This window comes from Janthinobacterium sp. BJB446, from assembly GCF_002735655.1.
GTDB lineage: Bacteria > Pseudomonadota > Gammaproteobacteria > Burkholderiales > Burkholderiaceae_D > Janthinobacterium > Janthinobacterium lividum.
This window is the reverse complement of record NZ_PDZK01000001.1, coordinates 740,269-855,139: the sequence shown is the minus strand read 5'-3', so window position 1 is coordinate 855,139 and position 114,871 is coordinate 740,269. Positions and strand designations below refer to the sequence as shown.

At 64.1% G+C, this 114,871-nt stretch carries 99 protein-coding genes (1 of these 99 cut by a window edge); 34 read left to right on the top strand and 65 right to left on the bottom strand.

Going from position 1 to position 114,871, the window contains the following annotated elements; translation table 11 throughout:
* Window positions 1-21: 21 nt before the first annotated feature.
* From recD to CSQ92_RS03835, 5 genes are all read right to left on the bottom strand, one after another.
* The gene (gene recD / locus CSQ92_RS03855) at window positions 22-1,980 is read right to left on the bottom strand and encodes an exodeoxyribonuclease V subunit alpha (protein ID WP_099393291.1); all 1,959 of its coding nucleotides are present in this window, start codon (window positions 1,978-1,980) and stop codon (window positions 22-24) included.
* The gene (recB, locus tag CSQ92_RS03850; RefSeq protein WP_099393290.1) at window positions 1,970-5,641 is read right to left on the bottom strand and encodes an exodeoxyribonuclease V subunit beta; all 3,672 of its coding nucleotides are present in this window, start codon (window positions 5,639-5,641) and stop codon (window positions 1,970-1,972) included. Before recB ends, recD begins: the two co-directional genes overlap by 11 nt.
* Window positions 5,638-9,057, bottom strand: a complete 3,420-nt coding sequence (gene recC, locus CSQ92_RS03845; RefSeq protein ID WP_099393289.1) for an exodeoxyribonuclease V subunit gamma — start codon at window positions 9,055-9,057, stop codon at window positions 5,638-5,640. Before recC ends, recB begins: the two co-directional genes overlap by 4 nt.
* Before the next feature lie 75 nt (window positions 9,058-9,132).
* Complete coding sequence (locus CSQ92_RS03840; RefSeq protein ID WP_099393288.1) at window positions 9,133-12,171, bottom strand: CHASE domain-containing protein; 3,039 nt, start codon at window positions 12,169-12,171, stop codon at window positions 9,133-9,135.
* 143 nt (window positions 12,172-12,314) lie between these two features.
* The gene (locus CSQ92_RS03835) at window positions 12,315-13,205 is read right to left on the bottom strand and encodes a LysR family transcriptional regulator (RefSeq protein ID WP_099387417.1); all 891 of its coding nucleotides are present in this window, start codon (window positions 13,203-13,205) and stop codon (window positions 12,315-12,317) included.
* Between the two features lie 138 nt (window positions 13,206-13,343).
* Between CSQ92_RS03835 and CSQ92_RS03830 the strand changes: the two genes are divergently transcribed.
* The gene (locus CSQ92_RS03830) at window positions 13,344-14,306 is read left to right on the top strand and encodes a cyclase family protein (RefSeq protein WP_257219231.1); all 963 of its coding nucleotides are present in this window, start codon (window positions 13,344-13,346) and stop codon (window positions 14,304-14,306) included.
* A 1-nt stretch (window position 14,307) separates the two neighbouring features.
* On the opposite strand, the gene cobA is transcribed toward CSQ92_RS03830, so the two are convergent.
* From cobA to CSQ92_RS03770, 12 genes are all read right to left on the bottom strand, one after another.
* Window positions 14,308-15,078, bottom strand: a complete 771-nt coding sequence (gene cobA, locus CSQ92_RS03825; RefSeq protein ID WP_099394574.1) for a uroporphyrinogen-III C-methyltransferase — start codon at window positions 15,076-15,078, stop codon at window positions 14,308-14,310.
* Window positions 15,079-15,092: 14 nt separating this feature from the next.
* Window positions 15,093-16,283, bottom strand: coding sequence for a CmpA/NrtA family ABC transporter substrate-binding protein (locus tag CSQ92_RS03820; protein ID WP_099393286.1), 1,191 nt, complete (start codon window positions 16,281-16,283; stop codon window positions 15,093-15,095).
* A 157-nt stretch (window positions 16,284-16,440) separates the two neighbouring features.
* Window positions 16,441-17,079, bottom strand: a complete 639-nt coding sequence (locus CSQ92_RS03815; protein WP_034777888.1) for an ANTAR domain-containing response regulator — start codon at window positions 17,077-17,079, stop codon at window positions 16,441-16,443.
* A gap of 73 nt (window positions 17,080-17,152) precedes the next feature.
* On the bottom strand, window positions 17,153-17,335 hold the full coding sequence (locus CSQ92_RS03810) for a hypothetical protein (RefSeq protein WP_370385380.1): 183 nt from the start codon (window positions 17,333-17,335) through the stop codon (window positions 17,153-17,155).
* A gap of 79 nt (window positions 17,336-17,414) precedes the next feature.
* A complete protein-coding gene (locus CSQ92_RS03805; RefSeq protein ID WP_034777890.1) occupies window positions 17,415-18,914 on the bottom strand; it encodes a CoA-acylating methylmalonate-semialdehyde dehydrogenase in 1,500 nt (499 codons plus the stop codon).
* 10 nt (window positions 18,915-18,924) lie between these two features.
* Window positions 18,925-19,722, bottom strand: coding sequence for a 5-deoxy-glucuronate isomerase (gene iolB / locus CSQ92_RS03800; protein WP_099393285.1), 798 nt, complete (start codon window positions 19,720-19,722; stop codon window positions 18,925-18,927).
* Window positions 19,719-20,639 (bottom strand): myo-inosose-2 dehydratase, encoded by a 921-nt coding sequence (gene iolE, locus CSQ92_RS03795; protein ID WP_034777894.1) that lies wholly within the window; start codon window positions 20,637-20,639, stop codon window positions 19,719-19,721. Before iolE ends, iolB begins: the two co-directional genes overlap by 4 nt.
* Window positions 20,636-22,465: a 3D-(3,5/4)-trihydroxycyclohexane-1,2-dione acylhydrolase (decyclizing) gene (iolD, locus tag CSQ92_RS03790; RefSeq protein ID WP_099393284.1), complete on the bottom strand. Its 1,830-nt coding sequence runs from the start codon at window positions 22,463-22,465 to the stop codon at window positions 20,636-20,638. Before iolD ends, iolE begins: the two co-directional genes overlap by 4 nt.
* Window positions 22,462-24,408 (bottom strand): bifunctional 5-dehydro-2-deoxygluconokinase/5-dehydro-2-deoxyphosphogluconate aldolase, encoded by a 1,947-nt coding sequence (locus tag CSQ92_RS03785; RefSeq protein ID WP_099393283.1) that lies wholly within the window; start codon window positions 24,406-24,408, stop codon window positions 22,462-22,464. The genes iolD and CSQ92_RS03785 overlap by 4 nt, the downstream gene beginning before the upstream one ends.
* A gap of 8 nt (window positions 24,409-24,416) precedes the next feature.
* The gene (locus CSQ92_RS03780) at window positions 24,417-25,202 is read right to left on the bottom strand and encodes an ATP-binding cassette domain-containing protein (protein ID WP_034777901.1); all 786 of its coding nucleotides are present in this window, start codon (window positions 25,200-25,202) and stop codon (window positions 24,417-24,419) included.
* A 3-nt stretch (window positions 25,203-25,205) separates the two neighbouring features.
* Window positions 25,206-26,375, bottom strand: coding sequence for an ABC transporter permease (locus CSQ92_RS03775; RefSeq protein ID WP_099393282.1), 1,170 nt, complete (start codon window positions 26,373-26,375; stop codon window positions 25,206-25,208).
* Window positions 26,376-26,514: 139 nt separating this feature from the next.
* Window positions 26,515-27,564, bottom strand: coding sequence for a sugar ABC transporter substrate-binding protein (locus tag CSQ92_RS03770; protein WP_034757655.1), 1,050 nt, complete (start codon window positions 27,562-27,564; stop codon window positions 26,515-26,517).
* Window positions 27,565-27,812: 248 nt separating this feature from the next.
* On the opposite strand from CSQ92_RS03770, the gene CSQ92_RS03765 reads away from it, so the two are divergent.
* The 3 genes from CSQ92_RS03765 to CSQ92_RS03755 are packed head-to-tail and all read left to right on the top strand — an operon-like array spanning window position 27,813 to window position 30,709.
* The gene (locus CSQ92_RS03765) at window positions 27,813-28,679 is read left to right on the top strand and encodes a MurR/RpiR family transcriptional regulator (protein ID WP_099393281.1); all 867 of its coding nucleotides are present in this window, start codon (window positions 27,813-27,815) and stop codon (window positions 28,677-28,679) included.
* Window positions 28,672-29,658 (top strand): inositol 2-dehydrogenase, encoded by a 987-nt coding sequence (gene iolG, locus CSQ92_RS03760; RefSeq protein WP_099393280.1) that lies wholly within the window; start codon window positions 28,672-28,674, stop codon window positions 29,656-29,658. Before CSQ92_RS03765 ends, iolG begins: the two co-directional genes overlap by 8 nt.
* 28 nt (window positions 29,659-29,686) lie before the next feature.
* The gene (locus CSQ92_RS03755) at window positions 29,687-30,709 is read left to right on the top strand and encodes a Gfo/Idh/MocA family oxidoreductase (RefSeq protein ID WP_099393279.1); all 1,023 of its coding nucleotides are present in this window, start codon (window positions 29,687-29,689) and stop codon (window positions 30,707-30,709) included.
* Window positions 30,710-30,722: 13 nt separating this feature from the next.
* Here the strand turns inward: CSQ92_RS03755 and CSQ92_RS03750 are convergent, their stop codons facing one another.
* The gene (locus CSQ92_RS03750; protein WP_257219118.1) at window positions 30,723-31,082 is read right to left on the bottom strand and encodes a helix-turn-helix domain-containing transcriptional regulator; all 360 of its coding nucleotides are present in this window, start codon (window positions 31,080-31,082) and stop codon (window positions 30,723-30,725) included.
* Complete coding sequence (locus tag CSQ92_RS03745) at window positions 31,079-31,456, bottom strand: type II toxin-antitoxin system RelE/ParE family toxin (RefSeq protein ID WP_441326511.1); 378 nt, start codon at window positions 31,454-31,456, stop codon at window positions 31,079-31,081. Before CSQ92_RS03745 ends, CSQ92_RS03750 begins: the two co-directional genes overlap by 4 nt.
* Window positions 31,457-31,654: 198 nt before the next feature.
* Here CSQ92_RS03745 and CSQ92_RS03740 point away from each other — a divergent pair, with 198 nt between their 5' ends.
* Complete coding sequence (locus CSQ92_RS03740; protein WP_180276924.1) at window positions 31,655-32,872, top strand: hypothetical protein; 1,218 nt, start codon at window positions 31,655-31,657, stop codon at window positions 32,870-32,872.
* A gap of 3 nt (window positions 32,873-32,875) precedes the next feature.
* Here CSQ92_RS03740 and CSQ92_RS03735 read toward each other — a convergent pair whose 3' ends face one another.
* Complete coding sequence (locus tag CSQ92_RS03735; protein ID WP_218964032.1) at window positions 32,876-33,904, bottom strand: MFS transporter; 1,029 nt, start codon at window positions 33,902-33,904, stop codon at window positions 32,876-32,878.
* 7 nt (window positions 33,905-33,911) lie between these two features.
* Between CSQ92_RS03735 and CSQ92_RS28560 the strand changes: the two genes are divergently transcribed.
* Window positions 33,912-34,193 carry a hypothetical protein gene (locus tag CSQ92_RS28560; RefSeq protein WP_143450271.1) on the top strand — a complete coding sequence of 94 codons (282 nt, stop codon included), beginning with the start codon at window positions 33,912-33,914 and terminating at the stop codon, window positions 34,191-34,193.
* A 21-nt stretch (window positions 34,194-34,214) separates the two neighbouring features.
* Here the strand turns inward: CSQ92_RS28560 and CSQ92_RS03730 are convergent, their stop codons facing one another.
* The 3 genes from CSQ92_RS03730 to CSQ92_RS03720 are packed head-to-tail and all read right to left on the bottom strand — an operon-like array spanning window position 34,215 to window position 37,687.
* Complete coding sequence (locus tag CSQ92_RS03730) at window positions 34,215-35,678, bottom strand: ATP-binding protein (RefSeq protein ID WP_034777919.1); 1,464 nt, start codon at window positions 35,676-35,678, stop codon at window positions 34,215-34,217.
* Window positions 35,671-36,384: a response regulator gene (locus tag CSQ92_RS03725; protein ID WP_034777921.1), complete on the bottom strand. Its 714-nt coding sequence runs from the start codon at window positions 36,382-36,384 to the stop codon at window positions 35,671-35,673. Before CSQ92_RS03725 ends, CSQ92_RS03730 begins: the two co-directional genes overlap by 8 nt.
* Complete coding sequence (locus CSQ92_RS03720) at window positions 36,359-37,687, bottom strand: ABC transporter substrate-binding protein (protein WP_257219117.1); 1,329 nt, start codon at window positions 37,685-37,687, stop codon at window positions 36,359-36,361. The genes CSQ92_RS03725 and CSQ92_RS03720 overlap by 26 nt, the downstream gene beginning before the upstream one ends.
* Window positions 37,688-38,042: 355 nt before the next feature.
* On the opposite strand from CSQ92_RS03720, the gene CSQ92_RS03715 reads away from it, so the two are divergent.
* From CSQ92_RS03715 to CSQ92_RS03685, 7 genes are all read left to right on the top strand, one after another.
* Complete coding sequence (locus CSQ92_RS03715; protein WP_034777923.1) at window positions 38,043-39,308, top strand: ABC transporter substrate-binding protein; 1,266 nt, start codon at window positions 38,043-38,045, stop codon at window positions 39,306-39,308.
* Between the two features lie 111 nt (window positions 39,309-39,419).
* Complete coding sequence (locus CSQ92_RS03710) at window positions 39,420-40,334, top strand: carbohydrate ABC transporter permease (RefSeq protein ID WP_099394573.1); 915 nt, start codon at window positions 39,420-39,422, stop codon at window positions 40,332-40,334.
* An 8-nt stretch (window positions 40,335-40,342) separates the two neighbouring features.
* Window positions 40,343-41,182, top strand: coding sequence for a carbohydrate ABC transporter permease (locus CSQ92_RS03705; protein WP_034777925.1), 840 nt, complete (start codon window positions 40,343-40,345; stop codon window positions 41,180-41,182).
* A gap of 10 nt (window positions 41,183-41,192) precedes the next feature.
* Window positions 41,193-42,326 (top strand): ABC transporter ATP-binding protein, encoded by a 1,134-nt coding sequence (locus CSQ92_RS03700; protein ID WP_034777928.1) that lies wholly within the window; start codon window positions 41,193-41,195, stop codon window positions 42,324-42,326.
* Window positions 42,327-42,416: 90 nt separating this feature from the next.
* Window positions 42,417-43,652 carry a maltoporin gene (locus CSQ92_RS03695; protein ID WP_099393275.1) on the top strand — a complete coding sequence of 412 codons (1,236 nt, stop codon included), beginning with the start codon at window positions 42,417-42,419 and terminating at the stop codon, window positions 43,650-43,652.
* Between the two features lie 112 nt (window positions 43,653-43,764).
* Entirely contained in the window at window positions 43,765-44,796 is a 1,032-nt protein-coding gene (locus tag CSQ92_RS03690; protein WP_099393274.1) for a ParB/Srx family N-terminal domain-containing protein, read from the top strand.
* Window positions 44,797-44,873: 77 nt separating this feature from the next.
* Window positions 44,874-46,541, top strand: coding sequence for a ParB-like protein (locus CSQ92_RS03685; RefSeq protein WP_099393273.1), 1,668 nt, complete (start codon window positions 44,874-44,876; stop codon window positions 46,539-46,541).
* A 70-nt stretch (window positions 46,542-46,611) separates the two neighbouring features.
* Here the strand turns inward: CSQ92_RS03685 and CSQ92_RS03680 are convergent, their stop codons facing one another.
* The 5 genes from CSQ92_RS03680 to CSQ92_RS03660 all read right to left on the bottom strand — a co-directional run bounded on the left by CSQ92_RS03680 (window position 46,612) and on the right by CSQ92_RS03660 (window position 52,505).
* Window positions 46,612-47,721, bottom strand: a complete 1,110-nt coding sequence (locus tag CSQ92_RS03680; protein ID WP_070279178.1) for an ABC transporter ATP-binding protein — start codon at window positions 47,719-47,721, stop codon at window positions 46,612-46,614.
* A 9-nt stretch (window positions 47,722-47,730) separates the two neighbouring features.
* Window positions 47,731-48,600: a carbohydrate ABC transporter permease gene (locus CSQ92_RS03675; RefSeq protein ID WP_034777933.1), complete on the bottom strand. Its 870-nt coding sequence runs from the start codon at window positions 48,598-48,600 to the stop codon at window positions 47,731-47,733.
* Window positions 48,597-49,481, bottom strand: a complete 885-nt coding sequence (locus CSQ92_RS03670) for a carbohydrate ABC transporter permease (RefSeq protein WP_034777935.1) — start codon at window positions 49,479-49,481, stop codon at window positions 48,597-48,599. The genes CSQ92_RS03675 and CSQ92_RS03670 overlap by 4 nt, the downstream gene beginning before the upstream one ends.
* Window positions 49,482-49,596: 115 nt before the next feature.
* Window positions 49,597-50,850: an ABC transporter substrate-binding protein gene (locus tag CSQ92_RS03665; RefSeq protein ID WP_034777937.1), complete on the bottom strand. Its 1,254-nt coding sequence runs from the start codon at window positions 50,848-50,850 to the stop codon at window positions 49,597-49,599.
* A 356-nt stretch (window positions 50,851-51,206) separates the two neighbouring features.
* On the bottom strand, window positions 51,207-52,505 hold the full coding sequence (locus tag CSQ92_RS03660) for a maltoporin (protein ID WP_099393272.1): 1,299 nt from the start codon (window positions 52,503-52,505) through the stop codon (window positions 51,207-51,209).
* A gap of 346 nt (window positions 52,506-52,851) precedes the next feature.
* Between CSQ92_RS03660 and CSQ92_RS03655 the strand changes: the two genes are divergently transcribed.
* Together CSQ92_RS03655 and CSQ92_RS03650 are read left to right on the top strand one after the other, a co-directional pair.
* Window positions 52,852-54,765 carry a glucokinase gene (locus CSQ92_RS03655; protein ID WP_099393271.1) on the top strand — a complete coding sequence of 638 codons (1,914 nt, stop codon included), beginning with the start codon at window positions 52,852-52,854 and terminating at the stop codon, window positions 54,763-54,765.
* Window positions 54,749-55,828 (top strand): LacI family DNA-binding transcriptional regulator, encoded by a 1,080-nt coding sequence (locus tag CSQ92_RS03650; protein ID WP_099393270.1) that lies wholly within the window; start codon window positions 54,749-54,751, stop codon window positions 55,826-55,828. Before CSQ92_RS03655 ends, CSQ92_RS03650 begins: the two co-directional genes overlap by 17 nt.
* A 29-nt stretch (window positions 55,829-55,857) precedes the next feature.
* Here the strand turns inward: CSQ92_RS03650 and CSQ92_RS03645 are convergent, their stop codons facing one another.
* From CSQ92_RS03645 to CSQ92_RS03630, 4 genes are all read right to left on the bottom strand, one after another.
* The gene (locus CSQ92_RS03645) at window positions 55,858-56,790 is read right to left on the bottom strand and encodes a carbohydrate kinase family protein (RefSeq protein WP_070253666.1); all 933 of its coding nucleotides are present in this window, start codon (window positions 56,788-56,790) and stop codon (window positions 55,858-55,860) included.
* A complete protein-coding gene (locus tag CSQ92_RS03640) occupies window positions 56,787-58,001 on the bottom strand; it encodes an AGE family epimerase/isomerase (RefSeq protein ID WP_099393269.1) in 1,215 nt (404 codons plus the stop codon). Before CSQ92_RS03640 ends, CSQ92_RS03645 begins: the two co-directional genes overlap by 4 nt.
* Before the next feature lie 68 nt (window positions 58,002-58,069).
* Window positions 58,070-59,071, bottom strand: a complete 1,002-nt coding sequence (locus CSQ92_RS03635; RefSeq protein ID WP_099393268.1) for a tetratricopeptide repeat protein — start codon at window positions 59,069-59,071, stop codon at window positions 58,070-58,072.
* Window positions 59,068-59,907, bottom strand: a complete 840-nt coding sequence (locus CSQ92_RS03630) for a tetratricopeptide repeat protein (protein WP_099393267.1) — start codon at window positions 59,905-59,907, stop codon at window positions 59,068-59,070. The genes CSQ92_RS03635 and CSQ92_RS03630 overlap by 4 nt, the downstream gene beginning before the upstream one ends.
* Before the next feature lie 134 nt (window positions 59,908-60,041).
* Here CSQ92_RS03630 and CSQ92_RS03625 point away from each other — a divergent pair, with 134 nt between their 5' ends.
* On the top strand, window positions 60,042-60,431 hold the full coding sequence (locus tag CSQ92_RS03625; RefSeq protein ID WP_180276923.1) for a DUF1090 family protein: 390 nt from the start codon (window positions 60,042-60,044) through the stop codon (window positions 60,429-60,431).
* On the opposite strand, the gene mmsB is transcribed toward CSQ92_RS03625, so the two are convergent.
* Genes mmsB through CSQ92_RS03610 form a run of 3 tightly spaced genes read right to left on the bottom strand, consistent with a single transcriptional unit; the run spans window position 60,428 to window position 64,081 of the window.
* Window positions 60,428-61,321, bottom strand: coding sequence for a 3-hydroxyisobutyrate dehydrogenase (gene mmsB / locus CSQ92_RS03620; protein ID WP_099393265.1), 894 nt, complete (start codon window positions 61,319-61,321; stop codon window positions 60,428-60,430). The two genes, CSQ92_RS03625 and mmsB, sit on opposite strands and share 4 nt — an antisense overlap.
* A 10-nt stretch (window positions 61,322-61,331) precedes the next feature.
* Window positions 61,332-62,846: a CoA-acylating methylmalonate-semialdehyde dehydrogenase gene (locus CSQ92_RS03615; protein ID WP_099393264.1), complete on the bottom strand. Its 1,515-nt coding sequence runs from the start codon at window positions 62,844-62,846 to the stop codon at window positions 61,332-61,334.
* A 17-nt stretch (window positions 62,847-62,863) separates the two neighbouring features.
* Window positions 62,864-64,081 carry an ABC transporter substrate-binding protein gene (locus CSQ92_RS03610; RefSeq protein WP_099393263.1) on the bottom strand — a complete coding sequence of 406 codons (1,218 nt, stop codon included), beginning with the start codon at window positions 64,079-64,081 and terminating at the stop codon, window positions 62,864-62,866.
* Window positions 64,082-64,202: 121 nt separating this feature from the next.
* On the opposite strand from CSQ92_RS03610, the gene CSQ92_RS03605 reads away from it, so the two are divergent.
* The 4 genes from CSQ92_RS03605 (at window position 64,203) to CSQ92_RS03590 (ending at window position 67,679) form a co-directional block, all read left to right on the top strand.
* Entirely contained in the window at window positions 64,203-65,120 is a 918-nt protein-coding gene (locus CSQ92_RS03605; protein ID WP_034788899.1) for a LysR family transcriptional regulator, read from the top strand.
* 50 nt (window positions 65,121-65,170) lie between these two features.
* Window positions 65,171-65,701: an isochorismatase family protein gene (locus CSQ92_RS03600; RefSeq protein ID WP_099393262.1), complete on the top strand. Its 531-nt coding sequence runs from the start codon at window positions 65,171-65,173 to the stop codon at window positions 65,699-65,701.
* Window positions 65,702-65,807: 106 nt separating this feature from the next.
* Window positions 65,808-67,004, top strand: a complete 1,197-nt coding sequence (locus CSQ92_RS03595) for a carboxypeptidase-like regulatory domain-containing protein (protein WP_099393261.1) — start codon at window positions 65,808-65,810, stop codon at window positions 67,002-67,004.
* A 6-nt stretch (window positions 67,005-67,010) separates the two neighbouring features.
* Window positions 67,011-67,679, top strand: coding sequence for a hypothetical protein (locus CSQ92_RS03590; protein ID WP_099393260.1), 669 nt, complete (start codon window positions 67,011-67,013; stop codon window positions 67,677-67,679).
* A 7-nt stretch (window positions 67,680-67,686) separates the two neighbouring features.
* Here CSQ92_RS03590 and CSQ92_RS03585 read toward each other — a convergent pair whose 3' ends face one another.
* Genes CSQ92_RS03585 through CSQ92_RS03575 form a run of 3 tightly spaced genes read right to left on the bottom strand, consistent with a single transcriptional unit; the run spans window position 67,687 to window position 71,922 of the window.
* Entirely contained in the window at window positions 67,687-68,844 is a 1,158-nt protein-coding gene (locus CSQ92_RS03585) for a DUF1624 domain-containing protein (protein WP_180276922.1), read from the bottom strand.
* A gap of 9 nt (window positions 68,845-68,853) precedes the next feature.
* Window positions 68,854-70,956 carry a TonB-dependent siderophore receptor gene (locus CSQ92_RS03580; protein ID WP_257219115.1) on the bottom strand — a complete coding sequence of 701 codons (2,103 nt, stop codon included), beginning with the start codon at window positions 70,954-70,956 and terminating at the stop codon, window positions 68,854-68,856.
* Window positions 70,957-71,010: 54 nt separating this feature from the next.
* A complete protein-coding gene (locus CSQ92_RS03575) occupies window positions 71,011-71,922 on the bottom strand; it encodes a LysR family transcriptional regulator (protein WP_099393258.1) in 912 nt (303 codons plus the stop codon).
* A 127-nt stretch (window positions 71,923-72,049) separates the two neighbouring features.
* Between CSQ92_RS03575 and CSQ92_RS03570 the strand changes: the two genes are divergently transcribed.
* Together CSQ92_RS03570 and CSQ92_RS03565 are read left to right on the top strand one after the other, a co-directional pair.
* Complete coding sequence (locus CSQ92_RS03570) at window positions 72,050-73,036, top strand: zinc-dependent alcohol dehydrogenase family protein (protein ID WP_099387388.1); 987 nt, start codon at window positions 72,050-72,052, stop codon at window positions 73,034-73,036.
* A gap of 71 nt (window positions 73,037-73,107) precedes the next feature.
* Complete coding sequence (locus CSQ92_RS03565; RefSeq protein WP_099393257.1) at window positions 73,108-73,431, top strand: tetratricopeptide repeat protein; 324 nt, start codon at window positions 73,108-73,110, stop codon at window positions 73,429-73,431.
* Window positions 73,432-73,437: 6 nt separating this feature from the next.
* Here CSQ92_RS03565 and bla read toward each other — a convergent pair whose 3' ends face one another.
* The 12 genes from bla to CSQ92_RS03505 all read right to left on the bottom strand — a co-directional run bounded on the left by bla (window position 73,438) and on the right by CSQ92_RS03505 (window position 84,664).
* The gene (gene bla, locus CSQ92_RS03560) at window positions 73,438-74,379 is read right to left on the bottom strand and encodes a subclass B3 metallo-beta-lactamase (protein WP_257219114.1); all 942 of its coding nucleotides are present in this window, start codon (window positions 74,377-74,379) and stop codon (window positions 73,438-73,440) included.
* Window positions 74,380-74,456: 77 nt separating this feature from the next.
* Complete coding sequence (locus CSQ92_RS03555; RefSeq protein ID WP_099393256.1) at window positions 74,457-76,214, bottom strand: M56 family metallopeptidase; 1,758 nt, start codon at window positions 76,212-76,214, stop codon at window positions 74,457-74,459.
* Window positions 76,211-76,603 (bottom strand): BlaI/MecI/CopY family transcriptional regulator, encoded by a 393-nt coding sequence (locus CSQ92_RS03550; protein WP_034757543.1) that lies wholly within the window; start codon window positions 76,601-76,603, stop codon window positions 76,211-76,213. The genes CSQ92_RS03555 and CSQ92_RS03550 overlap by 4 nt, the downstream gene beginning before the upstream one ends.
* Window positions 76,604-76,667: 64 nt before the next feature.
* Window positions 76,668-78,158, bottom strand: a complete 1,491-nt coding sequence (locus tag CSQ92_RS03545) for a hypothetical protein (protein WP_218964031.1) — start codon at window positions 78,156-78,158, stop codon at window positions 76,668-76,670.
* 104 nt (window positions 78,159-78,262) lie between these two features.
* Entirely contained in the window at window positions 78,263-79,609 is a 1,347-nt protein-coding gene (locus CSQ92_RS03540; protein WP_099393254.1) for a DUF3422 family protein, read from the bottom strand.
* 122 nt (window positions 79,610-79,731) lie between these two features.
* Window positions 79,732-80,940 (bottom strand): multidrug effflux MFS transporter, encoded by a 1,209-nt coding sequence (locus CSQ92_RS03535; protein ID WP_099393253.1) that lies wholly within the window; start codon window positions 80,938-80,940, stop codon window positions 79,732-79,734.
* Window positions 80,937-81,593 carry a CerR family C-terminal domain-containing protein gene (locus tag CSQ92_RS03530; protein ID WP_099393252.1) on the bottom strand — a complete coding sequence of 219 codons (657 nt, stop codon included), beginning with the start codon at window positions 81,591-81,593 and terminating at the stop codon, window positions 80,937-80,939. Before CSQ92_RS03530 ends, CSQ92_RS03535 begins: the two co-directional genes overlap by 4 nt.
* 122 nt (window positions 81,594-81,715) lie before the next feature.
* Window positions 81,716-82,192, bottom strand: coding sequence for a copper chaperone PCu(A)C (locus CSQ92_RS03525; protein ID WP_176375330.1), 477 nt, complete (start codon window positions 82,190-82,192; stop codon window positions 81,716-81,718).
* 18 nt (window positions 82,193-82,210) lie between these two features.
* Window positions 82,211-82,807, bottom strand: coding sequence for an SCO family protein (locus CSQ92_RS03520; RefSeq protein WP_070279155.1), 597 nt, complete (start codon window positions 82,805-82,807; stop codon window positions 82,211-82,213).
* Between the two features lie 62 nt (window positions 82,808-82,869).
* Window positions 82,870-83,256, bottom strand: a complete 387-nt coding sequence (locus tag CSQ92_RS03515; protein WP_230522056.1) for a DUF2946 domain-containing protein — start codon at window positions 83,254-83,256, stop codon at window positions 82,870-82,872.
* 20 nt (window positions 83,257-83,276) lie between these two features.
* Window positions 83,277-83,900, bottom strand: a complete 624-nt coding sequence (locus CSQ92_RS03510) for a hypothetical protein (protein WP_099393251.1) — start codon at window positions 83,898-83,900, stop codon at window positions 83,277-83,279.
* 62 nt (window positions 83,901-83,962) lie between these two features.
* The gene (locus CSQ92_RS03505; protein WP_099387380.1) at window positions 83,963-84,664 is read right to left on the bottom strand and encodes a Crp/Fnr family transcriptional regulator; all 702 of its coding nucleotides are present in this window, start codon (window positions 84,662-84,664) and stop codon (window positions 83,963-83,965) included.
* A gap of 112 nt (window positions 84,665-84,776) precedes the next feature.
* Here CSQ92_RS03505 and CSQ92_RS03500 point away from each other — a divergent pair, with 112 nt between their 5' ends.
* Window positions 84,777-86,411: an acyl-CoA synthetase gene (locus CSQ92_RS03500; RefSeq protein WP_099393250.1), complete on the top strand. Its 1,635-nt coding sequence runs from the start codon at window positions 84,777-84,779 to the stop codon at window positions 86,409-86,411.
* 10 nt (window positions 86,412-86,421) lie between these two features.
* On the opposite strand, the gene CSQ92_RS03495 is transcribed toward CSQ92_RS03500, so the two are convergent.
* The 8 genes from CSQ92_RS03495 to CSQ92_RS03460 form a co-directional block, all read right to left on the bottom strand.
* On the bottom strand, window positions 86,422-87,837 hold the full coding sequence (locus tag CSQ92_RS03495; protein ID WP_099393249.1) for an MFS transporter: 1,416 nt from the start codon (window positions 87,835-87,837) through the stop codon (window positions 86,422-86,424).
* Window positions 87,838-87,910: 73 nt separating this feature from the next.
* Window positions 87,911-88,627: a ribonuclease T2 family protein gene (locus tag CSQ92_RS03490; protein ID WP_099393248.1), complete on the bottom strand. Its 717-nt coding sequence runs from the start codon at window positions 88,625-88,627 to the stop codon at window positions 87,911-87,913.
* A 70-nt stretch (window positions 88,628-88,697) separates the two neighbouring features.
* Window positions 88,698-89,798, bottom strand: coding sequence for a branched-chain amino acid aminotransferase (locus CSQ92_RS03485; protein ID WP_092610671.1), 1,101 nt, complete (start codon window positions 89,796-89,798; stop codon window positions 88,698-88,700).
* A 117-nt stretch (window positions 89,799-89,915) separates the two neighbouring features.
* On the bottom strand, window positions 89,916-90,413 hold the full coding sequence (locus CSQ92_RS03480; protein ID WP_099393247.1) for a Fur family transcriptional regulator: 498 nt from the start codon (window positions 90,411-90,413) through the stop codon (window positions 89,916-89,918).
* Between the two features lie 133 nt (window positions 90,414-90,546).
* A complete protein-coding gene (locus CSQ92_RS03475) occupies window positions 90,547-92,880 on the bottom strand; it encodes a TonB-dependent receptor (protein WP_257219112.1) in 2,334 nt (777 codons plus the stop codon).
* Window positions 92,881-92,985: 105 nt separating this feature from the next.
* Complete coding sequence (locus CSQ92_RS03470) at window positions 92,986-95,391, bottom strand: TonB-dependent siderophore receptor (RefSeq protein WP_099393246.1); 2,406 nt, start codon at window positions 95,389-95,391, stop codon at window positions 92,986-92,988.
* 83 nt (window positions 95,392-95,474) lie between these two features.
* A complete protein-coding gene (locus CSQ92_RS03465) occupies window positions 95,475-96,494 on the bottom strand; it encodes a FecR domain-containing protein (RefSeq protein WP_218964030.1) in 1,020 nt (339 codons plus the stop codon).
* The gene (locus tag CSQ92_RS03460) at window positions 96,484-97,047 is read right to left on the bottom strand and encodes a sigma-70 family RNA polymerase sigma factor (RefSeq protein WP_099393245.1); all 564 of its coding nucleotides are present in this window, start codon (window positions 97,045-97,047) and stop codon (window positions 96,484-96,486) included. Before CSQ92_RS03460 ends, CSQ92_RS03465 begins: the two co-directional genes overlap by 11 nt.
* 211 nt (window positions 97,048-97,258) lie before the next feature.
* Between CSQ92_RS03460 and CSQ92_RS03455 the strand changes: the two genes are divergently transcribed.
* The 4 genes from CSQ92_RS03455 (at window position 97,259) to CSQ92_RS03445 (ending at window position 101,162) form a co-directional block, all read left to right on the top strand.
* A complete protein-coding gene (locus CSQ92_RS03455) occupies window positions 97,259-99,802 on the top strand; it encodes a PepSY domain-containing protein (protein ID WP_099394568.1) in 2,544 nt (847 codons plus the stop codon).
* Between the two features lie 137 nt (window positions 99,803-99,939).
* Entirely contained in the window at window positions 99,940-100,125 is a 186-nt protein-coding gene (locus tag CSQ92_RS03450) for a hypothetical protein (RefSeq protein WP_099387374.1), read from the top strand.
* Between the two features lie 162 nt (window positions 100,126-100,287).
* The gene (locus tag CSQ92_RS28980; protein ID WP_161789600.1) at window positions 100,288-100,443 is read left to right on the top strand and encodes a hypothetical protein; all 156 of its coding nucleotides are present in this window, start codon (window positions 100,288-100,290) and stop codon (window positions 100,441-100,443) included.
* A gap of 320 nt (window positions 100,444-100,763) precedes the next feature.
* Entirely contained in the window at window positions 100,764-101,162 is a 399-nt protein-coding gene (locus CSQ92_RS03445; RefSeq protein WP_034786005.1) for a bacteriohemerythrin, read from the top strand.
* A 3-nt stretch (window positions 101,163-101,165) separates the two neighbouring features.
* On the opposite strand, the gene CSQ92_RS28975 is transcribed toward CSQ92_RS03445, so the two are convergent.
* Entirely contained in the window at window positions 101,166-102,032 is an 867-nt protein-coding gene (locus tag CSQ92_RS28975) for a hypothetical protein (RefSeq protein ID WP_180276921.1), read from the bottom strand.
* 337 nt (window positions 102,033-102,369) lie between these two features.
* On the opposite strand from CSQ92_RS28975, the gene CSQ92_RS03435 reads away from it, so the two are divergent.
* Complete coding sequence (locus tag CSQ92_RS03435; protein ID WP_161789601.1) at window positions 102,370-104,604, top strand: TonB-dependent siderophore receptor; 2,235 nt, start codon at window positions 102,370-102,372, stop codon at window positions 104,602-104,604.
* A 182-nt stretch (window positions 104,605-104,786) separates the two neighbouring features.
* Window positions 104,787-106,595, top strand: coding sequence for a carbohydrate binding domain-containing protein (locus CSQ92_RS03430; protein WP_099393244.1), 1,809 nt, complete (start codon window positions 104,787-104,789; stop codon window positions 106,593-106,595).
* An 18-nt stretch (window positions 106,596-106,613) separates the two neighbouring features.
* Here the strand turns inward: CSQ92_RS03430 and CSQ92_RS03425 are convergent, their stop codons facing one another.
* Complete coding sequence (locus tag CSQ92_RS03425; RefSeq protein ID WP_099393243.1) at window positions 106,614-107,372, bottom strand: nucleotidyltransferase domain-containing protein; 759 nt, start codon at window positions 107,370-107,372, stop codon at window positions 106,614-106,616.
* 106 nt (window positions 107,373-107,478) lie between these two features.
* On the opposite strand from CSQ92_RS03425, the gene CSQ92_RS03420 reads away from it, so the two are divergent.
* From CSQ92_RS03420 to CSQ92_RS03410, 3 genes are all read left to right on the top strand, one after another.
* The gene (locus CSQ92_RS03420; protein ID WP_071653300.1) at window positions 107,479-108,045 is read left to right on the top strand and encodes a methylated-DNA--[protein]-cysteine S-methyltransferase; all 567 of its coding nucleotides are present in this window, start codon (window positions 107,479-107,481) and stop codon (window positions 108,043-108,045) included.
* Window positions 108,046-108,104: 59 nt separating this feature from the next.
* Window positions 108,105-108,479, top strand: coding sequence for a DUF1294 domain-containing protein (locus tag CSQ92_RS03415; protein ID WP_034786011.1), 375 nt, complete (start codon window positions 108,105-108,107; stop codon window positions 108,477-108,479).
* Between the two features lie 734 nt (window positions 108,480-109,213).
* Window positions 109,214-110,182, top strand: coding sequence for an IS1595 family transposase (locus tag CSQ92_RS03410; RefSeq protein ID WP_099393242.1), 969 nt, complete (start codon window positions 109,214-109,216; stop codon window positions 110,180-110,182).
* A gap of 8 nt (window positions 110,183-110,190) precedes the next feature.
* Here the strand turns inward: CSQ92_RS03410 and CSQ92_RS03405 are convergent, their stop codons facing one another.
* Complete coding sequence (locus CSQ92_RS03405) at window positions 110,191-110,913, bottom strand: hypothetical protein (RefSeq protein ID WP_099393241.1); 723 nt, start codon at window positions 110,911-110,913, stop codon at window positions 110,191-110,193.
* 165 nt (window positions 110,914-111,078) lie between these two features.
* On the opposite strand from CSQ92_RS03405, the gene CSQ92_RS03400 reads away from it, so the two are divergent.
* Together CSQ92_RS03400 and CSQ92_RS03395 are read left to right on the top strand one after the other, a co-directional pair.
* Entirely contained in the window at window positions 111,079-111,258 is a 180-nt protein-coding gene (locus CSQ92_RS03400) for a hypothetical protein (protein WP_034786014.1), read from the top strand.
* Between the two features lie 84 nt (window positions 111,259-111,342).
* A complete protein-coding gene (locus CSQ92_RS03395) occupies window positions 111,343-111,591 on the top strand; it encodes a hypothetical protein (protein ID WP_143450270.1) in 249 nt (82 codons plus the stop codon).
* A gap of 62 nt (window positions 111,592-111,653) precedes the next feature.
* Here the strand turns inward: CSQ92_RS03395 and cydX are convergent, their stop codons facing one another.
* From cydX to CSQ92_RS03375, 4 genes are all read right to left on the bottom strand, one after another.
* A complete protein-coding gene (gene cydX, locus CSQ92_RS03390) occupies window positions 111,654-111,779 on the bottom strand; it encodes a cytochrome bd-I oxidase subunit CydX (RefSeq protein ID WP_070258990.1) in 126 nt (41 codons plus the stop codon).
* 22 nt (window positions 111,780-111,801) lie between these two features.
* A complete protein-coding gene (cydB, locus tag CSQ92_RS03385; RefSeq protein WP_099393239.1) occupies window positions 111,802-112,956 on the bottom strand; it encodes a cytochrome d ubiquinol oxidase subunit II in 1,155 nt (384 codons plus the stop codon).
* Window positions 112,957-112,969: 13 nt separating this feature from the next.
* Entirely contained in the window at window positions 112,970-114,547 is a 1,578-nt protein-coding gene (locus CSQ92_RS03380) for a cytochrome ubiquinol oxidase subunit I (protein WP_099387367.1), read from the bottom strand.
* Between the two features lie 114 nt (window positions 114,548-114,661).
* Window positions 114,662-114,871 carry the final stretch of an amino acid ABC transporter ATP-binding/permease protein gene (locus CSQ92_RS03375; RefSeq protein ID WP_099393238.1) on the bottom strand. 1,473 nt of this gene lie beyond the right edge of the window, so the window shows 210 of its 1,683 coding nt (coding positions 1,474-1,683); the start codon falls outside the window, past its right edge; the stop codon is at window positions 114,662-114,664.

Here is a 114,871-nt window from a genome sequence, read left to right as displayed (position 1 = left end):
CCATCAAACCCTGTCAACCTATCAGCGGATCAGCCCCCTCAAGCCGCTGGCGCGCTGCGTGCGGCGCAGGATCGCGTCGAACAGCACGGCCTGCGTGGGCGAGACGAGGGTAAAGAAGTCGCGCGCGCGCGTGATGCCCGTGTAGACCAGTTCGCGCGCCAGCATGGCGCCGCCTTCCTGCGGCAGCACCAGCACCGTGTGGCGAAATTCCGAGCCCTGCGATTTGTGCACCGTCATGGCGAATGCCGTCTCCACGTGGCGCAGGCGCGTGGCCAGCACGCTGCGCACATTCTCGCCCTCCAAAAAATACACGCGCAGGGAACCGGGCCGCGCAGGATCGCGCAAGGTCAAGCCGATATCGCCATTGAACACGCCCGTGCCGTAGTCGTTGCGCGTGACCATCACGGGACGGCCCACATACCATTCGCTGCGGCGTATCAAGCCTTCCTTTTCCAGCCGCAGTTCGATGGCCGTGTTCAGGCCCGCCACACCCCACTCGCCTTCGCGCACGGCGCACAGGATGCGGAACGATTCAAAACTGTGCAGCACGGCGCGCACCCAGTCGTCGTGCTGCGCGTAGCCTTCGCCGCCCGCATTCACCAGCGCCAGGTAAGGCTGGTAGCCGCCCGGTGCGTCGGCGCGTCCGCGCAAGGCCAGGCGCAGCACGTCTTCCTGCTGCGCCGGCACGCTCCACGCCAGCTGGCCGCCGCTGTCGCCGGCGAAGCACGCTTTGGCCAGATCGGGCCTGCCGCCATTCACGGCCAGCGCCAGCTCGCCAATGGGACCGCTGAAGCGGTGGCTGTGGCGCAGCATCACCGTCTGCTGCGCCAGCGCGCCGGCCGCACCGGCAAAGTCAGGCGGAATGGCCACGCCGCTGGCCGCCTGCGCATACGCGATGGTGGCAGGCTGGTAGCCGCCCGCCTGCGCATCGTGGCACAAGTCGCCCAGCACGGCGCCCGCTTCCACGGACGCCAGTTGGTCCTTGTCGCCGAGCAGTATCAGGATCGCCGTGGACGGCAAGGCATCGAGCACGCTGGCCATCATCTCCAGGTGCACCATCGACGCTTCATCGACGATCAGCACGTCGACGTCGAGCGGGTTGCCCGCGTGGTGGGCAAAGACGCGCGTCTCGGGCCGCGCCCCCAGCAAACTATGCAGGGTGCGGGCCGCCCCCATGCGCCGCGCCAGTTCCTGCAGGGGCAAGGCATCGCCCGCCTTCGCCGCCAAGCCTTCCAGCGCCTTGTCGATCGACTGTTTCAGGCGAGCGGCCGCCTTGCCCGTCGGCGCGGCCAGCGCGATGCGCAGCTGCTCCGGCTGCGGCGAGACGGCAAACAGCAGGGTCAAAAGGCTCGCCACCGTGTACGTCTTGCCCGTCCCCGGCCCGCCCGTGATGATGGCCACCTTGCCGCGCAGGGCGATCGCGCACGCCACTTTTTGCCAGTCCGGGCCACCATCCTGCGTGGGCTGGTCGAACAGGATGTCGAGCCATTGCCGCACCTGCGCCAGCGGGGGATCAGTCAAATCCTGCGCGCGGAGGGCGATTTTCTCGCCCACCAGGCTTTCGTCGCGCCAGTAGCGGCGCAGATACAAACGGTCGCCATCGAGCACCAGCGGCTGGCGCGCGTCGGCCGCACCGACCTGCCACACCTGCGGCGCGCCGGCCAGCAGCGCGCGCCAGCCATCGACGCTGTCCGGCAGCGGACCGGAGACGGCCAGCACGGCATGCCACAGCTCCTCGCTCCAGCCCAGCAACTGCGACGGTTCGCTGGCCAGCTCAAACAGCATCAAACAGCTGTGCCCCCGCCCTTCCAGCTCGGACAGCACCACGCACGCCACGGCCACGGCCGGCGCATGCGGCGCATTCTCGTCCAGGCTGGCGATGAAGCGGGCAAAGGCGGCGCTCAGGCGGCGCAGATGGCCATCCTCGGCGACGCCGTCGACATGGGCAAACAAAGCGTTCATCTGTGCGTCATGCTGCATGGTGTTCCGTTTCTTCTAACAGTTGATCGAGGCCGTCCAGCAATTCCAGTTGCGGCGCCAGCCAGTAGCAGCCATGCGTATCCGCATTCGCTATGCCGCGCAGGAACAGGAAGATGGCGCCGCCCAGGTGCTCAGCCGCATCATAGGCATCACCGAGCCGGCTTTTCAGCAGGCGGTGCAGGGCCAGCATGTAGATGGCGCCCTGGATATCGTAGCGGTGCTGCGCCATGCCGGCCGCCAGCGCCTGCGTGTGATAGGCACCGTCGTTGGCGCCCAGCGCATTCGACTTGTAGTCGAGCACCCAGTAGCGGCCATCCCGTTCGATGACCAGGTCGGCAAAGCCTTTCAGCATGCCGTGCAGCTGGCGCCGTGGCAGCACGGGACGCGGCGCGCCATCGAGCAGCAAGCGCGTGCACAGCTGATCGAGCGCCCCCGTGGACAGATGCTCGCTGGGGAACCAGAACTCCATCTCGGACAGGGTGCTATCAAGCTGCGACAGCGACGCATCGAGCAGCGGCAACGGCGTGAGGGCGATTTCCCTGAGCCAGGCGATGGCGTCTTCCTGGCGATGTCCCCAGCCGGCCCGCTCGCAGCGCGCGGCCAGACGGGTATTGAAGTGCGCCTCGTGGACGCTGTCAAAACCTTCGCTGCCCATCCACTCGAGCTGCTCGTGCAGGAAATTGCCGGGCACGGAGCCGCGCGGGAAGCGGTGCCATGGCGCGTCGCCCATGTGCATCGGCGAAGTCACGGCGACAGCCGTGCCATCTTCCAGCAGGGTTTCCTCCAGCGCCCGTTGCGGCACGTGCGCGGCCGCCACGGCACCGATCTGGCGCGTCAGCGACGTAAAGCTGCCCACCGACCAGTCGCGCTCGAACTCGCCCACGAACACGGGCGCGGGACGCAGCTCGGGGCGCCGCTCGACCCGGTCCAGCACCGTGCAGGCATCGGGCTGCGCCAAAGAAGCCACGTAGATGGCGTCGCAGTCACCCGCCACCTGCTGCCAGCGCAGCAGCAGCTGGTCAAACGGCAGCTTGTCGCCGCCCGTCAGCAGGTAGCCGAGCGCCGATTCGTGCAAGGTGTTTTCGCCCGCCTTGCGCGCCGCCTGGGCGGCCACGCCCAGCCACAGGAAGTGGCGCGCGCGCGTCAGCGCCACGTACAGCAGGCGCAAGTCTTCCTCGATGCGCGCCTCTTCGACCGCCGCCATGGCCTCGTCGGACAAGGACAGGTCGAGGCGGCGTTCACCTTTTTCATCCGCATAGTCGAAGAAGCTGCGGTTGCGTTTATCCACCTTGCGCGCCGTCACGGCGAACGGTAAATAGACCAGCGGGTATTCGAGTCCCTTGGATTTGTGCACGGTGATGACCTTGACCAGCTCCGCATCGCTTTCCAGGCGCAGCACGCGCTCGTCGCCGCCCTCGCCTTCGCCGGCGATCTGCTCGGCCAGCCAGCGTATCAGCGCCTGCTCGCCATCGAGCTGGCGGCTGGCCGATTGCAGCAGTTCAGCCAGGTGCAGCAGATTCGTCAGCCGCCGCTCCCCGCCCGTCTGCTGCAGCAGCATGGCGGGCAATTGCAGCTCGTGGATGAAGCGGCGCAGCATGGCCAGCACTCCCTGGCGCTGCCAGATCAGGTGCAGGGCCTTCAACTGCTCGACCCTGCGTTCCCATTCCAGTTCATCGCTGGACAGGCGCGCCAGCTCGCCCAGCGACAGGCCGATGGTGCGCGTGGCAAAGGCGGCGCGCGCCAGTCCCCCGTCGAGGGGATTGGCCAGCGCCGCCAGCCAGCGCAGCACATCTTGCGCTTCCTCGCTGTCGACGACGGAATCCTTGTCGGACAGGTACACGCTGGCGACCCGGCGGCGCGCCAGCGCGCGGCGGATGGCCGCCGCTTCCTTGCGGTCGCGCACGAGGATGGCGATATCGGCCGGCTGCAGGCGCGTAAAACCGTCGGGGCCATCGAAGCCCGCCTGCGGGTCGCCCAGCATGGCGACGATGTGCTCGGCGCAGTGCTGCGCGAAATACTCGCGGTAGCTGTCGCCGCGCAGCCCTTCATCGCTGGCGCAGGCGGCCAGCAGGGCCGGCAGCGGGCCGCTGGCGTTCACCAGGTATTCGGCGCGGCCCTTGGCATCGACGGCTTCGAACGGCAGCGGGTTCTCGCCATTTTTCCGGTAGCGGAAGGCGCCAAGCGGCACTTCGGCGCGCTCGGCGTGCAGGAACAGCTGGTTGACGGCCGCGACCAGCGGCGCCGTCGAGCGGTAGTTGGTGCCCAGCTGGTAATGGCGTCCCGTCGTCGCGCGCCGCGCCGCCAGGTAGCTCTGGATGTCGGCGCCGCGAAAGCCGTAGATCGACTGTTTCGGGTCGCCGATCAGGAACAGGCCCAGGGCCGGATCGTTGTCGGCAATGCGGTACAGCAGATTGAAAATCTGGTACTGGGCGGGCGCCGTATCCTGGAATTCATCGACCATGGCCAGCGGATACTGGTCGATGATGCGCTGGCGAAGGGCCGTGCCATTTTCGCCGGCCAGCGCGTCGTGCAGGCGCTGTAGCATGTCGGCAAAGCCGAACTGGCGCGACTGGCGTTTTAGCTGGTCCATGCGCCGCGCGATGGCCGCCGCCGCATGCAGGTGCAGCTTGTGCGCCAGCGGCGTGAGGCTCGCCAGGGCGATGCCCAGCCCTTCCGTATGCTCGAAGCACTCGGGCACCTGGGCCGTGAAACTCTTGGCAAACGCATCCTCGATGCCGAACGGCGTCAATCTCTCCCACGCCTTGGCCGTGATGGCCGGCTGCAGCAGCAGCGGGTCTTGCGCCCAGCGGCGCAAGCCATCGAACCACTTCGCCAGGTTCTCCGGCTTCATCTTGACGCCGTTAAAACACTTGGGATTGGCGGCGCGGTGGTCGTTGATCCACGCGGCCATCTGGTCCACGCGCTCGACCCATCCCGCCTTCAGGGTGGCCAGCTGCGCGGCCAGCGCCCGCTGTTCGCGCGCGATCAGCGCGGACAACGGTTCCTCGTCCGCCATGCCCATGATGTCCGCGCGGCGCGCCAGCTCGCGCGCGCCCTTCTTCAGCGCCCCCACGTCGGGCCAGCAGGCCAGCAGCACGTCGAGCGCCTGCGGCGGCAAGGGATAGACTTGCTGGCGCCAGTAATCGTGGGCCGCATCCTCGAACAGGGCTTGCTCGTCGCTGACCAGTTCTTCGTCGAACAGGCTGCCGCTGTCGAACGCGTGCTCGCGCAGCATGCGCTGGCACCAGGCGTCGATGGTGAAAATGGCCGCTTCATCCATCGTCTCGGCGGCCAGCATCAGCCGGTGCGCGGCCTTTTGCCGTTCGCTCTCGTCCGGATAGGACTCCAGCAAGGCGTCGAGAAAGGGGTCGCTGCCGCCGGATTCAATGCCAAATTCGTGGCGAAAATAGGCGGCCGCCTCGATCAGGCGCTCGCGCACGCGGTTCGACAATTCGCGCGTGGCGGCGCGGGTAAACGTCATCACGAGGATGTCCGCCGGCAGCAAGGGACGCGTAAAACGGCTGTCGTCGTCGCCATGGCCCAGCACGAGCCGCACGTACAGCGCGGCGATGGTCCAGGTCTTGCCCGTGCCGGCCGACGCTTCGATCAGGCGCGAGCCGTGCAGCGGGAACGCCAGGGGGTTGAGCAGATGGCTCGTCATGGTTCTTCTCCCGCGCCGTCTGCGGGCGCGCTGATAGGGTCGATCGTGATGTGTTCTTGCAGCCAGTCGGCCAGCGGGCCATACAGCTCGCGCGTGCAGTCTTCCCAGGCCTCTTCCGCGGCCAATGCGGAAAACTCGGGCCACAGGCGCGCCAGGCACAGTTCCTCGCGCTCGCCGGAGAGTTCAAAGCCGCCGTCGTAGACGGCCCGCGGGTCGCCCTGCTGCACCAGCGCGAGGCCCGTCTTGCAGGCCGTCGGCAGCGGATGGTTCATGCCTTCGCGCCACAGCGCCAGCAAGGTGGCCAGCGCATCGCGCGAAGTAGCCGGATCGAGCGGCGCCATGCTGACGATGGCGTCGCGCGCCACCAGGTAGCCGGTGACGGGAAAGCCGAGGGCGGCGGCGGCCAGCTGGCGCAGCCACATCAGCATCAGCTTGTCGCCGCGCGCCAGGCCGCCCTTGTCCGTCACCTTCGAGGAAATCTGCATCAGCCAGGCCGTGTCCTGGCCGTTGCTGCACAATTTGTCGAGCCAGTCGTCGATCTGCAGCTCGCCAAACGGCAAATTGATGGCGCGCTTCTCGGCAGCGTACGGAAACGAGGCGCGCAGGGACAGCCACGCGCTGCGCACGGGCACCAGCGCCTCGACCAATTGCGCCTGCACTTGCCGGCCGATCAGACCGATGGGCAGCACGCCTTCGCGCGCCAGCTTTTCCGCGCGCGCTTCCAGGCTGGCGCGCACGTCATCGAGCGCTTCGACGGCGCCGCCGTCGTCCAGCATGGTGTCTTCCAGCAGATAGCGCTCGAGCGCGTTCAGGCCGAACGGCTCTTCATCCTCGCCCAGCATGGCCGCATCGGCGAAATACACGCTCAAGCGGCGGCGGAAGAAGTATTTCACGGGCTGGCGCAGAAAGCTGGCCAGCTCGCCCAGTTTCAGCCGCGTGCCGGGATCAAGCTCGTAAGGGCCCAGCGCCAGTTCCTCGGCCTGCGCATCCGCATCGGCATGCGCCACGCGCCATTCGCGCGCGTAGGTCAGCAAGCCATCGGCCTCGAAATAGCGGCGGCTGAACGGCTGCAGCGCATGCTCGGTGGTGAGCGATACAAGGTGCCGGTCCAGCGACCAGCCGGCGGCCAGGTAATCGCGCAGCTGCGACACCAGCACGGACGGCGGCTGCTCAGAATTGTCGCGCACATTGCGCCCCACCCAGCTCACGTACAGCTTGTCGCGCGCGGCCAGCAAGGCTTCGAGCATCAGGTAGCGGTCATCGTCGCGGCGCGAGCGGTCGCCCGGGCGCGCCATGCCGGGCAGCGCCAGCAAGTCGAAATCGGCCTTCTGCGCGCGGCGCGGGAAATCGCCATCGTTCATGCCCAGCAGGCACACAACGCGGAACGGCACGGCGCGCATCGGCATCAGGGTGCAAAACGTGACGCCGCCGGAGACGAATTGATGGTTCAGGGTCGGCTCGTCCAACGCGCCCAGCCACGCCACGCGCAGCACGGACAGCGGCACCTGCTCGACAAAGCCCGCGTGCTCGCAGGTTTCCAGCCACCCCTGCAAGGCGCCTTCCAGCTGCGCCAGGGTCAAACGGTCGCCCTCGTCGTCGGCGTCGAAAAAGGCGGCCAGCAGCGCGCGCGCCTGCACGCCCCACTCGGCTGGCGTGCAGGCGCCTGCCAGCACGGTGCGCCAGTGCAGCAGCGCCTCGACCAGCTGCGCCAAGGACCCCGCCAGCGCCGCATCGAGGCCGCCCACTTCCGCATACGGCTCGATGCCGCCAAAGCTGGCGCCACTGCCGCTGGCATAGCCGAGCAGCATGCGCCGCACGCCGAAGATCCACGCATTCTGCTCGCCGGCCGCACCCAGTCCCAGGCCGGCGCGGTGTTCCTGGTCCAGGCCCCAGCGCACGCCGGCCCCTTCGATCCACGCGCCCAGGGTGGCCAGGTCGTCCGGCTGCAGGCCAAAGCGGGCGGCCAGCGCCGGCACGTCGAGCAAGTCGCGCACTTCGCTCTGGCGGCAGCGCTGCTGCGGCAGCTGCAGCAGCCACTCGAGCGCGACGAGCAGCGGGTTGACGCTGCGGTCCTTCACGTCGCCGATCTCGAGCGGGATGAAGCGCTCGTCATTGCGCCGGTACTGGCCGAAGACGGCGTGGATGGCAGCCGTAAAAGTGTCGATGTCGGGCACCATCACCACCACGTCGCGCGGGCGCAAGCCCGTCTGGGCGCTGTGCGCGAACATGGCCAGCAGCTGGTCGTGCAGCACTTCCACTTCGCGCTGCACGCTGTGCGCCACGTGGAATTCGATCGAGCGGTCGCCTGGCTCGGGCGGCACCTGCTCATGCTCGGCCAGCGGGCGCAGTTCGCGGATGGCCACCTGCACCTGCTGCAGCAGGGTCTCGCCCGTTTCCTCGCCAAACAGGTCGATGCGCAGGCTGTCGTCGCGCCCCTCGGCTTGCGCGTGTTCGTCGAATTCGTCGAGCATGCGGATGAAATCGCGCCCTTGCCTGCCCCAGCTGGCCAGCAGCGGGTGGCTGTGCGCATGCAGCTCTTCCAGCGGAATTTGCGCCAGGTCGGTGCCGTTGCGCTGCCGCTGGCGCTTGTTTTGCGCGCGCAGCAAGTCGCGCCCGTCGATGATGTCGCCCCAGTAAAACTGGCACGGATTGGGCACGGCCAGCACCACCTGCGTGTGGCGCGCCAGCGCGGCCAGCGCCTGCAAGGTCTGGTACGGCAAGGCCGACACGCCAAACAGCACGACACGGCGCGGCAGCTTGCCGGCAGGCGCATCGCCGGCGGCGATCGCTGCCAGGAAGGCGTCGTGGATGTCGGCGCGGCCCGTGTCGCGCTCGAACGCCTCGACATCGGCCGCCACGGCGCGCCACAACTGCGCCTGCCAGCGCTGGTCTTCCTTCAATGCGATGGATACACCGCGCGCCGTGCGCAACTGGTCGCTACCCGCCGCCCAATCGGCCAGCCAGTCGGCGCGGTAGACCTGGTACTGGTCGAACAAGTCGGCCAGCCGCTCGGCCAGCTGCAGCCGGCGCTCGCTGTCACCATCGGCAAGGAAGTAGCGCAGCGGCGCGAAGACCGGGTCGGCCAGCAAGGACGGCAACAGGCGCATCAAACGCCACGTCAGCGGGGACTTGTCGAACGGCGACACGCGCGGGACTCTTTCGCGCCCCAGCATGCCCCGGTAGCTTTCCCACAGCAGGCGCGCCGGCAGCGCGATGCGCGTGGCGGCGCACACGCCCATCTCCTCGGCCAGGGCGATCTTCAGCCACTCGGCCACGCCGTTTGACTGCACCAGGAAGATATCCGTTTCCAGGGGTGCCAGCGGATGCTGGCGCAGCCACTGGAAGACGGCGGCGCGCAGCTGTTCCAGCTGGTTGCCATGCAGGATGAGGAGGCCGGGCGTAACGGGAGTATGCATGCTGATCCGATGGGTTGCCGCGCCTCCGGTCGGGTGGCCAGAGACGTCAAAGGCATATTATCGCCGCTGCTTGCGTCAGGGGGCGTCGCTGGCGGCAAATTCCACTGAAATTTGTTCTGCCACCTGCGCCAGCGCCGGCCCGAGCGCCGTCAGCAAGGCGCGCGCCTGCTGCAGGTCGCCGCCCAGGCGCAAGCCTTCGATCGACGTGCACAGGCCCGCAAAGGCATGCGCGCCCACGGCCAGCGCCGACGATTTGCTGCGGTGGCCCAGGTCGGCCAGGCGCCCCAGGTCTTCCAGCGCCATGGCCTGCTCCATTTCGGCGATGCCGTCGCGCGCCGTGTCAAGAAACAGCTGGGTGTACTTGCGCATCTTCACGGCGTCATTGCTGAACGTGAGCGCCAGCGTGGCCAGATCGAGGATGGCCGTGTCGCGCAATTCCGGCGAAGCGGCCGACGGCGGCGCTTTCGGCGCTGCCGCCGGCCTCTCGCCCGCGCGCGCATGGCCGATGCCGCCAATGCCTCCACGCAGGCGGAACCATTTCGCCAGCAGGTGAAACAGCAGATTCGGGGCGATCGGCTTGGTCACGAATTCGTCCATGCCCGCCGCCAGGCAGCGGGCGCGGTCTTCGCTGCCCGCATTGGCCGTCATGGCGATCACCAGCAGGCCGGCAAGCTGCGGATCGGCGCGGATGCGGCGCGTCGCCTCGAAGCCGTCCATTTCCGGCATCTGCACGTCCATCAGCACGCAGTCATAGCGCTGGTGGGCCAGCAATTCCAGCGCCTCGCGGCCATTGCAGGCGACGCAGACGGTGGCGCCGGCATCTTCCAGCAATTCGCAGCCCACCTGCTGGCTGAAGACGTTATCTTCCACCAGCAGGATGGACGCGCCGCGTATCACTCCCAGCACTTCCGGCTCCACTTCGGCGATGCGCTCGTCGCTGGCCTGCGTGCTTTTCTCCAGGCGCGCCGTGAACCAGAAGGTGCTGCCCAGGCCAGGCTGGCTGTACACGCCCACCTTGCCGCCCATGAGCTCCACCAGCTGCTTGCTGATCACCAGTCCCAGGCCGCTGCCGCCATACTTGCGCGTGGTCGACGGGTCCGCCTGGTGGAAGGAACGGAACAGCTGCGCCACCTCTTCCTGGTTCATGCCGATGCCCCGGTCCTGCACTTCGAAGCGCAGCATGCTGTGGCTGCCCCGCTCCTCGGACTGGCGCACGCGCACGAAGATGCTGCCATTGTCGGAAAACTTGATGGCGTTGCTGGCCAGGTTCAGCAAGACCTGCTCCAGGCGCAGCGGGTCGCCACGCCAGCGCTGCGTCAGTTCCGGCGCGATATCGAACTGCAGCGCCAGGCCCTTGACGGCGGCCGCATCGCCGAGCTGGCTGGCGATGTTCGCCAGCAGGGTGTCGAGGCGGAAATCCAGCACTTCCAGTTCCAGCTTGCCCGCCTCGATCTTCGAAAAATCGAGGATGTCGTTGATCAGGCCCAGCAAATGCTGGCCCGAATGGAAGATTTTCTGCAGATAGTCGCGCTGGCGCGCGTCGGCCACGGATTTCAGCGCCAGGTGCGCCATGCCGATGATGCTGTTCATCGGCGTGCGGATTTCATGGCTCATGTTCGACAGGAAGTCGCTCTTGGCCTGGCTGGCCGCGTCGGCCTGCTCCTTCAGCCGGTGCAGTTCCGTCACGTCGGTGGACAGGCCGATCAGGCCCGTGACGGGACCGGGCAAGCCCAGCGGCACCTTCACGCTCCACAGGTGATGCACCTGCCCTTGCGCATCGACGAAGCGCTCCTCGCCGACGAACTTGGCACCGCTGTCGAACACCTGGCGCTCCGTGCGCTGCGCGGATGCCGCCGCATCGCCGAGCATCAATTCGCCATCCTGGCGGCCGATCAGCTGCTCCGCCGAACGGCCCAGTATCTTCGCCGTGCGCGCATTCACGTAGCGGTAGCGCAGGTCGGCATCCTTCATGTAGACGTAGGCGTCGACGCTGTCGAGCACCGTATCGAGCAAGGTGCGCTGCGCCACCGCGTTGCGGCGCGAGCGGTACAAGGTAAAGATATAGCCATAAATGAGCAGGGTGCCGGCCACGCCGACGGCCAGCGCCAGCCATGGAAAATAGCGGTCGAAGGGGCTGTACAGCTCCGCCTTGCGCACGCGGAAATGGGCTTTCCACAGGCCGCCCTGGTACGCCACCGGCAGCACCTGGTCGAAATAGTCGGCATCGCTGCCCGGCTGCGGCGGCGGGGCCGTCAGGTCGCCACCGTCGTTGAACAGCAGGCGGTCCTGCGGCGTGATGCGCCAGACGCCGTCGGCAGGCGGCGCCTCGGCGGCGCTGTACAGGGTCAGGTGCAGCGGTTCCAGGGCGCTGCGTTCGAGTGCGCTGTGCACCAGCTGCGCCACGCCAAAGCCGATGCCGACGGATCCCTGATAGGCGGCGCGGCGCTCGGCCACGCTGCCTTGCGGCATGCCATTGCGGTACACGGGCAGGCGCATGCCCAGGCCCACGTGCGCGGGCGGTCCCTTGATCATGATCACCTGGCCCGACGCGCCGACCTCGCCGCTGTCGCGCGCCTGCGCCAGGGCCTGCGCCACCAGCGGGTTGGCGCCGATATCGACGCCCATGCGCTCGGCCAGCAGGGAGTCGGGTTCCAGGTAAGTGAGCACCGCGTATTCCGGCCGCTCGCCGGGCGGTCGAATGGTGAATGAGGGATAGCCGCGCGGCGCCAGGCTGGTGTCTTTGCGCACGGACTCGATGAAGGCGGCGCGCTGCGCCGACGGGACGGCCACCGCGTAATTGACCGATTCGATGGCAGGGAACTGGCGCGCGATATCGAGGCCGGCCACGTAATCGTGGAACTGGCGGCGCGTCAGGTGCTCGCTGGTGCGGAACAGGGCTTCTAGGCCGCGCAGCAGGTCGGAATAGCTTTTTACGCGCGTGGCCAGGCTATGCTGGGCGCCATGCGTGAGATTGTCGAAACGCTGTTCGGCGTCGTCATTGACCGTGCGCGCCGCACCCGCATACAGGGCGCCGCCCACCGCCAATGCCAGCAGCAAGCCACCCGCCCAGATCCTGATGCCTGATCCCGCCCCGCCCTTGCTCAAAGTGTGCATTGTCAATCGCTTATTCCGGTTTCCTCGAATGTGCGGCGCTCCGGCCACCCAGCAAGTACGAGGATACTATCAAAGCTCCTGCCAGACGCGCTTGTGCAAGAAAAAAAGCGCGCATGATGGTTGCACTGGAAAACAACGCGCGCTTAAGCCTCCCGCAGCTCACCGGCCAGGAAGTCGCAAAAGGCGCGTACCTTTTCCTGCACATGGCGTCCGTCGGGCATCAAGGCATACACGCCGCGCCTGGCCATGCCGTGCGACGGCAGCACGCGCACCAGGGCGCCGCTGGCCAGCAGCGGCGCGGCGACGAACGACGGCAGCGCGCCCACGCCGATACCCGCCACCAGCATGTCGGCCAGCAGCAGGCTGCTGTCGGCGGAAAAGCGCACAGGCAGGACGATGCTGCTGCTCCCTTCCGGGCCGGCCAGCTGCCAGATGCCGGGACTGTCGGCCAGGCGGTAAGCCAGGCAATCGTGGCCGTGCAAATCCTGCGCCTGACGGGGCGTGCCACGCCGCGCCAGGTAGGCGGGCGCCGCGCAAATCATCTGTTCGACGTCGCCCAGGCGGCGCGCCACCAGGGTCGAATCGGCCAGCGCGGCGCGGATGCGCAGCGACACGTCATAGCCCTCGCCCACCACGTCGCGCAGGCGGTCGTCCAGGGTCATTTCGATTTTGACTTCCGGATAGCGGGCCATGAACACCGGCAGCAGCGGCGACAGCACCTTCAGGCCAAACGACAGCGGTGCATTCACGCGCAGCCGCCCCGCCACCTTGCCGGCGCAGCCGCGCGTGGCCAGTTCCAGCGCATCGATTTCATCGAGCAGGCGGCAGCACTCCAGATAATAGGCGCGCCCGCCGTCCGATAAACTCATGCGCCGCGTCGTGCGCACCAGCAGCACGGTCGCCAGATGCGCCTCCAGCTGGCGCACCTGCTTGCTGATGGCCGCCGCCGACTGATTGAGGTCCAGCGCCGCCTTGCTGAAGCTGTCGTGCTCGACCACCTTGCGAAACACGCGCATGTGCGCCAGGATATCCATGATTCTTTCCTTCCAGTTGAATATCTTATTATTTTATCGCTGATTATCAATGAATTAGAAAATAATATGATGGCGGCTTCTTCATTCATGTCACGCAAGGAGTACCCCATGTTCAAAGCATCCACTACCCTGACCACCATGCTGCTGGCGCTGCTGGCCGGCACAGTGCAGGCCGCTCCGGCCGCCGCCCTGCCGGAAGTGGGCATCAGCCCCTGGGGGCCGAAAGACGAGATCGGCCGCCTGAACCTGATGACACCGGCCTCGCGCGCCGCCATCCTGGCGCGCATCGACGGCGGCAAGAGCTACGACCTGGCCGTCGATTTCTATGTCGGCATGCCCAGCTGGCAGGCGGCCGGCGATCCGCCCTACCAGATGTGGATGACGCACACGCCGAAGGGCAACGTGGTGGCCGACTCGATGAACGTGGGCGAACAGATGAACCGCCACGTCAGTTATACGGGCTCGGCCGTGTCCATGTATGCGCACATGGGCACGCATATCGACGCCCTCAATCACTTTGGCTTGAACGGCAAGATCTGGAATGGTTTTACGGAAGAGCAATACCTGGGCGACCGGGGCTGGACCGTGACGGGGGCCGAAAAGCTGCCGCCCATCGTCGCGCGCGGCGTGCTGATCGACGTGGCCGTGGCCAAGGGATTGCAACAGTTGCCCGACAATTACCGGGTCACGCGGCAAGACTTGCGCGCGGCGCTGGCAAAACAGAAGGTCGCGCTGGAAAAAGGCGACGTGGTGCTGATACGCACGGGCCGCATGCAGCACTATGAGCAGGCGCAAGCGTACATGGCCAATCCCCCCGGCCTGTCGCTGGACGCGGCAAAATTCCTCGTGGAAGATGGCGGCGCCATGGTGGTCGGTGCGGACAACCTCAGTTTCGAAGCGTTTCCGTCCGAAGTGGCCGGCAATTACCTGCCCGTGCACACCTATCTGCTGGCGCAGCAGGGCACGCCCATCCTGGAACTGGTCGACCTGGAAGCGCTGTCGCGCGACAGGGTCTACCAGTTTGCCTTCATCGGCGCTTCATTGAAATTCCGTGGCGGCGACGCGGCGCCCATCCGCCCCGTGGCGCTGCCGATTCGCTAAATCACACGGTCGCGGCCAGCAAGCCCTGTGCGCCATGGTCATCCCAGGCATCGGCGCAGCGCACCACCTCTCCCACGACGATGATGCTGGGGCTGCCCAGGCCGCTGGCCAGCAAGTCGGCAGGCAAGGCTTGCAAGGTACTCAGCAACTGGCGCTGCGCCGGCAAGCTGGCCGATTGCACCACGGCCACGGGCGTGCCTGGCGCCATGCCGCCGGCCAGCAAGCCCGCCTGGATGGCGGCCACCCTGGCCACGCCCATGTAGATGACGAGGGTGAGCTTGCTCTGCGCCAGTGCCGCCCAGTTCGGCTCGGACGCGCTATCCTTGCCATGGCCCGTGACGAAGATGGCGCCCTGGCTCCAGCCGCGGTGCGTCAGCGGCACGCCGATGCCGGACGGTGCGGCCAGGCCGCTGCTGATGCCGGGTATCACTTCGACGGCCACGCCGTGGCTGCGCAGGTAGGCGCGCTCTTCGCCGCCGCGCCCGAACAGGTAGGGGTCGCCCCCTTTCAAGCGCACCACGTGCAGGCCGGCGCGGGCTTCGGCCAGCATCAGGCGTTCGATGAAGGCTTGCGGCGTGGAAGCACAGCCGCCCCGCTTGCCCACCTCGACCACGCGCACGCCGGGCGCCGCATGCGCGAGGATGGCCGGGTTGACGAGATCGTCGATCAGCACCACGTCTGCCCGCGCGATGGCCTTTACTGCCTTGATGGTCAACAGGTCCGGGTCGCCGGGGCCGGCGCCGACCAAAGTCACGCTTCCTTGTTGTGCCATGATGAAATCTCCCATTAAAAAAAGTGGCCGATGGCAAACGATGCCGCGTACGCTTCCGGCGCGCTGCCGTCCCACACGACGCCGTCGCACAGGGTCGAGCTGCGCAGCGGTGAAGCGGGCAAGGGCGTGGCCGTCATTTCCGCCGCCTGGCGGTACAGGTCGATGCGGTTGACTTGCCTTGCCACCGCCAGGTAATCGGGTTCGTCGCGCAGCAGGCCCCAGCGCCGGTGCTGGGTCATGAACCACATGCCGTCGGACAGATAGGGAAAATTGACGGCGCCGGCGCCATAAAACCTCAAGCCGTGCGCCTCGTCCCAGGTCTTGCCCAGGCCATCCTGATAATGGCCGAGAATGCGCGGCGCCAGCGTTTCCTGCGGCGTATTCAAGTAAGCGGGCTCGGCCAGGATGGCCGCCATGGCCAGCCGGTTGGCATCGGTGGCGTCGATCCAGCGCCCCGCCTCGAGCACGGCGGCGATCAGGGCGCGGCAGCTGTTCGGATGCTGCTGCGCAAACGCGGCGCTGGTGCCCAGCACCTTGCCCGGATGGTCGGGCCAGATGGCGCCACTGGTGGTGGCTGTCACGCCGACGCCATCGACGATGGCCTTGTAGCCCCACGGTTCCCCGGCGCAAAAGCCATCCATCTGGCCCGCGCGCAAGGCGGCCACCATCTGCGACGGCGGCACCGTCATCACGCGCGCGTCGCGCAGCGGATCGATGCCATGCGCAGCCAGCCAGTATTGCAGCAGCATCGCGTGGTTGCCGGTCGGGAAAGTATGCGCAAACGCAAATGGCCGCGCCGCGCCGCGCATGTGCCGCGCCAGTGTGGCGCCATCGTGGGCGCCCTCGCGCGCCAGCGCCGCCGACAGGGTGACGGCCTGGCCGCTGTGATTGAGGTTCATCAGCACGGCCATGTCGTGCTGTTGTCCGCCGATGCCCATCTGCACGCCATACACGAGGCCGTACAACACGTGGGCAACGTCGAGTTCGCCGCTATTCAATTTGTCGCGCACGCCGGCCCACGACATCTCGCGGCTCAGTTCGATCTTGATGCCGTATTTTTCATCCAGGCCCAGCTTTGACGCCATGACCAGCGAAGCGCAATCGGCCAGCGGCAGATAGCCGATGCGTATCGTCTGTTTTTCCGGCTGCAGGGACCGCATCACCTGGGCACCATGTCCCGCCTCTTTGCCCGTTTGCTCTGTCATACCATTCCTTGCTGATAAGTACTGTTTTTCCGCGCCACCGTGGGCAAGGCTCTCCCCTTCCAGCAGCAAGGACCGTGCCTGTGCACGTCCCGTCCAGGGAGGCTGGAAACGCACCGGAATGGTGCACTGCACCAGCATGTATCAGGAAATGGACGATTCATCCCAGCAAGTCCTCCACGTCGAGGATACGCTGGGCAATTTCCGCCAGTTTGAGTTTCTTGTTCATGGCCATGCTGCGCAAGCGCTGGTAAGCCTGCTCTTCCGTCAAGCCGTGATGCGTCATCAGCAGGCCCTTGGCCCGCTCGATCACCTTGCGCTCCAGCAGCTTGTGCCGCGTGTCAAGCAATTCGGCGCGCAATTTTTCTTCCTGACGAAAGCGCGCCAGGGCCACGTTCAGCACGGGTTGAATGCGCTCGGCCTGCAAGCCGGCCACGATATAGGCGGACACGCCGGCCGCCATGGCCGCGTCAATGCTGGCCGTGGCGCCGTCTTCGGTAAAGAGGACGATGGGGCGGCGCTCATCACGCGTGGCGATGACGATGTGTTCGAGTACGTCGCGCGCATCCGATTCGGCGTCAATGATGATGAGGTCGGGCTGCAGCTGGGCGATACGTTCGGGAAGGTAGAGGTCGGCTGGCAGGGAGGCGACGATGTCATACCCCGATTCAAGCAAGCCGATGCGCAAGGCGTTGCCGCGCTGCACCTGGGCCGCCAATGCCGCATTCTCGTGCACGCCGTGCTCGACAATAGTGTTGACGACAACAATGCGCAATGGCTGGGTACGGCTGGACGTCATGGAGGGCTATCTGCAATGGCTAAACACAACCATTGCAGTAAGCAAGAAGCGAACCAGATAGCGCTAGCGCCCCTTACTTCAGGGTCGGCATGGCAAATTCGGCACCGGCAGCCGTGGAAGCGGGCCAGCGCTGCGTCACGGCCTTCTGCTTCGTGTAGAACCGCACGGATTCCGGACCATGCGCGTGGTGGTCGCCGAACAGGCTGCGTTTCCAGCCGCCGAAGCTGTGGAAAGCCATCGGCACGGGGATCGGCACGTTGACGCCGTGCTTTTCCCATCCCTCCCCACCTGCACGCGGTGCATGTGCTCGCACCCGACGTGCAGTTTGGATGGGCTTATTTCAATGTCGGCATGGCAAATTCGGCGCCGGCAGCCGTGGAAGCGGGCCAGCGCTGCGTCACCGCCTTCTGCTTCGTGTAGAACCGCACGGATTCCGGACCGTGCGCGTGGTGGTCGCCAAACAGGCTACGCTTCCAGCCGCCGAAGCTATGGAAAGCCATCGGCACGGGGATCGGCACGTTGACGCCCACCATCCCCACCTGCACCCGGTGCGTGTATTCGCGCGCCGTATTCCCATCGCGCGTGTAGATCGCCGTGCCATTGCCATATTCATGCGCATTGACCAGGTCCAACGCCGTGGCAAAATCGGGCACGCGCACGATGCAGAGCACGGGGCCAAAGATTTCCTCCTTGTAGATCGTCATCTCGGGCGTGACATGGTCGAACAGGCTGCCGCCGAGGAAAAAGCCGTTTTCGTGGCCTGGCAAGACGAAACCGCGCCCGTCACTGACCAGCTTGGCACCTTCCTTGACGCCGGTGGCGATATAGCCGGCAATCTTCTCCTTGTGCACTTGCGTCACCACAGGCCCCATTTCCGCTGTTAAATCCATGCCCTGCGTGATCTTGAGGGCGGCGATGCGCGGCACCAGCGCCTCGACCAGCTGGTCCGCCACATTGCCCACCGCCACCACCACGGAAATAGCCATGCAGCGCTCGCCCGCCGAACCGAAGGCCGCGCCCATCAGGGCATCGACGGTTTGCGGAATATCCGCGTCCGGCATGACCACCATGTGGTTTTTCGCGCCGCCCAGCGCCTGCACGCGCTTGCCCTGCGCGCAGCCGGTGGCGTAGATATATTCGGCGATCGGCGTGGAACCGACAAAGCTGACGGCGCGCACGTCCGGGTGATGCAACAAGCCATCGACGGCTTCCTTGTCGCCCTGCACCACGTTGAAGACGCCGTCAGGCAAACCCGCATCCGTCAACAGCTGCGCCAGCAGCAGGCTGGCCGACGGGTCGCGTTCCGACGGCTTTAATACGAACGTATTACCGCAAGCAATTGCCATCGGGAACATCCACATCGGCACCATGACGGGAAAATTGAAGGGCGTGATGCCGACGCAGACGCCGAGCGCCTGGCGGATGGACCAGGCGTCGATGCCGCCGGCCACCTGCTCCGAATACTCCCCCTTCATCATTTGCGGGATGCCGCAGGCAAATTCCACTACTTCGATGCCGCGCGTCACTTCCCCTTTGGCATCCGTGAACACTTTGCCGTGCTCTGCCGTGATAAGGGCGGCCAATTGATCCGAGTGCTCTTCCAGCAATTCCTTGAACTTGAACATCACGCGGGCGCGGCGCAGGGGCGAGGTTTGCGACCAGGCGGGAAACGCCGCATGGGCGGCGGCCACGGCCGCGTTCAGTTCGGAAGGCGTCGCCAGCGCCACCTTCGCCGTCACGGCGCCCGTGGCGGGATTGAAGACGTCGCTCATGCGCTCGGAGCGCGAAGCCATCGGGTTGCCACCGATAAAGTGGCCGATCTGTTGCGTTGTCATTGGAGTTCCTTTATTTGCTATTCATCAGCCACTCATGGGCCGGATCATTTTTAAAGTGCCACACGCGTTTCGGGCCGGCCATCACGTTCAGGTAATACCCATCGTAGCCATACGGCACGGTCACGGGGTGGTAGCCCCTGGGCACCATCACCACGTCGTGGTTTTCCACGGCCATGGCTTCATCGATGGAACGGTCATCCGTGTAGACCCGCTGGAAGGCAAATCCCTGTTCCGGATTCAGGCGGTGGTAATAGGTTTCCTCGAGCGAACTTTCCAGCGGCACATTGTCGCTGTCGTGTTTATGCGGCGGATAGCTCGACGAATGACCGGATGGCGTCACCACCTCCACCACCAGCAAGCCGTCGGCCTCGGCCGTCTGCGGCAGGATGTCGCACACATAACGCGTGTTGGCACCCTTGCCGCGCACGGAGCGCGTCATGGACGATGGCTCGATCAGGCGTGCCGGACGCTGGGTCGTGGCCGGTGCGCTGCACAGGGCCACTTCCGCGTTGCTCACCGCCGTGATGCTGACTTTGGTTTCCAATGGGACATACACGGCATACGGCGAGCGGTCCTCGAAGACGCTTTGGCGCTTGCCGATCTCGCGCCACTCCTGCCCGTCCGCCTTGACGGTGACCGTGCCCGTCAGCACAACGATGCACAGTTCGCGGCTACCTGTCTCCAGGTTCAATAACTCGCCCGCTTGAAGCCGGTGCGCGGCAAAGCCCACATGTGTCCAGCCGGCCGACTCGGGTGTCACCTCGACGATGGCGGAACCCGGCCGGGCCTTCACCAGCAGCGGGCTCATGCCGCCTCCCGGCCCAGGCGGGGAATCGCATCGACCAGGCGTGCCAGGTAATCGTGGCCCATCTTCGCGTATTCGTAGCTGGGCGCGACGGCCGGGTCTTGCTCCGCTTCCACCACCAGCCAGCCTTCGTAGCCGTGCAGATACAGCCGCGTCAGGATGGCCGGGAAGTCGATGCTGCCGTCGCCCGGCACGCTGAAGGCGCCATTGATGACGGCCTGCAGGAAACTCCAGTGGCCATTGCGGGCCAGTTTCACCACGTTGGGGCGCACGTCCTTGCAATGCACGTGGCAAATGCGATCGATATGTTTATTCAGCACTGCCAGCGCATCGCCGCCGGCAAACGTGATGTGACCGGTGTCGAACAGCAAGCCGACCTCGGGTCCCGTCAAGGCCATCAATTGGTCCACATCGGCCGGCGTTTCCACGTAAGCGCCCATGTGATGGTGATAGGCCAGGCGTACTCCATGCGCCAGCAGGTGGGCGGCAAAGGCCGTCAATTTGTTTGCATATTCCTGCCATTGCTGCTGCGACTGGAAACGGGGGCGCTTATACAGGGCGCGCGCTTCGCCCTGGATGGCGTCGGCCACTTCGCCGTAGACCATCACGGTGGCGCCGCTGTCCGCCAGCAAACGCAGATGCGATGCCACGGCGGCGATCTCTTCCTCGACCGAGCGGTGTGCCAGGCGGCCCGAATACCAGCCGGAGACGCACGCCAGGCCATACTTGCCCAGCACGGCGTTCAAGGCCGGGGCATCTTTCGGAAACTTGTTGCCCAGTTCAAAGCCCACGTAGCCGATCTCGGCGCCTTCCTTGAGGGCCGTTTCCAGCGGGGTTTCTCCCCCCAGCGACGGCAAATCGTCGTTCATCCACGAGATCGGGTTGATGCCGATCTTCACATTCCATGTCGGTGCGTTCATTTTTGTTGTCCTTGGCGGTCAAGTTCATAACGGGCGCGCGCAAGCTGCACGCCGGGCTGGGTGGAGACCTCGGGCACGGCCACTTCCCACCAGCAACCACCCTCTTCGGTCGTGCGCGTGTCGTCCGTATCGATGCAGATCAGATAGGTACGCGTAGCGGCGCGGGCGCGCAGCATCGCCTGTTCCAGTTCGGCAATCGAGCCCACATGTTCGGACAGCGCGCCCAGCGATTGCGCATGCAGGGCAAAGTCGATATGCGGCGCGCTATCGGGCAACATATTGTTGAACGAAGCATTGCCGCACGCCTGCTGCAGGCGGTTGATGCAGCCATAGCCCCGGTTGTCGAGCACGACGATGATGAGTTTTTTATCGAGCATGACGGAAGTGGCGATTTCCGAATTCATCATCAGATAGCTGCCGTCGCCCACCATGACGATGACCTCCGCTTCCGGTTTTGCCATCTTGACGCCGAGGCCGCCGGCGATTTCATAGCCCATGCACGAATAGCCGTATTCCATGTGGTAGCCGCCTGGCGTCGACGTGCGCCACAGCTTGTGCAGTTCGGCCGGCAGAGTCCCCGCCGCGCAGACGACGATGTCGCGGCTGGTGGAATCGGGAGCGGAACGCTGCACGGCGCCGATGACTTCGCCGTCGTACGGCAAGCCGGCCACCTCGCGCTTGCCGGTGATGGCAGCCACCGTCGCGCGCCAGGCGTTGCCCGCCTGCTGCGCGCGGTCCATCCATTGCCCTGCGCTGTTCCAGCTGCCGAGCAGCCGCGACAGGCCTTGCAAGCCCAGCGTCGCGTCCGCCTGCAAGCCCAGGCCACGACGTTTCAGTACGTCAAAACTGTTGACGTTCAAGCTGACCAGCTGCGCCTGTGCAAACAGGGAATTCGAGCCGGTGGTGAAATCCTGCAGGCGCGTGCCGATGGCCAGCACCACGTCCGCATCCGCCGCCAGCGCGTTCGCGGCAGGCGAGCCCGTCACGCCGATGGCGCCCAGCTGCAGCGGATGGTCCCACGGCAAGGCACTCTTGCCCGCCTGGGTTTCCGCCACGGGAATGCCATGGCGCTCGGCAAACGCCTGCAAGGCGGCGCTGGCCTGGCCGTACAGCACGCCGCCACCAGCCACGATCAGCGGTTGCTTGGCGTTTTTCAACAGCGACACCGCTTCTTCCAGTTCCTGCTCGACAGGCGGCAAGGCGCGGAAACGCACGACTCTCGGTTCGAAAAAGCTGGCAGGATAGTCATACGCCATCGTTTGTACGTCTTGCGGCAAAGATAAAGTGACGGGGCCGCAGGCGGCCGGGTCCGTCAAGGCGGCGATGGCACGCGGCAAGGCGGTGAGCAATTGCTCCGGATAGACGATGCGGTCGAAATAACGCGATAAAGGTTTGAAGGCATCATTCACCGAGACACTGCCGTCCGAGGCATCTTCCAGCTGCTGCAGCACGGGATCGGGTGCGCGCGAGACGAACACATCGCCAGGCAACAGCAATACCGGCAAGCGGTTCACGTGCGCCAGCGCGGCGGCCGTCAGCAAGTTGGTGGCGCCGGGACCGATGGAGCTGGTCACCGCCATCATGCGCCGGCGCATGTGCGCTTTTGCGTAAGCGATGGCCGAGTGCGCCATCGCCTGCTCGTTGTGGGCGCGATAAGTCGGGAAACTGTCACAGTACTGGTACAGCGCCTCGCCCAGTCCCGCCACGTTGCCGTGGCCAAAGATGGCGAAGGCGCCGCCGAACAAAGGTTCGCCCCCATCCACCCGCAAGGCGGCCAGATAGCGCACCAGCGCCTGCGCCATGGTCAATCTGATCGTGGCGCTCATGCTGCACGCTCCAGGCGGTTGCGCGTACGCTGCCACAGGGCGATGAGCTGCTCGAAGTTGGCGCGCACTGCGGCGATCAGGCCCGCATCGTCGAGTTCGCCCGCCAGCCAGCGGCGGCTCGGTTCCTGGAAGATGGTGCGGCCCACCATGAAGCCGCGGCACGTCGTGCTGGCACTGGCTTGCTCAAAACTGTCGGCCAGGGCGGCAATCGGCGCGTTCAAACCCAGCAGGACGACGCCACGGCAATACGGATCGCGCTCATGCACGAGGGCATCGATGGCTTGCCATTGTTGGGCAGACATGCTTTCCAGCTTCCACCATTCCGGGTAAATGCCCAGGTTGTACAGGCGCTTGACGGCACGCAAGACCGTGTCGTCGCCGTGCGGCAAGGCTTCCGACGGTATCACTTCCAGCAACAGTTCGTGACCGCTCACTTGCGCCGCGTCGTACAGGGCCTTGATTTGCGCTTCCTGTTCCAGGCGGTTTTCCACGGCATCGTCCGGGTGCAGCTGCACCAGGCACTTGATCACGTGTTCCTTGGGCCAGCTGAGCAGGTGCGAGCCGATGGAACGGCCCCAGTCGAATTGCAGCGGGTTTGATCCCGGCAATTCCACGGGACGGCCGATCCACCAGCCACGTCCCGTCGCATCATTGAGGGCATCGACGCCATAGCGGCCATCGATCAGCACGCCAGTCTTGCCGGCCAGCTGCAAGGCCGTTTCCGTCTGCGCCACGGCTTGCACCATCAATTGCTTCAGGGCCGCAATGGCGGACTCGGGTGCGCCCGTCTGTTGCGCCAGCTCAAAGAATTGCGTGCGGTGGTCAAAGGCAAACACGCACAGCTCATTCCACTCCTTGCGCGCTACCGTCGTGCGGTGCAGACGGGACAAGGTCGCGTCCTGGTCCGGCTGCGTCAGTTTGGCCGCGTTGGCCAGGAAATAGTCTAGCTCGACGGGCGAAGGCATGGCCGGCGCGCAGCCGTGGCGCGACACGACCAGGGCGCCGCAACCGTTCGCGTAGCGGCAGCACGCTTCGTAATCCTCGCCGCGCAGCCAGCCTTTCAGAAAGCCCGAGAGAAACGCGTCGCCCGCGCCCAGCACGTTCAATACTTCCACGCGCACGCCCCGGTAGTTATACGCGTCATCGAGGCTGTGCGGCACCATATTGTCGATGACGGCGCTGCCCAGCGGCCCGCGCTTGACGACGAGGGTCGCCAGGGTGGCGGCCCGCACGGCGCGCAGGGACGCCATGATGTCGGCGCCGCCACCGGCGATCATGAATTCCTCTTCCGTGCCGACGATCAAGTCGAACTGCGGCAAGATGCTTTGCAGATGTTTGGTGACGCCTTCGTTCGAAACGAAACGCGTTTCGCCGTCCGCCTTGCCCGACAAGCCCCACAGCACGGGCCGGTAATCGATGTCGAGCACGGTGCGCACGTTGCTGGCGCGGGCCAATGTAAGGGCCTGCGTGCTGACGGCGTGCATGGCGGCCGTGGAGAAATGCGTGCCAGTGATCAACAGCGCCTTGCTCGAGCCAATGAAGGCCGCATCCACCGAAGATGCTTCGATGGCCATGTCGGCGCAATTTTCACGGTAGAAAATCAGCGGAAACGTGTTTTTATCCTTGATGCCCAGCATCACCAGGGCCGTCAGGCGGTCGCGGTCGATGCCCACATGGCTGACGTCGCAACCCTCTTTCGACAAGGTGTCGGTGAGGAAACGCCCCATGTGATCGTCGCCCACCTTCGACAGCATGGCCGATTTCAAGCCCAGTCTGGCCGTGCCGAAGGCGATATTTGCCGACGAGCCGCCCAGGTATTTGGCAAAGCTGGTCGCGTCTTCCAGGGTGCTGCCGATCTGCTGCGCGTACAGGTCCACCGCCAGGCGGCCCAGGCAGATCACGTCCAGCGCCCGCCCCTGGGCAAATTGTGTGGAATTATTCATGGCTATCCTTAAATCGTGACACCGTCGAGTTCACTCATCAGCGTTTGCATTTCCGCACCGCCCGCCATCATGTCCAGCAAGGCATCCTTGGTCACCGTATCCTTGGTGAAGGTGCCCAGCGACTTGCCCCGGTTCAATAAAGTGAACGAGTCGCCGACCGGATACGCATGGTGCACATTATGCGTAATAAAGATCACGGAAATGCCCCGCTCGCGCGCCTTGTAAATCAGTTTCAATACATTGAACGATTGCTTGACGCCCAGGGCCGCCGTCGGCTCGTCGAGGATCAGCACGCGGGCGCCGAAATGGATGGCGCGGGCGATGGCCAGGCACTGCTTTTCGCCGCCCGACATGGTGCCGATGGCCTGGTGCGGGTCGCGCACCATGATGCCCATCTCGGCCAGCTTGTCGCGCGCCGTATCGGCCGCATAGTCGATATCCATCACGGGCACCAGGCCCAGCAGCTTTTTCATCGGCTCGCGGCCCATGAAGAAATTGCGCGCCACGGACAGCAGCGGCACCAGCGCCAGGTCCTGGTAGACGGTGGCCACGCCCATGTCCAGCGCTTCGCTGGGCGAATTGAAGACGACAGGCTTGCCATCGACCAGGTATTGGCCATCGGTCGGTTTGTGCACACCGGCCAGGGTCTTGATCAAAGTCGACTTGCCGGCGCCGTTGTCGCCCAGCAAACAATGAACCTCCCCCTCGCGCAAGCGCATGGTGATGTTTTGCAGGGCCAGCACGGAGCCGAAACGCTTGCTGACGTTTTCCAGGGCAAGAATATGCTCGCTCATGATTTATCTCGCTTCCGTGACGCGTGAGCGTACAAAGTTATTGAACAGCACCGCGATCAGCAGCATCACGCCGAGGAACACGCGGAACCAGTCCGAATTGATGTTGGTATAAGTGATGCCGATCTGCACCACGCCGAAGATCAGCGCGCCGAAGCAGGCGCCGACGACGGAACCGTAGCCGCCCGTCAGCAAGGCGCCACCGATCACGGCCGCGATGATGGCTTCAAATTCCTTTTGCATGCCGCGGTCGGCGGCGGCCGAACCCACGTCGCATACTTGCAAGGTGGCAAACAGGCAGGCACAGAAGGCCGTGAAGACGAACAGCGAGATCTTGACCTTGCGCACCGGCACGCCCACGTTCTTGGCCGCGTTGGCGTCGCCGCCCACGGCAAACATCCAGTTGCCGAAGCGGGTACGCGACAACACGAATGCCGCGCCGGCAGCCAGCACCAGCCACCAGGCGATGACTTTCGGAATGCCCTTCACCAGCGGCGAGCCGTCGTCGAGCACGGCGATCCAGCCATGCGCGCCCATCCATTGGAACAGGCCCGTCGCCACATTGCCGTGGAACAGCAGGCTGGCCAGCCAGTCCTGCGCCGCCAGGTCGCCCACGCCGCTGACGATGGTGCGGTTGGCAAACATGATCGACAGGGCCAGCGTCAGGCCGCGCAGGATGAACAGGAACGCCAGGGTAACGATGAACGATGGCAAACGCGTCTTGATGACGATGTAGCCGTTGAGCCAGCCCAGCGCCATGGAACCGGCAAAGGCGAACAGGATGGCGGCCCACAATGGCCAGAGGAAATAGATCGTCGGAATGGCGATCATCATGCCGGCAAAGCCGATCATGGAACCGATCGACAGGTCGAATTCACCGGCGATCATCAACAGGCAGGCGCCGATGGCGATGATACCCAGGTAGGACGCCACTTGCATCCAGTTGACGACGCCATCGAGATTGAACATGCCGGAATCGCCGGCCGTGATGACGAAGAATGCAAACACGAGTACCGCGCCGGAAATCGAGGCGAACTCGGGGCGGCCAAAAAACCGTTTGACCCAGCTGGTCGTGCCCACGCGCTCGTCGGCGGCGGCAACTGGCTTGCTGGCGGCGCCGGGAGGCGGAGGAGGATACTTGCCGGGGCTAGCCAGGCTGGATTTGAGCGCAGTCATACGATGTCCTTTCAGTGATACTTGTTACCAATTCCAATTACTTTCCTGCCAGCATCGCTGGCGCCAGGCGTGTTCCTCCCATGCGCCGCCCGCGGGAGGCGGTGCGGCGCTGGGCAACTCCCGGTGGCGACTGTGTGGATTAGCGGTATTGGCCGGCGTATTTTTCGACCTTGGAGATATTTTCCTTGGTCACGAAACCGGGGCCTGAGCTGATGTGGCGTGGGCCGTAGATGGGCGTCAGGCCGTATTCCGCCAGGCGCGCCTGGTATTTCGGATTGGCGATCAGGATTTCCTTGACCTTGGCCAGGTCAGTGATCTTTTGCTGTTTCATGATGGCCATTACAGCGACAGGAATGTAACCTTGCAGGTAGGGCTGCTGGTCGATCGCGAACTGGATGCTGCCATCCTTGATGCCCTTGGCGATTTCTTCCGACAAGTCGAAGCTGGCGAAATACATCTTGCCTTTCAGGCCCAGCTTCTCGACGGCGCGCATGGCGGCCGGCGCCGAATCCGGTCCCAGCGCCAGCACGGCCTGGGTCTTCGGATTGCTGCGCAGATAAGCGCTGACCTTGCTTTCGATCACGCCAGGATCGACGCCATTGGTGTCGAGCGTGGACGATTTGAAGTCGACGCCGAGCGCATCGGCAAAACCGCGGCAGCGTTCGAACGACGAGGCATTCATCGCATAGTGATTCACGCAGACAAACGATTTGATGCCCGCCTCCTTGGCGCGCTTGCCGGCGCCCAGGCCCGCGTCATACTCGGGCTGGCCCACGTGCATGATGGCTTTCAACTGCTCGCTTTGCGCGATGGTGCCCGAATTGATGGTCACGAGCATGATTTTCTTGGCCACTACCGTACCCAGCGGTTTTTGCAGCACGCTGAAGTCGGCGATATCGGCGATCAAGCCATCGTAGTTGCGCGCGGCCGACTGCTCGATCAGGCGCGCCATGTCGGCCAGGTCGCCATTCGGCGGATTGCGGTAGTCGACGGACACGTTGAAGTCTTCACCGGCTTGCTTGATGGCGTTCTTGATGGTGTTCCACCAGGAATCGGAGTCCGGCGCGTGGCTGACCATGACGAATTTCTCGCCGGCAGCATGGCTGGCGCCCGTGCTCAAACCCAGGCTCAGGCCCAGGCTGGCGATGGCCAGGCACTTCATCAAACCCTTGCTTTTATTGCTATGCATGAATGTCTCCTAGACGGATTAATTTTTATAGTTGCGAGCTTTTATGAAGGGTGTCACCGGTCTGGCCTTGCGGCACACGAACCGATGCACTGCGCACAGCTTAGGCCACAAAAAAGACAAATGCAATAAAATTTTCAAAATAAATTTAAATAGAAATTCATTTCTATTTTTGGATTTCCCTCCTATAATTCTCGCCAGAACCAGCCGCAGCAATCCTACGGCCCAGCAAGCACACAGAGGAAAACACCATGGCAGCCACCGCCCCCATCGAACAGTTGATGCAGCACATTGCCGCCGAGTACGACAACCTGTCGCGCCAGCTGAAAGTCATCGCCCAATACATTGAAAAGCACCGGGCCAGCCTGATGCTCGAGCGCATCAGCGATATCGCTGCCGCCTGCGACGTGCAGCCATCCGCCATCGTGCGTTTCGCGCAGCGCTTCGGCTATACGGGCTTTTCCGAAATGCAGGATGTGTTCCGCCAGGCTTACACGGACCAGGCCGGCGCCACGCCCGACTATCAGCAGCGCATCCGCAAGCTCATTTCGACGCGCGACGCCGCTCTCAGCGCAGGCGACCTGACGCGCGAATTCGTCGGCGCCAGCCGCGCCGGCCTCGACGACCTGGCGGCCGGCCTCGACGACGCGCAGCTGGAAGCGGCCGTTAACCTGCTGCTGAAAGCGGAAAATATCTATGTGATCGGCGTGCGCCGGTCCTTTCCGATCGCCTCCTACATCGCCTATGCGCTGGAACACACGGACAAGCGCGTGCACCTGATCAGCGGACTGGGCGGCATGCACCGCGAACAGATGCGCAGCGTGCGCGAACGCGATGTGGCGATCGCCATCAGTTTCTCGCCTTACGGCAAGGAAACCCAGCAGTGCATCAAGGCGGCGCAAGACAAGGGCGCCAAGGTCCTCGTGATTACCGACAGCAAACTGGCCCCGCTCGCGCGGGCCTCCGACGCGCTGCTCACCGTCACCGAGGGCAGCGCCTTCGCCTTCCGTTCGCTGACCAGCACCATCTGCCTGTGCCAGGCGCTGTTCATCGCGCTGGCATACAAATTAGAGCTCGACATCGAAGAAATCCACACCCCAGGAGAACATGATGATTGAAGTAGCGTTGTTCGGCGCCGGACGCATCGGCAAAATCCACGCGGCCAACCTGGCTGCCCAACCCGGCGTGCAGTTCAAGTACGTGGTCGACGTCAACCAGGAGGCGGCCGCCGCGCTGGCCGGCCTGCATGGCGGCAGCAGCGCGACTGTCGAGGCGGCATTGACAGACCCCGCCATCAAGGCCGTCGTCATCGCTTCCAGTACGGACACGCATGCGGACCTGATCCTGCGCTCGGCCGCCGCCGGCAAGGCCATCTTTTGCGAAAAACCCGTCGACCTGACCATAGCCCGTGCGCGCGCCTGCGCCGCCGCCGTCAAGGAAGCCAAGGTACTGTGCATGCTGGGCTTCCAGCGCCGCTACGACCCGACTTTCAATGCCGTCAAGACACGCATCGAAGCGGGCGAGATCGGCACGCCCGAATTGCTGGTGGTCACCAGCCGCGACCCTGGTCCTCCGCCCGTCAGCTACATCAAGGTGTCGGGCGGCATCTTCAAGGATATGCTGATCCACGATTTCGACATCTTCCGCTGGATACTCGACGATGAAGCCGTCAGCGTGCACGCCACGGGCAGCTGCCTCGTCGACCCCGCCATCGGCGAGGCGGGCGACCTGGACACGGCCGTCGTCACCATCCGCACGGCCAAGGGACGCTTGTGCCAGATCAATGCCTCGCGCCGCGCCGCCTACGGCTACGACCAGCGCTTCGAAGTGCTGGGCAGTGCCGGCATGCTGCAAGCGGGCAACCACAAGCCGACGGAAGTGACGGCCTATGGCGCCGTGAATGTCAGCGTGGACAAACCGGAAGACTTCTTCCTGGAGCGTTATCGCGTGGCCTACGCGCAAGAAATGGCGCATTTCTTTGACGCCCTCACCCACGGCACGCCGCTGCGCACCACCGTCCACGATGGCTTGAAGGCACTGGAACTGGCCGAGGCGGCCACCTTGTCGTGGCGCGAACAGCGCGTGGTCACTTTATAAACCAATAATAAAAATACCTGGAGACACCATGTCATCCCCAACATTAAAAGTCGGCATCGTCGGCCTGGGCCGGCTGGGCCAGCGCCACGCCATCAACCTGGCGCAGCGCGTGCCGAATGCCGAAGTCGTGGCCGCCTGCAGCCCCGTACCAGCCGAACTGGACTGGGCAGCCAGCACGCTCGGCATCACCACCGGTTATGCGGACTACGACACCCTGCTGGCCCACCCAGGCCTGGACGCCGTCTTCCTCGTCACGCCCACCTCGCTGCATGCGGACCAGATCATCGCCGCCCTGCGCGCCGGCAAGCACGTGTTTTGCGAAAAACCGCTGTCGCTGGACCTGGCCGATTGCCTGAAGGTGGAAGCGGAAGCGGCGCGCCACCCGCAGCTGACCATCATGATCGGCTTCGTGCGCCGCTTCGATGCCAGCTACCATGACGCGCAGCAAAAGATCGCCCAAGGTGTCATCGGCAAGCCGTATCTGGTGCGTTCGCAAACCTGCGACCAGAACGACCCCAGCGGCGCCTTCATGCGCTTCGCCCCCACCAGCGGCGGCATCTTCCTCGATTGCAGCGTGCACGATATCGACCTGGCGCGCTGGCTGCTGGGCAATCCCGTGCCCAAACGCGTATATGCGAGCGGCACCAACGCCATCCACACGGGCTTGCAGGCGTTCGGCGACGTGGACAACGGCCTGGCGATGGTCGAATTTTCAGATGGCAGCATGGCCAGCTTCATGGCCTCGCGCACCATGGCGCACGGCCACGAAACCCTGACGGAAGTGTTTGGCACGGGCGGCCGCCTGGCCGTGGGCAGCAATCCGCGCCTGAACCGGGTGGAAATTTCGGATGCGCATGGCGTGCGCAATGAATGCACGCCGGACTTCTATGCCCGCTTCGCCGACGCCTTTTTGATCGAGGCGCAGGAGTTCACGGATGCGGCACTGGGCCGGCGCACCTTGTCGCTGACCTTGCACGATGCGACGGAAGCGACGCGCATCGGCCTGGCCATGACGCAAGCGATGCGCGAGGCACGGCCCGTGGAGTTTTAAGCCGCCAGGGGATTCAGGCAGCCGGCGCGGGAAATGGACACTCGGGCTGCCTGGGTTCCACGGCCAGGCGCAAGCCCATGGCATCGAGGATGGCCGTCAAGGTGCTCAAGGAGGGATTGCCATCGGGCGACAAGGTGCGGTACAGCTGGGTAGGATTGAGCTTGGCCGCCTGCGCCACGGCGGGCACGCCGCCAAAGGCGCGCGTCAGCTGGCGCAGCACGGCCAGCAGTTCGCCGCGGTCGCCATCGACGAGGATATCGTTGATCAATGCAAGGGCAAAGGCGGGATCGTCGCGGTACAGTTCGGCCATCGCCTCGTCATGCGAGCGGTCTCTTGGTGGTTTGCTCATGACTTCTTTCACGTCCTCTTTCATGTCCTCTCTCCTTCCAGTCGTGCCAGCAGGCACAGGCGTATTCGATATCTTTCGGCTGCGTGCGCTTGTCTCCACGCGCTTGCGCCGCCACACAATAATAAAATGATCTGCCCGTCAGCGATGGCGTAATACACGCGGTAGCCAGGCCCCACATCGATGCGCAACTCCCACACGCCGTCGTGGCAAAATTTATGGTCGCCAAAATTGCCGGCAATCATACGCAGCACGCGGCGCACGATGGCTACCCTGGCCGTATTGTCGCGCTGGCGCTTCAGCCATTCCGTATACAAATCCCTGCCCGATGATGTCAGGTAGTGCCGTATCTCGTACATCATATTCGTCCACAAACGAAGAAAGATCAAGGGTAAAATCACGTGTACATGTAAAAAAGTAGGCCGCCCATCTTGCTACCAAACCCGCGCACACAGGCTGCGAATACCGGGTTCACTGAGCTACATCAAGATGCGTTTTTCTAATTGTTATAGGGAAATGATGTCGCGTGTGTACATCGCATCTGCATGCAGATGCGCTATACAATAAGCACCTGTTCAACCGCCAGGAAGCATGCCGCCATGACGCAGCACGACAGCCACTCTCCCCTCCTCACCAACGTGGCCGAACGCTACGTCAAACTGATCCTGGCCATGGGCCAGCACGATGCCTCGTATGTCGACGCGTATTACGGCCCGCCCGCATGGCAACAAGAAGCGGTAGAACAGCAACTGAGTTTGAGCGGCATCAAGGATGGCGCAAACGCGGCGCTGGCCCTGCTGGGCGACGCCGCCTGCTTGCGCGCCCTCAACCTGCGCAAGCAGTTGCAGGCCGTGCTGGCCAAGACGGACATGCTGCAGGGATCGCGCCTGGATTTCGATACGGAAAGCGCGCGCCTGTACGACGCCGTCTCGCCCCACCACAGCCGCGCATACTATGCAGAACTGGTGGCGCAGATCGATGCCCTGCTGCCTGGCGACGGCACGGTCAGCGACCGGGTCAATGCCTTGCGCGCGCAACTTGTCATTCCCGCCGACAAACTACGCGCCGTCATGGATGCGGCCATCCGCGCGGGCCGCGAACGCACCTTGCAGTACATCGCCCTGCCCGAAGGCGAAGATTTCGTGCTGGAATTCGTCACCGACAAGCCGTGGAGCGGCTACAACTGGTACAAGGGCAACTACCAGAGCGTGATCCAGATCAATACCGACTTGCCCGTGTACATAGACCGCGCCGTCGACCTGGGCTGCCACGAAGCGTATCCGGGCCACCACGTCTACAACGTGCTGCTCGAGCGCGACCTGGTGCGCGGCAAGGGCTGGATCGAATACTGCATCTATCCGCTATATTCTCCGCAATCCTTGATTGCCGAAGGCACGGCCAATTACGGCATCGAACTGAGTTTCACGGATGCAGAGCGGCTGGTTTTCGAACAGCAGGTACTGTACCCGCTGGCCGGCCTCGATCCGGCGCTGGCGCCCCGCTATGCGCAACTCAATGGGCTGCTGGCCAAACTGAGCTATGCCGACAACGATATCGCGCGCCAGTACCTCGAAGGCAGCCTGAACCGCGAAGAGGCACTGGAATGGCTGGTCAACGTGCGCCTGTACCCGGCCGAGAAATCCGCGCAGCGCCTGCAGTTCTACGATGCCATGGGCGCGTACGTCATCAATTACAACCTGGGCCAGGACATGGCGAAAGCCTATGTCGAGCGTCAGGGCGCCACGCGCGCGGAACACTGGGCCGCATTCCGCGACCTGATGTCGTCGCCACGCGTGCCCAGCGCCTTGCGTGCCTGAACCTTACTTCGGCGGCAAGCAGTACAGCGGCAAGGCCACGGCCAGGCACGCCAGCCCTGCCAGCAGCATCGCCAGCTGAAAGCCGGCGGCCAGGGCGGCAACCTGCCCGGCCCGCTCCAGCAGGGCGGCGGCGCGCAAACTCATCACGCTGCCCAGCACGGCCACGCCCATGGTCATGCCCGCCTGGCGCAAGGCATTCATGATGGCCGATGCCATGGCGGCCCGCTCGCCTTCCACGGCTGCCATCGCCAGCAAGCCCGTGGCTGGCACGGCCAATCCCATGGCCAGGCCCAGCAGGCCGAACAGGCTGCCGACGATGGCGTAGGGCGTCCGCGGCGCCAAGGTCGCCGTCGCCAGCAGCACCAGCCCCGCCAGCACATAGCCAGCCAGCATCAATCGCCGCAGGGACACGTGGCGGCTGAGGCGGCCGAAGCACAGGGAAACGATGCCCATGGCTGCGAACTGCGGCAACATGCGCCAGCCGCTGGCGCCCGCCGGCCAGCCCTGGATTTGCTGCAGGTACAGCGAGAAAAAGAACAGGCTGCTGTAGCAGGCAAACCCCAGCACCAGCGAGGCCAGGTTGATCACCGCAAAGGTCCGGTCGCGAAACAGCCGCAGCGGCAACAGGGGGCGCGGCGCGCGCGCTTCGACGGCCAGGAAAGCGATGAAGGCCAGCAGCGCCACGCCCAGCGATGGCCAGGCAGCCGCGCCGCCCGGTCCGCCCGCCTCGCCCAGCGCGATCAAGCCGTAGGTGAGCGCGCCGAGCCAGACGATGCTGAGTACCTGCCCCGTCCGGTCCAGCGCCGCCTGCTCACGGTAATGGCGCTCCGTGATGCCCCAGGCCCCCAGCAGCATGGCCAGCAAGCCCAGCGGCAGGTTGATCAGGAAGATGCTTTGCCAGCCCGTGGTCTCCAGCAGCATGCCGCCCAGCAGCGGCCCCAGGATCAGCGCCAGCGCGCTGAAAGCCGACCAGCCGCCGATCACGTGCGCCCGTTCGCGCGGGTCGGGAAACGCGTGGCTCAATATCGGCACCTGGCAATTGCACGACATCGTCTACACGAGCCACCGGCGCAGCATCGGCATCGATCCTGCGGACAATCCCGACAAGAACGCCATCCTGGCCCAGCTCGGCGCCATCCTGGCGGGCGGCGCGGCGGCGGGCGCATGGCCCTTGCCACAGCCGCGCCTGGCGGCCCTGATGATTTACTCGGCCGTGCACGGCGTGACGGACGACGCCATCGCCGCGCAGTTACAGGACAGCAGCGCCTTCGCCGCTGACGTGGCCGACGCCTGCCTGCGCATGCTGGGCACGCCGCACTGACGCGGCAGGCATGGCGGCACTTCAGTGTGCCGGCAGGCGGATGGTCGCTTCCAGGCCGCCGTCGCGGTGGTTGGCCAGGGTCAGCTCGCCGCCGTGCGCCTGGATGATGCTGCGCGCGATACCGAGCCCCAATCCCATGCCATGCGCGTTTTGCTCGCGGCCATGCTCCAGGCGCACATAGGGCTGGAACAGGCTGGCGAACGCCTCTTCGGCCACGCCGGGGCCGTCATCGCGGATGCGGATCACCACGTTGACGCCTTCGCGGCACGCCGACAGGTGGGCCGTCTTGCCATAAAACAGGGCATTGTCGAGCAGATTGCCGATGGCGCGCTTCAGGGCCAGGGGCTTGGCCTTCACGCTCAGGCCCGTCTCCGCGTAATGCACTTCATGGCCAGCGAGCTGGGTCCCGCGCACCATGCGCTGCAGCAAGGGGTCCAGCCGCACCTCGGTGGCGTTTTCATGGATATCGCTATCCTTCACGCATTGCAGCGCGCCCTTGACCATCATGTCCAGCTCATCGAGGTCATCGTGGAATTCGTTGCGCTGCACATCGTCGTCGAGCAATTCCGTGCGCAATTTCAGGCGCGTGATGGGCGTGCGCAAGTCGTGCGAAATCGAGACGAACAGCCGTTCGCGGTCTTCCAGGTAGCGCTGGATGCGTTCGCGCATGCCGCTGAAGGCGCGCGCCGTCTGCACGAACTCGCGGCTGCCCGTCTGCGGCAGGGGCGGCGGCGTCTCGCCACGGCCAAACGCTTCGGCCGCGTCCGACAAGGCCGCCAGCGGCCGTGTTGTCCAGCGGACGACGAGGATGGACAGCAGCAGCACGGCCGCCAGCGACAACGCTTGCAGCAATACCCGGTCCAGTGTCCACGGATTACTGCTTTGCAAGAAATACGGGTTGGGCATCAGCGCCGCCAGGTACAGCCAGTTGCCAGGCTCCAGCTCGGCCTGGATCACGAGGACGGGCGCGGGATTCGGTTTCAGCAGCAAGATGTGCTGCACCCAGTTTTCCGGCAAGTCGCCGATGTGCGCGCCGCTGTCGGCCACCACCAGGTCGCCCGGCCAGGCGAAGCCCACGCGGTAGCCGGCCAGCTGCGGCAAGTCGTTCTTCAGCGCCGCGCCCACTGTGGCCACCACCGTATCGGCCAGCGCGTGCGGGGCGATTTCGCGGATGGCCAGCGGCCCCTGGTTGACGTTGACAAAGAAGCGCGTGCCGCCCATCTCGCGAAATTGCTGGATCAGGATGGGGCGGTAGTTGGCCGGCAGGCTGAGGAAGAAACGGATGGTGCTGGCGGCGCTGCGGGCCAGGTGCTGCGAAGCCATGCGCGCCTCCACCGCCGAGTCGCGGCGCAGCTGCGTGGCCCAGATCAGGTTGCCCACCAGTTGCGTGGCCAGTACGCCGGCGACCATCACCACGGACAAGCGCCCCAGCAGCGACGGCGGCAACAGGCGCTCGAGCAGCCGGCGCGCGCCCCGCTCAGGCATGCGCACTGCTCACGTCGGCAGAAAAGACATAGCCGGCGCCGCGCACCGTCTTGATCAGCATGGGCTGCTTGCCATCGTCCTTCAGGCGCAGGCGCAGCCGGCTTACCTGCACGTCGAGCGAGCGGTCGAGCGGCCCCGCGTCGCGCCCCCGCGTCTGCTCGCACAGCACGCTGCGGTCGAGGATATCGCCCGGATGCTCGACAAAGTAGCGCAGCAGCTGGAAATCGAGGCCCGTCAGCTGCAGCGCTTCCCCATCAGCATCCGTCACCGTGCGCTCCAGCGTGTCGAGGGTGAAACCGACGAAGCGGTAATAGCGGGGCGGCGCGGCCGCGTCGATGCCCGTGCGGCGGTGGATGGCCTTGATGCGCGCCAGCAATTCGCGTGGACTGTAGGGCTTGGCGATGTAGTCGTCGGCGCCCAGTTCCAGCCCCACCACCCGGTCCGTCTCGTCGGAGCTGGCCGTCAGCATGATGATGGGCACGTTCGAGCGGGCGCGCACCACCTTGCACAGGGCAAAGCCATCCGTGTCGGGCAGCATCACGTCGAGGATCACCAGCGACAGGCTGTCGACGTGGCGGTGGAATTCGGCCAGGAAGGTGGCGCCATCGTGCGCCAGGCCCACCTCGTACTGGTTCTTTTCCAGGTAGGCCTTCAACAGCATGCGGGTCTTTTGATCGTCGTCAACGACCAGGATTTTGCGTGACATGGTCTCGTCCTTTTTTATTCAGCGCCTGCAACATGCTGCCAATACGGCGCTGGGCGTCGGCCGCGCTGATCGTCTCGTCCAGGAAATAGCGGTGCACTTCGGCGATGATGGCGTCCTTGCTGGTTTCATCGGTGGCCATGCGGTGCACGAGGCTGGGCGCCTGGAACGCGGCGCCGCGCGCGAATGCCTGCGCCGAGGCGCGTGCACAGCTGTCCAAACGCGACAGGTCGGCCTGGCGCAAGGCGGGAATCGAGCCCTTCACCTGGCTGTATTCGAGCTGCACGGGCAGCGAAGCGACCACCTGCGCCAGCTTTTCCTGCGCGCCCTGGTGCGTGTAGTCGGACGCGAACATGGCCAGCGTATCGATGCTGTACAGGTGGTAGTCGCCCGTGTCCGGTGCGGCGGCGCAGCCGAACACCTCGTCCGTGGCACGGCCCCAGGCGTTCAGCTCGCCCTTCGCCCAGTCGCCCATGATGTACATGGCCGCCTCGCCATCACCCACCTGGCGCGCCATTTCGGGCCAGCCCTGTTCGCGCAGCGGCGTGCCCATCCACTGCTTCAGCGACCTCAGCCGCTGCAAGGCGTGGCGCAGGCGCGGGTCGGCATACGCCTCGGCTTTCTTGTCGACAAACAGGGCGCGGTAATACGCGGGCCCCGATTCGGCCAGCACCAGCGTTTCAAACAAGGTCGCCACCTGCCACGCTTCGCTGCTTTGCGCCAGCGGCGTGATGCCGGCCTGGCGCAGCTTGCCGGCCACGCGCTCGAAGTCGCTCCAGCTGCGCGGCACGGCCAGGCCCAGGCGCTGAAAGATCTTGCGGTTGTAAAACAGGGTATTGATGCGGTGGATGCCGGCCGGCACGCCCATCGTATGGCCCCGGTTTTGCAGCAATCCCCACACGGTGGGATACATGGTCGCGCGCCAGTTGTTGCTGGCGGCGACGCTGTCGAGCTGCAGCAGCAAGCCCAGGTCGCTCCACTCGCCCAGGGTATAGCCGATCAGCTGCATGACTTCCGGCGAATTGCCGGCCAGCACGCGGCTCTTCAAGACCTTGCCCGCGCCGACCCCGGCGCCGCCCGCAATGCCCGCGTCGCGCCATTCGACGCCTTCCTGCGCCAGGCGTGCCACCAGCACGTCGGCGGCGCGGCGTTCGCCGGTTGACGTCCACCAGTGCAGCACTTGCAGCGGCTCGGCCCGCACGGGCACGCTGCAGAACAGGGCGGCCAGCAGCGCCAGCGCCGCCACGCCGCGACGGCGGGCGGCCCCGGCATGGCGGTCGGCGGTGCTGCGCGGTGGCGTCTTCAATCCTGTCCCCTTTTTCTTGTCGCGACAAACTATAGCCCAACTACAAAACAGCATGTTGGTAATTTAGTACCTTGATTTGTAAAGAAATGTGAGCTTTTGTTGCCCTATCTTGCGCGGAGGATAAACCGGGCCAGCCACCCGACGCCCCGCGCGGCGCGCCACGGCATCGGATGACGGTAAGGAAAGGTAAGCAAGCGCACCTGCACATTTGAAAATTATCCTTTTGAATCAACAGGATAAGAAAAGTACATCGGTCCAATGCCGGGCGCTGGCGTCACATTTTCTCCGATGCTACTGTCCGCCAACTGCAGCGTAACCGGCAGTAAAACAAGACCAACACCAACAAGGAGACGACATGCAACTGCATGCAAAAGGCGGCGTGGCCGCGCGCAACACATTACTGGCCCTGCTGCTGGCCAGCGGCACGGCACAAGCTGGCACGCTCACCATCGAAAGCTGGCGCGTGGATGACAAGACCCTGTGGGAAACGGTGCTCATTCCCGCCTTCCAGAAAAAGCACCCTGGCATCGAGATCAAATTCTCGCCCACGGCCCCCACCGAATACGATTCCACCCTGAACGCGCGCCTGAGCGGCGGCACGGCAGGCGACTTGCTGGCCTGCCGCCCGTTCGACGTCTCGCTGGCCCTGTACAAGCGGGGCCAGCTGGAAAAGCTCGACGGCAAGGCCGGCATGGATAACTTCCCCGCCTCGGCCAAGGTGGCGTGGCAGACGGACGATGGCAAGGACACCTTCTGCATGCCGATCGCCTCCGTCATGCATGGTTTCCTGTACAACAAAAAAATCTTCCGCGAACTGAAACTGCAGCCACCCGCAACGGAAGAGGAATTCTTCAAGGTACTGGAAACGGTCAAGAAAAGCGGCAAATATGCGCCCTTGGCGCTGGGCACGGCCGACCAGTGGGAAGCGAACCAGGTGGTCTTCACCAGCATCGGCGCCAATTACTGGAAGGGTGAAGAAGGCCGCAAGGCGCTGATCGCCGGCAAGGCCAAATTTACCGACCCGCAATTCGTCGCCGCCTGGGAATACGAGGCCCGCCTGGGCAGCTACCTGTCCAAGGGGGCCAGCGCGCAAACCTATGGCGACAGCCAGAACCAGTTTGCGCTGGGCAAGGCCGCCATCTACCCGTCCGGCTCCTGGGACATCGCCTACTTCAAGCAAGACCCGGAACTGGAACTGGGCGCCTTCAACCCGCCCGTGCGCAAGGCCGGCGACAAGTGCTATATCTCGGACCACACGGACATCGGCATGAGCGTCAACAAAAAGTCGAAGAACAAGGAAGACGCCTACAAATTCCTCGCCTGGCTCGGTTCGCAGGAATTCGCCGACATCTACACCAACAAGGTGACGGGCTTCTTCTCGCTGTCGAACCATCTGATCTCCATCAAGGACCCGCTGGCCAAGCAAATGAACGGCTGGCGCGCTAGCTGCGCCTCGACCATCCGCCTGAACGCGCAAATCCTCAACCGTGGCGAACCGAGCATGGAAAACGAGCTGTGGAACGTCAACGCCCAGGTCTTGAACGGCAAGCTGGCGCCGAAGGACGCGGCGCGCCAGATCCAGTCCGGCTTTGCCAAGTGGTACAAGCCGCAGCAGCAATAAATTCCTCCCTCCTCCCCGCGCAACCGGCCTGAGCAAAGCGATGCGGCAGCCGGTGGCACGGTTTTGCCGGCGGCCCCGCCGCCGGTGCTTTTCTTCGTCTGGAGTTTCGCCGTGAAAAAAGCTTTCCCATGGCACGTGCTCGTGTTCCTGGCACCGGCGCTGGTCATTTACTCGCTGTTCAGCGCCCTGCCCATGGCCGATACCCTGCGTCTCGGCCTGTACACGACCGACGAGAGCGGCCAGCACCATTTTGCCGGCCTGGCCAACTACGCCACCATCCTGTTCGACCCGCAATGGTCGCAAAGTTTCTGGAATGCGATGTGGAACAACTGCAAGTTCTTCCTCATTCACATGCTGCTGCAAAATCCCATCGGCCTGCTGCTGGCCACCCTCTTCAGCCTCAAGGGGTTGAAGGGCGAGCGCAGCTACCGCACCCTGATCTTCCTGCCGACCCTGCTGTCCGTCGTCATCATCGGCTTCATCTGGCAGCTGATCTTGTCGCCGCTGTGGGGCGTGGGCCAGTCGCTGATGGATGGCGTCGGCATCGGCAGTTACTTCGCGCCGTGGCTGGGCCAGGAATCGACAGCCCTGCTGACCATCGCCCTCATTTCGGTTTGGCAATATATCGGCATTCCCATGATGCTGATCTATGCGGCCCTGCTGGCCGTGCCCGAGGAAATCATCGAGGCGGCCCACGCGGAAGGGGCCAGCGCCATGCGCATCTTCTGGCAAATCAAGTTGCCGCTGATCTGGCCCACCCTGGGACTGGTGACCATCCTCACCTTTGTCGCCAATTTCAACGCCTTCGACCTCGTGTATTCCGTGAAAGGCGCGCTGGCGGGACCGAACTACGCCACCGACATCCTCGGCACCTTCTTTTACCGCACCTTCTTCGGCTACCAGGCCCAGCTGGGCAGCCCCACCATGGGCGCCGCCGTGGCCACCATGATGTTCCTCGTGATCCTCGTGGGCGTGGGCGTGTATTTCTTTTTCGTGCAGCGCAAGCTGACACGCTACGAACTGTAAGGGCCGCCATGCGCAACGTTTCCACCCGCCCCCTGGGCCGCGCCGCCGTGCATGCGATCCTGGCCGGCTACACCATCATCGCCCTGTTCCCCATCGTCTTGATCTTGATCAACTCGGTCAAGACGCGGGCCGCCATCTTCGACAATCCGCTGGCCCTGCCCACGCCCTCCACCTTTTCGCTCGTGGGCTTTCACAAGGTGCTGGCCAATTCCGACTTCCTGCTGTATTTCGGCAACAGCCTGTTCGTCACTCTGCTGTCGCTGCTGCTGATCGTGCTGTTCGGCGCCATGGCGGCCTGGGCCTTGTCGGAATACACGTTTACGGGCAACCGCCTGCTGACCCTGTACCTGGCGCTGGGCATCATGATCCCCATCCGCCTCGGCACGGTGTCCATCCTGGAACTGGTGGTGCGGCTCGACCTGATCAACACCCTGAGCGCGCTGGTGCTCGTGTACACGGCGCAGGGTCTGCCGCTGGCCGTGATGATTCTGTCCGAATTCGTGCGCCAGGTGCCGCGCGAACTGAAGGATGCGGCGCGCTGCGACGGGGTGGGCGAATTCGCCATCTTCTTCCAGGTGATCCTGCCCCTGATCCGCCCCGCCATCGCCACGGTGGCCGTGTTCACCATGATTCCCGCCTGGAACGACCTGTGGTTCCCGCTGATCCTGGCGCCATCGGACCGCACCAAGACCGTCACCCTGGGCGTGCAGCAATTCATCGGCCAATACGTGACGGACTGGAACTCCGTGCTGGCGGCGCTGTCGCTGGCCGTCATTCCCGTGCTCGTCATGTACGTCATTTTCTCTCGTCAACTGATCCGCGGCCTGACGTCCGGCGCGGTAAAATAATAGGTGCACCATGGCCCATGTAAGCCTGCAACAACTGACCAAATCCTACGACGGCCGCCACAATGTGCTGGCCGGCATCGACCTCGACATCCGCGACGGTGAATTCGTCGTGCTGGTAGGCCCTTCCGGCTGCGGAAAGTCGACCTTGCTGCGCATGCTGTGCGGCCTGGAAAGCATTTCGCAGGGCACCTTGTCCATCGGCGGCAAGGTTGTCAACGACTTGCCGCCGGCCGAACGGGGCATCGCCATGGTCTTCCAGAGCTATGCCCTGTATCCGCACATGAGCGTGTACCGCAACATGGCGTTCGGCCTGAAGATCGCCGGCGCCAGCAAGGAAGCCATCGCCCAGCGCGTGCGCCACGCGGCCGCCATCCTGAAGATCGACCACCTGCTGGAACGGCTGCCGCGCGAACTGTCGGGCGGCCAGCGCCAGCGCGTGGCCATCGGCCGCGCCATCGTGCGCGAACCGCAGCTGTTCCTGTTCGACGAGCCGCTGTCCAACCTCGACGCGGCCCTGCGCGTGCAGACGCGGCTGGAAATTGCCAAGCTGCATCGCCAGTTGAACGCCACCATCGTGTATGTGACGCACGACCAGGTCGAGGCGATGACCCTGGGCGACAAGATCGTCGTCATGCATGGCGGCCATATCCAGCAGGCCGGCACGCCGCTCGAGCTGTACCAGCAGCCGGCCAACCGCTTCGTGGCCGGCTTCATCGGCGCGCCGATGATGAATTTCTTCGAGGGCAAGGTCATCGCCGCGCAGGACGATGGCGTGCGCGTGGCGCTGGCCAGCGGCCAGGAAATCACGGCCCTCGTCGATCCGGCCGGCTTGCTGCCGGGCGATGCCGTCACGGTCGGCCTGCGCGCCGAGCACATCCTGGAAAACGGCGATGGCAGCGCCCAGTTCCAGGGCGTCGTCAGCCTGGTGGAACACCTGGGCGAAGCCAACTTCATCTACCTGGCACTGGACAACGGCCAGGAACTGGTGATACGCGGCGATGGCAACAACCGCGTGCCGCTGGGCCAGCCATTCACGGTCTCGGCCGCCAGCAGCGCCTTCCATCTGTTCGACGCGCAAGGCGTGGCGCGCACGCGGCGCGAACCCGGCAACCTGATTTCATCGAAACAGATTTTGGCCGCCTGAGCTTTCCGCCCAGGCAGTCCCCCGATTGGATCGGCAGCGATCCGGTACGACGTGCCCAAGCACGCATTTTGATAACGACAAGGAGATTCCATGCAACACCCGATCAAGACCTCGCTGGCCCTGGCCTGCACTATGCTGCTGGCCTGCGGCGCCGCCCACGCCAGCGATGCCGAAGGCGAATACCACGGCTACTTCCGCGCCGGCCTCGGCTCGAGCTCGGACAGCCGCGGCCCGCAAAGCTGCTACGGCCTGGGTGGCAACACCATGCGCTACCGGCTCGGCAACGAATGCGACACCTATGGCGAGTTCGAATACCAGAAGGAAATGGCCAAGTCGCCCAATGGCGTCAGCTTCGTCGGCCATATCATGGTGGCCGCCTACACGCCCAGCTCCGCCGTCAGCGATTCGGAACTGAGCATGTCGAAGATGTACGTGGAAGCGAAAAACATCGCCATGCTCAACGGCGGCACGGCCTGGATCGGCAAGCGCTACTACATGCGTCCCGACATCCACATGCTGGACTTGCAATACATCAATATGAACGGCACCGGCGGCGGCATCGACCAGTACAAGCTGGGACCGGGCCGCATCAGCTATGGCTTCTTCAAGGATAACGACAAGCCCGGCAACTCGGCCATCCGGCAAAATCTCGTCTACCAGGGCATCCCCATCAACCAGGATGGCACGCTGGAAGTGCTGACCACCCTCATCACGCCCGACAGGAAGGACAGCACCTCGCACAGCGGCTGGCAGGCCACCGTGCTGCACAAGCAGGATAAAGTGTGGGGCGGCGCCAACACCTTCGGCATCCAGTACGGCGTGGGGCCGGGCACGGGCGCCGGCGGCCAGTGCTGCGACCGCATGGGCACGACGGGTTCGATCCGCAATGGCAGCGACGTCACGCGCCTGCGCATCTTCAATTCGCTGTGGATACAGCCGACGCCGGAATGGAGCGCGGAAATGATCGCCATCGTGCAGCGCGACAAGTCCGACGCCACGGGCGGCAGTTCGACCTGGACCACCCTGGGCGTGCGCCCCGTGTATGCCGTCAACGACAACTTCAAGCTGCAATTCGAGCTGGGCACGGACCGCGTGACCTCGCCCACGGGCGGCGCCGCGCAGCGCCTGACCAAGCTGACCTTCGCGCCCACCCTGACAGCGGGCAAAGGTTACTGGTCGCGTCCCGAGCTGCGCGCCTTTGTCACCTACGGCAAATGGAACGACGCCGCCACGGCCGCCGTCAACAAGGCCAATGAATCGGGCCCCGTGTACGGCAACGCCACCAGCGGCACCTCGTTCGGCCTGCAAGTGGAAACGTGGTTTTAAGCGCTGGTTTTAATTACCCCTCTTGATATGGCGCAGTGCATGCGCCTGTCGGACTGCGCGAAATCGCGTGCCGCGCTATGCTGCACGCCATACCGCTCACTTCGGAGGTCGCATGCACACCGCATTTCCCCGGGTCGCCGCCGCGCTGGCCCTGTCTTTCGCCAGCATGGCCTGGGCCCGCGATGCCGCCGTCGCGCCGGCCCCCGTCCTGAGCTCGCGCCAGCAGGCGCTGATGGCCACCGTCGTGGGCAGCGCCGCCCAGCCGCGCATCCTGCAGGTAAGCCTCGATGAACTGCATCCGACCCAGCCGGCCATCGGCTACGACCAGGTGTACTACAAGCTGGGACGCTATGCGGCCGAGGAAAAACGCATCACCGACATCGCCAAGCCAAAGAAATTCGCCGACCTGTGCGAAGCCAATGGCCAGGGCGACGTCTTGCCCGGCACGGCCAATGTGGCCGGCGCCACCCTGGCCGCGCCACCGGCCGGCTACCGCTGCAAGGCGGCCGTGGGCAGCCGTCCGGGCGACATGAAAAGCGTCGTCATCGGCCCGCGCGGCACCGTGTACCTGACCGATGGCCACCACACGTTTTCCACTTTCCGGGATGCCGATGGCGGGCGCAATCATCGATTGAAGGTCTGGGTCAAGGTCAGCGACAATTTCAGCGCGCTGGGCGAAGCGGCCTTCTGGACGCGCATGCGCGAAGAGAACAAGGTGTGGCTGAAAAACGGCCAGAACCAGGCCATCACGCAGCAGCAGCTGCCGTCCGCCATCGGCCTGAAGGCCCTGGGCGACGATCCGTACCGCTCGCTCGTCTACTTTACGCGCGGGATCGGCTACGAGCCGCCCGACAAGGCCACGGAATTCCTCGAATTCTACTGGGCCGACTGGCTGCGCCGCAAACCGGCGCTCAAGCTGGAACGTGCCGATCTGCTTGATCCCGCCGCGTATGCCAGCGCCATCCTGCTGGCCGCGCAGGCGATGGTGGCGCTGCAACCGGCGGAGATCGTCAGCGGCGGCAAGCGCGCGGCGGACCTTGGCGCGCTGCGCGAAATCGACCACGCAGCATTCGACGAACTGACCGAAGACAAGGGCAAGCTGGGCTACGCCATCGGCTACCGCAAGTCGCTGCCGCGCCAGTAACCTCCCGGCGTGTCATCATCCTGACATCTGCGCCCGCTAGCATGTCGGCACTTTTCAGGCCGACATCACGGGACACCATGTACAAGCACAGCATCCGCAGCAGCACCCGCAGCACCTTGGCCATTGCCATCACCCTCGCACTGGGCGCCAGCCTGGCCGCCTGTGGCGGTAAAGACTACCGCGATACCAGCACGGCGCCCGTCGCCCCGGTGGAGCCCGTCGCCCCCGCACGCATCCTCAACGTGGTAGCGGCCACCGGCAAGGCCGTGGCGAATGCCTCCGTCACCGTGCTCGACGCCGGCAAGAATGCCGTCGGCAGCGGCACCACGGACGCGAACGGCAAAGCGGCCATCACCCTGGCCGCCACGGCGAAGGCGCCCTTCCTCGTCTCCGTCACACCGGCAGGCGGCACCACGCTGTACGCGCTGTCGCTGAAGGAAAGCGCCGTCAACCTGACGCCGCTCACCTCCGTCATCGCCATGCAACTGCTGGGCAGCATCCCGTCGAGCGTATCCCCCGCCAGCCTGGCCGCCATCGATGCGGCACGCCTGCAAACGGCACAGACGCAGCTGGGCACGGCCCTGGCGGCGCCCCTGCAAACCCTGGGCATGGCGGCCAGCTATGATTTCATCAATGGCCCCCTGACGCCGAACAGCAAGGACCCGGCAGACGTCCTGCTCGACAACCTGCAGGTAAAACAGAACGGCACGGATATCGACATCGTCAATGCCAGCGGCAGCATCGTCGCGCAGATCATCGACGGCGGCGCGCCGCTCGCCACCGGCAAGAGCGTGCTGGAAACGCCGCCCGTGCTCAGCGCGCGCCAGCAAGTCCTGGCAGCCACGGCTGCCGGCACCGATGCGGCGCCCGTCTTCCTGCAAGTGTCGCTCGACGAACTGCACCCCACGCAACCGGCCATCGGCTACGACCAGGTGTACTACAAGCTGGGCCGCTATGGCGCGGAAGACCTGGTCATGGCCAAGACCAACAAGCCGAAGAAATTCGCCGAACTGTGCGAAGCCAACGGCCAGGACGACGTGGTAAGCAAGACGGCCAACGTGGCCGGCGCCACCCTGACCAATCCACCGGCGACGTTCCAGTGCAAGGCTGCCGTGGGCACCAAGCCGGGCGACATGAAGACCGTCGTCATCGGCCCGAACGGCACCCTGTACCTGACGGACGGCCACCACACGTTTTCCGCCTTCCGCGACGCCGACAATGGCCAGAACCATCAGCTGAAGGTATGGGTCAAGGTGACGGACAATTTCAGCAAGCTCAATGAATACGATTTCTGGGCGCAGATGAAAAAGGTCAACAAGGTCTGGCTGAAGGATGGCGGCAACAAGGCGATCGCCACCAGCCAGCTGCCCGCGTCCATAGGCTTGAAGTCGCTGGGCAACGACCCGTACCGCTCGCTCGTCTACTTCACGCGCGACGCCGGCTACGTGGTGCCGTCGACGGCCACGGAATTCCTCGAATTCTACTGGGCCGACTGGCTGCGCACACAGGCCGGCATCGACCTGGCCAAGACGGATACGCGCGACGCCGCCAGCTACATGGCCACCATCAAGAGCGCATCAACGGCGATGGTCGGCCTGAAGGCGAACGATATCGTCAGCCGCGGCGTGACGGCGCAAACCCTGGGCTGGACGGGCGTCTTCAGCCAGGCGGCGCTGGACGACCTGGTCACGCCAACGGGTAAATTGACCTACTCCATCACCTACAAGAAATCGCTGGCGAAATAATCACGGCGGCATAAACAACAACGGCCCGCCTGTCAGCTGACAGGCGGGCCGTTTTCATGGGTAACGACGCTTACGCGATGCGTTCACCATTCTCCGGATCGAACAGGGCCGCTTTCGACAGGTTGAACGACAGCTGCATGGTCTGCCCCGGCAGCACGGCTTCGCGCGGGTGCGTGCGGCAAGTCACGGCGGCGCCGTTCAGGCGCGTCGTCAGCAAGGTATCCGGGCCGGTCGGCTCGACCAGGTCGATCAGGCAACCGAGTTCCTGGCCCACGTCGCCGTGCGCGCTGCTCATGTCCGTGATCTGCTCCGGGCGCACGCCCAGGATCACGTCGCGGCCCGCATAGCTGCGCAGCTTGTCGGCCGCGAACGGCAAGGCCAGGCGCATGCTCTTGCCCGCGTTCTCGATGGCGACAAACACCTCATTGCCTTCGATGACAGGCTTGACGGTGATGAAGTTCATCGATGGCGAACCGATGAAACCGGCCACGAACAGGTTGGCCGGGTTGTCGTAGATTTCCTGCGGCGTGCCCAGTTGCTGCACTACCCCATCCTTCATGACGGCGATCAGGTCGCCCATGGTCATCGCCTCGATCTGGTCATGCGTGACGTAGACGATGGTGGCCTTCAGGCGCTGGTGCAGCAGCTTGATCTCGGCGCGCATTTCCACGCGCAGCTTGGCGTCCAGGTTCGACAGCGGTTCGTCGAACAGGAACAGCGACGGCTTGCGCGAAATGGCGCGGCCCATGGCGACCCTCTGGCGCTGGCCGCCCGACAGCTGCGCCGGACGACGGTCGAGCAAATGCGTGATCTGCAGGGTTTCGGCGACGCGGGCGACGATTTCTTCCTGCTCCGCCTTCGGCACTTTTTTCACGTTCAAGCCAAACGCGATGTTTTCGCGCACCGTCATCGACGGGTACAGCGCGTAGGACTGGAACACCATGGCGATGTCGCGGTCCTTCGGCGGCAGGTCGTTGACGACCTTGCCGTCGATGAGGATTTCGCCCGATGTGACGCTTTCCAGGCCGGCCACCATGTTGAGCAAGGTCGACTTGCCGGAGCCGGAGCCGCCGACGAGGATCAGGAATTGGCCATCCTTGATCTCGATGTCGATGCCCTTGAGGACTTCGACGCCATTCGTGTACACCTTGCGGATGCTGCGTATCGATAAACTGGACATATTCTTTCCTTAACCTTTGACTGCGCCTGCGGTCAGACCGCGCACAAAATAACGGCCTGCGACCAGATAGACCAGCAGGGTCGGCAGCGCGGCAATCACCGCGGCCGCCATGTTGACGTTGTATTCCTTCACGCCCGTGGACGTGTTGACCAGGTTGTTCAAGCCCACCGTGATCGGCTGCGAATCGCCGCTGGCGAAGACGATGCCGAACAGGAAGTCGTTCCAGATCTGCGTGAATTGCCAGATGATGCAGACGACGAAAATCGGACCCGAAATCGGCAGCACGATCTTGCGGAAGATCAGGAAGAAGCCGGCGCCGTCGATGCGCGCCGCCTTGATCAATTCTTCCGGCACGCCGATATAGTAGTTACGGAAGAACAGGGTCGTGAACGCCGTGCCATACACCACGTGGACGAAGACCAGGCCCGTGGTGGTATTGGCCAGGCCGAATTCACCCAGCAGGCGCGCCATCGGCAGGATCACCACCTGGAACGGAATGAAGCAGCCCACCAGCAAGGCGGCAAACAGGATTTCCGAACCGCGGAAGCGCCAGTGCGCGAACACATAGCCGTTGAAGGCGCCCAGGAAGGTCGAGATCAGCACGGCGGGAATCACCATCTTGATCGAGTTCCAGAAGAACGGCTGCATGCCGTCGCAGGTGACGCCCGTGCAGGCCGAGGACCAGGCCTTGGACCAGGAATCGAACTGCCACACGTGCGGCAGTGCCAGCAGGTTGCCGCTGCGGATCTCGTCGAGCGACTTGAACGACGTCGACAGGGTCACGTACAGGGGCACGATGTAGTACACCGCAAACAGAATCAGCAGCAGGTATACCACCACCCGTCCGAGGGTGAGGCGATTATTGCGGGTAGGTGTCATCTCATCGCCTTTGCGCTGCGCGTTTCCAGGTACATCAGCGGCACGAGCACGGCCACGATGGTGGCCAGCATCATCATTGCCGATGCCGAGCCCAGGCCCAGCTGGCCGCGGGTGAAGGAAAACTGGTACATGAAGATGGCCGGCACGGACGACGAGTTGCCAGGTCCGCCAGCCGTCAATGCGATGACCAGGTCGAAGCTCTTGATCGCGATATGCGCGAGGATCAGCAGCACGCTGAAGAACACGGGCCGCATGGCGGGAATCACGATGCGCCAGTAGATCGTCGGCAGGGACGCGCCATCGACTTGCGCCGCCTTGATGATTTCATCATCGATGCCGCGCAGGCCGGCCAGGAACAGGGCCATGACAAAGCCCGACGACTGCCATACGCCGGCGATCACCACCGTGTAGATGGCCATGTCGGAGTTCACCAGCCAGTCGAAGGTAAACGAGGTCCAGCCCCAGTCGTGCATGACCTTTTCCAGGCCCAGGCTGGGATTGAGCATCCATTTCCAGGCCGTGCCGGTGACGATGAAGGACAGCGCCATCGGATACAGGTAGATGGCGCGCAGCGCGCCTTCGGCGCGGATTTTCTGGTCCAGCAGGATGGCCAGGAACAGGCCGATGGCGATGCTGCAACCGATGAACAGGACACCAAAGATGCCGAGGTTCTTGAGCGAGGTCCACCAGCGCTCATTATCGAACAGCTCGTAGTATTGCACCAGGCCGGCGAACTCGTAGTTCGGCATCAGCCGCGATTCGGTCAGCGACAGCCAACCGGTCAAAAAGATAAAACCATAGACGAATACCAAGCTGGCGATGAGCGTGGGGCCCAACACCATCTGCGGTATCCATCGGTCGAATTGCTTGCGTATGGACATAGGACAGCCGTAGAAGTAGAACTGCGTGTGGCGCCGGCCTGGTCGAGCGCCAGGGCGGACGCCTGCGATGCATGCGATGCAGCGGGCGCCGGCGGGAGTGCCGGCGCCGTCGTGATTACTTCACTTTTGCCGCTTTGGCCAATGCTGCAACCGCGTCTTTCGAGCTCATGTTGGTGTTCATGAACTTGGCGATGACGTCGGTCACGGCGCCTTGCGTGGCCGATGGCAGCGCCATGCCGTGGGCGAACGATGGCACCAGGCCGCCGGTCTTGTTGGTGGCGTCCATGTCTTCCATCGATTTCAGGGCGCAAGCGTCAAACTTGTCCTTGGAAACGCCGGAACGCACAGGGATGGAACCCTTGTTCAGGTTGAAGATCGACTGGAACTTCGGATTCATGATGGCGTTGGCCAGGGCGATCTGCCCCTTCTTCGCATTCGCATCCTTTTGCGTGAACATGGCAAACGAATCGATATTGAAGGTGTAGGCCTTGTCCGTGCCAGGAGCTGCCACGCACAGGTAGTCCTTGCCCGGCACCTTGCCTGCGGCCGTGAACTCGCCCTTGGCCCAGTCGCCCATGAACTGGAAGCCGGCCTTGTTGTTGATGACCATGGCGGTGGCCAGGTTCCAGTCGCGGCCTGCCGCATCCTTGTCGATGTAGGTTTTCACCTTGCCCAGGGTATCGAACACCTTGAGCATGGTCGGGCCGGTCAATTCCTTCTGGTCCAGCTTGAGGATGGCCTTTTTGTAGAATTCCGTGCCGCCCACGCCCAGCGCGACGGATTCAAACACGGTGGCGTCCTGCCAAGGCTGGCCGCCGTGGGCGATCGCGATGCCGCCCGATTTCTTGATTTTCTCGGCCGCGTCAAAGAACGCATCCCAGGTGGTCGGAGTGGTGGCCACGCCGGCTTTTTTCAGCACTTCCGGATTGACCCACATCCAGTTGACGCGGTGGACGTTGACGGGAGCGGCGACGTAGTGGCCCTTGTATTTCATGATGTCGGCGACGACTTTCGGCAGCACGGCATCCCATTTGCCTGGAATGGCGGCATCATCGATATTCGCCAGCACGCCTTCTGCGCCCCATTCCTGGATCGATGGGCCCTTGAGCTGGGCGGCCGTTGGCGGGTTGCCGGAAATGACGCGGGTTTTCAGCGCGGTCGCTGCGTTTTCGCCAGCGCCACCGGCCACGGCGAAGTCTTTCCAGCCAAAGCCGCTTTCTTTCACGATTTGCTGCAACTGGCCCACGGACTTCGCTTCGCCGCCGGAGGTCCAGTAGTGCAACACTTCCACGTCGGTCGCAAAGGCGCTGCCAGCGAATGCCAGGGTGGTCAATGCGGCCAGTTGGGTAATCTTGAATTTCAGTTTCATCTCCACATTCCTTTTTTGATCAAGCTTTTAGGGGGCTTCGGCATACGGGGGCCGAAAAAGGTGAAATCTGCGCCTGTACCGGCGCTCTTGTACTCAGACCCGCTTGCAAACGGGCATCATCTTGGTGTAAAGACGGCGCCGTGATCCATGAAACGACTACATTGCATTTATATCACGGGACGGCGCCAAAAACGCATCCGCGAAGGATGCGCCAGGTTGATCTGCATTACAAACATAAACACTGAACAAAACCGTCGCGAGCGGCAGTGATTTGTGGCTAAGAAGCGCAACCGTGCTAGAGCACGGTGAGCATCGCAGGCCGCAAAGCGCGCCGCGCAGCAGGTTTGGTTCGGTGTTTAGAACCAGGTTTCCACTTGGAAACCATAGGAAGTGCCGCTGGTATTGTTGTTGTAGATCGGGCCGCCGTTGTTCGACGCGTTGACCGAGGCGGTGGCCGCATCGTTCCATTTGCCGTACGTCACGAAAGCGCGCAGTTCAGGACGCGACCACAGTCCAGGACCGGCCGAGATCGTCGGTGCGATGGTCAGCTTGGTCAGGCGCTTGGCCGGCAGGCCGCCCGATTGCGTCACGCGGTCCGTGCCCAGTTCGCCCACCAGCTTGAAGTTGTTGGTGAATGCGTACACAGGACGCACGCCGACCGAGGTCCAGGTCGAGGAACCGGCGGCGGTCGATTCGTCTTTTTGCCACAGGGCGACGAATTCCATGCCGAAGTTTTCCATCGGCTGGATCGCCATGTCATTGAAGACGCGCGTGCGCTTGCGGTCAGAACCGTAGGAAGTGCTGCCCGAGGCGCCGAACTGTCCGTTGCCGTCACCGCCAACACCAGGGCCGACGCCGTACTGCACGCCGAAGGTGTTGCCGCCGCCGAAGACTTTGCCTTGACGGTGGAATGCCGACAGTTGCCAGCCGTTATGTTTCGGGCCGTAGATGTCATTGTCCTTGCCTTCGGCCGTGATGATGGTCGCGGCCAGGTCCAGGGTGCCATTTTCATTGACGGGAATTTCGCCGTAGATGAAGTTCTGGCGCACGGCGGAACGGGTGCCGGTGATGGCGCCAGTGTTCTTGTCGCGGGCATTGATGTCGTTGTCCTTGAAGAAGGCATACGAGAATTTACCCGGGCCAACCGGAATGCGGTCCAGGCCGGCACCCGTGCCGTTCATGTTGATGTATTGCAGATCCAGCATGTGGATGTCAGGACGGTAGTAGAAACGCTTGCCGACCCAGGCCGTGCCGCCGTTCAGGAAATCGAGTCCCTGCGCTTCGACATAGGCCTTGACGATGCCCAGTTTGTTGTCGCCGAAATCCGAGTTTGGCGCATAGGCGTTGACCCAGATGGTGGCCAGGTAGTTCACGCCGCCGGACTTGGCAACAGACTTGGTGTAGCCGAATTCCGTGTAGGCGTCGCACTCATTGCCCAGACGATATTTCATGGTATTGCCACCCAGGCCGAAGCAGCCTTGCGAACCGCCGTCGCTCGACGTATTGCTGCCGGCGCCAGCGCGCAGGTAGCCGTGGAAGCCTTCGGAGTCGGATGGGTACATAGGGTCGGCGGCAGCGGAACCGCTGGCGATGGCCAAGACGATGGCAGCTGGCAGTGTCTTCAACACGGCCTTCAACATGGTGCGATGCAGCATGGTAAGTCTCCTCAGTAATTTATTTTTTATCTAGTCATTCGTGGCCGAATGTACTGGCCAGAATTCTTTCCAGCAGAGACATAGTAACTATACTACGAACAAATATCAACATATTATGTTGTAATCCTACGACTACTCTGCGACACTTTATTTGCGCAGGAATTTGCCAGTTGACCGCCCTGATTTTTCAGCTGGCGCCGCCCGTTTCCGGCGCTGCGTGCAAGCATTTGCGCGGGTGCCCCGCATTTTTCGGCACGCGGCACGTATACGAATTAAAATCCTTGGTTTTTGCCATAACGACAGTGCGCCGCCATGACAGCGCACGCAAACGAGACTAGGCACCGCCATGAAAATTGATGAAAAAATGGAAGTAGCAGGCAGCGATCCGGCGGAGCGATTCAGTGAAGGGCCGCGCCTGCTGGCCGACATCGGCGGCACCAATGCCCGTTTCGTGCTTGAGACGCGCCAGGGCCACCTGGAAGCGGTGGCCGTGCTGCCCTGCGACGACTACGCTTCGCTGCTCGACGCCATCACCGCGTATATGGATAGCAGCGAGGCGCGCGCCGCCGGTTCGGCCCGCGTGCGCCATGCGGCCATCGCCATCGCCAACCCCATCGACGACGACACTATCCGCATGATGAACCATCACTGGTTCTTCTCGATCGAGGCCATGCGCGCCACGCTGGGCCTCGACACCCTGCTGGTGGTGAATGACTTCACGGCGCTGGCCATGGCCCTGCCCTATCTGCGGCCCGACCAGCGCCTGCAGATCGGCGGCGGCATGGCGCGCGCCGACAGCGTCATCGGCCTGCTCGGTTCGGGTACGGGCCTGGGCGTGTCGGGCATGATCCCCGCGGAAGACCGCTGGATCGCGCTGGGCAGCGAAGGGGGCCACGTCAGCTTCGCGCCCTGCGACCAGCGCGAGATGGACGTGCTGTCCTTCGCCTGGCGCGAACTGTCGCACGTCTCGGCCGAACGCCTCGCTTCCGGGCGCGGCCTGGAACTGATCTACCGCGCCCTGTCCGAACGCGCCGGCAAGCCCGACGCGCTGCCGCTGCTGGCAGCCGAAATCACCAGCCGCGCCCTGAACAATGAATGCGAAGTGTGCCTCGAAGCGGTGGACTGTTTCTGCGCCATCCTCGGCTCCATCGCCGGCAACGTGGCCATGACCCTGGGCGCGCTGGGCGGCATCTATATAGGCGGAGGCATCGTGCCGCGCCTGGGCCCCCTGTTCGAGCAGTCGCAGTTCCGCGCCCGCTTCGAGCAAAAGGGCCGCCTGAACGACTATCTGGCGCAGATCCCCACCTTTCTGATCACGGCCGAACTGCCGACGTTCCTCGGTATCGCCGCCATCCTGGCGCAAAAGCTCAAGCGCGCCCATTCCGGCGCGCCCGTGCTCGAATCCGTGCGCCAGGCGCGCGGGCGCATGAGCCCCTCGGAATGCAAGGTGGCCGACTGGGTGCTGAAGGAGCCGAACGCCATGCTGACCCTGCCGATCGCGGAAATCGCCCAGAGGGTCGGCGTGAGCCAGCCGACCGTGATGCGCTTTTGCCGCTCGATCGGCGTGCAGGGCCTGGCCGACTTCAAATTGAAGCTGGCGTCCGGCCTGACGGGCGGCGCCATCACGGTAGCCCACTGCCACGTGGAGATCTCGGACTCCGACGCCGAACTGGCGCGCAAGGTGTTGGGCAATAACGCCTCGGCCGCGCTGGCCATGCGCGACATGCTCGACGTGAAGGCGCTGACGGCGGCCATCGAGCTGCTGCGCGGCGCGCAGCGCGTGGAGCTGCTGGCCGTGGGCAGCGCCCGCGTGGTGGCCGACGACATGCAGCACAAGCTGCTCAACCTGGGCATCGTCAGCAGCTTCTTTGCCGATCCGCAGGCGCAGGAAATGAGCGCCGCCATGCTGAAACCGGGCGACGTGGCGCTGGTCATTTCCCGTTCAGGCGCCCTGCCCGACCTGCTGCGCACCGTCAAGGTGGCGCAGGGCTGCGGCGCGCGCGTGCTGGCGATCACGGCCAGCGGTTCGCCGCTGGCCAGGCTGGCCGACGTGCTGCTGACCTTGAACCACCCGGAAGGCAATCTCAATTTCGTGCCCATGATCGTGCGCCTGCTGCAGCTGATGATGCTCGATATCCTGTCCGTGGGACTGGCGCGGCGCGACACGGCGCAGCGCACCAGCGCCGCCGAACTGGAAGAAGGCCAATTGCACGGCATGCGCATCAGCGGCAAGCTGAAGTTCGGTGGCCACCTCGAATAAGGCGGCGCACGCCGCCCCCGATACCGCCAGCGGCGCCACCGTGCATGACGTGGCGCGCGTGGCCGGCGTATCGGCCATGACGGTATCGCGCGTGATCAATGGACGCAGCAGCGTCAGCGCGGCCACGCGCGACAAGGTCGAGGCGGCGATCGCCAGCCTGCGCTATCAGCCCAACCTGGCGGCCAGGGCTGCCCGCACGGGCACCCTGCGCATCGGCCTGTTGTACAGCAATCCGAGCGCGGCCTTCCTCAGCGAATTTTTAGTTGGCGCCATGGATCAATGCCGCCAGGGCGGCGGCCAGCTGCTGCTCGAACGCTGCGAAGACCTGGACAGCCAGCGCGCCGGCATCGATTGCCTGGTGGCGGCCGGCGTGGACGGCATCCTCGTGCCGCCGCCCCTGTGCGATTCGCCGGAAGTGCTGGCGCAACTGAACCAGATGGGTATCCCGGCCATCGCCGTGGCCACGGCGCGCCCCTCGCCCGGCGTCTCGGCCGTGCGCATCGACGACTACGAAGGCGCCCTGGCCATGACGCGCCACCTGCTCGCACTGGGCCACCGCGACATCGGCTTCATCGAAGGCGATCCCGCGCACACGCCCGCCCTGCTGCGCCGCCAGGCCTTCGAGGACGCCATGCGGGAAGCCGGCTTGCAGGTGCCGCCGCACAGGGTCGCGCAAGGCTATTTCACGTATCGCTCGGGACTCGACGCGGCGCGCCGGCTGCTGGCGCAGAAACCGCACCCGAGCGCCATCTTCGCCAGCAACGACGACATGGCCGCCGCCACCCTGGCCGTGGTGCACGGCATGGGTCTGCAGGTGCCGGCGCAATTGAGCGTGTGCGGCTTCGACGACACGCCCGTCGCCACCACCGTCTGGCCCGAGCTGACCACCATCCACCAGCCCATCGCCGACATGGCGCGCGCCGCCGTCAATCTCGTCATCGACGAAATCCGCCAGCGCCGCGCGGGGGAACCGGCCACCGCCACGCATCATTTGATGGCGTTTACCTTGATGGAGCGGGCGTCGACGGGACCCGTTACTTGGGGTCAGACCCGCCGGGCCTGACCCCGGCATTTACCGCCGGGCTGGTACTGCTAGCGCAGCACCGTGCGCGCCGCCAGCGATTCCACCAGTTCCACGGAGGGCGGCGAGCCACCGGCCGCCAGGCAGGCGCCCGCGCCCGCCGCGACGGCAAAGCGCAAGTGCTGGCCGCCGTTGGCATCGGGCCGGTACATCAGGCTGTACAGCAAGCCGCCGATGCTGGCGTCGCCCGCCCCCACCGAATCGACCACCTCGATGACGGGCGGTGCCGCCTGCCATGTCTGTTCGCCCTGGTACAGCGCCGCACCCTGCGCGCCGCGCGTATACAAATACGTGGCTTGCGGATTCCAGCTGCGCAGCATGGCAAACGCGCCATCGATGTCGTCATGGCGGAACAGGCCCGCCAGGTCTTCATCGGACACCTTGATCACGTCGGCCAGCTGCGTCATGCGGCGCAGGGTGGCGTCATAGCGTTCATCCATCATGATGCGGAAGTTCGGGTCGTAGCTGATCTTCACGCCAGCCGCCTTGAGCTCCTGCGCCAGCGCCACCAGCTTGCCCGCCAGCGGTTCGCGCGCCAGGCTGATGCCGCCGAAATGCACCCATTGCGCGCCCTGCATCCAGCCGGCCGGCAAGAGCGACGCGTCGAAATGCAGGTCGGCGCTGTCGTCGCCGATGAAGTAATAGGTAGGCGGATGCAGTTCATGCACGATGGCCAGCAGCGGCGACTTCGCATGGCGCTGCAAAAACCGCATGTCCAGGCCCGCCACGTCGGTCGCCTGCGCCAGAGCGTCGCCGAAGACGTCGAGGCTGACGCCGCCCGCAAAGGCGCTGGGCACGCCCAGACGCGCCATCACGCGCGCCACGTTCCAGGTCGAGCCGCCCACCTGGCTGTTCCAGGAGTCCGCGCCCGTGCGCAGCATGTCCGTCAGCGCTTCGCCGGCCGACACAAAAGCGGGGAAAGAGGGAAAAGCGGTGGCGCTCATGCGGCACCGCCAATCACGTTCAGCACTTCATAGCAGGCGCCCATGGTGTGGTAATCGGTCTTGCCGGCCGGGCTTTTCTCGTTGCTGATCTTGCCGTTTTCCGGCGTCAGAATGCGGTACCAGGCGCCGTGTTCATGGTCGACGAAATGCGTCCAGCTGTAGTCCCAGATCTTGTCGTAGCTTTGCCAGTAGGCCTCGTCCCCGGTGCGGGCGGCCAGCACGGCGGCGGCGGCGAAGCTTTCCGCCTGCACCCAGAAGTATTTGTCGCCATCGCAGATCTCGTCCTGCGGGCCGAAACCGTAGTGGATGCCGCCATGCGCGCCATCCCAGGCCTTGGCCAGGGCCATGTCGTACAGCGCGCGCGCGCGCGGCAGCAGCCAGTCGGACGGACCGGCCATGAACCGGCTGTGGCGCTCCATGATCAGCAGCAGCTTGGCCCATTCCGTGAAGTGGCCAGGCTGGTAACCCCACGGACGGAAGATATTGCTCTTATCGTGCAGGTTGTAGTCCCAGTCGATCGACCAGTCGGGCGTGTAGTGTTCCCAGATCATGCCGTTCGCCAGACCCGCCTGGCGCACCGTGATGTTGTGCGCCAGGGTTTCGGCGCGGTGCAGATATCTCGCTTCGCCCGTCGCCTCGAACGCGGCCAGCATGGCTTCGCAGGCGTGCATGTTGGCGTTCTGGCCCCGGTAGCCGTCCAGGGTGGACCAGTCGGCGCTGGCCACGTCCGCATACAGGCCGTGTTCGGGCAGCCAGAAACGCTGCTCCATCAGCTCAAACGTTTCGTCCAGATACGCGTGCGCTTCCGGCACGCCCGCCTGCAAGGCGTGGGCATAGGCCAGCAGCACGAAGGCCAGGCCGTAGCAGTGGTTGGCGCCGTCTTCCACCGTTTTGACGCCGTCTTTCCACGACAGTTGCCAGGCATAGCCGCCCGTGGCCGGGTCGCGATGCACGTCGCGCAAAAAGGCCACGCCGTGGCGCAGGGCCGCCTGGTAATCGTCGCCGCCGAAGCGGCGGTACGCCATGGCGTAATTGAAGATGAAGCGCGTGCTGCTGACCAGATGGCGCGTGCTGGCGTCATACACCGTGCCGTCATCAAGGAAGAAATGATAGAAGCCGCCGCTCGGGTCAAACGCGCGCGGGTGATAAAAATTCATCGTGTGCAGGATATGCTTTTCAAGCATGTCCCTGGAGCGGAAATCGGGATTCATGGGTCTCTCATGATATTGTTATCGATAACAATGATGATAGCATGCCGTCCTGACTCCGTCATGCCCGCTCAGGGAGTCTTGGCCAGCCTGAGCTTTTCGCGCCACAGTGCCGCCTGCTCCGGGTCGGCCGCCTGTTCCAGCTCGCCCTTATCGTACACCTTGACCAGCCGTTCGATGGCTTCCGCGTCGCCCTGCTTCGCCGCCAGCAGGTACAGCGCGAAAGGCTTGGGCGCCGGCCCTTGCCGGGTGGGGCCGCCACGGCCCTGTTCCAGCAGCCGCGCAAAACCCGTCTGCCCCGGCGGACTTTTGGCGATGGCCGCCATTTCATACCAGCCCAGGGCCGCCTCGTCGCTCTGCGGCACGCCCTGCCCCACTTCATACGAGTACGCGACATTGTTCAAGCCGGGCGGGTCGAGCACCTTGGCCGCCTTCATGTACCAGGTGAACGCTTCCTTGCGCTGCGCCTCGTCCTTGGCCGTCATCATCAGGCGGTAGCCAATTTCATTGTAGGCATAAATAAAGCCGTTTTCGGCATAGAACTTCAGCCAGTGCAGCGCATGCGCCTGTTCTGCCGGGCTGCTTTGGATATTTTCAAAGTGCATGGCCAGCGTGAAGTTGGCCAGCTCCACGCCTTGCGCGGCGCCCTTGCGCGACCAGTATTCGCCCAGCTTGCGGTCGATGGCCATGCCCTGCCCCAGCGTGTAGGCCACGCCGAGGAAAGCCTGCGCCGGACCATAGCCGCCTTCGGCCGATTTCCGCATCCACGCCAGGCCGGCGTCATAGTCGCGCGGCGTGCCTTCGCCGCCGTGCAGCATCTGCGCCAGCTCCAGCTGGGCGGCCGTGTCTCCCCCTTCCGCAGCCAGGCGCGCCTTCCCGAAGGCGGCCACCTTGTCCGGCGACAGGTCGGCGGGACGGTCGATCACGGCCCGCACCCTTGCGTGCATGTCGTCGAGGCCGGACATATCGAATTCGGCCAGCGCCGGATGCTGGCGCGGTTCCTTGGTGGACGCCGGCTGCGCCAGCACGGGCTGCGCCAGGGCGAGGCTCAATACAAACAGCATGGTTCTCATTTCTTTTCCTTCTCGGCCAGCTTGCCGCGCCACTCGGCCGCGTCTTCGGCATTCGCAGCCTGTCCCAGTTCGCCTTTGACATACACCTCCATCATGCGCCGCATGGCGGGCAAGTCGCCGCTCCACCCCGCCCGCTCGTACCAGACCAGGGCCCACTTGTCCGACTGCGCCACACCGAGGCCCAGCTCGTGCGCGCGGGCCAGGTTGCGCATGCCTGCCGGCTCCTTTTCACGCGCCGATCTGGAATACCAGTGGAAAGCCTCGGCGCGATCCTGTTCATCGACGGCTGCGCGCATCAGGTGCTCGCCCAGCGCATTGTAGGCGGGCACAAAGTGCTGCTCGTTCGCCGCCTTCAGCCAGGTGATGGCCAGCGCCTGCTCCTCGGCGCTGCTGTCGCCATCGATGAATTCCAGCGCCAGGATGGTTTGCGCCTCTGCATTGCCCTGCGCCGCGCCCTTGCGCAGCCAGTATTCGCCCTGCACGCGGTCGATGGGCACCTTGCCACCCAAGGTATAGGCCAATCCCAAAGCCGACTGTGCCGGTGCATAGCCGCCTTCGGCCGACTTGCGTATCCAGGCCATCGACTGCGCCGTATCTTGCGGCGTGCCGACGCCCAGCTGCAGCATGCGGGCCAGGTCCAGCTGCGCCTCCACGTCGCCCGCTTCGGCCGCGCGCCGGGCCTGCTCAAACTCGGCGATGCTTTCCGGGCTATGGCTAGCCACATCAGCCCTGGCCTTGATGGCGATCAGCTGCAGGTCGAGCAAGGTGGGCGAGGTCTGGGCCAGGAGCGGTAACGGCAGCAGGAAAGGAATCAGCAAGAGGAATTTCTTGGGCATGCGGCGGTGTCGGAAAGAAGAAAACACGCATGGTAGCCGATGCCATGCCAGACAGGCGCGCACTGCACAAGAAGTTTGACAGGGCAAGCCGGCAGGCTTACATTGCACGAGCCCACCACTTACACAGGAACGCCATGAACCGCCTCGCCACAACCGCCTTGACCCTGCTGCTCGCCGCAGCCTCCGTGGGCGCCAGCGCCGCCGACACCCAGCTGGCCGGCTGCGCCGCCAAGCGCGAAAGCATCCGCAGCGAATTGCGCCAGGCGCAGGAACAGGGCCTGTCCGACAAGGTCGCGGGCCTCACGCGCGCGCTTGACGAAGTCAACGCCCACTGCCGCGACAGTACCCTGGTCGAACGCCACAACAAGAAGATCGTCAAGGCGCAGGCGAAGGTGAACCAGACGGAGCGTTCGCTGCGCCTGGCCCAGGAAGCCAACAAAGAACCGAAGAAGATCGCCAAGCTGGAAGGCAAGCTGGAAAAAGCCAAAGCCGAGTTGGCGGCCCTGCAGGCGCAGCAACCTTAAGCTTTATCGCCCAGCAACTGATAAATGCTGGAGAAATCCAGCGCGCCCGATCCCGCCTTGCTGTGCAAACTATATAGATTGCGCGACAAGGCGCCCAGCGGCACCGAGGCGCCGCTGGCCAGCGCGCTTTCCACGGCCAGCCCCAGGTCTTTCAGCATCAGGTCGACGCCAAAGCCGCCCGTGTAGCCGCGCGACGCGGGCACGTTTTCGGCCACGCCAGGACATGGGTTGTAGACGTCCAGGGTCCAGTTGCGGCCCGAGCTTTTCGCCATCACTTCGGACACCACCTTGGGATCGAGGCCATTGGCCACGCCCAGGCGTATGGCTTCGCTGGTGCCGATCATGAGTATCCCCAGCAGCATGTTGTTGCATATCTTGACCGTCTGGCCGCAACCGGAACCGCCCGCGTGGAAAATCGCCTTGCCCATGACGTCCAGGTAGGGCCGTGCCGCCGCCAGCGCGGATTCTTCGCCGCCCACCATGAAGGTCAGCGTGCCGTTGGTGGCGCCCGCCGTGCCGCCCGACACGGGCGCGTCCAGCATGGGCATGCCTTTTTCCTGCGCCGCGCGGCCCACCTGGCGCGCCGCCTCGGTGGAAATCGTCGAACAGTCGATCAGCAAGGTGCCGGGCCGCGCCTGCGCCAAAATACCCGCGTCCCCAAGGTAGGCCCCCAGCACATGGCGGCTGGCCGGCAGCATGGTGATGACGATGTCGGCCTGGCCGATCGCCGCCGCCTGGTCATCGGAGACGAGGCCGCCGCCGTCGGCGAATTGCCGCATGCTGGCCGGCAGCAAATCGAAGCCCGTCACCGCATGGCCGGCCCGCACGAGGTTCTGCGCCATGGGCAAGCCCATGTTGCCCAGGCCGATGAAAACGATATTGGTGCCCATGGCCTTCCCCTTATTTCATCGAGATGGTGGTATTGACGCCGCTGCCGCCATCGTCCGGGGCGAACCAGCGCGCCGTGACGGTCTTGGTCTGCGTCCAGAAGTACAAGGCTTGTTTGCCGTTCGGGCCCAGGTCTCCCAGCTTCGACGCGCGCGAGCCCGTAAAACTGAAATACGCGACGGGTACGGGAATGGCCACGTTGATGCCCACCTGCCCCACATCGATCTCGTTCTGGAATTTGCGCCCCGCCCAGCCGGACGAGGTGAAGATCGAGGTGCCGTTGCCGTTCGGGTTGGCGTTGATGAAGGCGATGGCCTGGTCCAGCGTGTCCGTCTCGACCACGCACATGGCGGGGCCGAAGATTTCCTGCGTGTAGACGGAGTTCGATGCCTGGACCTTGGAGAAAATCGTCGGCCCCATGAAGTTGCCGCCCTCGTAGCCGGCCACCTTGTGGCCGCGCCCGTCGAGCAGCAGCTGCGCGCCTTCGTCCACGCCCGCCTGGATCAGCTTTTCCGCCCGCTGCATGGCCGCTTTCGAGACCATCGGTCCCAGGTCGGCATCGCGGTCGCTGCCTGGCCCCACTTTCAGCGCTTGCGAACGGGCGACGATTTCCGGCAGCCAGGAGCGGGCCTCGCCCACCAGCACCACGACGGAATTGGCCATGCAGCGCTGGCCGGCCGCACCGAAGGCCGCGCCGATCAGGTTATTGATCGCCTGCTCCTTATTGGCGTCGGCCAGCACCACGCAATGGTTTTTCGCGCCCATCATCGATTGCGCGCGCTTGCCCGATTCGCTGGCGCGGCGGTACACATGCGTGCCCACGTGGGTGGAGCCGATGAAGGACACGGCCTTGATGTCGGGATGGTCGCACAGCATGTTGACGACGTCGGCGCCGCCATGCACGACGTTCAGGACGCCGGCCGGCAAGCCCGCCTGGTACATCAGTTCGACCAGGTACATGGTCGAAGACGGATCCTGTTCCGACGGTTTCAGCACAAAAGTATTGCCGCAGGCGATAGCGATCGGGAACATGAAGCACGGCAGCATGACGGGAAAATTGAACGCCGTGATGCCGGCTCCCACGCCCAGCGGCTGGTAGATATTGTAGACATCGACGCCGGTGGCCGCGTTTTCCGCAATCTCGCCCAGCTGCAGGGTGGCGATCGAACACGCGTGCTCCACCACTTCCAGGCCGCGCATGACTTCCCCTTCCGCGTCGGGCAGGGTCTTGCCGTGTTCGCGCGTGATCAGTTCGGCCAAGGCCCCGATGTTTTCGCGGATCAGATGCTGGTACTTGAGCATGATGCGCATGCGCGCGGCCAGCGGGGTATTGCGCCAGGTCTTGAACGCTTCCTTGGCCGTGGCGACGGCCAGGTTGACTTCGTCCGGCGTGGAAAACGGCACCTTGGCGACGATTTCCTGCGTGGCCGGGTTGACGACGTCGCGCCATTCGCTGCTGGCGGACGCATGGTGCTTGCCGCCGATGTGCAGGGGAACGGCGGGGACTGAGGTGAGGGCTTGGTTCATGGTTCGAGACTCCGTGGTTATTTTTTAACGAGGTTGCACGCCGCCGCATCCATCGGCTTGAACGCCTGGTCGGCGGGGATGGTGGACAGCACTTTCAGGTAATCCCACGCGCCTTTCGATTCGGCCGGGGTCTTCACCTGCACCAGGTACATATCGTGGATCACGCGGCCATCGGGGCGGATCGAGGCGTTGTTCATCACGGAGTCCTTGATGGGCAGCTGGCGCATTTTTTCGGCGACGATTTTCGAGTCGTCGCTCTTCGCGGCCGCCACCGACTTCAGGTAGTGGTAGACGCTGGAATACACGCCCGCCTGCACCATGGTCGGCTTGGCGCCCTTGTTGAGCGCCTCGAAGCGTTTCGCAAACGCGCGGCTGCGGTCATCGTAATCCCAGTAAAAACCGTCCGCGTAGACCAGGCCCTGGGCCGTATCCAGTCCCAGCGCGTGCACGTCCGAGAGGAACACCAGCAAGGCGGCCAGGCGCTGGTCCTTGCCGCTGCCGATGCGGAATTCGCGCGCCTGCTTGATGGCCGATACCGTGTCGGCGCCGCCATTGGCCAGGCCGATCACCTGCGCTTTCGAGCCTTGCGCCTGCACCAGGAAGGACGAGAAATCGGACGCGTTGAGGGGATGGCGCACGGCGCCCAACACCGTGCCGCCGTTGCGCTTGACGACATCGCTGGCGTCCTTTTCCAGCGAATGGCCAAACGCGTAATCGACGGTGACGAAGTACCAGGATTTCTGTCCCAGCTTGGTCAGCGCCGCCGCCGTGCCGGCTGCCTGCGAATATGTGTCGAACATCCAGTGGAAGCCGTTCGGCGAGCAGTCTTCATTGGTCAGGCGCCCCGTGGCGGGGCCGCTGAACATGGCGATGCCGCCCTTCTCTTTCATCAGCTTTTGCACGGACAGGGCTACCGAGGAATTGGTCAGGTCGGCGATGGCGTCGACCTTGTCGCGGTCTATCCATTCGCGCGCCTTGGAGGCGGCGATGTCGGCCTTGTTCAAATGGTCGGCCGAGAGGATTTCGATCTTCATGCCCTTGCATTCGGCCTTCAGGCAATCCTCGACGGCCATCTGGCTGGCGACGACGGAGCCGCGCCCGCCCATGGCCGAATACGGCCCGGACATGTCGGTCAGGATGCCGACCTTGACGACGCCATCGGAAATTTGCGCGTGCGCGCCGCCAAAGGAAAGGGTGAGCGCCAGCGCGCCCATGGCCAGAACGGTTTTTTTCATGCGTGTCTCCAGGTGAATGGGTTTTCTTATATGTTTAGATGCATTCTGCATGTGTAAAAATATGCACTCAAGTGAAATTAATGCATAATTCCTTTGCAAAAATGCACAGAGAGGGTTTGTCATGCTCGATTGGGACAATGTACGGGTCTTCCTGGAACTGACGCGCAGCGCCGGCCTCGTCGATGCGGCGAAAAAGCTGGGCATCGACCATTCCACCGTGTCGCGGCGCATGCGCAAGTTCGAGGAGCAGGTGGGCACCCAGCTGTTCGACCGCAACTACGTGGGCTACCAGCTGACGCCCGAAGGCCACCGCCTGATGGAATACGCGGAAACCATGGAAAGCACGGTGTTCGCCGCCACAGAGGAATTGGGCGAGCACAACCGCCTGTTGTCGGGCCAGGTGCGCCTGGGCGCTACCGAGGGCTTCGGCGCCATCGTGCTGGCGCCCCACCTGGCGCAGTTCTGCGGGCGATACCCGCACATCAGCGTGGACCTGATCGCCGTGCCCCGCTTTGTCAGCCTGTCCAAGCGCGAGGCGGACGTGGCCATTTCCGTCGAACGCCCCCAGTCCGGCCCCTACGTGGTGACGAAGCTGTCCGACTACCGCCTGAAACTGTATGCCACGCCCGCCTACCTGGCGCGCCACGCGCCGATCACTAGCGTAGCCCAACTGGCGCAGCACCCCATCATCGGCTACGTGGACGACCTGGTTTTCAGTTCGGAGCTGCGCTACATGGATAACGTGGCGCCCGATTCCCTGCGCGCGTTTCGCAGCACCAGCGTGATCGCCCAGTACCACGCGGCGCGCGCGGGCCAGGCGCTGGCCATCCTGCCCTGCTTCGTGGCCCAGCAGTCGAACGAACTGGTGCCCGTGCTCGATGGCGAGATCGACCTGCTGCGCGCCTTCTGGATGATTTCGCCCAGCGAGCGACGCAATATTGCCAGGGTCAGCGCCCTGTGGAACTACTTGCGTGCCGCCGTCGATTTGAATCATGGCTACCTGATGGGCGAAACAGCCGTGCCCAGCTGGCCAACTTGAGCAAACTGCGGCGCGCTACACTGTCGCCAGATACTAATAAGGAGAACGCCATGCTGATGGATGCAAACCAGGCTGTTTTGGTCATTGTCGACCTGCAAGGTCGCTTGATGCCGGCCATCCACGATGCCGGCCTCGTGCTGGCGCAAAACCTGCGCCTGGCAAAGATCGCCCGCCTGCTCGACGTGCCCGTGCTGGGCACGGAACAGAACCGCCAAGGGCTGGGGCCGAACGTGGAAGAGATCGCCGCCCTGTGCGAACGGACCTTGCACAAGACGCATTTCGGCGCCTGTTCTGATGGCTTGCAGGACATGCTACCCGCCGGGCGCAAACAAATCGTCGTCACGGGTTGCGAAGCCCATGTGTGCATGCTGCAGACGGCCATCGGCTTGCTGGAACTGGGGTACGAGGTCATCATCGCCATCGACGCCGTCGGCTCGCGCCAGGCCGCCAGCCGCGACGCGGCGCTGGCCCGCCTGGGCAAGCTGGGCGCCCATCTGGTGACGGTGGAGATGCTGGCCTTCGAATGGTTGCGCGATTGCAAACATCCGCGTTTCCGCGAAGTATTGGCGCTGATTAAATAGAAAGCAGGTTTAAGCCAGATCAATCCTGTCGGCCGCCCATTTGCTAGCTTGGTAACAGCGCCGCCATTCCGAGCGGTGCGCCGTCCACATCAGCAAGGGAGCCATCATGGCCTATATCCTGCGGGGCAAGCTGTGCGGCTTGATCTGTGCCGAGTGTCCTGAAGCTTTATCCCACGTCCTCGTGCGCCTGTACCGGCCACGCGAGTCGCAAAACGTCACTGCCCTGGCCGTGGCCAGCGCCAAGGAGACCTTCGCCATCCTCACGGACGAGGAAGTGCAGGCGAAAGCGCCCTTCCTGCTGGCCGAGGCGCGCACGGATGACGATGGCAACTACAGTTTTACCCTGGAAGATGATTATCGGGGCGAGGCCGTCGAAGTCGATATCCTGTGCCCCACCGTGCCGCATTTGAAACCGGGGCCGAAAGACCCCGTGCCGCTGCAGTTTTCCATCACCACCATCCAGCCCCGCTGGCGCCAGGTAGAGAACGATTTCCTCGCCGTCTGGGATTATTGCCTGCCGCAACGCTTCTGGTGCCTAGTGCGCGCCCGCTTCGGCGCCTGGGCCATCTGCGGCCGGCTGCGCACCTGCGACGCTCCCCACGCGCCGATCGCCGGCGCCACCGTGCGGGCGTTCGACGCGGACTGGTTGCAGGACGATGCGCTGGGAGTGGCGGTGACGGACACCAGCGGGCGCTTCCGCATCGATTACCTGACGTCGGACTTCACGCTCACGCCTTTCTCCCCATTCATCAACGTGGAATTCGCCAGCGGGCCAGACGTGTATTTCACGGCGCAGCTGGGCAGCGTGACGATCCTGTCGGAAACGCAAGCCAACGGCCGCCAGCCGGGGCGCGAAAATGTGGGCCACTGCTTCTGCGTGGAATTGTGTTCGAAAGACGTCTTGCCGCCCGACGTGGAAGGCGTGCCCCACTGGCAGCAGGTGGAAATCTTCGACATCCACCCGTTTCCCTCGCTGGCCGGCTTTTCCCCGCAAGGCTATGCGGGCGGCGCCGGCGCCTCGTATGTGTTCGCCGGCGGTGTCACCCTGAAGGGAAACTGCCCGCTGCGCAACAGCGCCATTCCCGCCAACCCGCTGGAATACCGTTTCCTGATCGGCGAATGGTCCTGGCCCGGCGGCAGCGACGACCCGGCAGCCATCCCCACGGTGGCACCCGCCAGCCTGGCGCCGCTCACGCAAATCCTCGGCACGCACGTCGGCTATGTGTTTTATACAAATGGACTGGGTCTCGGCGATTCGGCGCCCGTCATCATCGACGCGGGCGATCTGCAGCCTGGCGGCTAAATACGGGTGGACGGCAAGCCCGTCACCGTGGACATGCGCGACGGCACGACGGCCGTCGTCAACGTGGCGCCCAGCATCTTCCTGCGCACGTTTGACTTGCTGACCGTGAATACGCCGGCCATCACCAGCCTGCATCCGGCCAAGCTGCCGGGCGGCTTGCCCATCCTCGACGCGGGCCGCAGCCTGACGGCCGCCGAGAGCGAACCGATACGCCGCTACCGCCTGGGCTTCGAAGTGCGCGACGGCATCAGCCTGGCGCTGGTAGCCACGGACGGGCTCGACTCCATCGTCTTCGACAACTCGCCCGTCATCGTGGCACTGGACCTGGAAGAGCTGCGCAGCAATGCCTGCAACCCCATCGCGGGCGGCCTCGTGCATATCCTGTACACGATCGACCATCCGCATTTGCGCTTTTTCAATATCACGATTTCCAACAACAACGGCATCCAGCATCCGCCGCCACCGCTGCCGGCCGCCAGCTTCACGCCGCCGCCACCACCGAGCAATTATCTGTTCCGCGGCGCCGCGGGCGGGCCGCATTTATCAGGCAACAATGGCGGCTTCCCCGTCAACGTGGCGCTCGATCCGCCGTGCGCCTACAGGGTGGCCATCGGTTGGCAGACGCGGCATTACCTGGCGTCCAGCCACAGCATCGATAGGCTGTACTGCAAGTAGGCATGCTTCAGAAATAGCGCACCCACGCCCGTTGCGAGGTGCGCTTGTAGCTGGCGAACGCGCGGCAGGGAAAGTACAGCACGGGCATCAGGGCCAGCGCGATCAGCCACACTTGCCAGATATGCTCGACGCCATAGCGGTTGCCGTGATTGGCACCGAGCACGGCCGTCAAGCTGATGCCGATGAGTAGCAGCAGATACAGGTGCAACAAGTAGTAGAACATGGGGGCGCCGCCAAAGGTGGCGCAAGCCCGCGTAAACCAGTTGTCAAGCGACTCCAGCCAGGCCAGGCCCAGCATACCCAGGCCCAGGGTGAACAGCAAGAAGTCCAGCGATGGCGGATATTTCGTGAAGTTCAGCACGCTCATGGCCGTGCGCAAGGCCGTGTCGCCCGACACCCACGGCAGGGTTTCACCATAGATATTGAAGCCGCGCAGCACGGCCAGCAACAGCAAGCTGCCTGCCCCCAGCGCCAGCAGCAGGCGCCGCCGCCCCTCCGGCGAACGGCCGCGCGCATACAGGGGCCCGGTCGCATAGCCGAGCAGGATCACGCCTATCCACGGCAGCAACGGATAACTGACCTTGATCTTCATGGCGCCGTCCGCCACCAGATACCCCCGTTGCAGCAATACCGTCAGCGCGTAATAGGCAAAGCTGCCCTCTTCCGCGCGCAAGCCCGTGAGCAAATGCTGGCCCGCGATGATCGCCACGCCCAACAGTGCCAGCACTTTCAACGGCAACTGGTGCAGCACGGCCAGCGCCATCATGGCCAGGCCGATGACCCAGATCACCTGCAGATACAGCACGGCTGGCGGAAACGCCCCGCTCCAGGCGAAATTGACGAACACCAGTTCCAGCACCACCAGCAGCAAGCCACGCTTGAACAAGAAGCCCGTGGCGCTGCGTGGCCCGGCGGCCGGATGCGCATACAGCCAGGCCGACAAGCCCGTCAGGAAAACGAACATGGGCGCGCATACGTGGGCGGCCAGCCGCGTGAAAAACAGGGCCGGATCGACACTGGCCGCATCCATCGGGTCGCCCACTTGGTGGTGTAAAAAGACGGTTTCACGCACATGGTCGAACAGCATGATCAGCATGACGAGGCCGCGCAGCACGTCGATGACGGCGATGCGGGTGCGCAGGGTGGCAGAAGAAGTCGATGTCATAGTGATTGCTTAAAAACGGTAATGGGCATGCAAGGTCACCGTGCGCTCCGCCCCCGGCGCCACCCACAGCTGGCTATACGAACTCGCATAGTAGCTGCGGTTGAACAGGTTTTCCACGTTCAGGGCCAGGCGCAATTGTGCGTTGGGCGAATACGATGCCAGCAATCTGGCCGTCGTGTAGGCCGGCAAAGTAAAACTGCTGCTGACGGCCACGTCGCCCAGGCGCTCGCCCACATATTGCACGCCGCCGCCCACGCTGGCCGTGCCCGTGTCCAGCACGAATTGCTGCGTGGCCAGCAGGTTGGCGCTGTGGCGCGGCACGTTGGCGAAGCGGCTGCCCGTCACGATCGTATTGTCGCCGCGCGTGACGGTGGCGTTGGTGTACGCATAGGCGCCCGAGACGCGCAAGCCGCGCGCCACTTCGCCCGACACGTCCAGTTCCAGCCCCCGGCTGCCCACTTCGCCCGCCGCGATGGCGAAATCCGTGTTGGCGGGATTCGTCGTCAGCACATTGCTCTTGCGGATGTCATACACGGCCACGGTGCCCGTCAGCTTCCCCGTTTCCAGCTTGGCGCCCAGTTCATACGAGCGGCTGCGCTCCGCCGGGAAAGCCTGGTTGGCGATGCTGATGCCGCTGTTGGGGCGGAAGCCCTTGGCCGCGCTCGCGTACAGCGACCATGCCTTCGACGGCTGGTAGACGAGTCCCGCGCGGGGACTCGTGGCCGACAGCGACTGGCGATTGCTCACGTTCAGGCGATTGTTCATCACGTCCTGCGTGTACGTATCGTGGCGCACGCCGACCAGCGCCTTCCATTGCGCGCCCAGATTCAGTTGATCCTGCGCATACAGGCCGCGCGCCTTTTGCCCTTCCTGCGTGTCGATGGACAGGGCCAGCGGATCGGCCCTGCCGCCATACGCGGGATTAAAGATGTCGATGGCATAGGCATTCGCGGCCGAAGGATTGCGGCGCAGCTGCACCCGGTGGTCATCGAAATGATAGGCGTCGATACCGGCCAGTACCTCGTGCGCCAGCGCGCCCGTCCTGAACTTGCCCAGCACTTCGACGCGGGCCGACACGTCGGTGGCGGAGAAATCGCGGTGGCGGCGCTGGCGGTTCAGGGTGCGCCCATCGGCCAGCAGCTTGTTTGCCTCGGTCGAATAACCGCTCAATTCACTGTCTCGGTAAGAGGCGCCCGCCTGCACCGTCCAGTCGTCGGACAGCGCGTGGTGGATGAACAGCTGCTGCCCCAGCGACTTGACCGTCATGGGCCCGTCGCCCGGCTCGCCCAGGAAGCGCGAGACGGGGACAAGACCCAGCTTGCCGTTCACGGCCACCACGCCGCGGTCGAACGGCGCGCGCTGGCGCACCGCTTCGATTTCATACGACACGGTCGTGTGCTCGCCCAGCAGCCAGAGAAACGAGGGAGCAAACAGGCTGCGCTCGACTTTCAAGGTATCGCGGAAACTGTGCCCTTCTTCATGCGCCGCGTTCAGGCGGTAGGCGATGGTGGCGCTCAGCGGTCCCGTCAAATCCAAAGCTGCGCGGCGCGTCTGAAAGCTGCCCAGCGACACATCGGCGCTGTACTCGGGCGCGAATTTCGGCTTCTTCGTCGTGATGTTCACCGTGCCGCCCGGCTCGCCCCGGCCGTACAGGGCCGAAGCGGGGCCTTTCAGCACTTCGATAGCCTGCGTATTGCCGCCGTCGCGCATGCCGTTGTAGCCGCGGCTGGAACTGAAACCGTTGACCATGTAGTCGGAGCCGAAATTCGGGTCGCCCGTAAAGCCGCGCATGGCGTAGCTGTCCCACAAACCGCCCAGCGGACTTTGCTTCGCGATGCCGCTGGCCAGGTCCAGCGCGCCGGCCAGGGTCGTCACGCCGGCGTCGCGCAGCAAGTCGCCGGTCAGCACGCGTACGCTTTGCGGCAAATCCATCAGCAAGGCATCCGTCTTGGTGGCGCCCGTGGCGGACAGGCTGCGGTAATGCTGGCGCTCGGCCTTCACGGTGACGACGTCCTGCGCATCGGGCTGGTCGGCAGCAGGGTCAGCTGCCAGCGTCAGGGGACTGGCGGCGGCAAGCAACAGTGCCACGGGGCGGCGTAAAAACACGGACATGGGATTCCTGACAATGGACAATTCAATGCAATAGGCTTGCATTATAATTGATAATCAATTCTCATTAAAGCCTTCGTGAAAAATCTGCGCCAGGAACTCCACAAACACTTGCACCTTGGCCGCGCGCAGCTGGCGCGGGTGGAACAGCGCCCACAGATCCGGCCCCCGCGTGCGATACGGTTGCAGCACGGGCACCAGAGTTTCTTCGCGCAAGGGCCGCAACACGGAGACGGACAGGGCCTGCACAATGCCGCAGCCGGCCTGGGCGGCGGCGATCATCGATTCGATATGGTCGAAGGCCAGGGCGGCCGGCGGCGTGTGCGCATACGCCACATCGCCCTCGCCGGCCTGGAACAGCCAGGGCCGCACCTGGCGCGATTTCGGGTACAGGAAATGCAGGCAGGCAAACTGGTCCAGTTCCTGCGGTGTACGCGGCATGCCATGCCGGGCGACAAAGGCGGGCGAGGCGCAGCACAGATAATCCATCTTCAGCAGGCTGCGCGCCACCAGCGATGAATCCTGCGGTGCGCCGATGCGCAGCATCACGTCGATGCCCTCTTCCACCATGTCGACCAGGCGGTCGCTGACCGTCAGGCGCAGGGAAATGTCGGGATAGGCGGCGGTAAAGCGGGGCAAGGCGGGCGCCACCAAGTTGCGGCTGATGCTGCTGGGCATGTCCACACGCAAGCTGCCCGATGGCCGCTCGGCCGCCTGCAGCAAGCTCGTTTCCAGCGCGGCCATGTCGGCCAGCACCTGGCGCGCCTGCGCATGGCACTGCCGGCCTTCGGCCGTGAGCGACATGCTGCGCGTGGTGCGCTGCAAGAGGCGCACGCCGAAATGCTTTTCCAGCGCCGCCACCTGGTTCGTCACGGACGACGTGGAAATGCCCAGGCGCTGCGCCGCCTTGCTGAAGCCGCCCGCCTCGACCACGGCACAAAACACATTCATTGCTTCCAGTCTGTCCATGCCGGTCTCCTGTGAGTTCCTTGATTCCTGCGATTATCCACGATACTGAAATAGTGCATCGGGATGCGCCCCATTTTTCTTTGGACCGTTCCCGCCTAGACTGGGGCATCAACCACAGGAGAATCCCATGCAAGTCCTCGTCCTCAACACCTTTGCCGCCCCCATGAGCATGGCCAACCTGCCCGTGCCGCAGCCCGGTCCCGGCCAAGTCCTCGTGCGCATCTCCGCCAGCGGCGTCAATCCGCTGGACACGAAGATCGCCGCCGGCGCCGCCCCGCACGCCCGGCCCCGCCTGCCCGCCATCCTCGGCATCGACATGGCCGGCACGGTGGCGGCCGTGGGCGATGGCGTGACGACTTTTCACACGGGCGAAAAAGTCTATGGCATGGCTGGCGGCATCGGCGGCATCCAGGGTTCGCTGGCCGAGTACGGCGTCTTCGACGCAGCGCTGCTGGCGCCCGTGCCGCCAGCGCTGAGCATGCGCGAAGCGGCCGCCCTGCCCCTCGTCTTCATCACGGCCTGGGAAGGGCTGGTGGACCGCGCCCACGTGCAGGCAGGCGACAGCGTACTCGTGCATGGCGGCGCGGGCGGCGTCGGCCACATGGCCGTGCAGCTGGCCGTCGCCCTTGGCGCCACGGTATATGCCACGGGCAGCGCGGCCAGCCGCGCTGCCATCGAGGCGCTGGGCGCCCGCTTCATCGATTACCGCACCAGCACGGTGGATGATTACGTGGCCGAACACACGGGCGGCGCCGGCTTCGACATCGTCTACGACACGGTGGGCGGCGCTACCCTGGACGCCAGTTTCAAGGCGGCACGCATCTACGGCGGCCACGTCGTCAGTTGCCTCGGCTGGGGCACGTTCGCCCTGAGCCCGCTGACGGCGCGCGCGGCCAGCTATTCGGGCGTGTTCACCCTGCTGCCCCTGTTGAGCGGCCAAGGCCATGCGCGCCATGGCGCCATCCTGCGCGAAGCCAACAAGCTGATCGAGGCGGGCAAGCTGCAGGTGCGGCTCGACCCGCGCCGCTTTACCTTGCGCACGGCGCACGATGCGCATGCGGCGCAAATCGACGGCAGCGCGCGCGGCAAGCTGGTGGTGGATGTGGGGGATTGAACGCAGGCTTGTTCCCCACGCGCCGAAGCGTTAATATGCAAGAATAAACTTGTATATTGATGAGGCCGGGAATGCGTGAAAAGCTGGAAAAACTGCTGGCGCAGGGGCGCGACAACGCCCTGCTGCGCTTTGGCCTGGGCGACGCCTGCCTGAAAGACAATGACGCCGAGCAAGCGGCGCTGCACCTGGCGCAAGCCACCGTGCAGCAGCCCGGCTATTCCGCCGCCTGGAAGCTGCTGGGCAAGGCCTTGCACCAGCTTGGCCGGCTGGACGAAGCGCAGGCGGCCTGGACCACGGGCGTGACTGTGGCCCAGCAGCAAGGCGACCTGCAAGCCGTCAAGGAAATGACGGTGTTCCTGAAACGCCTGCAAAAACAGCGGCAGGCGGCAGGGTAAAACCGTTTAATGCGCGTGCGCGGCGTCCTTGACTTCGGCTGGTAACGCGACGCCCCGTTCCTTCGCCAGGCGCTTGGCCAGCAAGCCGCCCGCTTCGGCCGCATAGGCGCGGCAAGCATTCGCATCGATCAGGGGATTGTCCGTGCCTCTGCGCTTGGCGGCCTTGCCCAGCACGTCCGTCGTGCCCGGATGCACGGGGATGATGATGTCGCATGGCAAGGCGGCCACCTTGGCGATGCTCGCTTCGAACGAGGCCGAAATGTCAGGCGTGCCACCCTTGCCCGCGCCTTTGCCTGTATAGCGGAAATCGCCGCTCGCATACGGGTTCAGGCTGTCCGCATACACGATGTCCAGGCAGCGGTCGCCTTCGCACGAGGTCCAGGTCCACGTCGTGCCGCCCGGCGTGTGGCCCGGTGTCATGTGGGCCGTCAAGGACAACGGTCCGACCTTGACGGTATCGCCCTCGCCCACCAGGCTGACCTTGCGCACCTTGGCCACATGCACCACGGGATTGGCCTGGTATTGCGGATCATCCTTGCCATTGGTGCCGCTTTGCAGCACCGGGGCGGCCGCTGCGCTGGCCATCACGGTGGCGCCGCTGGCCCGCTGCAGCGCGGCAATGCCGCCTGCATGGTCCCAATGCGCATGCGAATTGAGGATGTATTTCACATCCTCGATGCGAAAGCCCAGCGCCTTGATGTTCGCCACGATCAGGGGCGCCGATTGCGGCAGCGCGCCGTCGAGCAGGATATGGCCCTGCGGACTCGTCACCAGCACGGCGGACAAACCGGCCGTCCCCACATACCAGCTATTGCCATAGATATTGAACGGCTTGACGGGCGCGTTCCATTCCTTGCAATTATCGCAATCGACAGGTTTATCCTGCATGGGTGCAGGGGTCTTCGCCTGCACCGTGCCAGCTGCCATGGTCGCAACCGTAGCCAGCATCAACTTCGCCAATAGTGTCATCTTCATCTCCAGAGTGTAAAAAGATGGGCGCCCGCACTGGCGCGCCCGGGGGGGTATCAATGCATGCGGCCTGGGCTCCCGGCCAGGGTGTCGCGGATGTGTCCGGCGTCGAGCGAGCGCCGCTGCGCGCCGGCGGCGTCCAGCAGCACCACGGTGACGTGCTTGCCGCCGCTGCGCATGCGCATCGTCAGGCAACTGCCCGCCTCGTTGCTGCTGCCCGTCTTGGACAGCAGAATGTCCCAGCCCTTGCCGCCCACCAGCGGATTGGTGTTGTGCAAGGTGCGCGTCTTGCCATTGACGGCCACGCTCGCCTGCGGATGGCTGGTGATGCACGCGATGTCCGGATAGCGCGCGGCCGCCGCGACGATCTTCGCCACCTCGCTGGCCGTGGACGTATTCGCGGGAGAACTGCCGACGGGGTCCGTCAAGGTGGTGCGGCGCAAGCCCAGGTGGCGGATCTTCGCTTGCAACGCTTGCGCAAAGGCAGTGTTGCCGCCGGGATAGGTGCGTGCCAGCGCGGCGGCGGCGCGGTTTTCGGACGGCAACAGCGCCAGTTGCAGCAGCGCGCCGCGCGACACGGCCACGCCATCGGCCAGCAGGCTGTGGCGCTGCAGCGACGCATCGCCGTCGGCGCGCACGATGCGCAACTGTTCATCGGGATCGAGCCCCGCATCGAGCACCACCATGGCCGTCATCAGCTTGGTGATCGAGGCGATGGGCACGACGGCATCCGCATCCTTCGCCATCAACACCTTGCCGCTGGCGTCATCGAACACCAGCATGTGTTTCGCGCTGACGGGCAAGGCCAGCATGCCGGCGGCAGCCTCGGCCAGCATCGCCCCGCTGACTGCGGGCTTTTCCTGCGCCTGCAACAACAGGGTGGCGCAGGCCAGCAGCAAGGCAGGCACGGCCAGTTTCCAGCCGGCCGTATCCAGCCCTGGCGCCATCAGCCGTTCTATGCGCGTGAGCAACGCCCCGCCCCGTGCCGACATCAGCAAGCCGGAATGATGCGGCGCGGCAGCGTGCAGGGACAGCGCATGCAGCGCCGTGGCCAGCTGCTGCGGGTCTTGCAGCGCTTGCGCGGCCAGGGCATCGGCCACCTGTTCCCGCTCGGCCCGCATGCGCGCCGACAGCCACCAGACGACGGGGTGAAAAAACAGCAGCGCCTCGGCCACGCTTTGCAACAGGTTGACCAGGTAATCCCAGCGCCGCACGTGCGCCAGTTCATGCGCCAGCAGCGCTTCGAGCAAGGCGACGGGCATGCCGCTCAGCAAGGCGGCCGGCAGCAGGATGACGGGGCGCCAGAAACCCACCGTCACGGGACTGGCCAGGCCTGCATGCAGCTTCAGCGGCACTGACCGACTGCCGCGCAAGCCCATGCGCAGCGCCAGCGCATCGAGGCGCGCCTGCCAGATGGCGGGGGACGCCACAGCCTGGCGGCGCAGCCTGCCAACCCAGGCCAGGCCCAGGCACAGGCGCAAGCTCATCAAGCCAACGCCGGCGCTCCAGGCCAGCACCAGGGCAGGCATCCACGCTTGCAACGCGGCGCGCCAGGCGGGCGGCGCTGCCATCGGCAGCTGGGCCAGTGATGTGCCCGACAGCAGAGACAGCAGGTGGATGGAGGGAATGCATATACACAGCAGCAGCGCCAGCGCGCACACGGCATAGCGCCAGCGCGCGCTGGCGTGGCGCAACAGCCAGAGCAATACAGCGGAGACGGCGCCGACGATCAAGCCCTGCCAGACAAAATACAGCAAGACCCAGCCCAGCGCAGGGACAAGGTTGCCCAACTCTATGCCCAAGTCCAGGTTCATGGCGCGCCGCCATCCTTGCTGCGCAGGATTTTTTCAATTTCCAGGCGTTCCGCGTCGCTCACGTGTTCGCGCAGCGCCGTCAGCACCAGCGCCTTGCCGGAACCGGAAAATACCTTGCCGATCAAGTCCTTGAGCAAGCTCGTTTGCAGCTTTTCCTGCGCTTCGACGGCCGCATACAGCTGCGGCCGCTGGCTTTCATCGCGGCTCAGCAAGCCCTTGCCATGCATCAGTTGCAACTGGCGCAGCACGGTGGCGTAACTGGCGTCGGCACGCTCAGCGGCCAGGGCGTCATACACGGCGCGGGCGTCGGACGGACCGCGCTGCCACAGGATGCGCAGCAGGTCCAGTTCGGCGGCCGTGGGATGGGGAGTGGAGGTATTTTTTAACATGCCGCTAGAATACCCAGTCTAGAACTCAATGTCTAGAACTTTTTTTCTAGACTGATTGACTGGTCTAGAATTCGCGCAAGCGGTCGAACAGCGCCAGCAAGGCCGCCTCATCGACGAGTGTGGCGCCCTGCCCGCCCAGTTGCTGCCGCAGCTGCGCCAGCAGCTCGGCCAGCACCGTGTAGATTTCCTCGCGCTCGACCGTCTCGATGATGCTCGTGCGCCGCTCGATCTTGTTGAAGGCATCCACATAGGCGGCGACCATCGCCTCCAGCGCGGCGGCGGCCGCCGTCGCCTGCATGGCAGCATCGATGCCGCGCGTCACGGCCAGCATGTTCTTGTAGGCCAGCGCCGCCTTTTTCGCATACGCGGGGGAAATATGCTCGCGGCCATCCCAGTCGCGGAACGGGTTGAGCAGGTTATCCGCCAGCCATTCCGGCTTGCGCGCCTTGGTGACCGACAGGTCCAGTCCCAGCGCCGCCGCTGTCTTGTAGCCGGCCTTGATGGCCTTGGCGACATCAGCTGGCAAGCTGGTCAGCCACAAGGCGGACAGCTTCGGCAATTGCGCGGCAGATGGAAATTCCTCCGCCGTGAAACCGAACAGGTCATAGGCGGTGAACGTCCGCAGCTGGGCCAGCCGCGCAAGGCTGGCCATCTGCGACGCCATCCCCGGCTTGCCCCAGATGCGCAAGGATGTCAGATGGGGAAAACGCTGCGCCACGTGCGCCAGATCAACTTCCTTCATGCCGATCAGCGACAGGCCGCCCAGCTGGCCGAGGCCGTGGAACGGCGGCAGCGCGTGCTTGCACTGCAGTGTCAGGTGGCGGCCGTCGGCGCCATCGTCGATGCGCAGCGCCGGCGATGGCGCGCTGCGCAGCGCGAGCAGGCTCAAGCCTTCGTTCAAGACCAGGCGGGTGACGCCATCGGGCTGCAGGATCAGGCGTTCCAGGCCGCTGCCGCTGAAATCGAGTGCATGCACCGTCGATGATTGCCAGTCCAGCTCATTGATGAAGGGATTGCCCTGGATAAACTCCATCAAGGCCTGCGTGCCGTTGCAAGTTTCGATCGACATCAGGCAAGGCAGTTGCTCCAGCTCGGACACGTCGCCCAGCGCCTGCAAGACGCTGTCATTGATTTTCGTCGCGTCCTGCCGGAAGACCTGGCCGCCCAGCGTCACTTCACGCTGGTCCGACGCGGCCTTGAACCGCTGGCGCAGCAGCGGATCGATGCGCTCCCAGTTGCGCTGGCGCAGCACGCTGTCGCCCACGTACCAGGCGCTGCGGTAGCTGTTGACTTCCACATCCACCAGCGGCGCGATATTGCCAACGAGCGTATAGCCAGGCGGCACGTTCGCCGTGGCATAGCAGTGATCGTGGCGATTGTTCCAGAAGAAATAATCGCACAGCAGCGGCCGCATGGCTTGCACGGCCGCCGCATCGGGCAAGGCGTCACCGGTCCAGTCCAGCTCCAGCACGGCAGCTACGGGCCGGGACGAGGATGCATCCTTGATGCGGGTGACCTGGCAAGCCACGTACTGCTGCAGCTCGGGCGAAAACACACTGTAAACATCTCCAACATTCGCTAGCACGCCACTTCCTTTTCAAAACACCTGACGGTCGAATGTTGAAAGATAGCAAAAATGACAGCGCGATGTCGTCCTGTTCAGTCAGCGTGCAGCTTGTGGTGCATGCGGCGCAGTCCCAGCCACACGGCGGCGGCCACGAACGGCACCAGGGCGCCGACGAGGATTTCCGGATTCACGGGCAAGCCCATCACCTTAGCCGCCTTGCCCGTGTAGCTGAACAGACCGATCACATAATAGGAAATGGCGGCAACCGACAAGCCTTCCACCGCTTGCTGCAAGCGCAGCTGCTGCGCCGCGCGGGCGTTCATCGATTGCAGGATTTGCCGGTTCTGCAATTCCTGCACGATGCCCACGCGCGTGCGCAGCAAGTCATTCGTGTTGGCGATGCGCTGCGCCATCGCTTCCTGGCGGCTGGCCATCGCTGCGCAGGTGTTCATGGCGGGCGTCAAACGGCGGTCCATGAATTCCTCGACCGTGGGAATGCCTTCGATGCGCACTTCGCGCAACTCGTCGATGCGCGCCTTGACCAGGCCCATGTAGGCTTTCGACGCGGAAAAGCGGTAGCTATTGTCGAGCGACAGCTTTTCAATGCGGGCGGCCAGGCGCGTGATGCGGTCGAGCAAGGCTTGCTCGGCAACACCCTCGTCGGCCTTGACCAGGCCCGGGGCGTCGTCCGTGTCGACCATGGCGGCGGCCAGGGTCGCCAGTTCGTTCTCGATGGCATTCAAGGATGGCGCCGCCTGCATGGCGTAGGGCAAGCCCAACAAGGCCATCATGCGGTAGGTTTCGATTTCCAGCACGCGCTGCACCAGGCGCCCCGACTGCTGCGAGCGCATGCCCGCATCGCGGATGACGAAACGGCTGAAGCCATCGGACTGGATCGTGAAATCCGTCCACAATTCGCCGCCCTGCAATACCTTGCTGCCGGCCAGGGTATTGCCCTCGAACACGCGCGACAAGCCCTGCATGAAGATCTCGGCCGGCTCGGTCGCCTGCTCGAGCACCACGTGCGCCGCCACCATCAGCTTGCCCTTCAAGCCCGCCAGCCATTGCTGCGGCAACTGCGCCAAAGGCATGCGCTCGAACGCCTGCGCCAGGGGCAAGGCCTGTCCCGGATGCTCGGCGAAGGTGAACGTGGCAAATTCCGTGTGGCATTCCCATTTCAGGCGGAAACGGCCGAAGTCGTAATAAAAATACTTGGCTTCGGCGGCGGGCGGCGTGACACCGAAATGCGTGCACAGGGCCGCCAGGGTGGCGTGCTGGGCGGCCATATTCGACACGCCCGGCGCCGCGCTGTCATCTTTATACACGGCCAGATGGGTGATCAGCTCGGGGGCGTCGAGCTGCAAAAACGGCCGCGAATGGATTTCCGCCGCCAGCGGCACGCGCAAGGCGTGGTTCAAACTGGAGTTAATCAAGTGCATGATAGCCAAAGGTAAAGTTGCAAAACTGCTTAGACCCGCGCGCGTGCTGCTGTGCCCGCAGCGTGGGTCTGATTGTCACAGTGTAACAAAGCAGGAAGCATGCCTACCTTTTCAAACTCGGCTCATGCCGTTTTGACAATACTCATCACGCCCTGCGCCGCGTCCTGGCGCGTGCCCAGCCACCAGAAAAACGCGGCCAGCGCCACGGCAGAGGCCTGCCCCAGCGCCAGCTTGAACGCACTGTCGAACAGCAACGGTGCGACAAAACCGGACACGAGCGCAAACACCAGCATTTGCACGAAGTTTTGCAAGGAGGCAGCCAGGCCCCGCATCTGCGGGAAAATGTCGAGCGTCGACATGGTCATGCCCGGCAAGGCCAGCGACATGCCGAACGCGTACAGCATTACCGGCACGACGGCGAACGGGATGCTGGCCGCGAACCAGTGGTTGTAGGCAATATTGAGCGCGCCCGTGGCCACCATGGCCAGCAAGCCCCAGCGCACCAGCACGGCGCTTTTCACCGCATGGGCCAGCTTGCCCGACAGCGCCGAGCCGCCCACCAGGCCCGCCACCATGGGGATGAACATCCAGCCGAAGGCCGTTTCCGGCAGATGCAGCAGTTCCAGGATGAAATGCGGGGCCGAGGCGATGTACAGGGCAAAGCCGCCAAACGCAAAGGCCACGGCCAGCGAACGCAGCAGGAACGCCCGGTGGCGCAAGGCCAGCCAGTAATTGCGCGCGATGTTGCCTGGGTGAAATGGTTGACGTTGCTCGACGGCTAAACTTTCCGGCAAGCCTTTCAGGCAGGCGAGCAACAGCAGCACCGTGACGGAAAAGGTGAACACGAACGTCGATTGCCAGCCGTACGCCACGTGCAGCCAGCCGCCGATAATGGGCGCGATGGCGGGCGCGATGCCGAACACCATCATGATATTGGCCAGCATCTTCTGTGCGGCCGCGCCCGACAGGCTGTCGCGCACGATGGCTTGGCCGATGACCCTGCCCGCCCCCGCCGAGGCGCCCTGCATGCCGCGGAAGAACAGCAGCCAGCCAAAGCTGGGGGCAAACGCGGCGCCGATGGAGCCCACGGCAAAGATCAGCAGCGAGGCGAGAATCACGGGACGGCGGCCAAACGAATCGGACAAGGTGCCGTAAAACAAGGTCATGAAGGCATAGGCGGCCAGGTAGACGCTCAGGGTCTGCTGCACCAGCACGCTGCTGACGTCGAAATGCGTGCCGATCGCGGGAAATGACGGCAGGAAGGTATCGGTGGCGAACGGGCCCAGCATGGCCAGCCCGGCCAGCACCAGGGTCAGGTTGCGCGCTTTCATGCGCCCGCCTGCACAGTATATTGGCGGCGCAAGCCGTCGAGGGCCGCCAGCGAGAACGCGGCGACATGCTGCGCAATGCTGGCAGTGCCAGTCTCGTCATAGGTAATTTCCGGCGCCACCAGTTCATGCACGATGCGCGAACGGGCATAGAACACGGCCTGGCCGATCACGCTGAACACGCATTTCTGCACCACGTCCGCCGGCATGGCCTCGCCCACCACGCCACGGATCAAGCCTGTAAACAGGGCATGGTGCGCGCGCACGTCGCGGTCTGCCAGCATGTGGATGGCGGACGTGGGTTCGATCAATTCGCGCGCCACCAGGCGGCTGAACAGCGAAGCCGCTCCCGGACGCAGCATGTCGAAGACCATCGCTTCTATCGCCAGGCGCAACTGTTCCACGGGCGCCACGGCCGCCGCCGGGCCTGCCTCCGGCGCGGCAGCGGCCGAAGCACGCGCGAGCGCGCGCGCATGGTCGAAGGCTGCCAGGTACAGCTCTTCCTTGCCATGAAAATAATAGTTGACCATCGCCACGTTGACGTGGGCCGCCTCGCAGATCCTGCGCACGGACGCGAGCTTGTAGCCTTCGTCGGCAAACAGCTGGACCGCCGCCTGCAGGATGCGCGTGCGCGCCGTTTCGACTTCTTCTGTCATGCCATTCCCATCACTTAAACAGCTGTTTAATATTATTCAGCATTGTATCAAACAGCTGTTTAATTTTCAAATGGACGCAAAAAAGCCCGGCGAACCAGGCTTTGCAAGCGTATTGCCGTCGCTTAGTGTTTCATCGCCGGCATCGCGGATGACGTCGAGGTGGCGCCCAGCGGACGGGCCACGGCATTGACTTCGATCGTTTCGCGGCGCTTGTCCTCGCCTTCGACGACCAGGGTCAGCGGGATCTTGTCGCCCGCCTTCACCTGCCCTTTGAGTTCCAGCAGCATCACGTGGTAGCCGCCCGGTTTCAGTTCGACGGCTTTGCCGGCTGGCAAGGCGATTTCCTTGACCTGGCGCATGCGCATCATATTGTCCGTCATGCTCATTTCATGGATTTCCGCCACGCCGGCCACGGGCGAGCGCACTTCCAGCAGGCGCATGGCTTTCGGCGCCGTGATCTGCATGAAGGCGCCCGTGGCTTTTTGCTGCGGCACGGTGGCGCGCACCCACGGGTCGGTAATCTGCACGGAAGTCTGGGCAGCGGCGGAGAAGGACAGCACGGCCATGGCCGTGGCCAGCAGGGTTTTCAAATGGGTCATGATCATTCCTCGGTATGGTTATAAGGTGTATTTCGATTTCATCAGGGTCTTGATATCCTGCACGCACTCGTCGCCCGTCAACTGGTGTTTCAAGCCCAGGCGCATGCGTCCTTCGGCATCGAGCACATAGCTGATGGCCGTATGGTCCATCGTGTAGGAACTGCCGCTCGGCACGCGGCGGTAGAAGACCTTGTAATTGAAGGCCGTCTGCGCCGTCGCCTGCGGGTCCGTGCGCAAGCCCAGGAAGCTGGGGTCGAAGGCGCGCATGTATTCTCCCAGCAGCTCGGGCGTGTCGCGCTCGGGGTCGATGCTGATGAAGATCACTTGCAGCTTATCGGCATCCGGCCCCAGTTTCTGGCGGATTTCCAGCGCACGCGACAGGGCTGTCGGACACACGTCCGGGCATTGCGTAAAGCCAAAGAAGACCATCACATATTTGCCCTTGAAATCGGCCAGGGTGTAGACCTTGCCGTCGGGGCCGCTCAACTTGAAGTCGGGCTTGTAATCGCCTCCCGTCAAGTCGAGGCCGTTGTAATGGGGTTTCGGCGCGGGTTCGCAAGCGGCAAGCGTGAGCAATCCCGCCGTACCGGCGAGAAGAAAAAGACGACGTTTCATGACATTCTGGCCCGATGGGCGTAGTGGATACAGTTAAGACGTGGAAGGCGTGACGGGTGTATTCAGGCAGCCAGAGGCGGGCCGCGCGGGCTGGCGGCCAGCCAGGCGAACGGGGCCCGCGGCGCCTGGTAAAACAATGGCGGATACAGGTCGTGGCCCGTGATCACGGGCAGCGGCGATGCTGACGACGGCGGCAAACCCGCGCTGCCCGCATGGCTCATGCAGAACGGGCAATGCTCGATGTGGTGCAGCACGGAATCAGTGGTGGATTTGGCGGCTGGCGCCAGATCCGCTTGCGTGTAGACGGCGCCGCTGGCCGAGCAAATCTCGACGGCGGCATTGTTCGCGTTCGCATGCAGCGAAGCAAACGCATACGACAGGGATGGCGACAGCGCATTGAGCAGTATCGCCAGGCAGGCGAACCACATATGCCACTGTTTGCGCTTCAATAATGATCCCATGGCCCCGATTATAACGGAGTCTGGCTATCGCGTTGCACAGGCGCGCCCGCCTGGCCGCGCAGGAACAGGCTGGGGCGCACGCCCGCCACGTCCACGCAAGCATCGCAAAACGCGGGGATCGAGGCAAAGCCGGAGCCGGCCGCCACTTGCGCCAGGTCGCGCTCGCCGTGCCCGCCATCGGCATCCGCTTGCGCCGCCGTGTGCAGCGCGTGCGCCAGGCGCTGTTCGCGCACCAGGCTGAGCAATGCCTCGCCCTCGGAAAACAGGCGCGCCCTGGCCTTGTGCGGCGTCACTTGCCACAGGGTCGCCAGGCGCGCAGCCGTCCATTTGCCTTGCGGCGTATCAAAGATGTGCTGCGCCAGCGCCTGGCTCCAGCGCTTGCCGCCGCCGTGTCCGCCATCGGGCTCGTCGCCTTCCAGCGCCAGGGTGAACACGGCCGGCTTGCCCCGCCCCGGCATCACGTCGCAGGCAAAGCGCAGGAAAGCGGGCACGACGAAACTGTCGCCGCTGGCCAGTTTCTTGGTGGTGATTTCATTGTGCAAGGTCACAAAGCCCTGGCGCACGGTAACGCGCAACCGGAGCGGAAAGCGCAAGCCCAGCAGGTGCAAGGGATGATCGGAAACGAGGGCCATGCGTCAGGTCAAGGTGGTGAACGAGCCGCCAGCATGCCACACATCGCGCGTCCGGTCTGTCATCACAGCGACGCCACGCCATAACGGCGCAAGCCGTCCAGGTCGACGACGCGGATGGATTGGTAGGCGATGCTGATCAGGTTCAGCTCGGCCAGATGGCCCAGCGCCTGGTTCACCCGCTGGCGCGAAATGCCGGTCAGCAAGCCGATTTCTTCCTGCGACAGCTCAAGCACGCTGGACGTGCGCGGGTATAGCATGGGGTGGAACAGCTGCGCGATGGCTTGCGCCACTTGCGCGTCGACGGCCAGCAGTCGCTGATTCTGGATGGTGGCGATGAATTGCCCCATGCGCTCGTTCAGCTGGCGGATGACGAAGGCATTGAAGGAGAGGCTCTCGGCCAGCAGCAGGTGAAACAGGTCCACCGGCACGAGGATGATGCGCGATGCGCGCACGGCCACCACGTCGTAGCGGCGCAGTTCGCGCTTGAGCACGCTGCCCTCGCCGCACCAGCCACCGGCCGGCACGCCGGAAAACGTGGCGCCGCGCCCATCGGCGTTGTAGACGGCCAGCTTGATCAAGCCCGTGTGCACGCCGATCCAGTGCGCCGATGGTTCGCCGCGCCGCGTGATGAAGGCGCCCGCCTCGAAATGCCGGATCACGCTGCCAGCGCGCAACAGGGCCTGATGCCCGGTATCGAGGGCCGTGAACCAGTCGTGGCTGTCGAGTTCGGGCACGGCACGGTCTACACTATCGTTGCTATCCATTCCACCCTTCAGTTGTCACTAAGATGACAGTGATTTTCCAGCGCCGGTGCTATGCTAACCGGTATCAATCCCGAAACAGGGAGCTACAAGATTCTTTTACCAGGAGACAAGCATGACAGCTGATTTCAACACCGGCCTCGGCAAAAACAGCGCCAACTACGCCGCCCTCACCCCGCTCGACTATATCGCCAGGGCAGCCGCAGTATATGGCAATCGCCTGGCAATTGCACATGGCGCCGTGCGCCAGACATGGGGCGAAACCTATGCGCGCACGCGCCGCCTGGCCTCCGGCCTCATCAAGCTGGGCGTGGGCACGGGCGACACGGTGGCCGTGATGCTGCCGAACACTCCCGCCATGGTGGAAGCGAGCTTTGGCGTCCCGATGGCCGGCGCCGTCCTCAACGCCCTGAATATCCGCCTCGACCTGGCCTCCCTGACCTTCATGCTGCGCCATGGCCAAGCCAAGGTCTTGCTGGCCGACACGGAATTTGCCGAGCTGGCGCGCCAGATGGCGGCGCAGATTCCCGGCTTGCGCGTGATCCAGGTCAACGACGTGCTGGGACCGGAAGTGGAAGCATTTGCCGACCTCGACTATGAAAGCTTGCTGGCCAGCGGCGACCCCGACTACGACTGGCAACCGCCTGCGGACGAGTGGGACGCCATCGCCCTGAACTACACGTCCGGCACCACGGGCGACCCGAAAGGCGTCGTCTACCACCACCGCGGCGCGGCCCTGAACGCCCTGTCGAACATATTAGAGTGGGACATGCCCAAGCATGCCGTGTATTTATGGACACTACCGATGTTCCACTGCAATGGCTGGTGCTTCCCGTGGACCGTGGCCGCGCGTGCCGGCGTCAACGTGTGCCTGCGCAAGTTCGAACCGAAACTCGTGTTCGACCTGATGCGCGAATTGCGCATCACCCACTATTGCGCCGCGCCCATCGTGCATGCAGCGCTGGCCAATGCGCCCGCCAACTGGCGCGACGGCATAGCCTGGACCGTGCGCGGCATGGTGGCAGGCGCACCGCCGCCGGCCGCCATGGTGGCGAAGATCGAAGCCATGGGTTTTGACTTGATCCACTCGTATGGCTTGACGGAAGTGTATGGCCCGGCCGCCATCTGCGCCGAGCAGGACGAGTGGGCGGCCTTGAGTCAGGAAGAGCGCGCCGTACTCAAATCACGCCAGGGCGTGCGCTACCACCTGCAAAGCGCCGTGGCCGTGCTGGACCCGGAAACCATGCAGCCGGTGGCGGCCGACGGCGAACAGATCGGCGAGATCATGTTTCGCGGCAACATCTGCATGAAGGGTTATTTAAAAAATGAAAAGGCGACGCAGGAAGCGTTCGCCGGCGGCTGGTTCCACACGGGCGATCTCGGTGTCATGTATCCGGATGGCTATATCAAGCTGAAGGACCGCAGCAAGGACATCATCATTTCCGGCGGAGAAAACATTTCCAGCGTGGAAGTGGAAGACGCGCTGTACCACCATCCGCAGGTGCTGGCCGCCGCCGTCATCGCCCAGCCGGACGAAAAATGGGGCGAGACGCCATGCGCCTTCGTCGAGCTGCGCGAAGGCGGCACGGTGACGGAAGCGGAATTGATCGCCTTCTGCAAGAACAACCTGGCCGGATTCAAGGTGCCGAAAGCCATTTATTTCGGCCCCCTGCCCCGCACATCGACGGGCAAGATCCAGAAGTTCGAACTGCGCAAGCGCATGCAGTCGGACAAGGCCATCGACGTCTGATTTGTACCTGTCAGTCGCGCTTGCCTTGCAACCACGCCGGCTGCGCCACCACCAGGCGCGAGAAGCTGGCGATGCTGGCCACGGCGGCGAAGCCTGCCGCCAGGCACAGCGCATATGTCGTGCCACGCGTGGCGGAAACCGTGAAGCAATACGCGACGAGCGCCGCGCCCGTGGCTTGCCCGATCAGGCGCGACGTGGCCACCACGCCGCTGGCGCCGCCGGCCCGCTCGGGCGGCGCGCTGCCCATGATGGCTTTCAGATTGGGTGCCTGGAAGAAACCGAAACCGATGCCGCACAAGGCCATGCGCCAGCCGATATCGAACACGCTGGGATGGGCCGGTATCCACACCAGGGTCAGCAAGCCGCCCGCCAGCGCCGCCAGGCCGATGCCGCCCAGCACGCCGGGCGAATAGCGGTCGCTCAGGCGCCCGGCGACAGGCGCCATCACGGCCACCAGCACGGCCCACGGCGTCATCAAAAAGCCGGTCTCAATGGGCGAGCGGCCCAGCGTGACTTCAAAATAGAAGGGCAGCGAGACGAAGGCCAGGCCCTGCGCGGCAAACGTGCAGATGGCCGTCAGCGACGACAGCAGGAATAATGGACGGCGAAACAGGTCGATCGGCAGCATCGGGGCTGCATGCCCCGCCTGGCGGCGCAGCAGCAAAATAAAGAAGATCACTACCGCCACCAGTTCCGGCAGCAAGGTCGACAGGGCCGCGTGATGGGCCGCGTCGCCAAACAACAGGATCAGCAAGCCGAAAGCGCCCACGTTGTACAGCGCCGTGCGCGCATCGAGAGTATGCCCGGAAAGTTTGGTCGCCGGCAGCATGCGGCTGGCGAGGAAGAAGCCGGCCACGCCCAGCGGCACATTGATGGCGAACAGCCACGGCCACGATGCCGTCGCCAGGATCAGCGACGCAGCCGTGGGCCCGATGGCAAACGCGACAGCCACCACCAGCGCATTGTTGCCAAACGCGCGTCCCAGCAAGTGTTTAGGATACAGGGCGCGCAGCAGCGCCGTATTGACGCTCATCATGGCGCTGGCGCCGACACCCTGGAACAGGCGCGCCACCACCAGCGAGGGCAAGGACCAGGCCAGTGCGCAAGCGAGCGACGCTAGGGTAAATAAAAACATGCCGGAGATGAATACGCGCCGGTAGCCGGCGATTTCGCCGAGGGCGGAAAACGGCAGCAGGGTCGCCACCATGGCCAGCTGATACACGTTGACGATCCAGACGGAGGCGGCCGGCGTCGTGTGCAGTTCGCTGGCGATGGCCGGCAAGGCCGTATTGGCAATCGCCGTATCGAGCGAGGCCATGCCCACGCCGATGGCCAGCGCCAGCATGGCCCATACACGGGCGCCGGGCGGCAAGCCGTCCTCGCCCACCATCACGGCTTGCGTTTGCTGCCGCATAGACTGCTGCATATACTACCTGTTCATCTTGCTGATCCGGACAATACACTAACATGTATGTAAGAAACCTGCAGGAGAGGCCAGCCTACTTCTGGCAGTCGATGACCTTGAAATCTTTCGAGTAGCAGATGCGCAACTCGCCCGAGTGCTTTTCATAGCCGAGCCAGCGGCCCTTCAGTTGCGGGTTATGCTGCTTCATCCACTGGAACAGCTCGTTTTTTGGCATGCTGGAATCCGGCAACTTCAAGGCCTGGAACAGTTCGCGTTCCTTCTCGAAATATTCCTTGGCCGTATCGAAATCGCAGGCGCCATGCTTTTCCCATTCGCCCTGCAGCAAGGCTTCGCCCGGCTGCATGCACATATATGGCAGGATGTCGGACGGCGCCAGCTTCGGCAGATTGCCCTTGCAATAGCGCGGGTGCAGTTCCGTCTTGCGCGGCGGCGTCACGGAAATGTCTTCGCAGCTGGCCGGATTGGCCGACTGCGCCCACAGGCCATGCACGATCCAGCCGAACTGGTTGCTCTCGGCGCACTGGAAGGCCGCCTTTTTCGACACTGCGCCACGGCGGCGCTGGCTGTCGCAAAAGCCTGGCGACCACGACAGCGCCAGCATGAAGTAATCGGTGGGTACGTTGGTGCTTTGCTTGTAGCACGTGTTTTTCTCGTCCGACGGCTTGACGTCGTAATCGTAGTAGCTGACGTTGCGGGGAATGGCGCAGCTGGCGTCGGACGCGTGGACGGCGCCGGCAGACAGGCTGAGGAACACGGCGGCCAGCGCGGGCAAGACAGAGCGGATTTTCATCGAGCTTCCTTCAAGATATAAAAACGCCGGCAACTGAGTGCCGGCGCGGTATGGAAATTACACCATCAACTTAGCAAACTTTATGCATCCAGCCGTGCGTATCAGCCGCCGTGCCATGCTGCAGTCCCAGCAACGCTTCGCGCAGGGCCAGGGTGACGGCACCGTTTTCATTGTTGTTGATGGTCATTTCAAAGCCATTGGCCTTGGCCACGCCCACGGGCGTGATGACGGCGGCCGTGCCGCAGGCGAACACTTCGGTCATGCGGCCCGAGGCGATGTCGTCGCGCCATTGCTGGACGGACAATTTACGCTCTTCCGTCGCATAGCCGAGGTCTTTCGCCATTTCCAGCAGGCTGCGGCGGGTGATGCCAGGCAACAAGGTGCCCGTCAGCTCCGGCGTCACGACGGTGACTTTCTCGCCATCCTTGTAAACGAAGAACAAATTCATGCCGCCCATTTCTTCGATGAATTCGCGGTGCACGGCGTCCAGCCACACAACCTGGTCGCAGCCCTTCTCTTGCGCTTGCGACTGGGCCATCAGGCTGGCCGCGTAGTTGCCCGCGCATTTGGCCTCACCGGTGCCGCCCGGCGCGGCGCGCACGAAGTCTTCGCTGATCCACACGGTGACGGGTTTCACGCCTTTCGGGAAGTAGGCGCCGGCTGGCGAGGCGAACAGCACGAACAGGTATTCTTCCGATGGACGCACGCCCAGGTACGGGTCGGTGGCGATCATCAGCGGACGCATGTACAGGCTCTCGCCCGTGTTCTTCGGCACCCAGTTGCGGTCTTGCGAGATAAGCGCGTCGCCCGCTTCCAGGAACAGCTCGACAGGAATGGCCGGCATGGCCAGGCGCGCGGCGCTGCGGTTGAAGCGCTCGGCATTCTGTTCCGGACGGAAGGTCTTGATACTGCCATCGGGCTGGGCAAACGCTTTATAGCCTTCGAAGATGGCCTGGCCGTAATGCAGGGACGACGCGGACGGGTCCAGCGTCAAAGGGCCGTAGGCCTTCAATTCGCCCTGCTGCCACTTGCCGTCGCGGTAAGGGATCACCACCATGTGGTCGGTGAAGATGCGGCCGAAAGCGGGATTGACCATGCGCGCGGCGCGCTCGGCGTCGGACAAGGGGTGGGCGGATGGGGTGACGACGAGATTCGGTGTGGAAGTGGTCATGGCAGCAGAAGACGAGTCAGGGAGAATAAAGAGATTCCCTATTGTAGCGCCTAATGCGCGCGGCGAGGAGGCGGATGGCCTTGCCGCAATGTTGCGCCGCATCAAAAGGCGGCGCCGTCAGGCGGCCCGCAAGGGCTTGCCCCGCCCTGCCTGCGCTTCTTCAGCGCACTGGCTGCAGCGCATCTGCACGGAAATCACGTTCGCGCCAATGTCCATGCCGTGCGCCACCGCCGTCTGGCGCAGCTGTTCCACCAGCGCCGCATCCTGCACCAGCACGCTGCGCTCGCAGACCCTGCACACGAGGTAGCAGCTGTCCGTCTCCACCTGGTCCGGCTTGATCAGGTAGCGCGCCTTGTTGCCGCTGGCGCTAGCTTCGCGCTCGCGCAGCAGCAAGCCGGCCAGTTCCATTTCCTTGAGCACGCGGTAAATCGTGCCCAGGCTGACGGCAATGCCGATGTGCAGCAGTTGCTGATAAATGCTTTCCGCATTCATCGCTTGCCGCTGCGTGCCGGCCAGCACTTGCAAGATGCAGATACGCGCGCTGGTCGGGCGCAGGCGCACGGCGCGCAAACGCTCGAACACGCGGCCATCGCCCTGGTATTGAATGTCTTGCATGGGATTCTCCGCTTGTGCGTTCTGCTCTCCCTACCTTGCCAAGCGAGAACGTCAAAAGGGAACCGGGAAATAAAAAAAAGCGCCGTTCCCGACTACTGGAACGGCGCCTTGCGCTACCTCAAACGGGCGAACATCAGAACTTGATGTTCGCCGTCACGGTTGCGGAACGGCCAGGGGCCACGCCAGCATAGTGCGGCGAGGAAACCTTGTCGAAGTACAGCTTGTTCGTCAGGTTCTGGATGTTCAGCTGCAGGGTCACATTGCGGTTGACCACATAGCTGGCCATGGCGTCGAAGCGCGTGTAAGCCGGGGCAAACTTGTTGTTGGCCACGTTCGCATAGACTTTATCGACGTAGTTCACGCCGCCACCCACCGTGATGGCGGGCGTGACCAGGTAGGAGGTCCACAGCGAGGCGCTGTTTTTTGGCGTGGTGGGGAACTGGTTGCCGTTGTACGGCGACGGCGCGTATTGCGTCACGCCATTGATCACGCCATTCGTGACATAGCCATTGTTTTCCACGATGGCGTTCAGGTGGGTGTAGCCGCCGAAGACCGACCATTCCTTGGTGATGTTGCCGCTCACGCCCAGCTCGATACCCTTGACTTGCTTGTCGCCCACGTTTTGCGTGGTGCCGTCCGGTGCCGTCACGCGCGCATTGCTCATGTCGCTCTGGAAATAGGCGCCGCTCACGGACAGGCGGCCACCCGGCAGCACTTCCCATTTCGTGCCCAGCTCGAAGCTCTTGCTCTCTTGCGGCTTCAAGTTCTGGATGGCGACCGTCAAGCCGTCGATGCCGTCGCCGCCGTCATTGCCCGGTGGCGTGGACGAGGTGCCGTAGGAAACATATACGCTGCTGTTGGTCGATGGCTTGTAGACCAGGCCGGCCTGGTAGCTGGCGAAGGTGGCGTGCACATTGGCGCTGGTGGCGGCGGTGGTCTTGCCGTCGAGCGTGTATTGCGGCGTGTTCAGCGAACTCTTGTAGTCATCCCAGCGGATGCCCACGTTGAGCAGCCATTGCGGCGTGAACTCGATGGTATCGAAACCATACACGGAACGCGTGTTGGTGACGATGTTCGTGCGTGCAGGCGACACCGTGCGCGTGTAGACCCATGGGTCGTTGGCGTTCGGGTTGAGCAAGGGTGCGCAGTTGTAGCCGGTGGCGGCGCCCGACGTGGGGCAAGTGGTCGACTTGGTGAGGAAATTGTTCGTCCCCGGGCTGAACAGATACGAGCTGCGATCCGTTTCCTCGCGGCCGACTTCCAGGCCCACCGTGTAGGTGTGCTTCACGCCGCCGGCCAGGAATTCGCCGCCCAGGCTGGTCGCATTGGCCAGCGCGTCCGTATCGGTCGTGCGCGTGTTGGCGCGGCGCCAGACGGTGCCGTACAGCATGGTGTTGCCCTTGGAATCGTCGGGCTGGGTCCACACGTAGTCGTTGCTGGTCTTGCCGTAACGGGTCACGTTGCGCAAAATCAATTTGTTGCCGAAGTCATGGCGCACGTCGATGGTGCCGATATCGCTCTGCGTGTCGCGGAAATCGCGGTTCACCAGGCCATAGAAGGTGTCGCGCGGCACGTTGACGGGCGTGCCATTGCCGTTTTTCGACATATTGGCGCCCGACGAGAACGGGTTGTTGAACGGCAAGCCGGTGTCCGGCAATTCGCTCGACTGCATGTGGTAGTAGCTGAGGGTCGCCTGCGTGGCCGATTTCAGGCCGAAGGTGATCGATGGCGCGATGCCCCAGCGGTCGCCATTGATGAAGTCGCGGCCGGCAACGTGGGCATCGTGCGCCATCACGTTCAGGCGCACGGCCACGTCGTCGCTGATCACACGGTTCACGTCCGCCGTGGCGCGACGGTACTTGGCGCTGCCCAGGCCGACGGTAGCGTTGGTGAAATCTTCCGCTTTCGGCGTCTTGCTGATCAGGTTGACACCGCCGCCTGCGGACGAGCGTCCACCGTAGGCCGAGTTCGGGCCTTTGACGACTTCAATTTGTTCCAACGCAAAGATTTCACGCGATTGCGAACCCGTGTCGCGGATACCATCGATATACGTATCCGTTTGCGCGTTGTAACCGCGGATAAACAGGTTGTCGCCCACGGGGTTGCCGCCTTCGCCGGCGCCGATGGTGATGCCCGGCACGGTACGCAGCGCATCCGTCAGCGAGACGGCGCCCGTTTGCGAAATGATTTCAGCAGGAATCACGGTGACGGATTTCGGCGTGTCCAGCAGCGGCGCCGTCAGCTTGTCGTTGGCCGATTTGACGGGCGCCTGGATCAGGCGGTCAGCCGTGCCCACGACCTTGACTTCCTGCAACTGCTGCGGCTTGTCCGTCGTTTGCGCGTGCAGCGCCAGCGGCATGGCCAGGGTGGCAAACGCGGCCAGGGCCGTGCCATGCATGCGCGGCGTGGAAGTGGTGTGGTGCTTGCGGCTGCGGATGGTAACGCCCGCTTTGTCTTTCGATGTCATCGCTATCTTTCAATGTATCGGATGGAATAAATTGGCTGGCTACTGCCCCCGGCAGTTGGCTGGCTCGTTGATTGCTTGGGTACTGCAAACCTGGCGCCTACAAAACTAGAACCGCCACAGCGCCGTCATGCGCAAGGCCCGGGGCGAACCGGGCGCGATGTTGTCGTTGCTGTGGGCGGAGGCGTAATATTTCTTGTTGAATAAATTTTCCATGTTCAGCTGCAGCTGAAAATTTCCCTGCGGCTTGAAGTAGACGGCGCCATCGACACGGGTAAAGCCGGGCAATACCACCGTATTCGACACCGAGGCGTATACGGCGCTGCGGGCGATCACGCCCAGGCCGGCGCCCCAGGCGGGCGAAAAATCGTAGCGGTTCCACAGCGACAGGCTGTGCCTGGGCACATGCGCCACCGTGGCGCCCTCCACGGCCGTCGTCGCCTGCGTGGCCGTCAGCACGGCGCGCTGCCACGCATAGCCGCCGGCGATGCTCCAGCCAGCTTGGACCTTGCCATTCACGTCCAGTTCCAGGCCCTCGCTGCGCTGGCCGTCGACCAGCATCGCCCGCGTCGTATCGGCGGGGTCGGTGACGGCCACATTGCTGCGTTCCAGGCGGTACACGGCCGCGCTGGCGGAGAGTAGCGGCGTCACCTCCCATTTGACGCCCAGCTCCACGTTGCGGAAACGCTCCGGCTCAAAGACGGCATTGCTGGGCGTCAGCGATGCCAGCTGTTCACCCGCGCGCGGCAGGAAGGATTGGCTGACGCTGGCATACAGCGACAGCGCGGGCACGGGCTGGTAAATGAGGGCGGCGCGCGGCGACCACGGCGTATCCGTGCGGGCGATGCGCGCGCCAGTACGCTTGTTGACGAAATCGACGGCAAAGCGCTCGTAGCGCATGCCGGCAACCGCCTGCCATTGCGGGCTGAAGCGGACCTGGTCCTGCAGGTACAGGGCGGCCGTATCGGCCACGCCATGGTTGTCCGCATCCGTGGCGCTGGGGCGGAAGGTCACGGGCAAGTCCGTCACGGGATGCGATGTAGGCAGGCTGATGTGGGTGACGTTGTCGCCCAGGGTAGTGAAATAGCCGGTGTTGCGCAGATTGTCCGTCGTCTGGCGGCCCAGTTCGCCGCCCGCCGTCAACCGGTGCCGCACGGTCCCGGCCGCCACCGTCCACTCGACGTCCGTCTGGTTGAACAGGTTGCGCCGCCTGGTGGCGCTGTTGTACGCCAGCACGGTCACGCTCCCGCCATCGGCGCTGACGGGGCCGGGAAAGGCGTTCTGGTACAGCTTGTCGTAATCGGCCAGGCGCGTGCGGTTGCGCAGGCTTGCGCCACCGCCCATATCATGTTCGAAGGTCACGCCCAGCGCATCGATATACGCCCACGACGGGCTGCTGCCGGGGATGCCGAAAAACGTGGACTGGTCCGTTTCGAACGGCCGCCCCTGGTAAGAAGGCAGGCCCCGGTCCGTCACGCGGTCGTCGCGAAAATGTTCATAGCTGGCCACCACGCTGGTGCGCGGCGACAAGCGCCAGGCCAGCACGGGATTGATGGCGCTGCGGCGCACCTTGACGCCCTGGCGAAAAGAATCGCTGTTTTCCGCCATGGCATTGACGCGCACGGCGACATCGCCGCCGAAGACCTGTTGCACATCGAGCGCGGCGCGCCGGTTGCGCCAGGCGCCCAGGCTCACGCTCGCTTCACCGTCGTTCGTCCATTGTGGCTGCTTGGTGGCCCGGTTGATGATGCCACCGCCGCCGCCGCGGCCGAAGACCAGGGCGTTCGGCCCCTTGATGGCCTCGACCGCTTCGATATTGTAGAAATCGCGGTAGTACTGCACGTCGTCGCGCATGCCGTCCAGATAGAAATCCGAGGTCGAGCTGTTGCCGCGCATCACCGCCGTATCGCGGTTGCCCTCGCCCGCGGCCATGCCCACGCCCGGCATGTAGCGCATGGCGTCGGCCAGGGTGCGCATGTCCTGGTCGCGTATCAATTCGCGGCTCACCACGCTGACGGCCTGCGGCGTGTCGCGCAAGGCCGTATCGTTGCGGCTGGCGGCGGAAGAACTGGCGCGGCGGTAGCCATCGTCGCCGCTGCCCTGCACGGTGACGGGCGCCAGCACTTGCAGGCCCGCGCCCTCCCCGTCCAGGTCGGCGCGCAGGGGCGTGGGGGCCAGACGCACGATGTAACTTCCGTCCGGCAACTGCACGGCCACGAGGCCCGTGCCTGCCAGCAATTGCTGCAAGCCCTGGCCCGTGGCCAAGGTGGCGTTCAAGCCGGCGCTGCGTTTGCCCTGCGTCAAGCCGCCTTCGGCCGACAGCAAGATTCCCGCCTGGCCCGCAAACTGGCGCAGCGCCTGGCCCAGGGGCGCGGCGGCGATGCGGAAGCTGTGCACGGTCTCTTCCGCCGCCGCTGCCATGGCATGCATGGCAGGCACGGCCAGCAGCGCCGCAGCCAGGGACAGCGGCAGCAGACGGCGGGCAAACGGCAGGGAGACGGGGTACGACGGCACGGCATTCCTTATTGATGTTGAGCAAGTTACTTCTACCTTGCCAAACAACTTTTCAAAAAGGGAACCCGTTTTGAGAAATATTCTTATTTACTGTTTTGACTGGGCAACTGGGCTTCCACCGTGACCCACCAGTCGTGCACGCGGTTGATCCTGACGGGCAAGGTCGCTTCCAGCGCCGCCAGGATGCGGTCCGTGTCGGCCAGCGGATAGCTGCCCACCAGGCGCAGGTGGGCCACTTCGGGCGCGCAGCCCAGGTGGCCGCGGCGGTAGCGCGACAGTTGCGCGAGGAAATCATCGAGCCGCATCTGCTCCGGTTGCAGGCGATACTCGATCCAGGCAGCCCCGTTCGGGTCGGCGGCGTATGGCTCGCCGATAAAACCGTCGCCAAAGCGCACTTGCTGGCCGGCCGGCACGATGCGCGGCACGCCGCCATCGCGGGGCGACACCTCGACACTGCCCTCGTAGACGGCCAGCAAAGTGGCATCGCCTTGCGGCTGCACGCTGAAACGCGTGCCCAGCGCGCGCAGGCGGCCATGCACGGTGTCGACCACTAGCGGCCGCGCCGGTTGCCGGCTGTCGCGCGCGCTACTGATATAAATCTCACCGCCATGCAGGGCTATGCGGCGCAGCGTGTCGCTGTAATCGATGTCGAGGGACGTTGCCGTGTTCAGCCACAGTTGCGAACCGTCGGCCAGCGCCAGCTGGCGGATGGCGCCGACCGGCGTTTTTTCGCCCGCATGCAGACTGGCGACCCAGCTGCGCGTATCGCGCCGCAGCAGCGCGGCGCCACCCGTGCCGGCCGTCAGGCACAGTGCCAGCAAGCCCTTGACCAGGCTGCGGCGCGCGGCGTCGCTCTGGCGCGGCCCGGCAGCGTCGAGCGCCTGGCGCGCCGGTTCGCCGGGCAGCTGGCGAAATTCGGCGCTGACGGCTTCCACCCGGCGCCAGGCGGCGCGGTGGGCAGGAGAGCTGGCATGCCAGCGCTCCCAGGCTTGCTGGTCGGCAGGATCAGCGTCTTCGCCGCGCAGGACGGCGAACCATTCGGCCGCTTCCTGCAAGATGGCGTAGTCGGCCGGCGGCATGACGGCGCCTGGCTTAGGCGGCATTATCCATACACAGCATGCATTGCAGCATGGCTTGCGCCATGTATTTTTTCACCATGCGTTCGGATACATCCAGCTGGCCGGCGATCTGCGCATACGTCAGGCCGTCGAGCTGCGCCAGCAGGAAAGCCTGGCGTGCGCGCGGCGACAAGGTATCGAGCATGGCGTCGATGCGGCACAGGGCTTCGACCACGAGGGCCCGCTCTTCGGGCGACGGCACCGTCAGCTCGGGACGGCCGGCCAGGGCCGCCAGAAACGTGCGCTCCAGGGTCAGGCGACGCCAGTGATTGACCAGCAATCCATTGGCCACCGTGCTCAGGTAGGCGCGCGGCTCGCGCAGGCTGTCCGCCGACTGCGTCGCCAGCATGCGCACGAAGGTGTCCTGCGCCAGGTCGGCCGCACCGTCGCGGCAACCGAGCTTGCGCCACAGCCAGTTATACAGCCAGCCATGGTGGCTGGCGTACAGGTCGCTAAAAGTATCGAGGGAGGGAGAAATGGTGGACACGGGCAAACAAACAAAGGGGCTGCCATACTTGCCGGTCAAGTAGGTCAGCATTGCATCACGAATGAGAATGATTTTCATTTTCACACAATTTTACGATGATGTAAATTATCAAAAGCATCATCCCGGCCTGGCGCGGGCATTTTGCGCAACAGTGCCAGTGCGCCATCATTTGCGAATGATTCTCGTTTACGTTAATATGTCAGCCTTCCTTCTTCCCCGCCATGTCTGACGCCCTTGCATGGCGGCGCCATCGAAAGCCGCCATGACCACCTCCTCCCTGCCACAACCCCAGCTGCGCGCCAGCGCCGACGAGGCTCCGCAGTCCCGCCAACAGCAGCGCCAGCCTGCCGCCGTCCCGCAACGGCGGCGCTGGCACTGGAGCTGGAAGCAGGTGTGGTTTCAATTGCACTGGTTTATCGGCATCACGGCCGGCACGGTGCTGGTGATCATAGGCCTGAGCGGCGCCACCCTGGCCTTCAAGGATGAGTTGCTGGACCTCATGAACCCCGGCGTGCGCCATGTGGCCGTGGAAAGCCGCGCGCCGCTGACGCCGGCCCAGCTGGGCAACATTGCCGCTGCAGAACACGGCCAGCGCGTCGCCTCGATCACCATGTATGCGGAGGCGGGCGCGGCGCCTCGTTTATTCTTCGCGCCGAAGAATGGCCAGCGGCGCGGCGAATCCATTTATGTCCACCCGTACACGGGAGCGACCCAGCCGGCGCTGACGGGGGCGGGCTTTTTCGAGTGGACGGAATCGCTGCACCGCTGGCTGCTGCTGCCCCGTGATCCGGGCCGGCAAGTGGCGGGCGCGCTGGCCCTGTGCCTGCTGGGCCTGGCATTATCGGGCCTGTATCTGCGCTGGCCCCGCCGTCCGCTGGACTGGCGCACCTGGCTCACCTTCGACCCTGCCCTGAAAGGCCGCTCCTTCCTGTGGAATCTGCACGCCGTGGCCGGTACCTGGTGCCTGGTCGTCTACGTGGCGCTGACCCTGACGGGCATTTACTGGAGCTATGACGTGGTGCGCGACAATATCGACGCCTGGGCCGGCAAGCCGCCAAGGATGGCACAGGCGCAGGCGCCGGGCAAGAAAGGCCAGTCCAAGGAGAAGAAGGAAATACCGGCCGTCGACATCGGCCCGGCCTGGAGCAGCTTCCAGCAGCATGCCCCCGGCTGGACCCTGGCCAGCGTGCGCCTGCCGACACGCGCCGGCGAAGCCGTGCAATTCACGTGGCTGGCCAGCGACGCGCCGCACGAGCGGGCGCGCAGCCGCATGAGCATCCTGCCGGCCGACGGCACGGTGACGGAAAACGAACCGTACAGCCAGCAGGCGCTGGGTTCGCGCCTCGTCAACATCATTTATCCGCTGCACATGGGCACGTATTTTGGCTTGCCGGGCCGTATCATCGTCACCCTGGCCAGCCTGGGCCTGCCCCTGTTCGCCATCACAGGCTGGATGCTGTACCTGGGCCGCCGCAAGGCAAAACGGGCCGTGCGGGCGCAGCGCGCCATGCTGGGCGCCGGCGCGCCGGGCAAGACGGACACGGGTCTGCCAACCCTGGTGGCCTACGCCAGCCAGTCGGGGCAGGCCGAGCGCCTGGCGCTGGAAAGCGCGCGCGCCCTGCAGCAGGCGGGCGTGGCCGTCGACGTGCAATCGCTGGACCAGTTCGATCCCGCGCAACTGCGCCAGTACGAACGGGCCCTGATCGTCGCCAGCACCTTTGGCGAAGGCGAGGCGCCGGATGGCACGCGCCGCTTCGCGCGCCTGCTGCAAGCTACCTCCGGCAAGCCGCTGGCGGGCCTGGAATTCGGCATGCTGGCCCTGGGCGACCGCCATTACAGCGCCTTCTGTGGCTTTGGCCGTACGCTCGCGCAACAATTGCAGGCGCTGGGCGCCACGCCCCTGTTCCCCCTGATCGAAGTGGACAAGCACGACCCGGCCGCCCTGGCCAGCTGGTCCACAGCGCTGGCCCGCTGCAGCGGCAGCGCCATCGACGCCATCGGTGTGCAGGAAGAAGCGTCATATGCCGAGTGGCGCCTGGCGCGCCGCGTGCTGCTCAACCCGGGCAGCCTGGGCGGCGAACTGCATGAAATCACCTTGACGGGTCCGGCCGATGCCACCTGGGAAGCGGGTGCGCTGGCGGAAATCATCCCATGCAATGCGGACGGCAGCGATGGCGAGGCAGGCAGTGCCCATCACGCGCCGCGCAGCTATTCGCTCGCTTCGCTGCCAACCGATGGCGAACTGCAATTGCTCGTGCGTCAGGAGCGCCATGCGGGCGATGACAACCAGGGCTATGGCGTCTGTTCCGGCTGGCTCACGCGCTTCGCCCCGCTGGACACCTCCATCCGCCTGCGCCTGCAAGCCAATCCCGCCTTCGCACCCGCCCTGGTCGACGTACCCTGCATTTACATCGGCAACGGTTCCGGCCTGGCCGGCTTGCGTGCGCATTTGCGCGCGCGCCAGCGGGCGGGACTGGCCCGCAACTGGCTGCTGTTCGGCGAGCGCCAGCAAGCTTTTGACAGTATTTGCGGCGCAGAGTTGCAAGGCTGGCTGGACGCTGGCCACCTGGCACGTCTGGACCGCGTCTTTTCGCGCGATGGTGAAACACGGCAATACGTGCAGGACAGCCTGCGCGCCAGCGCCGGCGAACTGCGCGACTGGCTGGCGCAAGGGGCCATCGTCTACGTATGCGGCAGCCTGCAAGGCATGGCCACAGGAATCGATGCTGTACTGCAAGAAGTACTGGGCCAGGAGGGACTCGATGCCCTGCTGGCGGCCGGACGCTACCGCCGCGACGTGTATTGATCTACATCAGCCTGCCCCCGGCGCCGCCCGGCTATGTGGGCAGGCGCACAGTCAGCGCCTGCCATCGGACTACAGTAGCGGCATGGCGGCATGGAGACATATCCGCGCCGCCCCACCCACAGTCTGCGAGGCTAGCCATGAAAAACCCCTGGATGAGCATGTACCTGAGCGCCGCCAACCGCATCGCCAACACGGCGCGCGGCCATGCGACGGCCGCCGTCAAGCGCGAAGCGGCGAAAAATACGCGGCAATTGACGCAAGTGTGGTTCGATTCCTTCCTGCCCCCGGCAGGCAAGCCACGACGCGGGCGCAAGGCGAAATAGCCCCCGGCAGCAGGCGAACTGGTGCAGTGCATCACAGCAATAAGTTGAAGTTACGACCAGGTGGGCTAAACTGCAAGCATGAAATAAAGATATGCGTACGCGATTGAAGTGACCGGCAGGCGCCGCACCCCCGCGCCGCCACCGGCTCATCAGGAGACGACCATGTTGACGCTCAAAGTGCTGGCCTGCCTTGCCCTGTCGGCCTTGATGCTCGTGCCCCTCGTGCTGAGGGATACGATGCAAACGTCCGCCGGGCAGCAATTGCAGGTGCCAAATGTCGATGCGCAAGGCATGTGGGCCCACTGGCCCAAGCAATAAGACGCGCGGCTGAGAACAATAAGACGCGCGGCTGAGAAAACGTCGCTGACTGCGTTGCCGTGCCTCGTCGTACATTCGTACTGCCTTCGGCGCGGCGCCTTGCCAGCGGCGTTTTTCAGCGGCGCTCGGTAGTGGATTGCATCGTTAAAACCGCTTTGTTTTGCGGGTGGGGATTTGTTCTCTCCTCCCATTTATTTTTGCCTTGATTTGCTCCCCCTCTTCGCCGTACTTTTGATCCAGATCATGGATTTCCACCTTTGCTGCGCCCAAACTGGAACAGTCCGCTTCGCACCGTGACGGACTTAACCTGGAGCATCGGCATGGGTAAATCGCATTGGAAGGATGAGATGGCGCTGGGGGTTCCCGTCATCGACGAGGCGCATGAGGCGCTGTTTCAGGAGCTGGCGCGGCTGCAGCAGTTGGGCGACCAGCATTTCAGCGTGGCGTTTCGCGAACTGATTGCGGCCGTCGAACGCGACTTCCGCGAGGAAGAGGATTTGATGGAGCAGATCGCCTTTCCTTCGCTGGCCAACCACCGCGAACAGCATGCGCGCGTGCTCAGCGGCTTGCACCATGCCTGGGCCGCCGTCGATGAAGGCGACCTGGAACAGGGCCGCCATGCGCTGTCGCTCTTGCCGCAATGGCTGATCTTCCACCAGGCCACGATGGATCTGGCCCTGGCGGCGGCGCTGGAAATGGTGCAGCGCCAGCCAAACTGACCTCTACAGCAGCAGCACCGTGGCTTGCTCGGGCATGACGACGCGGTAGTGTCCCGGGTATTTGTCTTCGCCGTCGAAAATCTTGCAGAACACGGGTTGGTTGATGTCGTTGACGGCCGACTCGTTCATGGGCAAGGTGGCGATCAGTTGCTCGCCATCCATCAACTGCAAGGCGCTGCCCCGCTCGGCCGCGCAAAACGCCAACGATTGCACATCGCTGGCGAACGGCCGCTTGTACCATGGCGTGATGGCCCGCACGGCGCGCCTGGCGTCCTGCAAGACCTGTCCCACGCGCGTGACGTTCCAGGCATCGCGCGCCACAGACGGCTGGAGGACGATATTCGCCGTCAGCTCCCCCCTGCCCTTGTTCACCAGGAAAGTGCCGTCCTGCGCGGCGATGTCATCGTTGAGCGGCACGACAAACACCCCGCCGCTGGAGACCTTGATCGGCACAGGCGCGCCATTGCCTTGCAAGGCCACACGCACGTCGTCGATGGTGGCGCTCAGCTTGGCCGGAATCAGGCGCAGGGCCATGACCACGCTGCCGCTCGACACTTGCCACACTTTCCTGGCCGTCAGATAACTTTCGCGGTAAGCCGTGAAACGGATGCGCGGCGCCTTGGCGTCGCTGCTGGCCGTGATCGTCACCATTTGCGGTGGCAAGGCATCGTCTGCGCTCGCCGCCGGTGCCGGTGCCGGTGCCGCGGCGGGTATGGCAGGCGTGGCAGGCGCAAGGGGTGGCGATACGGCGGCGGCGGGCACGCTGGCGCTCTGCAGCGGCGCGGGAACAGCCGGCGGCGGCGCGTGTTCCTGGGCCTGGCCCAGCGACACGACACACAACCATCCGGCACAAGCGATCCATGTACGCATGCATTTCTTTCAATGAGGAAAATATTTTATCAGCGCCTGCATTATCGCAGAAGGCCCGCCGATGCGCCGCCCCGGGTCTGCCTGCACTTCTGTCTGCACTCTTTTGGTGCGCACGCTTGATTATTTGGCAAATATCACCTATATTGATAATGATTCTTATTCACGAAAGTGACGGGAATCGCGCGCCCTTCTTTTCCACTGCCCGACCGCGCCGGGCCTTGCGGTGGAACTGCTATCCAAGCCAGACCACGGGCCAGCATCACGCCATCCCCCCAGCTACTGCGCACCTCGCCAGACGAGATAGGAAAACACACGACTACAATATTCCAGGACAATGATGCAATCGACTACCGTATTTTCTTCTTCGCACCAGCCCGCCTTGCGCCCCCTCCCCCGCCTGCTGCACATCGCCCTGCTGAGCCTTGCCGCCGGCGTGGTCCTGCCGGCACAGGCTGCCGACGCCGCTGCGGCCGACGTCACCATGCCAGCCGTCACCGTGCTGGGCCAGTCGACGGCTACCACGGAAGGCACGCAGTCATACACGGCGGGCGAAGCGCGCAGCGCCACGCGCATGGACCTGTCCTTGCGCGAAACGCCGCAATCGGTCAGCGTCATCACGCGCCAGCTGCTCGACGACCTGGGCGCCGTGCGCCTGGACCAGGCGCTGGCACAGACGACAGGCATCCAGGTGGGCCAGAACGATACGGAGCGCACGACCTTTTATGCGCGCGGCTTCGGCATCGACAATATCCAGATCGACGGCATGGCGCGCGGCGGCAATGCGCCATTGCAAGACACGATCCTGTATGACCGCATCGAGGTCGTGCGCGGCGCCACCGGCCTGATGGGCGGCACGGGCGACCCGTCGGCCACCATCAACATGATACGCAAGCGGCCGACGAAGGAATTCCAGGCCAGCGCCGGCCTGATCATGGGCCGCTGGGATGACCAGCGCGTCGAGGCCGACCTCTCCACGCCGCTGAACGCGGAGGGCAGCGTGCGTGCGCGCACAGCCCTGGCCTGGCAAAAACGCGATTCCTACCTGGACATGTATCACGAGCGCAAGACGGTCGGCATGGTCATCGTCGAGGCGGACGTGCGCCCCGGCACCCTGCTGACGGCTGGCGTCGATTTCCAGGACAACAAGCCCACGGGCGCCACCTGGGGCGCCGTGCCGTACTGGAACGCAGATGGCAGCCTGGCCAATTTGCCGCGCAACACCAGTTTCACGACGCCATGGAGCACCTGGGCCAACAAGCAGCACACGCTATTCACATCGCTGGACCAGCGCCTGCCCGGTAACTGGAATATGCACCTGGGCTATGCGCGCACGGAAAGCACGAACCGCACCACCGTCGCCTATGCGGGCGCGGGCCATCCCGACCCGGCTACCGGTGAAGGCATGCGCCTGTGGACGGGCGCCTGGGGCGCAGGCAAGAAGAACAGCGACAATTTCGACGTGTACGCCAGCGGTCCCTTCACCTTGCTGGGACGCAAGCACACGGCCATCGTCGGCTGGAACGGCGGCAACCAGCGCTCGCGCTCGCTGGGCGGCGAAGCGGAAATCAATTACCCGGACTTCATCCCCGATTACCGCAGCTGGACGGGCAACATTCCCCGTCCCGTGTTCCACCCGGACGGCTCGCACACGGAAACCGTGACGCGCCTGGCGGGCGGCTATGTGGCCACGCGTTTGAGCCTGGCCGACCCGCTGCACCTGATCATCGGCGCGCGCAGCAGCACGTACCGCACGGATACGCGCAACTACGATACGCGAGGTGTACACACGGACAACAGCGACTTCGTGGAAACGCGCAATGAAGTCACGCCGTATGTGGGCGCCGTGTTCGACATCAATAAGCAATTTTCGGCCTACGCCAGTTTCACGCAGCTGTTCAACCCGCAATCGAGCAAGGACCGCAACAACCAGTTCCTGGCGCCGGAAACGGGCGACAATGCGGAACTGGGCATCAAGGGCGAATTCTATGAAGGCAAGCTGAATGCATCGGCCGCCCTGTTCCACACGAAGAAAAAGAACCTGGCGGAACTCGACCGCACGGTGCCGCCCGGCTTTTTGCTGCCCGACGGCGGCCAGGCCATGGTGGCCAATGGCGCCGGCGTGACGGCCAAGGGCGTGGAATTCGACGTCTCCGGCCAGATCACGCCCGCCTGGGAAGCGAGCGGCGGCTATACCTACTTGCACGCGGCCGAGGCAGATGGCCGCCGCGCCGCCACCACGCAGCCGCGCCATTTGCTGCGCCTGGCCACCAGCTACCGCTTCGACGGCAGCCTGGCTGGCCTGAAAGCGGGCGCCAGCATGACGGCGCAAAGCGCCACCTACAGTGAATCGTGGTACGGCCGCCCGCCATCGGGCACGATCACGGATATCCCGCAGGCCGGCTATGCACTGGTCAACGCCATGGCCAGCTATGCGCTCAGCAAGCATGCCAGCGTGCAGTTGAACGTGAATAACTTGCTCGATAAAAAGTACTACCGCAACGTGGGCTTCTTCGACGGCGTGTTCTGGGGCGAACCGCGCAACATCAGCCTGGCCGTGCGCACGGCGTTTTAAATAAGCGTATCGCCGGCGCCAGCACGGCGGACGAAGCCCTGTCCGCCGTGCCGTGAATGGCAATGATCTGCGCGATAGCGCATTCATTGATATGGAATTGAAATAGGCAACAATCAGCGATGAACACGTCCTTGCGTTAATAATTTTTTGATATTATCAAAAATTTAAAACAGGGATATCTGATGGAAATGAAAAAGACGGCTGTCTGGACGGCACTGGCGCTGTTATGCGCCGGCGTGCTGCCGGTGCTTTCCGCAAACGCGGCAGCGCCAGCTTGCACGAACTGCTTTGAAAAACGCTGGATTTATTACGGCGGCAATATTACGGCAGCAGCCTCCACGGCCGATGCCAGTTTCAACAAGGTCATCGAGCTGATTCATGTCGCCAAGGCGGAGGGCTATAACGGCATCGCCCTCAATGCGGGCGGCAGCGGTTCCTATGTGGCCATGCTCAATCCCGCCACGGCGGCAAAATATCCCAATTACTTCCCCAATTTCGCCCTGGTGGTGCAGGCGGCCAGGGATAACGGCATCGAATTGATACCGGTCGGCGGCGGCCCGGAAGTCCCCGTCAGTGCCGCGCCGGACTTGATCGAGGCCTTGCCGGCCATCGATACGCCGTTTATCGTACAAGGCAGGCGCGCGGTGCCTGTCGGCCTGTCTGCCATTGACGATCCCGGTTTTGAAAACAGCAGCCCGGCATGGGAATTGTTTGAAAAAACGGCAGGCAACAGCGTTGTCGACAATACGGTCGCGCACACGGGCCAGCGCTCGATTAAATTCAGCAAGGCTGGAGACAGCAATATGGCCCGGCTGCACCGCAAGTTAAGCAACCTGCGCCCGAACACCGCTTACCGCGCATCGTTCTGGATCAAGACTGAAAACTACCATCCCGACGCCGCATTCAGGATACAGATTACCGATCCCACGGCAAAGGCGCCAATGTATTCGAATGCCAACGCCGGACTGGGCTGGGGTACGCAAAATGGCGCCTGGAATGGCAGCGGCAACACACTGGCCGGCACGCAGGATTGGAAACAATATAATCTGGACTTCAATACAGGGAATAATCCCCTGACGTATTTGTATATCGGCAGCTGGAAAGTGAATCTGCTGCAGGCTGGCGCCGTCTGGCTCGATGATCTGGACATCAAACAGATCGGCCTGGCCCATACGATACGGCGCAATCCCGCGACCTTGCCCGTCACGGTCAAGTCGGAAGACGGCAGCATCACGTATGTGGAATCGCTCGATTATGTCGTTGGCACGGAAGCGCTGAACCTTCCCGCGCAAAGCAGCATCGGCGAAGGCGCCATCCTGCACGTATCAGCCTACCAGTCGGCGCAGAACATGACCTCCATGTGGAGTACGCCGGCCAGCGCCTGCTATCAGAAATTCTTCGATATCCAGAAACAGTATTACGACAATATCCACGGCCTGCTCGACGGCCCGACGAAATTCTTCCTCTACTACGATGAAAACCGGGTACTCAACTGGGATCCTGCCTGCGGCAACATCACGGCTGGCAAATATCTGGCGCACATGATCGAGAAACACCAGGAAACCCTGCTGCAAGCGTACCCGAATCTGGAACTGTATGTCTGGAATGACATGTTCGATCCGAAGATGAACGCCATTCCCAAATACTGGGCCGTCAACGGCGATGTGAGCAACTCATGGGAAGGCCTGAAGACGACAACGGTCATCGTCAACTGGAGCGATGAAGGGACCGCCAAGCGCAAGGCATCGCTGGAATTCTTCCATGGCCTCGGGCATCGGCAAATGATCGCCGGCTACTACGACGACAGCGCCCTCGACACCGGCAATGTGCATTCCTGGATGGAGGCGCTGGCGCAGGCGGAAAGCAATGGCGTAACGGGCGTCAACGGCTTCATGTACACCGCCTGGCGCGGCAATGCCGGCTATGCCGATGTCAAGGCCGTCGCCGACTACATCAAGAGGCATTATCCGCAGCGCTGGCCGCAGCAGTAAATCCCCCTGGCGGGACAGTTACTGCGGCGCGCTGCGCCAGTGCGCGGGCGCCGGCAAGGTAAAGCCATCGAGCAAGGGGCCGCCGACCGGCGCCAGCACGGCGGCGGCAACCTGCCCGAACGCATGCTGGCCGGCCGGCAAGTCGGCCGCCACCAGGCGCAGCGCGCCATCGAGTTGCCCGGCGATATAGGCGTCGAACGCCAGCAGGCGGCGAAACAGGTGCTTGCCCTCACCGCTCCACTGTCCCGCCGCGCGCAAGTGCAGGTCGGCCAGCGCCGGATACAACTGGCAGGCAACGGTCAGCGCCTCGCCCGGGTGACGGCTGTCGACCAGGTCTTCCAGCGAGGTGGTGATGGCGTAGCGGCGCCGCTGCAAATTGTCCGCATCGAGCACGGGCGGCCCGGCGGCGGCGATGGCTTGCGCCAGCGCCAGCAGCTGCGCGTGCTGCGGCCCGGGCGCGGCGATGTTCTCGCCTTCCAGCACCATCCTCGCCAGCGGCACCGTGCCGCCAGGTGCATCGATTTCCTTGCAAAAATACGTGAACGTGGCCACGTCATGCGCGAACAGTTCCACCGTGCGCCCTTCGGCCACGATGGTCGAGCGCCAGGCGCAGTCGACGTGGTCGAACAGCAGCAGCAAGTCGATATCGGAACTGGGCGTCTGCCGGCCCGTGGCGAACGAGCCGCCGATGATGGCCGCCACGGCCGTGGGATATTGCTGTCGCACCAGCCGCGCGGCAATCGCGCGGATATCGTCATAGGTAGGGATCGTCGTCAAAGCACATTCTCCGGGCCGAAAAAGGTTATCCTACACGCGATCGTGCAGACGACATGCACGCTGCCGCCATCCTGCTAAACTGGCGCCATCTGATCAAGGAACAAACATGGAATACGACTGCATCGTGGTGCCCTCGCCCGTGGGCGAGCTGACCCTGGTGGCGCGCGGCGCGGCCCTGACCGCCATCCTGTGGGAAAACGACAAGCCCAACCGCGTGCGTCTGGGCGCGATGCGCGTCGATGACAGTTGCCCCGTGCTGCAGGAAACGGCGCGCCAGTTGGCGGAATATTTCGCCGGCACGCGCCAGCAATTCGACGTGCCGCTCGATTTTGCCGGCACGCCATTCCAGCAGGAAGTGTGGCGTGCGCTGCTGACGATACCGTACGGCCAGACGCGCAGCTATGGCGAGATCGCGCGCCAGATCGGCCGTCCCGCCGCCGTGCGCGCCGTGGGCGCCGCCAACGGCAAGAATCCCATTTCCATCATCGCCCCCTGCCACCGCGTCATCGGCGCCACGGGCGAGTTGACGGGCTTTGCGGGCGGCCTGCATGCCAAGGAAACCTTGCTGGCCCTGGAAGGCATCGCCCTGTCCAGCGACCGCGAAGCGCTGAAAACGGGCCACGCCCGCCGCCGCGCCGTGCCCATCGATACGGCGCAAGGCTGTTTGTTTTAAGCTGCAGCATCGCTCCCCTTGTGGGATACTCACGCCCCGCGCTCAAGCAAACACATCATATGCCCTACCTTGTCATCCTGTTCTTTGTTGTTCTGTATTTACTGGCCACTTTCTTTTTCCACATTCCCGCCCTGGTCGCCCTCGTGTATGGCGTGCTGAGCCTGAGCTGTTTCGTCGCCTATGCGATCGACAAGTCCGCCGCAAAACAGGGACGCTGGCGCACGCCGGAACGCACCCTGTTGCTGCTGGGACTGTTTTGCGGCTGGCCGGGCGCCGTACTGGCGCAGCAATGGCTGCGCCACAAGTCCAGCAAGCGTTCATTCCGCATCGCGTTCTGGATCACGGTCGCCATCAACATCGGCGCTTTCGTGTATTTCAGCATGCATTACGCGGCGCCCGATATCGGCACCGAGGTGGCGCCGATCGAACTGTAAAACTGCCCGGCTTCTCGCTCGCACAGCACCGTTGTCCAGAAGCAGTTCCACCCGCTAAGATGTAACAGTTATTGCAGTGCATTGTTCGTGAAAAGATCGCCTGTCAGAATATCAATATATATACGATATTCAACCCCATTCATCTACACGGGAAAGCACTTTTCAAGCATGCGTACCTTGCAATTCCACAATTCCTTCTTGTCACGCCTTGCTGTGGCGATTTGTTTCGCCATCAGTCTGGCCGGCTGCACCAGCTATCGCTTTATTCCCCCGGACTCCGACGCGGGCCGTCAATGCGTGACGAGCTGCGGGACCAATCAACAAATATGCATCGCAGGCAAAGAGCAAGTTGCGGCGGCCCAGGTACAGGCTTGTGAGATGAGGAACGTCAGTACCGTCTCCATTTGCCTGGCAGTTGCGAAAACAGATGCTGACCGGGAACTGTGCTCGAAGAAACGGCAATATTGTTCCTCCAACACAGCTGGAACGTGGCAATGCGAGGCAGATTACAGAGCGTGCTATACGCAATGCGGTGGCAGAATCGAGGAGAGTGAATAAAGTATCGAAAGGCTGATGCCGCCACACGAGACGCCGCCGTGGCTACCGCGCATCACGAGGCGTGGCGGGTTCGATTCAATATTATTGGCTCTGTCATCGGTAAATAGGGGAACTGCCGGAATCTTCCCTTGGCAGTGCTGTCTGACTCTGCATAGCCACCATGCAGGGAGCAGATCATGCAGCCAGCCGAATGGATCAGCTTTATCGCGCAGTTTGCGCAATTGAACCGACGCCAGCGGCAGGCAGCAATGCTCCTACTGCTTGGCAACGCACCAGACGACACGACTATCGCGCTGCTGGAAAGTGTGGCGCAGCCGCGCTTGGCCTGTCCCGCCTGCCACTCGTCTCGCCTGCACCGGCATGGCCATGCGCACGGCCTGCAGCGCTACCGCTGCGTGCCTTGCGGGCGCACCTTCAATGCCTTGACGGGCACGCCGCTAGCCCGCTTGCGCCACAAGGCGCTGTGGAGCGAGTATGCCGATTGCCTGCTGGAGTCCAGGTCGGTACGCCAGGCCGCGCAGCAGCTGGGATTGCACCGCAACAACACTTTTCGCTGGCGCCACCGCTTTCTCAGCGTAGCCAGGACGGACCGGCCGCACGGTCTGCATGGCATTGCCGAGGCCGATGAGCTGTATGTACTGGAATCGGAAAAGGGATCCAGGCAGATGACGCGTCCGGCCCGCCGCCGGGGCGGCCATGCCCGCCAACGCGGCATTTCCAATGAACAGGTCTGCATCCTGGTGGCGCGCGACCGCACAGGCCAGACCCTCGATTTCGTCACGGGAAAAGGGGCGCTGACGAAGGCGCAGCTGCACCGCTGTTTGTTGCCCGTCATCGACAAGGATGTTCTGCTGGTAACGGATGGCCATGCCGCCTACCGGGCGTTTGCCAGGGAGGCGGGCATCAGCCACCAGGCCGTCAACTTGCGCGCCGGCATCCGTGTGCAGGGTGCCGCCCACGTGCAGAACGTCAATGCGTATCACAGCCGCTTGCGGCAATGGCTACGTCCCTTTCACGGCGTGGCGACGCGCTACCTGCCGAACTACCTGGGATGGCGCTGGATACTCGACGCCAGGCGCATCCGTTCACCAGAAACGTTATTGAAAGCAACGCTGGGAGCATTCCCACATCTGACGGTGACATAGCCATATTATTACTCGCCCAGCAAGCGCAGCGATTCCAGCCAGTCCGCCTTCCATTCGCGCAGCAATGGTTGCGCGGCGAAGGCCTTCTTCAGGTGCGCCATCGGCACGCGGTGCACATCGTGCAAGCCGAACGCCAACGTCACCGGATGCCACAGGTGGCTGTTCTTGCCGCCGCGCGAATTCTTGCGCACGCGCGCGCCATCGTCGCCAAAGATGCCCACGCCACTGGCCAACCCCTTGTCCAGGTCGATCTTGCCCACGCCGGCAAAGGCAATCAAAATCTGCTCGCGGCCCAGGCCCTTCAAGGCGCTGGGCAAGACCACCGGCGCCGCTTTTTCAGCTTCGGCCGGGTCCGGCTGTGGATGCTGCAGTTCCTTGAGCAAACGCAATAGATCGCGCTCCTGGAAGTGCAAGCCATCGACCGGCACGCGCAGTCCCGGCGCCTTCAGCTCGATGGCGATGTTGCCCGAGTCGCGCGTAAAGCGCAGCCACACGTCATCGGCGCCCGAGGCCAGGTGCTGCTTGTCGCCGATGAACACGACGGGTGCCGCATAGCGCGTCACGCCGTCATGGAACAGCTCGGCCCATTCTTCGCTGTAATCGAGCCAGACGTAGGGCAAGCCGCCCTGCTCCAGCAAACGTGCCAGGGTCCAAGGCGTGCCCGTCTGTTCAGCCAGCCAGGCACAGGCGTCATTGGCGGTGGCGCGGTACGGCAAGGAAAGGGAGGTCATGGCGGTTCCGTCGATAAAAGTGGAGCGCAGTGTAGCAGACGCCGCCATCATCCCCGTCGGCAGGCGCAGCGGGCGCGCCTTTTTTGCGCGATGTGCTAGGCTGGAAGCATCAGCACGCGCCATGGCCATTCCGGCCCGCTGGCGCACCACCGCAAGGGGATCATCATGCATTCGAGCACCAACGCCGCCACCGCACCCGCCCCGCCACCGGAGCGCGATTCGCCCACGCCGGCCAATGAAAGCCATGCCGAGGAAGCGCTCGATGAAGCGCTGAAGGAAAGCTTTCCGGCCAGCGACCCGATCGCCATTGCCACCCCGAAACCTGCCGGCAAGACGCCATCCTGAAGCCCCCCATCAGCCACCCTTGCGGTGGCTTTTTTTTGCCGAAACTGAATCCGGCCGCCCCGCCCGCGCGTACATGGCTATGCCATGACAAATGAAGTTGCCACGCGGGAAGGAAAAGCCATGCAGCACTACAGCAAAAAGACGGACCCCATGGATCAGCGCCTGTATCTGGCCCAGCGCATCGACCAGGCCGATGCGCGCCTGCAACGGCTGCACGATGCGGCCGAGCGCGAACGCTGCGCGCAATGGATCACGGCCTGGGCCGTGGCGGCGGGCGCCGATGCGCCGCGCGGCATGAAGCTGCGCATCCGCGGCGAATTCATTTTGCTGTGATCAAAGTAAAAGCCCCGCCCGATGCATGCGCACGGGGCGGGGCCAGTCAAGCCGACACCTTCCTATTTCGGCGTGTCGCGGTACTGCTCGGGCGTCGTGTCGCCATCGGCGATTTCATACCACATCGCGTTGAGCACGGCGAAAGTCGCCGCCAGCGGAAGTCCCAGTATCCAGGCGAAATACCACATAGTTATATCCTTTCGTTGATTCTTAGTAGGCGTGACCGCTCTCGTCTTCAATAGCTTTTCCATCAACCTTACCCCACAGCACTTTATATACCCACGTCGTGTACGCCACGATGAGGGGAATGAAGACGGCCGTGACGACCAGCATGATGAACAGGGTCATGTGGCTTGACGAGGAATCCCATACCGTCAGGCTGGCGCGCGGGTCGATCGACGATGGCAGGATGAACGGGAACATGGCCGCGCCCACGCCAAGGATGATGCCGGCGACGCCGGCCGCGCTGGCCAGCAAGGCCGGCACTTCGCGGCGCGCACGCTGGAAGGCGAAGGCCAGCAGCGGGCAAAGCAAGCCCAGCGCTGGGGCGATCCAGGTCCACGGATGGGCGGCAAAATTGAGGAACCAGGCGCCCACGTGGACTTCAGCCGTTTTCAGCATCGGATTCGACGGACCGTCGACCACCACCGTGCTGCTGATGCGGTAGCCATCGACCCACAGCCACAGGGCCACGCCGGCCAGCGCATACAGCACCACTGTCGCTATCGCCGCCACGCTGCCGTAGCGGCGCGCCCGTTCGGCCACGGCGCCGTCCGTTTTCAGCTGCAGCCAGGTGGCGCCGTGCATCACCAGCATGGCGACCGAGACGAGGCCGCACAGCAGGGCGAACGGGTTGAGCAGCGCAAAGAAGCTGCCGTCATAGAAGATGTGCATGTCTGGCGAGAAACGGAACGGCACGCCTTGCAACACGTTGCCGATCGCCACGCCGCAGATCAGGGCCGGCACGAAACCGCCCACGAACAGGGCCGCATCCCAACGGGCGCGCCAGCGCGGGTCTTCGCGCTTGCTGCGGAATTTGAAGGCCACGGGACGCACGATCAGCGCCACGAGGATGACGAACATGGCCAGATAAAAGCCCGAGAACGAGACGGCGTACAGTTGCGGCCAGGCGGCAAAGATGGCGCCGCCGCCGAGGATCAGCCACACCTGGTTGCCCTCCCACACGGGACCGATACTGTTGATGACGACCCTGCGCTCGAGGTCCGTCTTGCCGACGAAGGGCAGCAGGATGCCCGTGCCCAGGTCGAAGCCGTCCGTGATGGCAAAGCCCACCAGCAAGATGCCGATCAGCAGCCACCAGATCAGGCGCAGTGTTTCGTAAGAAATCATTTCATGCAAAATCATGGTCTGGCCCTCCTTAGGCGCGTTGAGTCTGAATGGCAGCGGGGGCTGGCACGGGGGCCGGCGCCTTCTCTTCCGGCCCCTTGCGGATGGCCTTGAGCATGAGCTTCATTTCGATAATCAACAGCACGGTGTAGATGGCGGCAAAGCCGGCAATCGTGATCAAGAGGGTCGAAGCGCCGAGGTTCGATACGGCCACGGCCGTTGGCAGCACGCCTTCGATGACCCACGGCTGGCGGCCCACTTCGGCCACGATCCAGCCCGCCTCAATGGCCACCCACGGCAGCGGGATGGCGAACACGGCCAGCTTCAGCAGCCAGCGGTGCTTGTCCAGGGTGCGGCGCGTCGACAGGATGAAGAACGTACCAGTCAACAAGATAAAGAACATGCCCAGGCCCACCATCACGCGGAAGGACCAGAACAGGGGCGCCACGGGCGGCACGGTATCGAGCGCGGCCTTGCGGATCTGCTCGGGCGTGGCCTGGCGAGGATCGTCGACATAGCGTTTCAGCAGCAGGGCATAGCCCATGGACTGGCCTTTCGACTCGAACATGTCCTTCGCCTCTTGCGGCACGGGGCTGCCTGGCGCCACGCCGCGGATGGTCTGCAGCGCGTCATACGCCTTGATGCCATCCTTGATCAGCAGCTCGCCGCGGTCGACCAGTTGCTCGATGCCAGGGATTTCCGTCGTCAGCGAACGCGTGCCGATCAAGCCCATCACCATCGGGATGTGCACGGCGTAATGCGTTTCGCGCGCTTTCGCGTCAGGGAAGCCGATGGCCGTGAAGGCGGCCGGGGCCGGCTCCGTGGTCCACATGGCTTCAATCGCGGCCAGCTTCATCTTTTGATGTTCGGACGACAGGTAGCCGCTTTCATCACCGAGCACCACCACTGACAGCGAGGCGGCCAGGCCGAACGAGGCGGCCACCGTCATCGAGCGCTTGGCCAGCTGCACGTGGCGGCCCTTCAGCAGATACCAGGCAGAAATACCCAGCACGAACACGGCCGCGGCCGTATAGCCGGCCGACACCGTGTGCACGAATTTCGCCTGTGCCACTGGATTCGTCAGCACGGCGCCGAAATCCGTCACTTCCATGCGCATGGTTTGCGGATTGAAGGCCGCGCCGACGGGATTTTGCATCCAGCCGTTGGCGATCAGGATCCACAGGGCCGAGAAGTTCGAACCGATGGCCACCAGCCAGGTCGTGACCAGGTGGCCCCGCTTCGACAGCTTGTCCCAGCCGAAGAAGAACAGGCCGACGAAGGTCGCTTCCAGGAAGAAGGCCATCAAGCCCTCGATGGCCAGCGGCGCGCCGAAAATGTCGCCCACATAATGGCTGTAATAGCTCCAGTTCATGCCGAACTGGAATTCCATGACGATACCCGTCGCCACGCCCATGGCGAAGTTGATGCCGAACAAAACACCCCAGAACTTGGTCATGTCGCGCCAGATGGGGCGGTTCGTCATCACATAAACCGTCTCCATGATGGCGAGGATCACTGACAGGCCGATCGTCAGCGGAACAAATATAAAGTGGTACAGAGCTGTCAGCGCGAACTGCAGTCTGGATAAAGCGACAATATCGAAGTCCATATGATTTCCTTGGTGTTTCCCTACTGTAATTGTAAACTTGGTATCTATCTGATGCGATTCGATTGGTTCCGCTGCCCTCAGGCTGGCCTGCGGTACCGCCTGTCTCCGTTCTTGTTAATCCCCCCGCAAGCCCGCCAGGGCCGCTTCGAAGCCATCCGTGCCGCGCCGCAGCTCTTCGACGATGCGGCCGTCGCGGATGCGCAGCAGCCGGTCCGCCAGCGCCGCTTCGCGCCGCAAGTGGGTTGCGATCAGCAAGCTGCGCCCTTCGCTGCGCATCCGCAGGCGCTGCAGGACGTCGCTTGCCGTCTGCGCATTCAGCGCTTC

What these genes read in the sequence shown, in the direction of transcription:
- recD (WP_099393291.1), bottom strand. Translation starts at nt 1,980, where the DNA reads ATGCAGCATGACGCACAGATGAACGCTTTGTTTGCCCATGTCGACGGC.
- recB (WP_099393290.1), bottom strand. Translation starts at nt 5,641, where the DNA reads ATGACGAGCCATCTGCTCAACCCCCTGGCGTTCCCGCTGCACGGCTCG.
- recC (WP_099393289.1), bottom strand. Translation starts at nt 9,057, where the DNA reads ATGCATACTCCCGTTACGCCCGGCCTCCTCATCCTGCATGGCAACCAG.
- CSQ92_RS03840 (WP_099393288.1), bottom strand. Translation starts at nt 12,171, where the DNA reads ATGCACACTTTGAGCAAGGGCGGGGCGGGATCAGGCATCAGGATCTGG.
- CSQ92_RS03835 (WP_099387417.1), bottom strand. Translation starts at nt 13,205, where the DNA reads ATGGATATCCTGGCGCACATGCGCGTGTTTCGCAAGGTGGTCGAGCAC.
- CSQ92_RS03830 (WP_257219231.1), top strand. Translation starts at nt 13,344, where the DNA reads ATGCTGCTGGCGCTGCTGGCCGGCACAGTGCAGGCCGCTCCGGCCGCC.
- cobA (WP_099394574.1), bottom strand. Translation starts at nt 15,078, where the DNA reads ATGGCACAACAAGGAAGCGTGACTTTGGTCGGCGCCGGCCCCGGCGAC.
- CSQ92_RS03820 (WP_099393286.1), bottom strand. Translation starts at nt 16,283, where the DNA reads ATGACAGAGCAAACGGGCAAAGAGGCGGGACATGGTGCCCAGGTGATG.
- CSQ92_RS03815 (WP_034777888.1), bottom strand. Translation starts at nt 17,079, where the DNA reads ATGACGTCCAGCCGTACCCAGCCATTGCGCATTGTTGTCGTCAACACT.
- CSQ92_RS03805 (WP_034777890.1), bottom strand. Translation starts at nt 18,914, where the DNA reads ATGACAACGCAACAGATCGGCCACTTTATCGGTGGCAACCCGATGGCT.
- iolB (WP_099393285.1), bottom strand. Translation starts at nt 19,722, where the DNA reads ATGAGCCCGCTGCTGGTGAAGGCCCGGCCGGGTTCCGCCATCGTCGAG.
- iolE (WP_034777894.1), bottom strand. Translation starts at nt 20,639, where the DNA reads ATGAACGCACCGACATGGAATGTGAAGATCGGCATCAACCCGATCTCG.
- iolD (WP_099393284.1), bottom strand. Translation starts at nt 22,465, where the DNA reads ATGAGCGCCACGATCAGATTGACCATGGCGCAGGCGCTGGTGCGCTAT.
- CSQ92_RS03785 (WP_099393283.1), bottom strand. Translation starts at nt 24,408, where the DNA reads ATGAATAATTCCACACAATTTGCCCAGGGGCGGGCGCTGGACGTGATC.
- CSQ92_RS03780 (WP_034777901.1), bottom strand. Translation starts at nt 25,202, where the DNA reads ATGAGCGAGCATATTCTTGCCCTGGAAAACGTCAGCAAGCGTTTCGGC.
- CSQ92_RS03775 (WP_099393282.1), bottom strand. Translation starts at nt 26,375, where the DNA reads ATGACTGCGCTCAAATCCAGCCTGGCTAGCCCCGGCAAGTATCCTCCT.
- CSQ92_RS03770 (WP_034757655.1), bottom strand. Translation starts at nt 27,564, where the DNA reads ATGCATAGCAATAAAAGCAAGGGTTTGATGAAGTGCCTGGCCATCGCC.
- CSQ92_RS03765 (WP_099393281.1), top strand. Translation starts at nt 27,813, where the DNA reads ATGGCAGCCACCGCCCCCATCGAACAGTTGATGCAGCACATTGCCGCC.
- iolG (WP_099393280.1), top strand. Translation starts at nt 28,672, where the DNA reads ATGATTGAAGTAGCGTTGTTCGGCGCCGGACGCATCGGCAAAATCCAC.
- CSQ92_RS03755 (WP_099393279.1), top strand. Translation starts at nt 29,687, where the DNA reads ATGTCATCCCCAACATTAAAAGTCGGCATCGTCGGCCTGGGCCGGCTG.
- CSQ92_RS03750 (WP_257219118.1), bottom strand. Translation starts at nt 31,082, where the DNA reads ATGAAAGAGGACGTGAAAGAAGTCATGAGCAAACCACCAAGAGACCGC.
- CSQ92_RS03740 (WP_180276924.1), top strand. Translation starts at nt 31,655, where the DNA reads ATGACGCAGCACGACAGCCACTCTCCCCTCCTCACCAACGTGGCCGAA.
- CSQ92_RS03730 (WP_034777919.1), bottom strand. Translation starts at nt 35,678, where the DNA reads ATGCCTGAGCGGGGCGCGCGCCGGCTGCTCGAGCGCCTGTTGCCGCCG.
- CSQ92_RS03725 (WP_034777921.1), bottom strand. Translation starts at nt 36,384, where the DNA reads ATGTCACGCAAAATCCTGGTCGTTGACGACGATCAAAAGACCCGCATG.
- CSQ92_RS03715 (WP_034777923.1), top strand. Translation starts at nt 38,043, where the DNA reads ATGCAACTGCATGCAAAAGGCGGCGTGGCCGCGCGCAACACATTACTG.
- CSQ92_RS03705 (WP_034777925.1), top strand. Translation starts at nt 40,343, where the DNA reads ATGCGCAACGTTTCCACCCGCCCCCTGGGCCGCGCCGCCGTGCATGCG.
- CSQ92_RS03700 (WP_034777928.1), top strand. Translation starts at nt 41,193, where the DNA reads ATGGCCCATGTAAGCCTGCAACAACTGACCAAATCCTACGACGGCCGC.
- CSQ92_RS03695 (WP_099393275.1), top strand. Translation starts at nt 42,417, where the DNA reads ATGCAACACCCGATCAAGACCTCGCTGGCCCTGGCCTGCACTATGCTG.
- CSQ92_RS03690 (WP_099393274.1), top strand. Translation starts at nt 43,765, where the DNA reads ATGCACACCGCATTTCCCCGGGTCGCCGCCGCGCTGGCCCTGTCTTTC.
- CSQ92_RS03685 (WP_099393273.1), top strand. Translation starts at nt 44,874, where the DNA reads ATGTACAAGCACAGCATCCGCAGCAGCACCCGCAGCACCTTGGCCATT.
- CSQ92_RS03680 (WP_070279178.1), bottom strand. Translation starts at nt 47,721, where the DNA reads ATGTCCAGTTTATCGATACGCAGCATCCGCAAGGTGTACACGAATGGC.
- CSQ92_RS03675 (WP_034777933.1), bottom strand. Translation starts at nt 48,600, where the DNA reads ATGACACCTACCCGCAATAATCGCCTCACCCTCGGACGGGTGGTGGTA.
- CSQ92_RS03670 (WP_034777935.1), bottom strand. Translation starts at nt 49,481, where the DNA reads ATGTCCATACGCAAGCAATTCGACCGATGGATACCGCAGATGGTGTTG.
- CSQ92_RS03665 (WP_034777937.1), bottom strand. Translation starts at nt 50,850, where the DNA reads ATGAAACTGAAATTCAAGATTACCCAACTGGCCGCATTGACCACCCTG.
- CSQ92_RS03660 (WP_099393272.1), bottom strand. Translation starts at nt 52,505, where the DNA reads ATGCTGCATCGCACCATGTTGAAGGCCGTGTTGAAGACACTGCCAGCT.
- CSQ92_RS03655 (WP_099393271.1), top strand. Translation starts at nt 52,852, where the DNA reads ATGAAAATTGATGAAAAAATGGAAGTAGCAGGCAGCGATCCGGCGGAG.
- CSQ92_RS03645 (WP_070253666.1), bottom strand. Translation starts at nt 56,790, where the DNA reads ATGAGCGCCACCGCTTTTCCCTCTTTCCCCGCTTTTGTGTCGGCCGGC.
- CSQ92_RS03640 (WP_099393269.1), bottom strand. Translation starts at nt 58,001, where the DNA reads ATGAATCCCGATTTCCGCTCCAGGGACATGCTTGAAAAGCATATCCTG.
- CSQ92_RS03635 (WP_099393268.1), bottom strand. Translation starts at nt 59,071, where the DNA reads ATGAGAACCATGCTGTTTGTATTGAGCCTCGCCCTGGCGCAGCCCGTG.
- CSQ92_RS03630 (WP_099393267.1), bottom strand. Translation starts at nt 59,907, where the DNA reads ATGCCCAAGAAATTCCTCTTGCTGATTCCTTTCCTGCTGCCGTTACCG.
- CSQ92_RS03625 (WP_180276923.1), top strand. Translation starts at nt 60,042, where the DNA reads ATGAACCGCCTCGCCACAACCGCCTTGACCCTGCTGCTCGCCGCAGCC.
- mmsB (WP_099393265.1), bottom strand. Translation starts at nt 61,321, where the DNA reads ATGGGCACCAATATCGTTTTCATCGGCCTGGGCAACATGGGCTTGCCC.
- CSQ92_RS03615 (WP_099393264.1), bottom strand. Translation starts at nt 62,846, where the DNA reads ATGAACCAAGCCCTCACCTCAGTCCCCGCCGTTCCCCTGCACATCGGC.
- CSQ92_RS03610 (WP_099393263.1), bottom strand. Translation starts at nt 64,081, where the DNA reads ATGAAAAAAACCGTTCTGGCCATGGGCGCGCTGGCGCTCACCCTTTCC.
- CSQ92_RS03605 (WP_034788899.1), top strand. Translation starts at nt 64,203, where the DNA reads ATGCTCGATTGGGACAATGTACGGGTCTTCCTGGAACTGACGCGCAGC.
- CSQ92_RS03600 (WP_099393262.1), top strand. Translation starts at nt 65,171, where the DNA reads ATGCTGATGGATGCAAACCAGGCTGTTTTGGTCATTGTCGACCTGCAA.
- CSQ92_RS03595 (WP_099393261.1), top strand. Translation starts at nt 65,808, where the DNA reads ATGGCCTATATCCTGCGGGGCAAGCTGTGCGGCTTGATCTGTGCCGAG.
- CSQ92_RS03585 (WP_180276922.1), bottom strand. Translation starts at nt 68,844, where the DNA reads ATGACATCGACTTCTTCTGCCACCCTGCGCACCCGCATCGCCGTCATC.
- CSQ92_RS03580 (WP_257219115.1), bottom strand. Translation starts at nt 70,956, where the DNA reads ATGTCCGTGTTTTTACGCCGCCCCGTGGCACTGTTGCTTGCCGCCGCC.
- CSQ92_RS03575 (WP_099393258.1), bottom strand. Translation starts at nt 71,922, where the DNA reads ATGGACAGACTGGAAGCAATGAATGTGTTTTGTGCCGTGGTCGAGGCG.
- CSQ92_RS03570 (WP_099387388.1), top strand. Translation starts at nt 72,050, where the DNA reads ATGCAAGTCCTCGTCCTCAACACCTTTGCCGCCCCCATGAGCATGGCC.
- CSQ92_RS03565 (WP_099393257.1), top strand. Translation starts at nt 73,108, where the DNA reads ATGCGTGAAAAGCTGGAAAAACTGCTGGCGCAGGGGCGCGACAACGCC.
- bla (WP_257219114.1), bottom strand. Translation starts at nt 74,379, where the DNA reads ATGCTGGCTACGGTTGCGACCATGGCAGCTGGCACGGTGCAGGCGAAG.
- CSQ92_RS03555 (WP_099393256.1), bottom strand. Translation starts at nt 76,214, where the DNA reads ATGAACCTGGACTTGGGCATAGAGTTGGGCAACCTTGTCCCTGCGCTG.
- CSQ92_RS03550 (WP_034757543.1), bottom strand. Translation starts at nt 76,603, where the DNA reads ATGTTAAAAAATACCTCCACTCCCCATCCCACGGCCGCCGAACTGGAC.
- CSQ92_RS03540 (WP_099393254.1), bottom strand. Translation starts at nt 79,609, where the DNA reads ATGCACTTGATTAACTCCAGTTTGAACCACGCCTTGCGCGTGCCGCTG.
- CSQ92_RS03535 (WP_099393253.1), bottom strand. Translation starts at nt 80,940, where the DNA reads ATGAAAGCGCGCAACCTGACCCTGGTGCTGGCCGGGCTGGCCATGCTG.
- CSQ92_RS03530 (WP_099393252.1), bottom strand. Translation starts at nt 81,593, where the DNA reads ATGACAGAAGAAGTCGAAACGGCGCGCACGCGCATCCTGCAGGCGGCG.
- CSQ92_RS03525 (WP_176375330.1), bottom strand. Translation starts at nt 82,192, where the DNA reads ATGACCCATTTGAAAACCCTGCTGGCCACGGCCATGGCCGTGCTGTCC.
- CSQ92_RS03520 (WP_070279155.1), bottom strand. Translation starts at nt 82,807, where the DNA reads ATGAAACGTCGTCTTTTTCTTCTCGCCGGTACGGCGGGATTGCTCACG.
- CSQ92_RS03510 (WP_099393251.1), bottom strand. Translation starts at nt 83,900, where the DNA reads ATGGCCCTCGTTTCCGATCATCCCTTGCACCTGCTGGGCTTGCGCTTT.
- CSQ92_RS03505 (WP_099387380.1), bottom strand. Translation starts at nt 84,664, where the DNA reads ATGGATAGCAACGATAGTGTAGACCGTGCCGTGCCCGAACTCGACAGC.
- CSQ92_RS03500 (WP_099393250.1), top strand. Translation starts at nt 84,777, where the DNA reads ATGACAGCTGATTTCAACACCGGCCTCGGCAAAAACAGCGCCAACTAC.
- CSQ92_RS03495 (WP_099393249.1), bottom strand. Translation starts at nt 87,837, where the DNA reads ATGCAGCAGTCTATGCGGCAGCAAACGCAAGCCGTGATGGTGGGCGAG.
- CSQ92_RS03490 (WP_099393248.1), bottom strand. Translation starts at nt 88,627, where the DNA reads ATGAAAATCCGCTCTGTCTTGCCCGCGCTGGCCGCCGTGTTCCTCAGC.
- CSQ92_RS03485 (WP_092610671.1), bottom strand. Translation starts at nt 89,798, where the DNA reads ATGACCACTTCCACACCGAATCTCGTCGTCACCCCATCCGCCCACCCC.
- CSQ92_RS03480 (WP_099393247.1), bottom strand. Translation starts at nt 90,413, where the DNA reads ATGCAAGACATTCAATACCAGGGCGATGGCCGCGTGTTCGAGCGTTTG.
- CSQ92_RS03475 (WP_257219112.1), bottom strand. Translation starts at nt 92,880, where the DNA reads ATGACATCGAAAGACAAAGCGGGCGTTACCATCCGCAGCCGCAAGCAC.
- CSQ92_RS03465 (WP_218964030.1), bottom strand. Translation starts at nt 96,494, where the DNA reads ATGCCGCCTAAGCCAGGCGCCGTCATGCCGCCGGCCGACTACGCCATC.
- CSQ92_RS03460 (WP_099393245.1), bottom strand. Translation starts at nt 97,047, where the DNA reads ATGCTGACCTACTTGACCGGCAAGTATGGCAGCCCCTTTGTTTGTTTG.
- CSQ92_RS03455 (WP_099394568.1), top strand. Translation starts at nt 97,259, where the DNA reads ATGACCACCTCCTCCCTGCCACAACCCCAGCTGCGCGCCAGCGCCGAC.
- CSQ92_RS03450 (WP_099387374.1), top strand. Translation starts at nt 99,940, where the DNA reads ATGAAAAACCCCTGGATGAGCATGTACCTGAGCGCCGCCAACCGCATC.
- CSQ92_RS28980 (WP_161789600.1), top strand. Translation starts at nt 100,288, where the DNA reads ATGTTGACGCTCAAAGTGCTGGCCTGCCTTGCCCTGTCGGCCTTGATG.
- CSQ92_RS03445 (WP_034786005.1), top strand. Translation starts at nt 100,764, where the DNA reads ATGGGTAAATCGCATTGGAAGGATGAGATGGCGCTGGGGGTTCCCGTC.
- CSQ92_RS28975 (WP_180276921.1), bottom strand. Translation starts at nt 102,032, where the DNA reads ATGCGTACATGGATCGCTTGTGCCGGATGGTTGTGTGTCGTGTCGCTG.
- CSQ92_RS03435 (WP_161789601.1), top strand. Translation starts at nt 102,370, where the DNA reads ATGCAATCGACTACCGTATTTTCTTCTTCGCACCAGCCCGCCTTGCGC.
- CSQ92_RS03430 (WP_099393244.1), top strand. Translation starts at nt 104,787, where the DNA reads ATGGAAATGAAAAAGACGGCTGTCTGGACGGCACTGGCGCTGTTATGC.
- CSQ92_RS03420 (WP_071653300.1), top strand. Translation starts at nt 107,479, where the DNA reads ATGGAATACGACTGCATCGTGGTGCCCTCGCCCGTGGGCGAGCTGACC.
- CSQ92_RS03415 (WP_034786011.1), top strand. Translation starts at nt 108,105, where the DNA reads ATGCCCTACCTTGTCATCCTGTTCTTTGTTGTTCTGTATTTACTGGCC.
- CSQ92_RS03410 (WP_099393242.1), top strand. Translation starts at nt 109,214, where the DNA reads ATGCAGCCAGCCGAATGGATCAGCTTTATCGCGCAGTTTGCGCAATTG.
- CSQ92_RS03405 (WP_099393241.1), bottom strand. Translation starts at nt 110,913, where the DNA reads ATGACCTCCCTTTCCTTGCCGTACCGCGCCACCGCCAATGACGCCTGT.
- CSQ92_RS03400 (WP_034786014.1), top strand. Translation starts at nt 111,079, where the DNA reads ATGCATTCGAGCACCAACGCCGCCACCGCACCCGCCCCGCCACCGGAG.
- CSQ92_RS03395 (WP_143450270.1), top strand. Translation starts at nt 111,343, where the DNA reads ATGACAAATGAAGTTGCCACGCGGGAAGGAAAAGCCATGCAGCACTAC.
- cydX (WP_070258990.1), bottom strand. Translation starts at nt 111,779, where the DNA reads ATGTGGTATTTCGCCTGGATACTGGGACTTCCGCTGGCGGCGACTTTC.
- cydB (WP_099393239.1), bottom strand. Translation starts at nt 112,956, where the DNA reads ATGATTTTGCATGAAATGATTTCTTACGAAACACTGCGCCTGATCTGG.
- CSQ92_RS03380 (WP_099387367.1), bottom strand. Translation starts at nt 114,547, where the DNA reads ATGGACTTCGATATTGTCGCTTTATCCAGACTGCAGTTCGCGCTGACA.